Consider the following 115,343-nt stretch of genomic DNA (forward strand, 5'->3'; position numbering starts at 1 on the left):
CAAAGCGAGGGCCGTTCGGATCTCAAAAACCCAGTATCCCGTTCACTCAAAACACCTTAAGTGAACGGTGTTAGCCAATTGGCGGGTTTTTCATTTGAAGATGTTCACGTCATCATCATGCGCGACGCATTGAGCCACACATGATAACCGTCAGAACGTTTCCCAATTCTGATCACTACTGCCGCCCTTACCCGCACCAATAGCCGCAACGGCAGGAATAGCCTGTACGACTGGTCGTGACGGCAACGAAGCGCGAACCGATTCATTTTCGCGGCGATGACGCAGTTTGAATACGGCGACCGCCTGAGTCAGGCGTTCCGCCTGCGATTCCAGTGAAGCCGCCGCTGCCGAAGCCTCTTGTACCAACGCCGCATTCTGCTGGGTCGTCCCTTCCATTTCCAGCACGGCTTGATTCACCTGACCAATACCCCGGCTTTGTTCATCAGATGCGGAGGCAATTTCCCCCATGATATCCGTCACACTGACGACGGCTTTCACAATCTCATCCATCGTATCACCGGCTTTGGCTACCAAGACCGACCCGTTTTCCACCAGTTTGCCGGACTCGCCAATCAGTGACTCGATTTCCTTCGCCGCCTGCGCACTGCGTTGCGCCAGGTTGCGCACTTCGCCGGCAACCACCGCAAAGCCACGCCCTTGCTCGCCGGCACGGGCCGCTTCCACCGCGGCATTGAGCGCCAGAATATTGGTCTGGAAGGCTATGCTATTGATAACACTTGTTATCTCCGAAATCTTCTTCGAACTGGAAGAGATATCCCCCATGGTTTTCACCACGTCCTGAACGATAGATCCACCCTGTTCCGCTTTGCTGGAAGCATTACGCGCCAGTTGGCTGGCATGGTTGGCGTTATCCGAGTTCTGCTTCACGGTGGAGGTCAGCTCTTCCATGCTGGCTGCCGTCTGCTCCAACGCCGCTGCCTGCTGCTCGGTACGAGAAGACAGATCGACGTTACCCGCACTAATTTCAGACGCCCCCTGGTAAATCGAGTCGGCGCCCTCACGAACAACCGTCACCGTATTTGTCAGGGACGCCTGCATATGGTGTAGATTTTGCCCCAGAATACCAATTTCGTTACGTCCCAGATCCTCTGCCGGCTGAGTCAAATCGCCCTGCGCAATCCGTTGAATGCGAGCAATCAGGACATGGATCGGCACCAGAATCGCCCGGCGAATGATCAGATAGGTCAGTGCAGCCAGTATGATCGCCAAAATGAACGATACCCCCATCAGGATATTCCCCAGACGTGCATTCCCGGCAGCTTGCGCATTGATGTTGTTTGCATGATCCGTCAGGTATTTCACTTCCTTACGCACCTGAACGGCGTAATTGGTATCTAACTGACGCGCCAGCGTCGTCTCCAGCTCAATGGTGTTTTCGAATTCGCCATTACGCACAAAATCCACCATCGGCACCATCACTTTGTCCCGATAAGCGATATAGTGCGTGGTCAAATCAGCATCGAGCGACTTCTCTTCGCTCGATTTATCGGTACGCGCCATATAGTCGTCAAAACGCTTCTGCGAGCTTTTGATACGCTCAGCGCCTTCAGCAAAGGCCTGCTTAAAGGAATCAGTATCACCAATACGCGACGACGCTACCGCCTGGATGAGTAACTGACGGGAAACACGAAAGTTATCCATGCTGCTGCTGATCCCGGCCCGGATCTCAGACACCAGATTAGCCCGCTCCAGAGAAGCATTACTCTGTTTGAGAAAATAGCTGGCAGTACCAATTGAGAGGGCAAACAGCGCCAGAATAATGGTTAACAGGGTGATAAACAGCGTCACAAGACGAATATTATTTATGGAGGAAATATTTCCTTTTTGTTCTGCCATTCCGATTTCTCACTTTCACTACAAGATGCCGATCACTTCCACGATATAAACCGCAGAAGCACGTATAGCTTTGCGCCATTCACGATTCCCTGACAAACCACCGGCCACCATCACATCAATGCCCGGTAAAGCAGCGAACGTCACACAGGACCAGTAAAAACAAAACAACATTTTATTTTAATTGTATTGTTGTTTCTTTAAAAAAGAAAAACCGTGACGACTGTAACATGCTCTACGGATAAGTGGTCAACAGAAACGATCAAGTTCCTTTTTATGGTGGGTTCGTCGATGCATTTAGCAGGGATATAAGCCGAAAAGATACGTTTATGCTCAAAACGCAGATCATGATAATTGATGAAAGAGTTATTGTTCTCAGCTAAAGAATCAGCATTGGAAACCACTGCATCCAACACTATAGGAAACGGTGTAGCGCCTAATGTGATGAATAATCGCACAGTGCATCAAACCCCACGGCAAAATCAATAAAGCAATTGAGAGCGGGTGAGTTCAATTTTCGACCTGGGTAAATCAAATAGAGATCATTGGTATCCGCCTGCCATTCGGGCAACAGGCAAACTAATTCGCCCCGGTCCAGCGGCTCGCGGCACAAAAATGTCGGCAACAGCGTAATACCGCCGTCAGCCAGCGCACAGGCCCGTGCATACAACAGATTGTCGGTAATGTGTGATTGCGGCAACCGCCAGAGAAAATACTCTGTTTCACGATGAAATCCCCATTCCGGCCAGGCCCGGTGTGTAATACACCGATGCGACTGCAGGTCTCGCGGGTGCATAATCGGCGCGAACCCGGCCAGATACGCTGCCGAAGCAACCAGATAATGCGGCACTTGTCCCAGAGATCGACCAATAAGGGAAGAATCTTGCGGCTTACCGGTACGCAGCGCAACGTCAAACCCCTCTTCCACCAAATCAATCACCCGATCGGCAACAACGATATCCAGCGAGACGGCCGGGAAACGTAGCTGAAACTCCGCAGTTAACCGGGCCAACAGTGTGGCGCCCAGGCCGGCGGGAGCGGTGATCCGCAAGCGCCCGCTAGGGTTATTGCGCAAGTGCAGCATCGCCATCTCAGCGCGCTCACTGGCTTGCCGCATTTCTCGACAATGCACCAGATAACGTTCGCCGGCAAAAGTCAGGTTGAGTTTGCGGGTTGTACGATTGAATAGCCTCAAGCCCAGAGCCTGCTCCAGTTGACTGATCCGCAGGCTAAGGCTCGACTTGGCCATGCCGGCCTGTCTGGCCGCTTCGGTAAAACTGCCGCATTCCGCCACCAGAGCGAATAGCGCCATATCCTGTAATTGTTTGAACATAATTGTTCTTCTCAATCGAACACATCGTTAGTTATTGTCCATCTTATCAGCACTATCGACAGGTTCTACACTGTCACCCAAGCCAACCCGTAACGATGGAACAATAAATCATGACAGTAAGAGCCATTGCCGTTGACCCCAGAAAACCCGAGAACTTCGTAGAAATCACAGCTGAATTACCGCAACCCGGTGAACATGACCTGCTGGTAGCCGTAAAAGCCGTGTCGGTTAACCCGGTCGATACCAAAGTACATGCGCGTTTATGCAGAGACGGTCTGGAACATCCACGCATTCTCGGCTGGGATGCCAGTGGGATAGTGGTAAAAACCGGCTCAGCCGTACAAGGTTTCAAAGCAGGAGACGAAGTTTGGTACGCCGGCGATATCACCCGTGCCGGCAGCAACAGCACGCATCAATTGATTGATGCTCGCCTCGCGGCGCACAAACCGGCGTCGCTGGACTGGGCTGAAGCCGCCGCCCTGCCGTTAACCGCGCTGACGGCCTGGGAAGGGCTATTCGAGCATCTGAATATTCAGAACGCGGCAAAAGGCAAAACGCTGCTGATTATCGGCGGAGCCGGCGGCGTCGGCTCACTGGCCATTTCGCTGGCGGCTCAACGCAGTGAAGTGACGGTTATCGCAACGGCTTCTCGTCCTGATTCCGCACAATGGTGCCGTGAACGGGGCGCGCATCGGGTCGTGGATTATCGCCATCTGGTCGATGAGTTGAAGAAACAGAACATTGAGCAGGTCGATTACATATTCTGCCTGAATGACACCGACGGCCACTGGGACGCCATCAGCCGGTTAATCGCCCCGATGGGACATATCTGTACCATCGTCGAAAATACACAACCGCTGGACCAGAATCTGCTGAAGCTGAAAAGCGCTGCGCTTCATTGGGAGTTCATGTTTACCCGTAGTATGTTTTCTACGCCGGATATGGCACGTCAGGGAGAGATTCTGCATGAGGTGGCGCACTTGGTAGATAGCGGCACATTGCAGGGCACCCTCAGCCAGACTTTTAGCGGATTAACGACCGAGACGCTGAAGCAGGCGCACGAGGCGGTACTGGACGGCCATATGCGCGGTAAGGTGGTCATCACGCTGTAAATGAGAAAGACAGACGTAAAAAAGCCAGCCTGTCCGGGCTGGCTTCCTCATTAGACCGACTTGTCGGTTACACCCGGCAAGTCACCCGCGACTCAGAACAGCAGGCGGGCACGAATAGTGCCGGGGATGGCTTTCATCAGTTGCAACGCGGTATCAGCGCCGTCAGTTTCCACGTCGATAACCACATAACCGATGGTCGGGCTGGTCTGCAGATATTGCGCCGCAATGTTGATGCCCTGCTCGGCAAAGATGTTGTTAATCTGCGTCATGATGCCGGGACGGTTCTCATGAATGTGCAGCAGACGGCTGGCGCGATCACTGTGCGTCGGCAGCGATACTTCCGGGAAATTAACGGCAGACAAGGTAGAACCGTTATCCGAGTATTTCACCAGTTTCCCGGCAACCTCTTCGCCAATATTCTCCTGCGCTTCTTCGGTAGAGCCACCGATATGCGGCGTCAGAATCACGTTATCGAACTCACACAGCGGTGATAGGAACGGGTCGCTATTGGTCGCCGGCTCCTGCGGGAACACGTCGATAGCCGCACCGGAAAGATGCTTGCTGGCCAGCGCGTTGCTCAGCGCCGGAATATCGACCACCGTACCACGTGATGCGTTGATCAAAATCGAACCCGGTTTCATCAGCGCCAGCTCGTCGGCGCCGATCATATTCTGGGTGCTATCGGTTTCCGGCACATGCAGACTGACCACATCGCTCATGTTCAGCAGATCGGACAAATGACGCACCTGTTGGGCGTTACCCAACGGCAATTTGCTTTCGATATCGTAGAAATAGACGTGCATCCCCAGGCTTTCGGCCAAAATCCCCAGTTGGGTGCCGATGTGGCCATAGCCAATGATACCCAGCTTTTTGCCGCGGGCTTCAAAACAACCGACCGCCTGCTTGTGCCAGATGCCGCGGTGAGCTTTGGCGTTAGCCATCGGAATGCCGCGCATCAGCAGCAGCAATTCACCGATCACCATTTCAGCCACGGAACGGGTATTGGAAAAAGGTGCGTTGAAGACCGGAATACCACGCTTGGTCGCCGCCGACAGCTCAACCTGATTAGTTCCGATGCAAAAACAACCTACCGCTACCAGTTTCTCAGCGGCGGCGAAAATCTCTTCCGTTAGGTGCGTGCGCGATCGAATCCCCACAAAGTGCGCATCGCGAATCGATGCTTTCAACGCTTCCGGGTCAAGCGCCCCCTTATGGTATTCAATATTGGTGTAACCTGCAGCGCGCAGATTTTCCAGCGCGTTCGGGTGCACCCCTTCCAGCAGCAGAAACTTAATCTTGTCTTTTTCCAGTGATACCTTTGCCATTTCCCGACCTTATTTTCAGACTTCAGATATGACGGTTTGCAAACCGGTCTGTGCAAACATAACAAAAAATACGCAAGCGGCAATACAAACGATTGCCTGCCCCGTTTTTTATCATCCCCCTTCCCGGGCTGTTTCATGGCAAAAAATACTGCCAACCAGCAACTGAGCCACACAGGCATGATACGAAATAAGAAAAACTGATATTAAGTACCAAAAATGAGCCGTTAGAGGAAGCCGGATTTTTTAGATAAAAAAATCCGGCCCACCAACGTGACCGGATCCTTGAAAAAATAACGAACCGCTGTTTCAGGAACAGGTGATTCAAGTCATCTTATTTCAGACGGACTGTTTTTTATTTTAGACGGACTGTTTTCACTCCATCGGCGGTTCCCACCAGCGCGACATCCGCCCCGCGGTTAGCGAACAACCCCACGGTTACCACGCCAGCCAGACCATTGATACGGTTCTCCATCGCCACGGCATCGGACAGATCCATGTTGTGTACATCCAAAATAATGTTGCCGTTATCGGTGACGACACCGTCGCGATACACCGGTTGCCCACCCAGTTTGACCAGTTCCCGGGCAACATACGCCCGCGCCATCGGGATCACTTCAACGGGCAACGGGAAACGCCCCAGCACATCCACCTGTTTGGATGCATCAACGATACACACAAACTGACGAGCGATCGCCGCGATGATTTTCTCCCGCGTCAGCGCCGCACCGCCGCCTTTGATCATCTGCATGTGTGGGTTGATTTCATCCGCGCCATCGACATAAACGTCAAGCGCATCTACGTCATTACAATCAAAAACCGGGATCCCCAGACTTTTGAGTTTGGCGGTCGAGGCGTCCGAGCTCGAGACGGCGCCTTCAATCTGATGTTTGATCGACCCCAATGCGTCGATAAAATGCGCGGCGGTAGAACCCGTCCCCACGCCAACAATAGTACCGGGGCGAACATAATCGAGTGCAGCCCAGCCAACGGCTTTTTTCAGTTCATCCTGTGTCATGATGTGCTTGTGCCTATAGCGACGAAAACGTGTGCGTATTATAGGGCATGGCATGTTCAAAAGGAGAGCTTTGCCCGCCCGGCACGGTAATATTTCAGCCTCACCGCGGCAGGTCGGACGATTTTTTTCGGCGATACCTCACAAAAATGTGGCATATTGCCAAACATCGTTTTTACGCAAAGGAATCATCACCTTCATGAAACGCCCGGACTATCGCACGCTTCAGGCGCTGGACGCCGTGATCCGTGAACGTGGCTTTGAACGCGCCGCACAAAAACTCTGTATTACGCAGTCCGCCGTCTCGCAGCGTATTAAACAGTTGGAGAACCTGTTTGGCCAGCCGCTGCTGGTGAGAACGATTCCGCCGCGTCCGACCGAGCAAGGGCAGAAGTTGCTGGCGTTATTGCATCAGGTGGAGTTGCTGGAAGAAGAGTGGCTGGGCAACGAAAACAGCAATGAAACGCCGTTGTTGCTGTCTCTGGCGGTCAACGCCGACAGTCTGGCGACCTGGCTATTGCCTGCCCTTCAACCGGTACTGGTGGATTCGCCGATCAGGTTGAACTTGCAGGTCGAAGACGAAACCCGTACCCAGGAGCGCTTACGACGGGGGGAAGTGGTGGGTGCCGTCAGTATTCAGCCACAGCCGTTGCCGAGCTGTCTGGTGGATAAACTGGGGGCGCTGGATTATCTGTTCGTCGCTTCGCCGGGATTCGCCGACCGCTACTTTCCTAACGGTGTAACGCGCTCCGCACTGCTGCGCGCGCCGGTCGTGGCTTTCGACCACCTGGACGACATGCATCAGGCATTTTTGCAGCAAAATTTCGACTTGCCGCCGGGTAGCGTGCCCTGCCACATTGTTAACTCATCCGAAGCCTTCGTACAGCTCGCCCGTCAGGGGACCACCTGCTGTATGATCCCTCACTTACAGATCGAACGTGAGCTGGCGAATGGCGAGCTGATCGATCTGACGCCGGGGCTGTTCCAGCGCCGTATGCTTTATTGGCATCGCTTCGCGCCGGAAAGCCGGATGATGCGGCAAGTCACCGACGCTCTGCTTACACACGGACGTCAGGTACTGCGTCAGTCCTGATGCAGAACAGCGCTGCGCCCGAATCAGGGCGCTCGCTGCAGTTCAAAGACCACATCCACCTGGTCGTCAAAGTGAATCGTCCGCTGTTCATAGGTTTGCGAGACCTCACTTTGCGCTACCATGTCAGCCGTTTTGAACATACGGGCAACCGGCACCGGTTGGTAATTAGCCACATGATAACGGATGCTGTAGACCGGCCCCAGCGAGGCATTAAACCCAGCAGCCAGCGACTGCGCCTGTAACGTCGCCTGCTCTATCGCCTTTTTACGTGCCTGCTCACGATAAACATCCGGATTAGCAACCCCCAGCTCCACCGACCGAATCTCATTGAGACCGGATTTGAGCGCACCATCCAGCAATTCATTGAGCTTGTCCAACTGACGCAACGTCACCTCAACCTGACGCACAGCCCGATAGCCTTTCAGCACCGAACCGCCATTTTTCAGGTAGTCGTACTCCGGTTGTGTGCGCAGGTTGGCGGCATTGATATCTTTCTTATCGATGCCGCTTTTATCCAGAAACGCGAAATATTGCGCGACCCGCTCATCCACCTGTTTTTTGGCATCGGACACCTCCTTGGATGATACGTTGACTTCTATCGCCAGCCGGGCAATATCCGGCGTCGCATCAACGCTGGCGGTACCGGACGTCACAATGTGCGGGCCGCCGGGTAATTCATTACCGGCCTGAACCGCCATCGACGACAGACCGAGCAGCGCAGACAATGCCAAAACTTTCAGCTTCACGGTATCCCCTTTCTCTTTGTGAGTGAATGACAAAGCCTACTCTGAGCAGGCTGCATTCAATATAGGCGAATATCCGAATACCGGGTTAAGCAGCGTATGGCCGGCTGAAAAATGGCGTCTATGTCGGCGGCGTAAACCCCAACTCGAGGGAGATGTTTCGGGCCGTTTCCCGTAATGGCGCAACCAACGTCTCAATCCCAATCTGCTGCAATCGCGCCATCGACAAGGAAATGGAAACGGCATAAGGCACACGATGCTGAATATCAAACACCGGCGCGGAAATGCAGGAAACGCCCAGTTCATTCTCTTCCCTGTCCATCGCCAGCCCCTGACGCCGGATCTCCGCCAGTTCCTGTCGCATGGCCGACAACTCAACAATGGTATTGTCAGTCAGGGGACAAATACTGTTCTGATGGGTACGCCAGTATTCAGCCGGATAATCATCCGTACCATAAGCCATGAAAATTTTGCCCATCGCCGAAGTGTGCAAAGGCATGTGTTGGCCGATATAGGCGCGGGTGCGCATCATGCCGGTGGTCGGCTCCAGCTTATAAATCAAAATGGCGTGATCGTCTTCACGCGTTGAGAAATTGACGGTTTCTCCTACCGTCAGGTTCAGCGCCTCAAGGTGCGGCACCGCTACATGCAACACATTTAACGACGAAAGCGCCTTCTGGCCGATAGCGATAAACTTGGTGGTCAGGCGATAGCTGCCGGGCTGGCGGGCGGGCACGACGTAACCGCATCCGGCAAGCCCCTGCAACAACCGGTGGACGGTACTTTTATTCATCCCGGACAACTCGGCAATACGCGCCAGCGGGCACCCGTTAGGATAGTCGCTGAGTATTTCGATCAACTGTAAACCGCGAAACAGGCTTTGACTTCCCAACGGTTTTTCCGCTTTCACCTCGTCATCAATGCTATGTTCATTTATCACGTCTGAGCTTCCTCTCATTACGCCCGTCAGGACATCAACCTCTGCCGGGACGAAGACCATCATGAAACAGCATGTTATGCGATGCAATAGAGGAAACGGCCTACGTCCTGTTGCCGATACCGGCTGGAACGTTACAGCGTCGGCGTTTCTTGTGACCCCGTCCGGTTACAAGCATGGTGCAGATGCACATCCATCTGCGGGTAAGGAATACCGATACGGTGCTCATCCAGCGCCCGTTTGAAATTTTCCAGCAAATCCCAGTACACCACGGCGGCGTCACCGTTGGTCGTCCATACGCGAACCACGAAATTGAGTGAGGACGGCCCCATCTCATTGAGCCGAATGGTGACGTCTTTATCACGCAGAATGCGGTTATCCGCCGCGACGATATCGCCCAGCACGTTTTTTACCACGTCGATATCAGCGTCATACGCCACACCGACAATTATTTCAGTACGGCGATTCGGTTCACGGGAACTGTTGATAATATTACCGACGATGATCTTGCCATTCGGCACCACGATGACCTTGCCGTCGGCGGTCAGTAGTGTAGTGGAAAAAATCTGCACCTGCGTCACGGTGCCGGCGATCCCGCCCAGATCGACCGACTCGCCGGTACGGAACGGTCTAAACATGACCAGCAGCACGCCGGCGGCAAAGTTCGACAGTGAACCCTGCAACGCCAGGCCAACCGCCAAGCCAGCGGCGCCCAATACGGCGATAACCGATGCCGTCTGCACGCCGACCCGGCTTAACGCCGCGATCAGCGTAAAAGCAATGATCCCGTAACGTACTAACGCCGATAGAAAATCCGCTACCGTGACGTCAATACCACGAGCAACCATCAGCCGATTCATCGTATTCGACATCATACGGGCGATAAGCATCCCGGCACACAGAATCACCAGCGATGCGACAACATTCACGCCATACTGCAACAAGATATGTTGATTATCCACCAGCCAGCTCTGCAGGCGACCTACGCTTTCGGCTACGTTGAGTTCTTCCATCTGCTCGCTCCTGTCAGCATGATTCGCGTTATCTGTGCGCAGATAAAATTAAGGCTCCCGCAGGAGCCTTAGTCAAATTATCGATTAATCAAATTATCGATTAAACAATCACAACCGGTTCGATAATTACAGTACGTCGACCGCGTTCAGTTCTTTAAACGCTTGTTCCAGACGCGCCACCATGCTCACCTGGCCGGCACGCAACCAGACACGCGGGTCATAGTATTTCTTGTTCGGCTTGTCGTCGCCTTCCGGGTTACCCAACTGGCCCTGCAGATAAGCTTCGTTTTTCTTGTAGTAGTTCAGGATGCCTTCCCAGGTGGCCCACTGGGTGTCGGTGTCGATATTCATCTTCACCACACCATAGCTGACCGCCTCGGCGATTTCTTCTGCAGAAGAGCCGGAACCGCCGTGGAATACGAAGTCCAGGCTGTTGTGCGGCAGGTTGAATTTCTTGGAGACATACTCCTGAGAGTTATGCAGGATTTTCGGCGTCAGTTGCACGTTACCCGGCTTGTAAACACCGTGTACGTTACCGAAGGATGCCGCGATGGTGAAACGCGGGCTGATGGCGTTCAGTTTTTCGTAGGCATAAGCCACGTCTTCCGGCTGAGTATACAGCGCAGAGTTGTCCAGGTGGCTGTTGTCCACGCCGTCTTCTTCACCGCCGGTGCAACCCAGTTCGATTTCAAGCGTCATGTCCAGTTTGGCCATGCGAGCCAGATATTTGCTGCAAATCTCGATGTTTTCTTCCAGAGACTCTTCAGACAGGTCGATCATGTGAGAAGAGAACAGCGGTTTACCGGTAGCGGCATAATGCTTCTCGCCGGCATCCAGCAAGCCGTCCAGCCACGGCAGCAGTTTTTTCGCGCAATGGTCGGTGTGCAAAATCACCGGAATGCCATAGTGCTCAGCCATCTGGTGTACATGATGAGCGCCAGAAATCGCACCCAAAATTGCCGCCTGCTGACCTTCAGCTTTCAGGCCCTTACCGGCAGTAAATACAGCACCGCCGTTGGAGAACTGAACGATTACCGGCGCGCGCACTTTGGCTGCGGCTTCAAGAACGGCGTTAATAGAGTCGGTACCGACACAGTTAACGGCTGGCAGTGCAAAGTTATTTTCTTTGGCAATTGCGAATACTTTCTGAACGTCATCACCGGTGATGACACCAGGTTTTACGAAATCAAAGATTTTAGACATGTCACGTGTCCTGTTTCGTTGGCCGTGGAGGGTTAGAGATTTGTCTGTTACTACATTACCGACATAACCGAGATTGTGCCGGCATCATTCCGATTTACTGCACGATTTACCTGCTGGTTGCCCGGCCGGCGGCCGGGCAACCGGAAGCGGGAAATATGCCCGCTTCGGATAACTGATTAAAACCGCTTACTGACGAGCACGCTCTTCCAGCATGACCACCGCCGGCAGTTTTTTGCCTTCCACAAACTCCAGGAAAGCGCCGCCACCGGTAGAAATATAGGAGATCTTGTCGGCAATGCCGAACAGATCGATCGCCGCCAGCGTATCGCCGCCGCCTGCGATGGAGAATGCATCGCTGTTGGCGATGGCATTAGCGATGATCTCCGTACCTTTACGGAAGTTCGGGAATTCGAATACGCCGACCGGGCCGTTCCACAAAATGGTTTTGGCGTTTTTCAGAATATCAGCCAGACGCTCTGCGGACACATCGCCCAGGTCCAGAATCTGTTCATCATCTTTAATCGCGGCAACAGATTTCAATGTCGCGGCAGCAGTTTCGGAGAATTCCGTCGCCACGCGCACATCGCTCGGTACTGGAATATCGCAAGTTTCCAGCAGTTTTTTCGCTTCTGGAATCAGTTCCGCTTCGTACAGCGATTTACCGACGTTATGGCCCTGAGCCGCTACGAAGGTATTGGCGATGCCGCCGCCGACGATCAACTGGTCGGCGATTTTGGACAGCGAGTCCAGCACGGTCAGTTTAGTTGAGACTTTAGAACCGCCGACGATAGCCACCATCGGACGAGCCGGATTACCCAATGCTTTACCCAGCGCTTCCAGTTCGTCGGACAACAGCGGGCCGGCACAGGCGATCGGCGCGAACTTGCCCACACCATGAGTTGAGGCCTGCGCACGGTGTGCAGTACCGAACGCATCCATCACGAATACGTCGCACAGCGCCGCGTATTTTTTGGACAGCACTTCGTCGTCTTTCTTCTCGCCTTTGTTGAAGCGGACGTTTTCCAGCACGACCAGCTCGCCTTCAGCCACGTCAACGCCGTCCAGGTAATCTTTCGCCAGACGCACCGGTGAAGACAGGCGATCTTTCAGGTAGTTCACTACCGGCAGCAGGGAGAATTCTTCGTTGTACTCGCCTTCGGTCGGGCGGCCCAGATGGGATGTCACCATCACGCGGGCACCCTGCTTCAGGGCGATTTCAATGGTCGGCAGGGAAGCGCGGATGCGGGCGTCAGACGTCACTTTGCCATCTTTAACCGGCACGTTCAGATCCGCACGGATCAGCACGCGTTTGCCAGCCAGATCCAGATCGGTCATCTTAATTACAGCCATGGTGAATCCTCTCGTTGATTCTCTTTAAAGTTGCTTGAGTGAGGTGCCGTTTACCGGCACCGCCTATCAGAAACCGCAGGCTGCCATCGCCCGTGTTGTGTCCAACATCCGGTTGGCAAAGCCCCATTCGTTATCGCACCAGACCAGCGTCTTGATCAGATGCCCTCCGCTGACCCGGGTTTGCGTCCCATCCACTATCGCACTATGCGGATCGTGGTTGAAATCCACTGAGACCAACGGCAAATCGGTATAGTCAACTATACCACGAAATGTATTCTGCGCTGATTGACGAAACAGCGTATTGATTTCACTTACGTTTACCGAATTTTTCACGCTGACGCTAAGATCGATGGCCGTCACATTGATGGTTGGCACCCGCACCGAAATCGCCTCGAAACGGTCTTCGAATTTCGGAAAGAAACGGGTAATGCCTACCGCCAGCTTCGTATCCACCGGGATGATCGACTGACTGGCGGCACGGGTGCGCCGCAGATCATGGTGATAAGCGTCGATCACCGGCTGGTCGTTCATCGACGCGTGGATCGTGGTCACGGTACCGCTCTCGATGCCATACGCATCATCCAGCAGCTTGATAATCGGAATAATACAGTTGGTGGTGCAGGAGGCGTTGGATACCACACGATGCGTTGGCCGCAAATCCTGATGATTAACGCCGTACACAATGGTGGCGTCAAGATCCGGCGCACCGGGGTGAGAAAACAGCACTTTCTTCGCGCCCGCCGCCAGATGGGCTTCACCATCGGCGCGGCTGCCGTACGCACCGCTGCAATCCAGCACGATATCGACACCGAGTTCTCCCCACGGCAGGGAACGGAGATCCGACTCATGCAGCAGACGGATAGTATCATCCCCTACCGATAAGCGATCGCACTCCTGACGGATATCCCACGAAAAACGGCCGTGGCTGCTGTCGTACTTGAGCAAGTGGGCAATCCCTTCGGCGTTGGCCAGCTCATTAATCGCCACCACCGTAATTTCGGCTCGCCTGCCGGACTCATACAACGCGCGCAGAACGCTGCGACCTATGCGCCCAAAGCCATTTATCGCAATACGGATTGTCATGAAATTCCCTGTGTAGTGATAAAAGCATTGCGCATCATAGAATAATCAGTACGTCGTCAGGAATAAACCGCTTGTTGCACAAGGTACGTCGCTACTCGGAACCACGGTGTAAGTATGCTGCCAAACACCGTCACACCAACAACTGAAACGCTTCAGCTAGCATAAACGAATTGCCTGGCAAAAGAAATATGGCGGCGGGGAGGATGCCGGAAGGGTGATCTGCGTCAAAAAATTATCGCACAGTTTGTTCAGCTAATGCAGGCAGGATCAAAAAAGGCCGGGAAACGATCCCGACCTTACAAGAACGGTTAACGACGCGATGTGCTTATTTCAGCAGCGCTTTCGCCTTCGCCACCACGTTGTCGGTGGTGAAGCCAAATACGTCGAACAGTTTTTCCGCCGGTGCGGATTCGCCAAAGCTTTCCATACCCACAATCGCGCCATTCAGGCCGACGTACTTGTACCAATAATCAGCAATACCGGCTTCGATCGCCACACGGGCGGCCACCGCAGACGGCAGCACCGCTTCACGGTAGGCCGCATCCTGTTTGTCGAACGCATCGGTAGACGGCATAGATACCACGCGCGCCTTGACGCCTTCGTCAGTCAGCTTCTGCCAGGCCGCAACCGCCAGTTCCACTTCAGAACCGGTCGCGATAAGAACCAGCTGCGGCTGGCCGCCGCCGTCTTTCAGCACATAAGCGCCTTTAGCGACATCGGCCAACTGTTGTGCAGTACGCTCCTGCTGCGCCAGGTTCTGGCGAGACAGAATCAGCGCGGTCGGGCCGTCTTTACGCTCGATAGCGTATTTCCAGGCTACCGCAGTTTCAACCTGATCGGCCGGGCGCCAGGTGCTCATGTTCGGCGTCACACGCAGGCTGGCCAGTTGCTCCACCGGCTGGTGGGTCGGGCCATCTTCGCCCAGACCAATGGAGTCATGGGTGTAGACATAAATGCTGCGCACTTTCATCAACGCCGCCATACGCACCGCATTACGGGCATATTCGACGAACATCAGGAAGGTAGCGGTGTACGGCAAGAAGCCGCCGTGCAGCGTGATACCGTTGGCGATGGCGGTCATGCCGAATTCGCGCACCCCGTAGTGGATGTAGTTGCCTGCCGGGTCTTCGTTCAGTGCCTTGGAACCGGACCAAATCGTCAGGTTACTCGGCGCCAGGTCGGCGGAGCCGCCCAGGAATTCCGGCAGCAGCTTGCCATAAGCTTCCAGCGCATTCTGCGAAGCTTTACGGCTGGCGATCTTGGCCGGGTTAGCCTGCAGTTGTTCGATAACCTTCGTCGACTCTGCCTGCCAGTTAGCCGGCAGTTCACCGTTCACGCGACGGGTGAATTCAGCAGCCAGTTCCGGATAAGCGCTGGCGTAAGCATTGAACGCCTGTTGCCAGGCCGCTTCTTTGCTCTCACCGGCTTTGCGGGCATCCCAGGCGGCGTAGATATCGGCCGGGATTTCAAACGGACCGTATTTCCAGCCCAGTTGTTCGCGGGTAGCGGCCACTTCGGCATCGCCCAGCGGTGCGCCGTGGGAATCATGAGTACCGGCTTTGTTCGGCGAACCGAAACCAATCACGGTTTTGCACAGCAGCAGCGACGGTTTGTCAGTCACGCCCTGTGCTTCGTTGATCGCGCGCTGAATAGCGTCGGCGTCATGGCCGTCGATACCACGCACCACATGCCAGCCGTAGGATTCAAAACGCACGGCGGTGTCATCGGTAAACCAGCCGTCGATGTGGCCGTCGATGGAAATGCCGTTATCGTCGTAGAACGCGATCAGTTTACCCAGCTTCAGAGTCCCGGCCAGCGAACAGGCTTCATGGGAAATCCCTTCCATCATGCAACCATCACCCAGGAAGACATAGGTGTGATGATCAACGATGTCATGGCCCGGACGGTTGAACTGCGCCGCCAGCGTGCGTTCGGCAATCGCCATACCCACCGCGTTGGCGATCCCCTGCCCCAGCGGACCGGTGGTGGTTTCCACGCCCGGTGTATAGCCCACTTCCGGGTGGCCCGGCGTTCTGGAATGCAACTGGCGGAAGTTTTTCAGTTCTTCAATCGGCAGAGAGTAACCCGTCAGGTGCAGCAGGCTGTAGATCAACATGGAGGCATGACCGTTGGACAGCACGAAGCGATCGCGGTTAGCCCAGTGCGGGTTGGCCGGGTTGTGGTTCAGGTGGTCGCGCCACAATACTTCAGCGATATCCGCCATACCCATGGGTGCGCCCGGATGACCAGATTTGGCCTTCTGCACGCCATCCATACTCAACGCACGGATAGCATTGGCAAGTTCTTTACGAGAGGACATGCTTTACTCCAGATCGGATTGAACAGTTGCCCGTTGAACATAAAACATATTAATCAATGCGTTAGCTCAAAAAGGCAAAGAAAAGATATTCACAAATGTACATGAAAACCCGGCCGATTGCACATGGAACAGCAAGCGAAAAAAACGCACGAATCTGCTGACATACAGGCCGGATAACAGGCATTCCCTTTCATCAGGGCGGTTTTATCCGCCTCAACTCACACGATGCAGCAGCTTTACCTGTTTACACTCCCCCTTTTCCTATCACGATAAAGCGACGGGAGTCATGCCGGCGTCGTCGTCTTCGGATAATTAAAGACGTAAAAAAGGGCGCCCCACAGGGCACCCCTTCGAGATGATTGATGAATCGGTCTTGGATTAGTGTGCAGCCGCTTCATGCCCATGCAGGCGATGACGGGTAACGAACCCCAGCAATAAGCACATGACGAATACCACAAAGTACAAGCCGTTCGCCGTCACCAGCGCCGCATGTACGCCGAAATGTTCGACGATCGGCCCGGTAACGATAAAGGTCAACATGGTCCCCACCGTCCCGCACGTCAGAATGAAGTTCACCAGTTTTGGCGACGGCACTTTGGTTTGCTGAGACCCCAGGGTAATCAGTGTGGTGTAGATAGCGCTGGAAATAAAACCCAGACCGAAGATGAAGTATTTCAGTAATTGCGGTTGATCGCTGCTCACAAACAGGTACATCGCCCCGGTGGCCAGAATAGCCAGTACCGTCACGACACGCTGCAAATCGAAAAACTTGAGCACAAAGCTGAACACCCACATACCAATCATATATGACGTCCAGAAGCTGCTGACCAGTTCGCCGGCATCGCCGATGCTCAAACCGAAGGATTTGGTCACGTATTCCGGCACCCACTGAATAAACGCCAGTTGCCCCAGGATGTAGCACAGCGCGGCGATAGACAGAAATACCACGCCAAAGCCCCATTTTTCTGTCTCTGCCGCGACATTCCGGGCACTGGCTTTATCCGCACCAATGGCGGGAAAATCAGACAACAGCGTCAGTACCAGAATCGCCACATACAACAGCCCGATACAGGCGTAAATCCAGTACCAGCCGAAATGACGAGACAATAACGCCGCCGCCACAATCGGGAAAATCATACCGGCCATACTGAAAAAGGAATCGGTAAACAACAGCCGGGCGCCGCGCTGACGGCCGGAATAAAGTTGTGTAATCAGGAAAGTACCGATCGACATGGTAATACCGCTGACTACGCCCAGCGTAAACATACAAGCGGAAAACACCGCCAGCGATTTACCCACAAACAGCCCGATAATCGACAGGACGATCAGAATGAAACCGAAAACCAGCTGCTTTTTCAGCGGGAAGATATCCATCAACCACACATTCAAAAAGATCGACAGCAAAATACCGGCATTCAGAAACGTAAAGGTATTGCTCATATTGGCTATCGGGACATTGAAATACTGGGCGATATCGCCCATGACCATGCCGGTCACGATAACCAGCGCACCGGTCAACGCATAGGAAAAGCAGCTGGTGAAAAATAGCCGCTGACGATTGAGATCAGACATATACCCTTTCCTGTCATAAATAATGAAAAACGCAACCCCATACCGGACTCAGTATCGACACTGCGCTGCAACGTTATAATCAATGTGTTTATGGGTCGCTCATATGCAACGGCCTACTAACCGGATACCCAAATTCCGCAGAACGATTCAGGCCGGCTATTCCGCCACTGCTGGAAAAGAAAAAGGTTGAGCGCTTCATCAGCCCTCAACCTTTCCGTACGAAATATTATTCGTCTTCCAGATAAGTATAACCGTATAAGCCGGTTTCAAATTCTTCAAGGAATTGCGCTTGCAGTTCAGGCGCGAGGTCGGTTTCTTTTACTTGATCGCGGAAACGGGACATCAGCACATTCGGGTCAAGTTGCACATATTCGAGCATATCGGCCACCGTGTTGCCTTCATCCGACTCTTCCAGCTCAACCGTCCCATCCTGGAATACAAACACATCTACAGTGGACGTGTCGCCGAACAGGTTGTGCATATTGCCGAGAATTTCCTGATACGCACCCACCATGAAGAACCCGAGCAACGGCGGGTTTTCCGGGTCGTACGGCGGCATCGGCATCGTCGTGGCCACACCATCGCCATCCACATAGTGATCGATGGTGCCGTCGGAATCACAGGTGATATCCAGCAGTACCGCACGGCGCTGCGGCGGCTTATCCAACCCTTCCAGCGGCAACACCGGGAACAACTGATCGATCCCCCAGGCATCCGGCATCGACTGGAACAGCGAGAAGTTGACGTACAACTTATCCGCCATGCGTTCCTGCAATTCATCAATAATCGGCCGATGGGCGCGGTTACTCGGGTCAAGCTGCTGCTGAAGACGCTGGCAGATATTCAGGTAGAGTTGTTCCGCCTGCGCGCGCTGGGTCAAATCCAACATGCCGTGGGTATATTGCGTGTGGATGTCGTTCAGGTCCATCTGGCTGTCGTGCAGCCATTCACGCAGCGAACGACGGTTGCCCGGCTCCTGGATTTCCTGCCAGGTGCTCCATAAGCTTTCCAGCGCACGCGGCGCGTCTTCATCCGGCGCCACCGGCTCGCTGAACTCGTTGCGCTCCACCCCGATAATATTGGACACCAGTACGGTGTGATGCGCCGTCACCGCACGCCCGGATTCGGTGATCACCATCGGATGCGGCAAACCATATTCATTACAGGCGTCGCCGATACCCCAGATAACGTTGTTGGCGTATTCGTTCAGGCCATAGTTGACCGAACAGTCGGACTGGGAACGCGTTCCCTCATAATCCACGCCGAGCCCACCACCTACGTCAAAACACTGGATATTCACGCCCAGTTTGTGCAGTTCGACGTAAAAACGTGCCGATTCACGTACGCCGGTCGCGATATCGCGGATATTCGCCAACTGCGATCCCAGATGGAAATGCAGCAGTTGCAGGCTGTCGAGACGGTTGGCATTGCGTAGCAGTTCCACCAGTTGCAGTACCTGCGTCGCCGCCAGGCCAAACTTGGATTTCTCGCCGCCGCTGGACTGCCATTTGCCGGAACCCTGCGACGCCAGACGCGCACGTACGCCCAAGCGCGGCACCACGTTCAGGCGTTCGGCTTCTTCCAACACCAGCTTGATTTCCGACATCTTTTCGATGACCAGATACACCTTGTGACCCAGTTTTTCACCGATCAGCGCCAGGCGAATATACTCGCGGTCTTTATAGCCGTTACAGACGATCACGGTGCGGGTCATGCCCGCATGGCCGAGTACCGCCATCAGCTCGGCTTTGGAACCGGCTTCCAACCCCAGCGGTTCGCCGGAATTGATCAACGACTCAATGACACGGCGATGTTGGTTAACTTTGATGGGATAAACCAGGAAATAACCGCCTTCATAGCCGAAGGACTCGCGCGCGCGTTTGAACGCCGCATTGATGGAGCGCAAACGGTGCTGCAAAATCTGTGGGAAGCAAAACAGCGCAGGCAGGCGCTGATTGTCCTGCTGACGGGTTTTCACCAGCTTGGCCAGGTCGACGCGGGCTTCCGGCACGTCAGGGTCCGGACACACGCTGATATGCCCTAACTCATTGACGTCGTAATAATTATTACCCCACCAGGCAATGTTATAGGTTCTCAGCATCTCGCTGGCGTCGCGGTCATTCATGGCTACCTCCTGCATGGAGCGCAGATGATCGTGTTTACCCGCCGCTGACGAGTACGGTTGAATCATATCGTCAGACATGGCGATCCCCTTCTTCCACTTCTAGATGAATAATCACATTTTTTCCCGCAACAAATACCGGCGGCACGGCAAAAGCGTGCGACGCTGGCAGTGAAAAACCCGACGGGCAGTAGTATGCCGCCGTTTTATGACTTTTATTAGTGTAAAACACGATGTCAGACTCCGAGGTTCGGGTCGGTAAAAACCAGGGAAAACATCGCCAGGAAGAACGCAAACGCATTCACTGGCGCGGAGAAAAAAGCAGGTTAGCCAGCTCGGGAGTCCTGCGTTGCGCTGCGGGACAGGCAACTTCGGGCAAATGGCAGAAAGGATTGAGTCAGTGACGCAATGGCGTCAGAAGAAAAGCGCAGCGGGCGCAACTCACTCAATAAACAACGGATCATTAATCCTATCACCTCCACGCTCGCCGCATGATGTGCGGTCAGGCTATCACGAAAAACCATCAGAAAAACGGTCGGATAATCTCGGTCAGCCCCCGCTGTAGCCGGTACTCGCCTATGATTAACAATACGCTGATTAACAATACGCGATGATTAACGATACGCGAGGCGCCGACTGTTGGAACCGCCCGAATGACGGGCAACAAAACCGCCCGCCGTTTATACCTATCCATACCCGGAAAAGCAAAATGAAAATAGTAAAAAACCCTATCATGTCGGTAAAAACTGCCGATGAACACGTTTGACCACTTTACGCGGCATAAAAACTGCTGGTATGGGGTTACGCTGTGACCTAGAATAGACGTCCAGATGTTAATCCATCTATACCCGTCATACTTCAAGTTGCAGGTGCGTTGGCTTTCCTCGCTCACCCCGGTCACTTACTTGTGTAAGCTCCCAGGGATTCGCTGCGTCGCCGCCTTCCTGCAACTCGAATTATTTAGGCTAGATACTGATTAACTGAATTATTGATTAACGGCTTTAGCTTATAAGGTAAAGAAACTCATGGCTAAACACCTTTTTACGTCCGAGTCGGTCTCCGAAGGACATCCTGATAAAATCGCTGACCAGATTTCCGACGCCGTCCTTGACGCGATTCTGGAGCAGGACCCCAAAGCGCGAGTCGCCTGCGAAACTTACGTAAAAACCGGTATGGTGTTAGTGGGTGGCGAAATTACCACCAGCGCCTGGGTGGATATCGAAGAGATCACTCGCCGTACCGTTCGCGACATTGGCTACGTCAACTCCGAGATGGGCTTTGACGCCAACTCTTGTGCGGTGCTGAGCGCCATCGGCAAACAGTCTCCAGACATTAATCAGGGCGTTGATCGTAAAGATCCGCTGGAGCAAGGTGCGGGCGATCAGGGCCTGATGTTCGGCTACGCCACCAACGAAACCGACGTGCTGATGCCGGCACCGATCACCTACGCACACCGTCTGGTGCAGCGCCAGTCCGAAGTCCGCAAAAACGGCACCCTGCCGTGGCTGCGCCCGGATGCCAAGAGCCAGGTTACCTTCGCCTACGACAACGGCAAAATCGTCGGCATCGATGCCGTTGTGCTGTCTACCCAGCATTCAGAATCCATCGCTCAGAAAGACCTGCAGGAAGCGGTGATGGAAGAGATCATCAAGCCGGTTCTGCCGTCTGAATGGCTCTCTGCCAATACCAAATACTTCATCAACCCGACCGGTCGTTTTGTTATCGGCGGCCCGATGGGCGACTGCGGCCTGACCGGTCGTAAAATCATTGTTGATACCTACGGCGGCGCGGCGCGTCACGGCGGTGGCGCCTTCTCCGGCAAGGACCCATCCAAAGTGGACCGTTCCGCTGCCTACGCCGCACGTTATGTGGCGAAAAACATTGTGGCCGCCGGTCTGGCGGATCGCTGTGAAATTCAGGTGTCCTACGCTATCGGCGTGGCAGAACCGACCTCCATCATGGTGGAAACCTTCGGTACTGAGAAAATCGCCAGCGACCGTCTGGTCGAACTGGTGCGCCAGTTCTTCGATCTGCGCCCGTACGGCTTGATCCAGATGTTGGATCTGCTGCACCCGATTTACCAGCAGACCGCGGCTTACGGTCACTTTGGTCGTGCCGAATTCCCGTGGGAAAAAACCGACGTGGCAGAAAAACTGCGTGATGCCGCCGGCCTGAAATAATCGGCTCGTGGTATGACTGGCTCAACGGCGAAGCTTTGGCTTCGCCGTTTTTTATTGTTGAGCGATGGTAGGCAGGATTGCATCCGGCTCGCCCAGTCCGTAAGCTGCCAGCATGAACACACCACGACTCCCTATCGCCCTGCAACAGGCAGTGATGCGTTGCCTGCGGGAAAAACTTCAGCAGGCCAATACCGCATTAGGTAGCGATTATCCTGAGCCGGTCATCAACTACCAGCAACGCGGTTCCACGGCGGGCAGCGCCTGGCTCAAAGAGTGGGAAATCCGCCTTAATCCGGTATTGCTGCAGGAAAACCAACAGCCGTTCATCGATGAAGTCGTGCCGCATGAACTGGCGCATTTGTTGGTCTATGCCCGTTTTGGTAAAACCGCGCCGCATGGCCGCGAATGGCGCTGGATGATGGAAAGCGTGTTGAACGTACCGGCCCGCCGGACTCACCAGTACGCGCTGTCGTCAGTGCAAGGCAAAACCTTCCCTTACCAGTGTGCCTGCCGCCGGCACGAACTCACCTTGCGTCGCCACAACCGGGTGGTTCGCGGCGAATCGGAATACCGCTGCCGCGCTTGTGGTGAACGGTTACGCCCTCTCGTAACTCACTCTGTTTAAACCATAATTTTAGCGTTTCATGCTATTTTTTTTGCGTTTGCCTGCATGGTATTCTTCAGGTACGCTGCCCACTTTTAACCCTGCTGGTGATTCTGGAATATGCTTCGCAATTTTGTCGTTTTCGCTGTGTTGGGCGCGGGCCTGACGACGCTGGCCGCCGCCGCTCAGGACATCAATAACTTTACACAGGCTAAAGCCGCTGCGGTGAAAATCCATCAGGATGCGCCCGGCTCCTTTTATTGTGGCTGCAAGATCAACTGGCAGGGCAAAAAAGGGACGCCGGACCTGGCCTCCTGCGGCTATCAGGTGCGCAAAGACGCCAACCGCGCCAGCCGCATTGAATGGGAACATGTAGTACCGGCATGGCAATTCGGCCACCAACGGCAGTGCTGGCAGGATGGCGGTCGCAAAAATTGCACCAAAGACGATGTCTACCGTCAGATGGAAACCGACCTGCACAATCTGCAACCTTCGATTGGCGAAGTGAACGGCGATCGCGGCAACTTTATGTACAGCCAGTGGAATGGCGGCGAGCGTCAGTACGGCCAGTGCGAGATGAAGATTGATTTTAAAAATCAACTGGCAGAGCCGCCCGAGCGTGCCCGCGGCGCTATCGCCCGCACCTACTTCTACATGCGCGATCGTTACAGCCTGAACCTGTCTCGCCAGCAAACCCAATTGTTCGATGCCTGGAATAAACAGTACCCGGCCACCGCCTGGGAATGCACCCGAGAAAAACGTATCGCCGCCGTACAGGGCAACCGCAACCCGTATGTGCAACAGGCTTGCCAGCCCTGATGCCGCTCCCTACTATAACGGCTTGTCTCTTAATCACCACCGTCGCCGGCGGTGGCTGACGCCTGCCGGGCTTTCGCCCCTTCGATTAACACCACCTAACTAAGGCCAGATTATTCATGCGAATACCGCGCATTTTTCATCCCGATACGCTTGCCCTGCTGGGGGGAGAGATGGATCTAAGCGAAGACGCCGCCAACCATGTTGGCCGGGTGCTTCGAATGAGCGCCGGGCAGGCATTGCAACTGTTCGACGGCAGCAACCAGGTATTTGACGCCGAGATTATCCAGGCCGGGAAAAAAAGCGTGCGGGTCCGTTACGCTGCCGGGCAAACCGAAAATCGGGAGTCACCGTTACACCTGCACCTGGGCCAGGTGATGTCTCGTGGTGAAAAGATGGAATTCACCATCCAAAAATCCATCGAACTGGGGGTGAATATTATTACCCCGCTGCTATCCGAACGCTGCGGCATCAAACTGGACGGCGAACGACTGGAAAAGAAAATTTCACAATGGCAGAAAATCGCCATCGCCGCCTGTGAACAATGCGGCAGAAATCGCGTGCCGGAAATTCGTCCCGTACAAACGCTGGAAAGCTGGTGCGCGGAATCGGACAATGGGTTAAAACTGAACCTGCATCCACGAGCAACGCAAAGTATCAACACGCTGCCGTTGCCGGTATCACGCATCCGGTTGTTGATTGGCCCGGAAGGCGGGCTGTCGGCAGATGAAATCGCCATGACCGCAACCCAGGGGTTTACTGATATCCTGCTGGGGCCTCGCGTTCTGCGCACAGAAACCACCGCGCTCACCGCCATCACCGCGTTACAGGTACGGTTCGGCGATTTGGGGTAAAGGAGATAACAATGATTAAACTCGGTATCGTGATGGACCCGATTTCGTCCATCAATATCAAGAAAGACACCAGCTTTGCGATGTTGCAGGAAGCCCAACGTCGTGGCTGGGAAGTGCATTACATGGAAATGGGCGATCTCTACCTACATGCAGGCGAAGCACGGGCTACCACCCGTACGCTGAGCGTCCAATACGACTACGACCATTGGTACGACTTCGGCGCGACTCAGGACATCGCCCTGCATGAGCTGGATGTGGTGCTGATGCGCAAAGACCCGCCGTTCGACACCGAATTCATCTACGCCACCTATATTCTGGAGCGGGCGGAAGAGAAAGGGATGCTCATCGTCAACAAACCGCAAAGCCTGCGTGACTGCAACGAAAAACTGTTCACCGCCTGGTTCCCGCAGTTAACGCCGGATACGCTGGTCACCCGCAATGCCGATCGGCTGCGCGCGTTCCATCAGCGGCATAGCGACGTGATCCTCAAGCCGCTCGACGGCATGGGCGGCGCGTCGATTTTCCGTCTGAAACCGGAAGACGCCAATGTGTCGGTGATCATCGAAACACTCACTGAGCACGGCAACCGCTACTGCATGGCGCAAAACTATCTGCCCGCCATCAAAGACGGCGATAAGCGCGTGCTGGTAGTGGATGGCGAACCGGTGCCCTATTGTCTGGCGCGTATCCCGAAAAGCGGTGAAACCCGCGGAAATCTGGCGGCCGGCGGCCGTGGCGAAGCCCGTCCGCTCAGTGAAAGCGACTGGCAGATTGCCCGCACCGTCGCACCGGTGCTAAAACAGAAAGGCCTGATCTTCGTCGGTCTGGACATCATTGGCGACCGTCTGACCGAAATCAACGTCACCAGCCCGACCTGCGTGCGTGAAATTGAAGCCGCTTATCCGGACGTTTCCATTACCGGCATGTTGATGGATGCCATTGAGCGCAGGCTGGCTCAGCGTTAACGATACACGGACCGTATCCCGGTCGGTGATGTAGCTCTACCCGGCTCGCCGTCTGACGGCGAGCCGGAAACATTTACTCCGACAGACCGGAAACATTCACTCCGACAGAGAAGCGATAATAAAGACGATGAATTTACAGCACCATTTTCTGATTGCGATGCCCTCTCTGCAGGACTCCGTGTTCAGGCGGACGGTAATTTACCTCTGCGAACACAATGAAGACGGCGCGATGGGACTTATCATCAACAAACCGATGGAACAGTTCACCGTCGAAAATATCCTCAAAAAACTTAAAATTACGCCCACTCCACGGGATATGGCGATTCGCCTCGATAAGCCGGTTTTTTCCGGTGGCCCGTTAGCGGACGATCGCGGCTTTATCCTGCACTCGCCGTGCCCGGGTTTTGCCTCCAGCATAAGCATCTCCGACGAAACCATGATAACGACGTCGAAAGATGTGCTGGAAACGCTGGGTACGCCGGAACAGCCGCGTAATACCCTGGTTGCCTTGGGTTATTCCGCCTGGGAAAGCGGCCAGTTGGAAAATGAACTGCTGGAAAACGCCTGGCTGACCGTACCGGCCGACCATCATCTGCTGTTCAATACACCGATTGCCGACCGCTGGCGCGCTGCGGCCAGAAAATTGGGCGTAGACATCCATAATATCGCCGCCGAAGCGGGACATGCCTGATGGGAAATCGTACGTTGCTGGCCTTTGACTTCGGCACCCGTAGTATCGGCGTCGCCATCGGACAAGAGATTACCGGCACCGCCCGCCCGCTGACGTCACTAAAAGCGCAGGACGGCATACCCGACTGGCAGAAAGTAGATAAACTGCTCAACGAGTGGCAGCCGGCGCTGGTGATTGTCGGTCTGCCGCTGAACATGGACGGCACGGAGCAACCGCTGACCGCCCGGGCGCGCAAATTTTCCCAGCGTTTGCATGGCCGCTTCGGCGTCAATGTTGAGCTGCACGACGAACGCCTCAGCACGGTGGAAGCCCGAGCAGACCTGTTTGAACGCGGCGGATTCAGAGCGCTGGACAAAGGCAGCGTCGATGCTGCTTCAGCCGTGATCATCCTGGAAAGCTGGTTCGAACAACAACTCGCCCGACCGCAGTAAATCCAACGTATTGATTATCAACGCCACAAAGAACTCAGGCCCGCATAAGCGGGCCTGAGTATGGCTTGCCGGCATCAATTTACGCGTCTGGATAGTCGCGCAGGAACCCTTCCAGATCTTCCACCATTGATGTGTTGCCGACGAAGAACGGCGCACGCTGGTGCAGTTTCTGCGGGGTAATGTCCAGAATACGGTTTTTGCCGTCGCTGGCTTTGCCGCCCGCTTGTTCAGCCAGAAACGCCATCGGGTTACATTCGTACAGCAAACGCAGTTTCCCTTCCGGGTAGCTGGCGGTGCTCGGATAGAGGTAAATCCCACCTTTCAACAGGTTACGGTGAAAATCCGCCACCAGAGAGCCGATATAGCGGGTGGTGTACGGACGCTGCGTCGCTTCGTCCTGCTCCTGACAATATTTGATGTACTTCTTCACGCCCTGCGGGAATTTAATGTAATTCCCTTCGTTGATGGAGTACATATTGCCTTTTTCCGGGAAGCGCACACGCTCGTGGGACAGGCAGAACACCCCCAGCGACGGATCATACGTGAAGGCATGAACGCCATGGCCGGTGGTATATACCAGCATGGTGGACGATCCATACACAATGTAACCCGCAGCCACCTGCTTGTGGCCAGGCTGGAGGAAATCCTCTTCGCGTACCGGCATCCCCAGCGGGGTAATACGGCGGTAAATGGAGAAAATGGTTCCTACGGAGACGTTAACGTCGATATTGGAAGAACCGTCCAGCGGGTCCATCAATACCACGTATTTAGCATTTTCGGCGCGCTCACCATCGAAGATAACGATCTCGTCTTCTTCTTCGGAAGCAATCCCTGCTACCTCGCCTCGTGCTTTCAGCGCCGCTTTCAGCTTTTCATTGGCATACAGATCGAGTTTCATCTGCACTTCGCCCTGAACGTTGGAAACGCCGCTGGTGCCCAGAATATCCACCAGACCAGCCTTGTTGATGTCACGGTGGATAATCTTCGCGCCCAGCTTGATGGCCGACAGCAGTGCGGTCAGTTCACCAGTGGCGTGAGAGAAATCGTGCTGTTTTTCGACGATAAATTCGCCTAACGTTTTCATAACACTATTCCAGAATCTACGAATGAAAAGCGGTTTCATTTTTGTACCGCCAGCGTTTGCGTCTGCAGTGTAGCCCAAAGAGAAAGTGAGTACCTAGCAAATCCATTTCTTATGACGTATTCCAAGCGTTAGAATGGACGGCAGACTCTCTGAATATAGATGGAAAACGTATGCGTATTCATATTTTAGGAATCTGTGGCACCTTCATGGGAGGACTGGCGTTGCTGGCCCGATCGCAAGGACATCAGGTAACCGGTTCGGATGCTAACGTCTATCCGCCAATGAGTACCTTACTGGAAGAACAAGGAATTACCCTGATCCAGGGGTACGACCCCGCACAGTTGAATCCCGCTCCGGATCTGGTCATCATTGGCAATGCCATGACCCGCGGCAACCCCTGCGTTGAGGCGGTGCTGGAACAAAATATCCCGTATATGTCCGGCCCGCAATGGCTCCATGATCATGTGCTGCGCGAGCGCTGGGTCATCGCCGTCGCCGGCACCCACGGCAAAACGACGACGGCGGGCATGGTCACCTGGATTCTGGAAGATTGCGGCTACCAGCCGGGATTCGTCATTGGCGGCGTACCGGGCAACTTCACGGTTTCCGCACGTCTGGGCGACAGCCCGTTCTTCGTGGTGGAAGCCGACGAGTACGACTGCGCCTTCTTCGACAAGCGCTCCAAGTTCGTGCACTACAGCCCGCGCACGCTCATTCTGAATAATCTGGAATTTGACCACGCCGATATCTTTGACGATCTCAAAGCTATCCAGAAACAGTTCCATCATCTGGTGCGCCTGGTGCCGGGCAAAGGCCGCATTATCGTCCCGACTCACGACCTGCATTTGAAACAGGTGATGGGCATGGGATGCTGGAGCGAGCAGGAACTGGTGGGTGAAGAAGGCATCTGGAAAGCGAAAAAAGTCACCACCGACGCCAGTGTGTTTCAGGTGTACCTCAACGACCAGATAGTGGGGGAAGTCGACTGGAATCTGGTGGGCGAACACAACATGCACAACGGCCTGATGGCAATCGCTGCGGCACGTCATGTCGGCGTCACACCGGCAGAAGCCTGTCGTGCACTCGGCGGTTTCATTAACGCCCGTCGTCGGCTGGAACTACGCGGCACCGCACATGGTGTCTCTGTGTACGATGATTTTGCCCATCACCCAACCGCGATTCTCGCCACGCTGGCTGCCCTGCGCAGCAAAGTAGGAGGCACCGCACGGATTCTCGCGGTACTGGAGCCTCGTTCCAACACCATGAAAATGGGTCATTGCAAAAACGAGTTAGCACCGGCGCTGGGACGCGCTGACGGGGTGTTTCTGTTCCAGCCGCAACACATTCCCTGGCAGGTCGCTGAAGTGGCCGACGCGTGTGTTCAACCCGCCTGGTGGAGCGCAGATATCGATACACTGGTGGAGATGATCAACAAAACCGCGCAACCGGGCGATCATATTCTGGTCATGAGCAACGGCGGCTTCGGCAATATCCACAACAAACTGCTGGATGCGCTGAACGCCAAAGCACAGGCTGCCAGCAACGAAGACTGACGGGGTTATGGTTATGTGCGTCGCCGGCAACCGGCTGCCGGCGAACAGATAGCAAAACGGACGGGCAAGCCCGTCCGTTTTTCATACAGCAACCGTGGTGATTAGGCGTCGAAAGGATCACGCAGAATCATGGTTTCTTCACGATCAGGGCCTGTGGAAATGATATCCACCGGCACACCGGTCACTTCTTCGATGCGTTTAATGTAGTTCAGCGCAGCCTGCGGCAACTTGCTGTACTCTTTCACGCCAAAGGTGCTTTCAGACCAGCCCGGCAGCGTTTCATAAATCGGCTCGATACCTTCCCAGCCATCAGCCGCCAGTGGGGTCACATCCACATTGCTGCCATCCGGCATACGGTAACCAATGCAGATTTTCACTTCGGTCAGCCCATCCAGCACGTCGAGTTTGGTCAGGCAAAAACCGGACAGAGAGTTAATCTGCACCGCACGGCGCACGGCAACCGCATCCAGCCAGCCAGTACGGCGACGGCGGCCCGTGGTCGCGCCAAACTCGTTACCTTTCTGCGACAGATGTTCGCCAACTTCATCAAACAGCTCGGTCGGGAACGGACCGGCACCAACACGCGTGGAGTAAGCTTTGACGATACCCAATACGTAATCGACGTAACGCGGGCCCAGACCGGAACCGGTCGCCACACCACCTGCGGTGGTATTGGAAGACGTCACGTACGGATAAGTACCGTGATCGATATCCAGCAGCGTACCCTGCGCCCCTTCAAACATGACGTAATCGCCACGTTGATGTGCTTTGTACAGCAAGTCGGAGACGTCCACGACCATGCCGGTCAGGATATCCGCAACAGCCAGCACGTCGTTCAATGTTTTCTGGTAATCCACCGCATCGGCTTTGTAGTAATGCACCAGCTGGAAATTATGGTATTCCATGATTTCTTTCAGCTTAATGGCAAAGCTTTCACGGTCGAACAGATCGCCGACACGCAGGCCACGACGCGCCACTTTATCTTCATACGCCGGCCCGATACCACGGCCCGTCGTCCCGATCGCCTTCGCGCCGCGCGCTTTTTCGCGGGCATTATCCAGCGCCACATGGTACGGCAGAATCAGCGGGCAGGCTTCGGAAAGCAACATACGCTCACGCACCGGCACGCCACGCGCTTCAAGTGCGGTCATTTCTTTCAGAAGCGCATCCGGCGCCAGCACAACACCGTTACCGATGATGCTGATGACATTCTCGCGCAGAATACCGGAGGGAATTAAATGGAGAACGGTTTTTTCACCGTTGATAACCAGCGTGTGACCAGCATTGTGACCGCCCTGGTAGCGCACAACATATTTGGCCCGTTCAGTCAGCAGGTCTACGACCTTGCCTTTACCTTCGTCACCCCATTGGGTGCCCAGTACGACAACGTTCTTACCCATCTCAAGAATCACCAGATTGGTTAAAAATGGATTCTAGCATCTCATCTTGCGGCTTTCAGTAGTTTTAGCACACGTTTGCGCACATTTTTAGCGGAAATTTCAACCGCCCGTTCGACTACGCAACATGTAGTAGATCACGCATCCTGCAACCACAATACCACCGCCAAACCGGCGTAAAATATTGTCGGGTAACTTCGCCATAGTCAGGATCATCCGCCGCCAGATTCGTGGAAACAGCAACGGCCCCAAACCTTCCATGATCAACACCAACCCCAACGCCAGCCAGATGCTCACATTCATAAAAAAACTCCAGACAGAAAAAAGCCCGTAAACACGGGCTTGATAGAGTAGCGATAAACCGCCTTAACGTGTAGAGAGGCTCTTTTCAGGCGATTTCATATAGCGGAAGAAATCACTGTCGGGGCTCAGCACCAGCACATCCTGATTGGTGCTGTTAAAGCTATTCTCATAAGCTCGCAAGCTACGAATAAAGCCATAGAAAGCCGGGTCCTGACTGAATGCGGCCGCAAACAGTTTGGCGGCTTCGCCATCGCCTTCGCCACGCATGATACGCCCCTGCCGCTCGGCTTCCGCCAACGTACGGGTCACTTCATAGTCGGCCGCAGCCTTGATTTTCTCTGCCTGCTCCTGCCCCTGAGAACGATGACGACGCGCAACCGCTTCACGTTCGGCACGCATACGCTGGAAAATCGCATCCGATACTTCCGTCGGCAGGTTGATCTGTTTGATACGTACATCGATCACTTCGATCCCGAGCGCCGCCATGCTGTTCGGGTTAACCCGCGGCATATCGCCACTGGTTTCACGCTCTACCCGCGCTGCCGCAGAAGCGATGGCGTTATCCGCTTCGGTGGTTTCACCGGTACCGGCATTCAGTGCTTCACGTACATCGGACATCAACTGACCACGGGAGTCGGTCACGATACCCTTCACATCCAGACGGCCGATCTCGGAACGCAAGCGGTCGCTGAACTTGCGTTTTAGCAACACTTCCGCCTGAGAGACATCGCCACCGCCGGTAGCCAGATAGTAACGGCTGAAATCGCTGATACGCCATTTGATATAGGAATCGACGATCAGGTCTTTCTGCTCTTTGGTAATAAAGCGGTCAGCCTGGTTTTCCATCGTCTGGATGCGGGCATCCAGCATTTTTACCGACTCCAGAAAAGGGATCTTCACATGCAAACCGGGCAGATACACCAGCGGTTTGTTTTCGTTATCACGCAAGACCTTACCAAAGCGCATGACGATGCCGCGCTGACCTTCCTGTACCACAAACAGCGAGGCATAGACCACCAGCAGTAACAGGGCAAGAATAAAGAGGACTGACTTACGCATTGATTATTCTCTCCCTACGCGAATGATCTCGTCACGCTGCGCGTTGGCACGGCGCTGATCCATAATATTACCGTTGTTAACGGAAGAACGCGGCGCGTAGCCGACACCACTATTGCCTGATGAAGTTGACGGCAAACGTAACGGCGCAGGATTCATCGCATTACCGCCTGTCGGCGCGTTAGTTGATACGCCGCCCTGACCACGCATCAGTTGATCAAGCGGCAGCACCATCAGGTTGTTGCTCTTGTCGCTTACCAGCACCTTGTTGGTGTGACTCAGTACGCGCTCCATCGTCTCGATATAGAGACGCTCGCGGGTAATTTCCGGCGCGGCCTTATATTCCGGCAACAGACGCGAGAAACGTGACACTTCACCCTGCGCTTCCAGCACGGTACGATCTTTATAAGCGCGAGACTCTTCCAGAATTCGCTGCGCCTGACCATTAGCGCGCGGTTGAACTTCGTTCGCGTAAGCTTCCGCCTCACGGATATATTGCTGTTCGTTTTCACGCGCGGCAATGGCATCATCGAACGCCGCTTTGACTTCCTCCGGCGGACGCGCGGTCTGGAAGTTTACGTCCAGCAGGGTAATCCCCATATCATACGGACGCACGGTTTCTTCCAACACGCGTTGGGTATCGGTACGCACGATGGTACGTCCTTCGGTCAGGATTTTATCCATGGTGTACTTACCGATCACCCCGCGCAGCGCGCTATCGGTGGCCTGACGCAGGCTGTCGTCGGCATTCGTAACGCTAAACAGGTATTTATCCGGCTGAGTCACACGGTACTGGACGTTCATTTCCACGCGCACCACATTTTCGTCGGATGTCAGCATCACGCCAGATGTCGCCAGCTCACGGACGGACTCAACGTTGACGGCGCGCACCGAATCGACAAAGGTCGGTTTCCAGTTCAGACCAGGCCCCACCAAGTGGCTGAATTTACCAAAACGGGTAACGACGCCACGCTCGGCTTCTTTGATGGTATAGAAGCCGCTGACGCCCCACACCACCAGAGCGGCAGCCACGACCAACCCCAGAATACGGCTACCGTTGCCGTTACCCTGCGAGCCCGTACCGGCGCCAGACGGTTTGCCACCCAGTTCGCCGAGTTTCTTACTCAGCTTACGGAATATATCGTCGAGGTCAGGCGGCCCCTGATCACGACCACCTTTATTATTTCCGCCAGAGTTGCCGCTATTGTTATTGCTGCTCCCCCACGGGTCGCGGTCCTGTCCGTTGTTACCGGGCTGATTCCACGCCATGTTTAGCTCCATTCATTATGATAGGTATTTTTCGGGGTCAATGTCCCAGAGTTATGAGACTGTCTGTGTTGATGAGACAATATAATCCTGCAATTTTTGCTCCTGTTTGCACAGGCGCCGCCAGTCGATAATGGGCATTCTGACCACCAACCCTACGCTGCCGTCTTCTTCAATCCACTCTTTTTCTATTGCCTGAAGCTGATAAAAACGACTTCTCAGACGCCCGGCATGAGGAGGAAGATGCAGAGAATAATGCGCAATCTCTCCGGACAATCGTTCGGTCAACGCCTGAAGTAATAATGGGATTCCTTCCCCGGTTTGAGCAGAAAGCCAGACCCTGACAGGGCGGTTTTCTTCATCACGGTCGATACGCGGCGTAATATTCTCCAGTTGGTCAATCTTATTCATGACCAACAAAAATGGAATGTCGTCCGCTTCAATTTCAGTCAACACCTCGTTCACGGCATCGATATTTTCATCGACGCGCGTATCGGAGGCATCGACAACATGCAGTAATAACGTGGCTTCGCGGGTTTCCTGTAGCGTCGCCTTGAACGCCGCCACCAGGTCATGCGGCAAGTCGCGGATAAATCCAACCGTATCGGCCAGTACAGTATCGCCGACATCATCAACATCAATGCGGCGTAACGTCGGATCCAGCGTGGCAAAAAGCTGGTCTGCGGCATAGACATCCGCGGATGTCATACGATTGAACAACGTCGATTTACCGGCGTTGGTGTACCCTACCAGCGAAACAGTAGGAACTTCGGCGCGCGTGCGGGCGCGACGGCCTTGTTCACGTTGTTTTTCCACCCGCTCAAGGCGCGACAAAATCTGACTAATACGGTTGCGCAGCAAACGCCGGTCGGTTTCCAACTGGGTTTCGCCCGGCCCACGCAGACCGATACCGCCTTTTTGGCGCTCAAGGTGCGTCCAGCCGCGCACCAGACGCGTCGCCAGATGACGCAATTGCGCCAGCTCAACCTGTAATTTCCCTTCATGGGTACGGGCGCGCTGGGCAAAGATATCCAGAATCAACCCGGTGCGGTCGATAACCCGGCATTCACACAACCGCTCAAGATTACGCTCTTGCGCCGGCGTCAACGCATGATTGAACAATACGACAAAGGCACCGGTCTCTTTCACCGCCTTGGCTATCTCTTCCGCCTTGCCCTCGCCGACAAAATATTTGGAGTGCGGCGCTTTACGGCTGCCGGTAACTACCTGCAACGCGTCTATTCCGGCTGAAGACACCAGCGACTCGAACTCCAGCAGGTCTTCAGTATCTTTCTCTTGCGAAAAATAAATATGAACTAGTATGGCCTGTTCACCGGCTTCATAACGGTCAAACAACCGGGCACCCTCTCAGAAAAAAGCGACCACGGCAGTGAAAGCGGCTGAAATCAGCACTTTTCCTGCCGTGGTAAACGGGTAAGGACGCGTTATTCAGCGTCATCACTTTCCTGCTGCGGCTGCTGCTGCGCCGCCTGATTGTTGGCATGGTAGTTATTTGGGCCAGGATTATTACTATGATGCGACACCGGGCGAGAAGGAACTACCGTTGAAATGGCGTGTTTGTACACCATCTGACTAACCGTGTTTTTCAGCAGAATCACAAACTGATCGAAAGACTCAATCTGGCCTTGCAGTTTGATGCCGTTAACCAAATAAATCGAAACCGGAACACGTTCACGACGCAAAGCGTTCAAGAACGGATCTTGCAAAGATTGCCCCTTAGCCATTCTATATTTTCCTTATTTGCTTGTTGTTTGTAACAAAGAACCCTGCGGCCCTAAAATAACGTTATAAAAATTTGTGCCGAGAATCAGTCAATTGTAGACACAGGCAATTGTACACAATCGTCTAATGTACACAATCGCCTAACCTATGCACTAACAACCTGAATCACCGTGCGTAACGCTTCTACAGGCTGGTCGCTGTCAAGCCAGCGAACCGCTTCCCAACCGCGCAACCAGGTCATCTGGCGCTTTGCCAGTTGCCGGGTGGCGCAGATGCCACGATACACCATCTCATCGTAATCGATCTCGCCTGATAAATATGACCACATCTGGCGATATCCAACACAACGAATCGACGGCAACGCAGGATTCAGATCCGGTCGGGCAAACAGCGCCCGGGCCTCTGCTTCAAAACCTGATTCCAACATCTGCCTGAAACGCAACGCTATCCGCTCATGCAACAATTCACGCGTTGCCGGAGCAATCGCAAACTGATGAACACGGTAGGGCAACGCTTCCCCGGATGTCTTTGTCAACTCAGTTAAAGTGTTACCTGAAACGAAAAAAACTTCCAGTGCCCGAGACAGTCTCTGCGGATCATTTGGATGAATCCGAGCCGCCGCCACCGGATCGATGACACTTAACTGGCGATGTAACGCTTCCCATCCTTCGTTACGCGCACGCTGTTCGATTTCCTGCCGTACCTGCGCATCCGCCGACGGCAGTGGCGACAATCCTTCCAGCAGCGCTTTGAAATACAACATCGTCCCGCCTACCAGCAACGGAATGCGCCCGGCTGCGGTGACCTCCGCCATCGCCTGCAACGCATCACGTCGAAAATCGGCTGCAGAATAGGCTTCTGCCGGGTCAAGGATATCAAGCAGGCGATGCGGGGCTCGCGCCAGCTCTTCCTGACTGGGTTTCGCCGTACCGATATCCATACCACGATAAATCAGCGCCGAATCTACGCTAATCAACTCAACGGGAAGATGCTCGCGCAACGCCATCGCCAGCGCGGTTTTCCCGGACGCCGTCGGCCCCATGATAAAAATGGCCGGCGGATGTTGCGCCGTTTCAAACTCATTCATGCTTTAACGCCCTGACGGCAGATTCAATATCCATCACATATAACAATTCTGACGGCGGCGTTTTCACCAACAACGGACATAAACGTTCCACATCGGATAGCAACTGCACCGCCTGAGCCAGCGTCCAGTTTTCACGTTCGCTACCGAGTTGCCCGGCTATCCACGCCGCCACTGCATCAGGCTTCACGTCATGGGAATCAGCGAGATAGCCTAGCAGGTCAGAAATCAAGTTTTGTAAATTTTGTTGTCTCAATGGTAAAGGTACCGCCCGCAACGTAGCGCGCGGCGGCGATAGCTCCACCTCGATGCCCATAAGCGTCAACAACGGCAATTGTTGCTGCATAACCGCCATTTCGGATGCGTCAAGCATCAGCCGTTGCGGGATCAACAGCGGTTGAGGCCGCAATCCTTCACCACTCGCCGATGGCGTCAATTGCGCCTGACGAAGGTAACGCTCCGCCACGGTCAACGACAATAACGCCAGCCCCTGACGATACTCCACCAACGCATAAGCCGGCGGATACACCGCCAGCACCCGCCCCAGTCCCAATGCATGGCTCTCCAGCGGGAGAGATTCGGCGGCGACCGCCGTTTTTTCGGGCGTTTCGCGCCGTACCGCCGGCGAATCTTTTTCAGGCGAAGTATCGCGGGCGACGCTGTGTGGTCGTGAAGATTCAGTATGCAGCAACTGCTGGTACAGTTCGCCCTGTTTCTTTTGGTAGCCGGTCGTTTGCGTTCTCGGCGGCTGCGGCTCACGCGCCTGTCGCCCGGCCGCCCCCGCCGTCTTCGCTGGGGGCACCGCTTCGGGCATGTCCTGTTTCTGGACAGCCGGTCGGGCAAAATGGTTTTCACCTGCGGCGATGCGGTTTTCCGGCTGCCATGTCGTCGCCGCCGCTTGAGCATCGCCGACGCCACTCAGGCGCGGCGACGCCGCCTGTTGCAGCACCGTCATTACCGCCTGATAGATAAAATCATGCACCAGCCGGGCTTGATGGAAGCGCACCTCATGCTTGGCAGGATGCACGTTGACATCCACCTGGTGAGGGTCGACCTCCAGATACAACACATAAGCCGGCTGTTGCTCATCCCGTAACTGATCCTGATACGCCTGACGAATCGCATGATTAATCAAACGATCACGCATCATGCGTTGGTTGACATAACAGTATTGCATTTCAGGTAACTGGCGCGATCCGACCGGGTCGGCCACCCAGCCATGAATATTCAGATCGCCATGCTGCCAGGAAACCGCCAGCGCATGTTGCAAAAACGCCGCGCCGCAGATGCTGCCGAGCCGCCGCTCACGCTGAGCAGGTTCCGACACCGCGCGATATTGCCGAATCAGCTTACCGTTGTGATGCAAGGTGATCGCCACATCGAAGCGGGCCAGCGCAATACGCCGCACGACCTCATCGATATGCATGAACTCTGTTTTTTCAGTGCGCAGAAATTTGCGTCTGGCCGGCGTGTTGTAAAACAGATCGAGCACTTCCAGCGTCGTCCCAACCGGATGTGCCGCCGGTTTAACGGTCACCGCCATCTCGCGCCCTTCCGCATAGGCCTGCCACGCTTCTGCTTGCGCTTCCGTACGGGAAGTGAGCGTCAGACGCGAGACCGAACTGATACTGGCCAAGGCTTCTCCGCGAAACCCCAGACTGACAATCGCTTCCAGATCATCAAGCGTCGCGATCTTACTGGTGGCATGTCGTGCCAACGCCAACGCCAGATCGGCCTTCCCAATACCACAACCGTTGTCCCGAATACGAATCAGCTTCGCGCCGCCACGTTCGATATCGATATCGATTCGCGTCGCACCGGCATCCAGACTGTTTTCCACCAGCTCTTTGACGACGGAAGCGGGCCGCTCCACCACCTCGCCGGCAGCGATCTGGTTCGCCAACTGGGGTGGCAACACCTGAATCGGCATGGATTCTCCTCGTTTCCTCAGGCTCAGGCCGAAGGGATAATCAACGTTTGCCCCAACTGCACCGTCCCGGAAGACAGGTTGTTCGCCTGTTGGATCGCTTTCATGCTTACGCCGTATCGGGCGGCAATATCACTCAGCGTATCGCCCCGTACGACTTTGTGTTTTATCACAGTTGCGCTTTTCTTCGCCTGTGGCGCCGGCGCGGTTGCAGCGTTTTTCCCCTTCGACGCCGCCTTCGCCGTGGCCACCGATGACGCGCCGGCAGGAATCTTCAGCCGCTGCCCCACCCAGACCACGTCTTTTTTCAGGCGGTTAATTTCACGGATGGCATCCATACTGACGCCATAACGCGTAGCGATTCCCGACAGAGTTTCTCCGGTCGCCACGGTATGGCGCAGCGTGGTCCCCGTTGCGATTTGCGCCGGCTCAGCGGTTGTTGTCTGTTTCACCGTCTGCGGGGCGAGCGGACGGTTTTCCTGCTTTGGGACGTTTTGTAACGGATGAGTCTGGAAATAGCTACGCAACCCTTGATAGACGGCGTTGGCGATTTTTTCCTGATACTCGTTGCTGCCCAGCAGCCGTTCCTCGCTCGGATTAGAAATAAACCCGGTTTCCACCAGTAACGACGGAATATCCGGTGAACGCAACACCCCCAGGCTGGCGTGCTCCGGTCGGCGCTTATGCAGACTGCCGACCCGTTGCAACTCACGCAGCACTTTTACCGCCACATCGTAGCCTACCCGCTGAGAATGCCCGAATTGCAGATCCAGCACCGCCTGGCTCAGGTAGGGATCGGCAGCGCTGTTGGCCAGCAAATCACCCGCCCCACCCAACAGCTCGGATTGTTTTTCGTGTTGTTCCAGCCAGTTTGCCATTTCACTGTTGGCACGCCGATTGGATAGTACCCATACGGAGGCGCCGGTCGCACCGCGATTGGGCGCGGCATCGGCATGAATAGAGACCAACAGATTCGCGCCTTGTTTACGCGCCACGTCGGAGCGCCCCATCACCGAAATAAAGTAGTCGCCATCGCGGGTCAACACCGGTTTGAACGCCGGATCGGCGCTCATAATGGCCCGCAGCTTACGCGCTATCGAGATAGTGACGTTTTTTTCATGCAGCCCTCCGGGGCCGGAAGCCCCCGGGTCCTGACCACCGTGACCGGCATCAATCGCCACAATGATTTTCTCGCCGTTGCCTGCCCGCCCCGAAACACGGGTCGGTGCGGCGGCAACCGCGGCCGAGGATGACTGAGGAACCAAAGGATTACGCCCGGCCTGTGCCGAGGGTTGCGCAGATTGCACGACTGGCTTGCGAGCCGAGGGTTTGCGTTCACCCGTCAGCGTGAAAACAGCGCCATTGCCTTCTTTCGCCGATTTAACCTGCACCTTCTGCGTCAGGTCCAATACCAGACGCAGGCTTTTCGGATCCTTAGCATTACTGGAACGGATGCGGGAAATCAGGTTTTGGCCGTTAAACGCCAGCGGCAGCCCTTTTATCACACCAGACTGGCTGATATCGATAACGATCCGGCTGGGGTTATCCAACGAAAAATATTCATATACCGGCTGACCGCTGAAACTCAGCGTCACAACCGCTTCGCCGGCGGCGTTATTCACCCGGATATCAGTCAAACTGCTCGCCCACAACGGCCAGGACAACACCAGCAAAAGCCCGGACAGAGCGTTGATTAACCGCACAGTCATGACGCGTCTTGCTCCGATTGCGCAATCAGCGTCGCCACCATGCGCTCGCCCTGCGGTGTACGCGCCGTGATCTCCGCCTGCCGGCCCGCCCCCTGATAACTGAGCAGCAACTCGACATCCGCATCCGGCAGGATACCCGCGCCTTGCTGCGGCCACTCAATCAGGCAGAGCGCATCCTGCGACAAATAATCGCGAATCCCCATGAACTCGAGTTCTTCCGGGTCAGCCAGCCGATAAAGATCGAAGTGATATACCGGACGCGGCAGCAGCGCATAAGGCTCCACCAGTGTATACGTCGGGCTTTTCACATTGCCCTGATGACCCAATGCCTGCAGGAACCCACGGCTCAGCGTCGTTTTTCCTGCCCCCAGATCACCCAGTAGATAAATAATGGTAGCGCGCTCGCAGGCTTTGGCTAACGCCGCCCCCAGCGCAATCGTGGCTGCCTCATCCGGCAAAGGTAACAAAAGCGTTTTCATTCTGTATTTTCTAAGGATATCCGCTCAGGATTTACATACTGCGGCAATACCGCCATCAAATCGGTTGCCAACATCCCGCGTGTGCCCTGCCGCTGCGCCAGCCAATCGGCCGCCGCACCGTGGGCCACACAACCGGCGCAGGCCGCATCGTACAACGACAACCCTTGCGCCAGCATCGCCCCAATCATCCCCGCCAGCACGTCGCCCATGCCGCCGGTCGCCATACCGGGATTCCCCACATCGGCGATGGATAAAGCCCCTTGCTCGCTCGCCAGCACCGTCCCGGCGCCTTTTAGCACCACCACGCCGCCATAGCGTTTAACCAGACGTTGTGCGGCAAGTAAGCGGTCACTTTCGATATCGGCAATCCGGCAGTTCAACAGACGGGCCGCTTCGCCGGGATGTGGCGTCAAAACGCGATTCTGACGTTTATACGGGCTGATTGCCAGCAGGTTGAGCGCATCAGCATCCCATAACATGGATTTGTTACAATTTTCCACGATTCGCAGTGCGTTTTTGCCCCACTCACGCTGGCCTAAACCGGGACCGATAACCACCACATCCGCCCAGGCTATTCCTGCTTTTACCGTATCAGTGGTCAGCTCCTGCGCCATCAATTCCGGGCGAGACACCAGTAACGCGGCCAGATAATTTTTGTGAGTAAGCACTCGCACCAGACCGGCGCCACTACGTAGTGCCGCCTCACCCGCCATAAAAACCGCGCCACCGGTGCCGTCGTCGCCGCCGATAATCAATAATCGACCGTGCTCGCCTTTGTGCGCGCCCGGACGTCGCGGCTTCAGCCATTGCGTCAGCGAGGCTGCGCTTAAACGGGTAATCGGCGCCGTTTGTTGCGCCAGCCAATCGCTCAGCCCTAAATCATGGAAATGGAGCCGGCCGACAACATCCCGCGCCTGGCCGGTTAATAAACCGGGTTTCAGCGCGATAAAGGTCACCGTATGTGCGGCATGAATCACGGCACCGGCATAAACGCCGGTTTGTGCATTCAATCCAGAGGGGATATCCAGCGCGACGATCGGCGCCGGATGGCGATTAGCCTGAACGATCAGTGCGTCATAGGGTGCCCGCGGGGCGGATGTCAGCCCGGTTCCCAGCAGACCGTCGATGATCAAATCGACGCCATCCGGCCACGGCGCATCGCCAGGCTGCTCGCTACCGTTGGTATCGCGCCATGCCTGGCGCGCCAGATGCGCTTGCGGCGGCAGAGGCCGCTCGCTGCTCGCCGCAATCACCGTTACCGTTATACCGGCGGCACGCGCCAGCGCGGCGACCACATACCCATCACCGCCATTGTTGCCATGCCCGCACAGAATCAGCCAATGCCGGGCCGCAGGATACTGCCGCCGGGCGATGCGAAAGGCCGCGTCTCCCGCGCGTTGCATTAACCTATGCAGTGAAACACCGACGGACTCCGCCGCCTGCGGCTCCTCGCGGCGCAACCAGTCAGGCAAAAAGACAATATGAGGCAGGTCGGGTGATGATCCGCCGGGCTGATACACGCGTTGATCCTGATGCATGTCATCCCTCCGTCGGTAGTAGAATTGTGCGCCTCAACTTAGCAAGGTCTGCCGGGAAGCGCCATATGCAGGGATAAGGAAAGATATATCCCCAAGAATTCGAGTTGCAGTATGACAAGTATAACGATTCGCCGAATACGATTCAGCACGAACCCTATTCGGGCAACCAATGGTAAAATCAGCCCTCGGTCTTTTCCCTAATGGTTACGCATGGCATACCCCTACGATCTCAACGAACTCGCACTACTCATCAAACAATGGGGGCTGGAATTGGGTTTCCAGCATGTAGGGATTTGCGACACCGATTTGTCTCATGAAGAACCTCGGCTACAGGCGTGGCTTGATAAACAATACCACGGTGAAATGGAATGGATGGCGCGCCACGGCATGATGCGGGCGCGGGCGCATGAACTGTTGCCCGGCACGTTACGCGTCATCAGCGTGCGCATGAACTATTTGCCGGCCAAAGCGGCGTTTGCCAGTACGCTGAAAAATCCGCACCTCGGTTATGTCAGCCGTTATGCATTGGGGCGCGACTATCATAAGTTACTGCGCCAGCGGCTGAAAAAACTGGGCGACCGGATTCAGGCGCACTGCGGCGAATTGCAATTTCGCCCCTTCGTCGACTCAGCGCCGATCATGGAACGGCCGCTAGCCGCCAAGGCCGGGCTTGGCTGGGTTGGCAAGCACTCACTGGTGCTAAACCGGGAAGCCGGCTCCTGGTTCTTTCTGGGAGAACTGCTGATTGACTTACCGTTACCGGTAGACCAGCCGGTTGAAGAACAGTGCGGTAAATGCGTCGCCTGCATGACGACGTGCCCTACCGGCGCGATTGTCGAGCCTTATACCATTGACGCCAGACGTTGTATTTCCTACCTGACGATTGAACTGGAAGGCGCGATTCCTGAGGGACTGCGTCCTTTAATGGGAAACCGCATTTACGGCTGCGACGATTGCCAGTTGATTTGCCCCTGGAACCGCTTTTCACAACTCACCGACGAACCCGATTTCAGCCCGCGAGCCGCGTTGCACGCACCGGAGTTACTGGAACTGTTTAGCTGGGATGAAGCCCGTTTCCTGCGGGTCACGGAAGGTTCCGCTATTCGACGCATCGGCCACGAACGCTGGCTGCGAAACATTGCCGTCGCACTGGGCAACGCACCTTATGAAGACAAGATTGTACTGGCGCTGCAGAACCGACTGGGAGAAAGCGTATTGCTGGACGAGCATATTCAATGGGCCATCCGTCAACAACGGGCCCGGCGCGAACAACATACCGTTGATGTCCAGTTGCCGCAGAAGAAGCGACTTATCCGCGCAGTCGAAAAAGGTTTGCCGCGAGATGCCTGATATTTCCCGCCGTAATGCTTTGACGATACTGAACCATTTTCCTGTGGATAATTTTAAAAAAGCGTTGTCAATCAATCATCACAAAAAGTACAAGTGATCTATACAGTGTTTTTTATTATAAATTTTTCTTTTTATTTCAATTAGTTGAATTAATGCGCTTTTTATGATGTGCCTGTGCCGACGCACAAGACCTATTTTCAGCCTGTGGATAAGTCTGTTCAGAAAAGTATGAATATATGCAGAAAAACGATATGACGATAATCAAAAAAAGAAGGGATAAAATTTGGAGCGGGAAACGAGACTCGAACTCGCGACCCCGACCTTGGCAAGGTCGTGCTCTACCAACTGAGCTATTCCCGCACACGCGACGCTTAAGTATTGACGCTTTTTCGACAAACGCAAACCGGCGTAGACATATTTTGCATCGCTTTTATGACGTTACAATTAACTTATTGATTTAATTGTATTTTAAAAGCTGAATCGCAAAGAGGGCAGCATTATGAACCAATCCATTCATTCTGACAAGAGGGAAAATACAATTTTATCCCTCCCCCGGTAATCGGCGCCCAGCCATCAGTAAGAACGTGAAAAATCCACTTCCCCCGCCAGCGCCAGCCCTTGCTGAAAACGCGGCAGATTATCCAGAAATAATGCTCCCAGTCTGGCCGGCACCAGCGGACCGGCAACATGTGGGGTGATGGTGAGATTCGGCGTGCGCCAGAACGGATGTGCAGCCGGCAGAGGTTCTTGCCGAAACACATCCAGCACCGCGCCCGCTATCTGCCCCTCATGCAAGGCCGTGCACAAATCGGCATCCACCACCGCCGTACCACGGCCAACATTGATAAAGAGTGCCGAGGGTTTCATCGCAGCGAATATTCCGGCATGGTAGATGTCCTTCGTCGCCGACGTATCCGGTAAAATGTTGACGACATAATCCGCAGACGCCACCGCCTGCTCAAGCGCCGGCAATCCTTCCATGCGTTCAAACATCGGCAACGCACGCGGTGAATGAGCTATCCCCTGCAGTACAACGCCAAAGGGCTGCAAAAAAGTCGCGACTTCCCGGCCGATATCGCCTGCACCGACAATCAGTACCCGGCGGCCGAACAGCGAACCCGGCAAGAGCTTTTTCCACTCTCCGCGCTGCTGGCTTCGTTCACGTTGCGACAAATGCAACTCATGCTGCAACAAATAAGCAATGACATATTCGGCAATAGGTTGACCAAACACACCGACGGCCCGGCTTAACCGATAATCACGCGGTAGCTCGGTTGCCAGCAACGGCCGATACCCGGCCCAGGTGGATTGCAGCCAGCGCGGTTTCACGCCCTGAGCCAGTAACCGTGCGGCTTTATCCGGCTCACCGACCCAAATGTCGCACGCAGCAGCCTGCTCAGGTTCGCCTGAACCTATGAAAAGCGTCAGGTCCGGGGCGGCGTCATGCAGCACATCCCGCAGTTCATCCGCACGGGAATCCAGCAGCAAAATGGGTGTCATCATGGTGTCGTTATCAGTAGAAAAACGTGTCGCCGATGATATATCAAATCACAGTAACGCCAAATAACAGTCGCTTATGGCTTATACAGGATGGATAAAAGAGAAGATATCGATAAGAATTTGGAGCGGGAAACGAGACTCGAACTCGCGACCCCGACCTTGGCAAGGTCGTGCTCTACCAACTGAGCTATTCCCGCTTAGGATGGTCATTCAAACAGCCTCAATGTACCTAATTCTTTGTAATCTACTGATTATAAAGGCTTTAACACGTTAAGGCGTTTGGAATGGCGCTGATTATGGACCGGTTATCACCCGCTGGCAAGCCCTTTTTCACCCCTCGGCTTTGTTTGCTTATAATATCACCAGCCAGACCGTACTTCACAGACAATGCTTCATCTCGTTGCCGGCCCCAGCAATGATGAGAGAGGCAAAGATTACCCCGCCATGATTTGGCATATATTTCGTTAATGAAATAAATAAGAGGTTTTAGACCCAAAATAATTCGAGTTGCAGGAAGGCGGCAAGAGAGTGAATCCCGATGAGCTTACTCAGGTAAGTGATTCGGGTGAACGAACGCAGCCAACGCACCTGCAACTTGAAGTATGACGGGTGTAGACATAAAATCTGATTGAGCGCGCCCCTTCATTCTGGCAAATTAAGCCGACATTGAATAAAACATCAATGGCTGACACCCGATACTAAAAATAATACAGTCAGTTTCAAATAGCGTTATACCCGAAATAATTCGAGTTGCAGGATAAACAGTGTTGTGTTTTGAACAACGCTATGGATTGGCGCTGTGGGGCTAATCATCGGTAACCTGAAAAATGAAAGGTATATTACTCGACAACACCACAACCACCCTTTCATTTTTACTCAGGCTTTTGAGAAGCAGGTTGCTGGTTCATTTCTGGAGAGTACGCTGATGCCAGATAGTAATATATTCTTATCTTCCCTACTCGAGCGGCAATTACATGCCGCCGCCGGACGCGCCTGCGCCCGAGAGGCGGCAATGAGCCGACAGGAATTGTACCAAAAAGCCCGTGCGTTGCTCGATCAACTCACCGGCATAGAAGATGATGATAGTTATCAGCATGATCATACGGAATTGCCCGCAGATGATGTCCGCGAGCGTTTGGCTCGTACCCGTCAGGCTGCCGCCTTTGTCAACGGTGCGGGCACCAACCCGTTCAGTGGGCTGACTTATCACCAATTATCGCTGATTGTCTACGATGACAGCGGCGAATTTACCCTGAATGAACGTCGGGCCGCATGGAGCGAAGCCTATACTCAGGACCAAGCCTGGCGCCGGCATATTGTCACGCAGGCTCGGCTCAATTATGGCCATCCGCACTGGCAAATTCACTTTTTCACCGCCGTACTGAAAAATTACCGCTCGCTGCCCGCCATTGAAAAAGCCCAATACCCGCGTCACTACGAGCGGGAATTGCAATGCCATATTTTGCCCAGCGGCGACAGAGCGCATCCGCTCGATTTTTCCGGCTTGTTTAATTACCCCAGCCTGCTGGAAATGCTGCTGGCTATCAGGCAGGACGGCGCCAGACAGGAAACCTTCTCACCCGAAGTGAACCCTATCCCCTAAGCCCGGCCGCCAGACCACGGATCGAGGTCAGGCGTGCGGTCGGGTCGTCGATAGGGGTATGGATGATGAACTCGTCGATGCCGAAACGTTGATGGTAATACTGCAACTGGTGATGGACCTCCTGCGTGGTGCCGTACAGAATATTTTGCGCCTGCTTTTCAATACGGAACAGCGCACTGCCGGATTGTTGCACCAGTCTGTCCGCCTGTTCCTGCGTCAGCACATTGAGTGGCGCACGATCACCGATGTACACCTTGTAGTTATAACGCTCACCCGCCAATGCTTTGGCTTCATCGTGACTGCCTGACACGACAACCGACAGCGACAACAGCGCCTGCGCGTGTTCAGGCCGATAGTCGCGCCAGGCAAGTAACGTTTCGGTCAGCACACGCTCGCTGGGCTGGATAAACCCGGCGAACACAAAATGCCATCCCAACGATGCCGCCAGACGCGCACTGTCTGCACTGGCTCCCAGCAAAAAGCGCGTCGGCGGTGCCGGCGGTAATGGCGTAGCAGACAAGCCGTCATGATCTGAAAGCACCGGCTCCAGTAGCGCGTTCAGTTGTCGCAGTTTATCGTCAAACGCTACCTGACGCGTCGGGTCGGTTTCTTGTTGCAGCGCTCGAGTCGACAGCGGAAAACCGCCGGGGGCTTTACCCACGCCAAGATCGACGCGTTCCGGCGCCAGCGACGACAGTACATGAAAATTCTCCGCCACTTTATAAGGGCTGTAGTGTTGCAGCATCACCCCGCCGGACCCAATGCGGATGTGCCGGGTATGGGCCAGCAGCCAGGCTATCAACACTTCCGGCGACGCCCCCGCCAGAACATCGGAATTGTGATGCTCAGAGACCCAGAAACGGGAGTATCCCAACGTTTCGGCGACACCGGCCAAGGCCGTAGTCTGCGCCAGCGCGTCGGCAGCCGTCATCCCCTGCGCAATCGGGCTTTGATCTAATAAGCCAAGACGATAATCCATATATTTCCCTTTTTTGATCCGGGCCTGAATTTTTTGCATATTTTCATACGCGATAAAAATCCATAAATAACAAAATCGTGTTTATTTAGTACAAACTTCACTACCCAACAGTGAGATAAAAAATAATCAAAAAAGTAAATCACCTATTTTTCACGGTATGAAACTATTCAACAGGCATTCCTATTTCTTTTCCTTATCGCTTTAGCGTCAATTTCTGAATAAACAAATCACAAAACCCTCTGAGATATTTTTTGCTTTGGCATATTCAGATTTGTTGTTTTACATCCCGGATCCGCTCATCAATAGTACTTTTCAGTTTTCTTAACTCGCCATTAACCAACTGAATATAGGGTTTCTCCCGCGCGTTACCCGTGCCGGAGACGGATTCTCTTTCGCCAAATTTCGCTGTAGGGAGCAACACTGATGAGTGAAAAAACCATTCCCGGAAACAACACGAACCCTGGCCGGCGTCAGTTGAGGCTGGGGGTCATCTTGCAGGGCGCGGCCGGAAATATGTCGGCATGGCGGCACAGCAGCGTAGTGCCGGACGCCAGCATCAATTTCGGCTTCGTACTGGATACGGTGAAAAAAGCCGAGCAGGGCAAATTCGACTTCGCCTTTGTGGCTGACGGTTTGTATATCAACGAAAAATCCATCCCCCATTTTTTGAACCGCTTTGAGCCGCTGACGTTGCTGTCGGCGCTGGCGGCATCAACCCATCACATCGGGTTGGTCGGCACGCTGTCCACTTCCTACAGCGAGCCGTTCACCACGGCGCGCCAATTCGCCAGCCTCGACCACCTGAGCCAAGGCCGCGCCGGCTGGAATGTGGTGACCTCGCCGCTGGAAGGGTCGGCCAAAAACTTTTCCCGTGCCCGGCACCCGGAACACGCCCTGCGCTACCGCATCGCCGATGAGTTTCTACAGGTGGTCAAAGGATTGTGGGATTCCTGGGAAGACGATGCGTTTATCCGTGACAAGGCCAGCGGCCGCTTCTTCGATCCGCAAAAGCTGCATCCGCTGAATCATCAGGGTGAATTCTTCTCCGTCGCCGGGCCGCTCAATATCGGGCGTACACCGCAGGGCCGCCCGATTATCTTTCAGGCCGGGGCGTCGGATGACGGCAAGAAACTGGCCGCCAGCCACGCCGATGCCATCTTCACCCACCAACACACGCTGACGGAAGCGCAGGCGTTTTACCGCGACGTCAAGCAACAGCTTGCAGAACACGGGCGGCGCGAAGACCAGTTGCATATCTTTCAGGGCGTCAGCGTGCTGGTGGGCGACGACGCAGAAGACGTGGAGCGCCAATATCAGAACACCGCCGCACTGGTCACTATTGAAGATGCACTGAATTACCTCGGCCGCTACTTCGAACACTACGACTTCTCGCAGCACCCGCTGGATGAGCCGTTTCCGGATATCGGCGCACTGGGTCAGAACAGCTTTCGCAGCACCACCGATGAAATCAAACGCAACGCCCGCGAACGCGGATTAACCCTGCGTCAGGTGGCGTTGGAAGCCACTACGCCACGCCCGCTGTTCGGCGGGACGCCGCAACAGGTGGCGGACGGGCTGCAACTGTGGTTCGAACAGCGCGCCGCCGACGGCTTCATCATCCAGAGCGCCACGCCGGACAACTTCACCCGGTTTGTCGATCAGGTGGTGCCGTTGCTGCAACAGCGCGGTGTATTCCGCCGTGACTATCCCGGTTACACGTTGCGGGAAAGCCTGGCGCTGGAGTATCCGGTTAACCGTTACGCCGCTGCCCGCCAGCCAACAGAGGAAACGGCACCGTGAACGCGCGCCACACCACGCTACTGGACGAGTAACGCGGTTCGTCCTTCCGCTGAGGTTTTTATTGTTAAGGAAATACGCTATGCAGACTCTCGCTGTTCATTCGTTTTACCGCCTGGTCGCCACGCTGTTTGGCGGCTGGCTATTGCTCGGCAGCGCACAGGCCGCCGGCATTGATCTCAACGCTAACCGACAACCGATCCATGCGCCCAAAAACCCGCAGGCCATCGCGCAGATCCCGCCGGGGTTCAGGTTTGTCGCACCGGGTAAACTCACCGTCGCCGTGGCGGCATTAGGCTCCTCGCCGCCGCTGGCTTTTCTGGCCGACGACAACAAAAGCCTCATCGGCAGCGAACCGGATATCGCCCGGCTGGTGGCCGACAGCCTCGGGCTGGAATTGAATCTGGTGGCGACCTCATGGGAAGACTGGCCGCTAGGCGTCGCCTCCGGCAAGTACGATGTCGCCATCACCAACGTGACCGTCACCAAAGCGCGTAAAGAACGTTTTGACTTTGCCACCTACCGCGCCGACACATTGGGCTTCTACGTGAAGTCCAGCAGTAAGATCCAGACAATCCAGAGCGCCAAAGATATCGCCGGGCTGAAGATTATCGTCGGTTCCGGCACCAATCAGGAAGCCATCCTGCTCGACTGGGACAAGCAAAACCAGGCGGCCGGCTTACCGCCGTTCCAGCCGGTCTACGTCACCGATGCCGCCGCCGCCAACCTGAGTATTCAGTCCGGCCGCGCCGACGCCACGTTCGGCCCGAACGTCACCGGCGCCTATGCGGCAGCGCTGCACGGGCAAACCCGACTGGTGGGCACCGTCAACGGCGGCTGGCCGCAGGTGGCGCACATCGCGGTGACCACCCGCAAAGGCAACGGTCTGGTGACCGCGCTCAATAGCGCGCTCAACGGTGTGATTCAGGGCGGCGAATACGACCGGGTGCTGAACCGCTGGGGGGAAAGCGTGGAGCGCATCAGCCGCTCGGCAATCAACCCACCGGGTCTGGGCGACACGCCGCTGTAATCCGCATCCGGCCGTACAGGGAGAACACCATGTCTGACGAACGTTTCATCATTACCGACCCGGAAGACCCGCGCATTACCCCGGTTCTGGACGGGTTATTTGCCGAATACCGCCAACGCTATGGCGACTATTTCGCCCATCAGGATTCGGAAGATCACGGGCTGTATTTACCGCCCGACGGTATTTTTATCGTATTGCTGCGCGACGAACGCCCCATCGCCACCGGCGCGTTCAAACGCTACGACGTCGCCACTGCCGAGCTCAAAAGGATCTGGACCGACAAAACCCTGCGCCGTCAGGGGCTGGCCAGGCGGGTACTGCGTGAACTGGAACACCATGCCCGCCGGTTGGGCTATCAGGAGCTGTTCCTGACCACCGGTTTCCGTCAGCCGGAAGCGGTTGGGTTGTACCTGAACGAAGGCTATCTGCCGCAGTTCGATACTCAACTCGACCCGGAATATTACAGCCTGCCGCCGCACGATGGCCGGTTGCCGTTTCGTAAACCGCTGTATGAGCCGTCGGCTAGCCGGGCGGCGCAACATGAACAGGCCGTCGGGTAATAAGGATACGCTTATGACGTCATCAATCCCCTTTGTACGGCATCCGGCGGATGCCCCTTCGCCAGCGTTACGCGTGGTACCGGCCCGCTATCCGTTGCGTATCGCCGGCACCTTGTTTTCGCTGTTTATTTTCGCCGGCGTTGCCGAGTCGGTGGCGCTCAACGGCCGCTGGGAATGGCCGGTGTTCGCCAGCTATTTCTTTAACCCGGTGATTGTGGAAGGGCTGGGGCGCACCCTGCTGCTGACGCTGCTGGGCACCCTGTTCAGTATTATCGCCGGCACCGGGCTGGCGCTGGCGCGGTTGTCGTCGTCCGCCTTACTCAGCACGCTGGCCTGGTTGTATATCTGGCTGTTTCGATCGCTGCCGCTGATTCTGGTGCTGATTATCCTCTACAACTTTTCGTACCTGTACGACGCGCTGGCACTGGGTATCCCCTTCACTTCCATTGAGTTTTTCCGCTATCCGACCATTGACGCGCTCGGCCCGTTCGCCGTGGCGGTGCTGGGGCTGACGCTGGTGCAATCGGCCTACACCGCCGAAATCATCCGCGGCGGCATTCTCGGCGTCGACGCCGGGCAGTTCGAAGCCGCCGCCGCACTCGGCTTGCCGGGTTATCGCCGCACCTGGCGAATTATTCTGCCGCAAGCGTTGCGCTCGATTTTGCCGACCGGTTTCAACGAAATCATCAGCCTGGCCAAGGGCACCTCGGTGGTGTACGTGCTGGCGCTACCGGAGCTGTTTTACACCGTGCAGGTGATTTACAACCGCACTCAGCAGGTGATTCCGCTGCTGATGGTCGCCACCGTTTGGTATCTGGTGATCACCAGCGTGCTGTCGGTGTTGCAGTATTTTGTCGAACGCTATGTCGCCCGCGGCGCGGTGCGGGAAACGCCGACACATCCGCTGCGGCGGCTATTTCAGCGCCTGACCGCACATCGTCGTCGCTGATTTTCAGGGAGAAGCAACATGTCTGAAGCTATTGATCTCTATTCGATTGCGCGTACCGCACCCCGCGCCGTCACCCACCAAGGCCGGATCGACATTCAGGGGGTCGGTAAGTGGTTCGGCACACACCGGGCGCTGGATAACATCAACCTGACACTGCCGCCCGGCTCGGTCACGGTGATTATCGGGCCGTCGGGGTCCGGCAAATCCACCTTGCTGCGCACCATCAATCATCTGGAGCGGGTGGACGAAGGCACCATCCGTATCGACGGTGACTACATCGGTTATCGCCGCGCAGGTGATACGTTGTATGAGCTGAAAGAGCGGGAGATTCTGCGCCAGCGCCTCGGCGTCGGCTACGTCTTCCAGAACTTTAACCTGTTCCCGCACCTGACGGTGTTGGAAAACATTATTGAAGCGCCGCGGGTGCACCGGCTGTACCGTCGCGCGCAGGCACAGAGTGTGGCGCTGGCATTGCTGGACCGGGTCGGATTACGCCACAAGGCGAATGCGTATCCGCGCCATCTGTCCGGCGGGCAGCAACAGCGTATCGCCATCGCCCGCGCGCTGGCGCTCAACCCTAAAGTGATGCTGTTTGACGAGCCCACCTCGGCGCTGGACCCGGAACTGGTGGGCGAGGTACTGGACGTAATCAAGGATCTGGCGCGATCGGGCGTCACGATGGTGATCGTCACCCATGAGATCGGTTTCGCGCGTGAAGTGGCGGATCAGGTGGTGTTTATGGTGGACGGCAAAATCGTGGAACACGGTGACACGCATCAGGTGCTGAACCATCCGGCCCATCCGCGCACCGTCCGCTTTCTCAACAAAGTACTGTAGTTTACCGGCGCCAGTTTACCGGATTCCTGATTCCCCGGCCGACGCCGGGGAGAGGAGAGATTATTTCAGTCGTTCGCGCAGTTCGGTGGACGCCTGCAACAGCGCGGCACGGGTGGCCGGCACATCACTCAGCGCATTCAACAGACCGAAGTCATGGATCATGCCGTTATAACGCGTAACGGTGACATCGACCCCGGCGGCATCCAGCTTACGGCCGTAGGCTTCGCCCTCGTCGCGCAGCACGTCCAGTTCCGCGGTTTGAATCAGTGCCGGCGGCAAGCCTTTCAGCTGCTCGCGGGTGCCCTGCAACGGTGAGGCCAGCACATCGCGGCGCTGCTTGCCGTCGGTGGTGTAGGCATCCCAGAACCATTCCATCATGCTGCGGCTCAGGAAATACCCTTTTTGGAACTGCTGGTAAGACGCGGTGTCAAAGTTGGCGTCGGTCACCGGCCAGAACATCACCTGATAGCGAATACGCGGTGCGCCGGCCTGTTTGGCCTGCTGCGCCACCGCCGCCACCATGTTGCCGCCTACGCTGTTACCTGCCAGCGCCAGCCGTGAGCCGTCAACGCCGATCTCTTTACCGTTCTCCGCTACCCAGCGGGTTGCGGCATACGCCTGACGAATCGCCACCGGATAATGCACCTCCGGCGACCGCGAGTAATCGACGAACACCGCCGCTGCGCCGGACTGTACCACCAGATCTCGCACAAAGCGTTCATGCGTCGGGTAGTCACCCAGGATCCAACCGCCGCCGTGGAAGAACATGAATACCGGCAGCACACCGGTGCTGCCCGCCGGTTTGACGATAATCAGCGGGATCTTCTGGCCGTCGACGGTAATGGTCTTCTGGGTGACGTCGGCCGCCGGCAGGTTCGCGCCCGCCTGCGCCGCGACCAGCACTTCACGCGCTTCGGCCGGCGACAACTGTTCAATCGGTTTACCGCCGCCCGCGTTCAGTTTGCCCAGAAACGTCTGCACGTGACGTTCGGCGTACGGCGCGTTGTTATCCGCTGCGGCGGCATTTCCGGTTACGGCGGCCAGCAAGGCCGCGACAAGGCATTTTTTCATGATGAATGACCCTGGTGTTAAGTGAAAAAAGTATATTTTTTAATTAGTTATGTTTACTTCTTGTCTGACTCAGATAACAGTCAGTGTTATGTCGATGTTGCCGCGTGTCGCGTTGGAGTACGGGCAGACGATATGCGCTTTCTGTACCAGATCTTCCGCTACCGCACGGTCCAGACCCGGTAGCGTAATTTTCAGTTCAACTTCAATGCCGAAGCCGTTCGGAATCGCGCCGATCCCCACGCTGCCATTGATGGTGGTGCCCGCCGGAATCGACACCTTGTCGCGTGCGCCGACGAACTTCAGCGCCCCCAGGAAACAGGCAGAGTAGCCGGCAGCGAACAGTTGCTCCGGGTTGGTGCCTTCACCGCCGGCACCGCCCAGCTCGCGCGGGGTGGTCAATTTGACATCCAATTGCTGATCGGAAGAGACCGCACGTCCGTCACGACCGCCGGTCGCCTGGGCATGAGCAACGTAGAGAACTTTTTCAATAGACATCATGTGACTCCTTTGAGTGGATTACGTGGTGATTTAAATCGTTAAAAATTAAATAGCACACTACTTAATTGATTATAAAAAAACGCGGCCGGCAAGCACGCGTTACATCATACCGACTCATCAAATATGTCTGATGAGGCTGGCGCGCAGCGTTTCCAGATCGTGCTTGATGGCACGTAACTGCTCAATATTACATTCCGATGCACAGAACACGCCTTCCGGCACCGCTTTCGCTTTATCCTGCAAACCACGCCCGTCATCGGTCAGCTCAATCAGTACCTGACGTTCATCTTCCGTACCGCGACGACGCGTCACCAGCCCTGCGGTTTGCAGGCGCTTGAGCAGCGGCGTCAGGGTGGCGGAATCCAGAAACAGGCGCTCGCCCAGCTCAGATACCGTTATCCCATCGCGTTCCCACAACACCAGCATCACCAGATACTGGGGATAAGTGAGGTTCAGCTCAGTCAACAAACGGCGATACAGTTTGTTCATCGCCAGATTCGCCGAGTAGAGTGCGAAACAGAGTTGACCATCCAGTTGGAAAGCGTCATCACTCAGTGTCGGTTGGGTGTTGGTATCTTTTCTGTTCATGGTCGCCACTCTACATCGTTCAAAATTAAATAGCAAACGATTTAGATTAAAAAATAACAAAAAAAGAGCAGAAAAAACTAATGCATTGATAATAAATAAAAACCGGCGAGTAACATCGCCGGCTTTCAATCAACGCCACGCCGTATGACGACTATAAATGCGGATAAACCCCCGGCCCGATTGGCAGCCCCAGCAGATACCACGCCAGCAGCAATACCAGCCAGACGGTAAAAAACACCAGCGGATACGGCAGTACCAGCGAGTAATACGTGCCCAGTTGCGCCTCTTTGTGATAACGCTGCAAAAAGCCAAGAAAGAGTGGAACGAACGGCGATACCGGCGCCAGCGGGATCACCGAGGAATCCGCCACCCGAAACACAATCTGAGCAAACGCCGGATGAAAGCCCAGCAACATAAACATCGGCACGAAGATCGGCGCCAAAATCGACCAGATAGCCGAACCGCTGGCAATGAACATACACAGAAACGCCGACAGGAAGATCAGCCCGACAAACGCCGGAATGCCGGTCATCCCCAGCGACTCCAGCAAGTCGGTCAGCCCGATGGCGATAAACTTGCCCATGTTGCTCCAGTTGAAGAACGCCACGAACTGCGACAGCGGAAATACCATGACGATAAAACCGGCCATGCCTTTCATCGGATCCACCATCAGCTGCGGCAGGTCATTCTGGGACTTAATCTGACCGGTAACCACACCGTAAGGAATCGACACCACAAAGAAAAACGCAATGATCAGCGGTACGATGCCCTGAATGAACGGCGACGGCATAACGGTATGCTTGACCGGATCGCGCAGCGGCCCCCACTCCGGCACCACCAGCAGCGCCACGATAGCAATGAACACCAGCGCGGCGATGCCGCTGGCGCGCAGGCCGCGGTTCTGTTCCGGCGTCAACCGGGACAGGTTTTCGTTACGCTCGCCCTGATACGGCGGCAGACGCGGCTCGATGAATTTGTCCGTCAGCAACGCGCCGGCGATGGTCAGCACAAATACCGAGGCCGCCATAAAAAACCAGTTATCAATGACGCTGACATGTACCGCCGGGTTAATCACCTTGGCCGATTCGGTACTCAACCCCGACAACAGCACATCGGTAGTCACAATCAACAGATTAGCGGTAAAACCGGAGCCGACGCCGGCAATCGCCGCCAGCAGACCAGCCACCGGATGACGGCCGACCGCCAGAAAAATCAGCGCGCCCAGCGGCGGCATCACCACCAGCGCGGCATCCGACGAAATGTGGCTGAAAAAGGCGATAAACAGCACCATGTAGCTGGCATAACGGGCGCTGACCCGCGAGGCCATTTTGTACATCAGCGTTTGCAACAGGCCGACGCGCTCCGCCAGCCCGGCACCCAGCACCAGCGCCAGAATGGCGCCCAGCGGAGTAAAGGCACTGAAGTTCTTGATGACGTTGGGCAATATCCATTGCAACCCTTCCACGCTGAGCAGGTTTTTTACCCGCACCACTTCACCGTTGGCCGGGTTGGTGGCGGTAATGCCAAACCAGGAAAACAGCGCGCTGGCCGCCATCAGCACGGCAATCAGATAGACAAACAACAGAAATGGATTGGGAATTTTGTTCCCCACCCGCTCTACCCACTGAAATAGTCCGCCCGGCTGACGGCTTTCCGCTGTCACACTCATGTTTTTCCCCTCTGTACTGAATTTTTATCTGGTTGTGTTGTTGTGATTCGTGTTATCGCCTTTCGGGCGACGGCGCGATGGCTTCTCTCACTGGCGAACTCATGTCAGAACAGTGGAAAATTTCGTGCGTGATAGCGTCGGTTGCCCCTTTGCAACCTTATCGCACGCCCGACAAGGAGAGGCTCAAACGCCGCCTCTCCTTGACCACTGGCTGGGGGCTAAACTGTGCCGCTTCGCGGTGCCTTCTGCGTTCGCCTTCGCTGTTCGGGTCGCTCGTGACGCGTTCCCGACGCGACACGAGCTTTCGCAGCCTCCATGCTGCTCACCCGGCGAAGTCGCTCGCCTCAGCACAGTTTTTGACGCCGAAAAAAACCGCCACCTCGCAATTAAGGGAGTTGTCAGCAATATCGCCCTTTCTCCCATCCGTTTTTTGGCGCATCCGGCCCGGCTCGGTGTTGCGGGAACGACGCAACGAAGAGCCAGCCATTGCCGGATCGGAAAGCAACAAAAACCGGTTAGATCAATGCGCTAAGGGTGATGGCCGGATACCGGCCGGGATCGGGCAGCGGTAAGGCGTTTCCTGACGTTGCTGTTGCCATTCCTGCCGGCTGGCCTGCAATAGTGCGCTATCGGTAAACAGCGCCAGCGCGGTGGCCGACATCACTTTCGCCGCCAGCAGCATCCCCTTATGCGCTAGCGAGGTACGCCCCTGCGACACCGCTTGCCAGGTATGCAGCGGCGTACCCAGTGCATAGCAGGGACTGAAACACTGGGCGGTCGGCACCAGCCAGCTCACATCCCCGACGTCGGTGGAGCCGGAAAGCACGGCCTCGGTCGGTGCATAGGGCGCAACCTGAGTCGTCAGCGCATGGCCTTTCAGCGAGCGGCTGAACGCCTGACCGGCCGCACCGCCGGTACGGGCGAGGGTCGCCAGATTGCTGGCGATGTCTTCGGCGCTCAGCGTCCGCACGATGTCGGCGGCGTAATCCTGCTCCTGCGCGCTGTACGCCGGCACGCCGAACGCCTGCACGAAGCCGTACATCGCCTGTTCCAGCGTCCGGTTGGGGACATAGTTGGAACAAGCCTTGTCGAAACGCACCGTCAGGGTGGTGTCGGTCATCAGCGCCGCGCCGCGGGCGATATTCACTACCCGCTCATAGATGGCCTGCGCCTGGTCGATCTGCGGCGCACGCACCAGATACAGCACTTCGGCGTCTGCCTGCACCACGTTGGGCGAATGACCGCCGGTGTCGGTCACGGCGTAATGCAGTCGGGCTTCAGGAATGATGTGTTCACGCAGGAAATTGGCGCCGGTGTTCATCAGCGTTACCGCATCCAGCGCGCTGCGCCCCAGATGCGGTGCCGCCGCCGCGTGCGCCGCCACCCCTTTGAAACGGAATGCGGCCTGAATATTGGCCAGCGTCGGCGTGCAGAACATGCCGCTGAAGGTTTCCGGATGCCAGGTCAGCGCAGCGTCCACGTCGTCAAACACGCCTTCACGCGCCATAAAGGTTTTGCCGGAACCGCCCTCTTCCCCCGGACAGCCATAAAAGCGAAGAGTCCCGACCTGCGGATGTTGTTCCAGCCAGGCTTTCACTGCCAATACACCGCCAAAGCCAGCGGTGCCGAGCAAATTATGACCACAACCGTGACCGTTGCCGCCTGCCGCCAGCGGCGTCGGTACTGCGCAACCGGCCTGCTGGCTCAACCCGGCCAGCGCGTCAAACTCGCCCAACAGCGCCACCACCGGCCGGCCGCCGCCGAAGCTGGCGACAAACGCGGTGTCGATGCCGGCAACGCCGCGCTGCACGCTGAAGCCTTCCGCTTCCAGCGCGCCGGCCAGCCGTTCGGCCGAGTAGTGCTCGGTAAACCGGGTTTCCGGGTGGTCCCAGATATCATCGGCGATGGCGACCAACTGTTGCTCGCGGGCGGCCAGTATGTCGTTAACAAATTCGACGATCGTCTGGGTCATGACGCCGCCCCAAACGTGCGGATATTGAGCGCCAGCAGCGCCAGCGTTTTCACCGCCACCGCCATCACGCTTTCGTCAAAATCGAATTTCTCGTTGTGATGACCGGCGCTGAGTTCGGTGCCGAACACCGCGTAAGAAGCCAGGCCGCCGTGCGCTTTTACCCGCTCCATCAGGTAGGTGGCGTCTTCCGAGCCCGCCGCGCCGTCTTTACGGTCGATAATGTGGGTTAGCTCGCCGACCAACCCGGCCTGACGGTGAATAAACGCCACCCATTCCGGGCTGGGCTGGCTGCACTGGGCGGCCCCCATCAGCGCCACATCCACCTCGACGCCGTGCATCAGCGCAGCCCCTTCGATCACCTTCAACGCCTGTTGATAGATAAATTCGTTAACCTCGTTGGTGGCGCCGCGGGTTTCTACTTTCATGGTGGCGTGCGACGGCACCACATTGCGCCCGGTGCCGGCCTGCAGCACACCCACGTTGATGCGTGAACTACCGCCGCTGTGGCGTGGAATGGCGTGCAGCCCCAGCGTAGCCTGCGCCGCCGCCAGCAGGGCGTTGCGCCCCTCTTCCGGTCGGCCGCCGGCGTGAGACGCCACGCCGCGGTAGCTGACGTCCAGCTTAGTGGTCGCCATAAACGTGTCGTTGCCGCACACCAGATGGCCGTTCGGAATGCCGGTGCCGATGTGAATGGCGGTGAAATAATCCACGTCATCCACCACGCCGGCTTCCGCCATCGACTTACCGCCGCGGGTGCCCTCTTCCGCTGGTTGGAACAAAATCTTGATGGTGCCGCACAGTTGATCGCGCATCGCCATCAACACCTGCGCCAGCCCCAGGCCGATAGTGGTATGGCCGTCATGGCCGCAGGCGTGCATCATGCCGTTATTGCAAGACGCAAACCCATCGCGGAAGGGGCGGTGATCGTCCGCCAGTTGTTCGTTCAGATCGAGCGCGTCCATATCAACGCGATAGCCGATAACCGGGCCGGGACGCCCGGTGTCCAGCGTCGCCACGATGCCGGTAAAACCGCCGGAGAAATAGGGCAACCACTGCGGCAGCGCGCCCTGCGCCAGCGCTCGCTGTTCCTGCGCCTGCAATACCTCGTCCGGCGGCAACCCCATGCGGGCGTCGGCGTTGATCACCTCTCGCCCGAGCTGCAACCGATACCCCATCTGATGCAGCGCCTCGGCAACCCGTGTCGCCGTGCGGAATTCCAGCCAACCGGATTCCGCATATTTATGCAAATCGCGGCGGGTTTCCCGCAACCACGGAATAAGTTGTGCTACGCGTTGTGATAAATCGGAATAAAGAGCATCTGAGTGCATAAGCCTGTTTTCTCTGGTGGTGTCCTGAACGATGACGTTCGCATCACGCGCCGTCATGCAACTGAAAAAAATGTACACAAACCCACCAGAGTGAATAAGATGTCAGGATCTTTGGCGTGATAAATCGTAGTTATCACCCAAACAGAGCCAGGAGAACGCGATGAGCCAGAACGTGAAGCTGCATCAGTTGCAATCATTCGTCGAAGTGGCGCGCCACGGCAGCATCCGGGCTGCGTCACGCCAGCTCAACCTGTCGCAGCCGGCGCTGACCAAATCCATTCAGGAACTGGAAGCCTGTCTGGGCGCACGCCTGTTTCTGCGCCACCGTCAGGGCATGGTGTTGACCGACTGCGGCGAAGCCTATTTCCGCCACGCCAGTCTGATCATGGAAGAGTTGCGCGTCGCCCGCGAAGATATTCAGCAACGGCTCGGACAAGCCAGCGGGCGGGTTAATATCGGTGTCGGCGCCAGCGTCGCCCACACGGTAATGCCGGAGGTAGTCAGCCGATTTCATCGGCTGTACCCGCAAGTCAAACTGCGGATCACCGAAGGACAACTGGTGGCGATGATCCACGAGTTGCGGCAAGGAGAGCTGGATTTTACCGTTAATACCTATTCCGGTTCAGCCTATGATAACGAACTGTTATATGAAAAACTGATGGAAAAGGAGTACTGCGTGGTGGTGCGGCGCGATCACCCGATTCAGCAAGCGCGTTCGCTGGAGGATTTACTGGACTACGAGTGGACCATGCCCACGCCACGTGGCAGTTACTATAAGCAACTGTTTGATCTCTTTGCCACGTTACCGACGACACCGCGTATCAGCGTCACCTGCGAAACGCTGATGTCGAGCGTCAGTCTGGTCGCCAAAACCGACTTCATCAGTATTCTGTCACGGGATGTCATCCGCGACCCGATTCTCGGTGAACGTCTGCGGGTACTGGAACTGGAGCAACCGCTGCCCAAAGCCACCTTCTATCTGATTCAGCGCAAAGACACCATGCTGTCGCCGATGGGTACTCAACTCGCCAAGCTGTTTCGCCTGTATTGCCAGTAGTACGGCTGTATCGTCAGTAGCACGGCGACGTGTGATGACCATCATCGCCGCTCATACGCGATACGTTCGGTTTCGGTTGCACGGCCTATTAATTGCGATAAAAAACATGCCGATAAAAAACGGGCGCGGCCACCCATTCGTCGCCGCGCCCGTCAGGTCGATCTCGATTCGCCTCGCGTCCGACGCGGCAAGGATCAGAACGATGTCCAGTCGTCGCCGGATTTCTGCGGTGCTGATGCCGTGTTCAGATTCGTCAGCGCCGCCACCTTGCCGGCCGGTTTGTGCACCCGACGCGCCGCCGATGCATCGGCTACGCCGGGCAGTCTGAACACCGCGACAATCTCGTTCAGGTGGTGAGCCTGCTCTTCCAACGAGGCGGACGTCGCCGAAGACTGTTCAACCAACGCCGCGTTCTGCTGCGTTACGCTGTCCATTTGCGTGATGGCCGTTCCCACCTGAGAAATCCCTTTGCTTTGCTCGCTGGATGCCGACGCGATTTCCCCCATGATATCCGTCACATTGGTGACCGACTTCAGGATATCTTCCATCGACTTGCTGGCCAGCGACACCTGCTCGTAACCATTTTTGACATTGTCTACCGACTCGTCGATCAGGGTTTTGATTTCTTTCGCCGCCTGCGCGCTACGCTGCGCCAGACTTCTGACCTCGCTCGCCACCACCGCAAACCCTCGCCCGGCTTCGCCGGCACGCGCCGCTTCGACCGCCGCATTCAATGCCAGGATATTGGTCTGGAAGGCAATACCGTCAATCACGTTGATGATGTCGGCGATTTTCTGCGAGCTTTGGGTAATATTTTGCATACTGTGACTGACCGCCTGCACCACGCCGCCGCCGTTATTGGCGGCGGTGGAGGCATCCTTAGCCAACACGCTGGCCTGTTGAGCGTTATCGGCGTTTTGTTTCACCACCGCGCTCAATTGTTCCATGCTGGCGGCGGTTTCACTCAACGCGGCGGCCTGCTCTTCGGTGCGTGAGGATAAGTCGCTATTTCCCGCAGCGATTTCGCTGCTGCCATGATAAATCTCACTGGCGCTTCGGCGAATCTCGGCGACTGTTTTTATCCAGTTATTCTGCATGGTGTGAACGAATGGAATGAGTTGCCCCACTTCATTGCGCCCCATATCATCGACAGAGGTATCCAATTGCCCATTCGACAGAATTTGCAAATGCGCTTTCACTTGCTCCAGCGGACGCCCCATATGAATAGCCAGATAACGGTCGGTTAATAACACCACACCTAAACCGATAATCATGGCGACGATCAGCGTCACCTTACACCAGTACACCCAGGCTGAAATACGCCCCTGCGCTTCCGTTTTCAGATTTTTAATAATCTGATTGTATTCATTGATGGCGGTAGTGAATTTTACCCGTAACGGGTTATATTTCTCCGACATGAGTTTTGCATAGGCATCGTGATTATTCTGCCTGGCCGCGTCCAGCATCGGCACAATGGCTTCGCTGAAGAGCTGGTAAGAGCTGTTATAAATATCATCAATGGATTTCGTGCTGATATTGGCATGGTCAGTCACTTTAAATTGCGCCAACCCACCCTTCAAAAACTCTACATCGCCTGCGGCCTCGTTAAGCAATGCGTGCTCGCGGCTGCTGTTATCTTCGGCAGCCAGCGCTTCATCCATCGTCAATTTAACTTTGTAGTAACGATCACTGGCGCCATTGATAATATCGCCGTTAATTTGCTGCACATTCGTCAGGCCGATTTCGTCCGTCAGGCTGTTGAGCGAATACAAAGAGAAGAAAGAGACGCCGCCCCATAACAAAGTAAATATAATCAGGATAGCTAGCATCATAATCTTAATCCTGATGTTACGAATAATACTCATTTGACACCTCTAAAATGAAAAAATACATCGCTTGTTTTTATAGATTTGTATTGAATAACCATTTTATTTAACACTCCTTGTTTCGAATAGATATTATTCCTCAAATAATTCGAACTACCGAATAACACGTTTCTAACACATACGTGTTACCTCTTCAGGATGAAATCAATGAAATAAGCCGGAAAGGCAGCTAACTCACCGTCAGCATGAAGTGTATCAGGCATACTACACGAGTTATTTAAGATACCGGTTTTTATATCGGCTGTACTTTTCTTTTATTTAATTAATGACCTTAAAATAGCCAAAAGATATATTCATAATAAAACCGGTAAGTAAAGTAATAAGAAATATAACCTAAATACTTCACGTTGCAGGAGATAGATTTTCGCCTCGCTCAGCCGACACAAAGCGACATATCGTTTATCACCGCTTCCCCCTGAGCGGAAAGCATCGGTGTATGCCACTCTAATCATCAACCCCGGCCATTGATTCCACTCGCGCAGTACTGCCTCGAGATATGTTTGAATTCACAGTCTGAACACTGCGCGATAGTCGCCGCCGTAGCCCCCTTCAGAAAGGCCAGCCCCCAGAAACACGGATGATAGCGAAACACTGTCTGACCTACATCAACAACCCTTTGTTATAAAAGCATTAGTCTGTTCACCCTATCGGGCAGGTACGCCGCGTCTGATGAAAACACAGTCACTGCCTTACCGATATTGGTTTCCTATCTGCAAGACAGCAGGCACGATAACGGCGGGCAGGGAAAATCGGAAGTTCAAAGGAGATAGGGGATGTTAGAAAAAATCAAAATAAAAAATGGGCTTTACTGTGTTATCGCTGTATTTGTGCTGCTATTGCTGGCTGTGTGTACGTTCAGTCTGTATTCCTCGATACAAAGCAATCAATCTATTCGCAAAGTGAATGGCATTGAGGGCGAGCAGCTCGTCCCCCTTTATTCCGCTTACTCGGAAATGCTGAACGCCAGGCTGGCCGGCATCAACGTGGCGCTGGCCATTGAAGATAAAAAAGACGACGCCACGATTCAGGCGGGCCTGGAACGACTCGGCGGTTATATCGCTGCGGCCAACAACACGATGGCGGAGCTGCGTCGCGTTCAGGCGCAGACGGCGGAAGGGCAGGCGCTGCGAAACGACATCGATGCCGTATTTAACGATTATATGAACAATGCCGTCGCGCCGATGCAGGCTTCACTGCGCGACCGAAACATTGACCGCTTCTATACGACGCTGGTGCCGATTGCACTGGAAAAAGGCGCGGTTTTCCGCGAGAAGCTGGCGCGGTTCGTGACCTTAGCCAAAGGTATCGGGAATGAAGAGATCGCCAAGGCGGATAACTTCTATCAACATACCCTCACAATCCTGATCGCTACGCTTATCGTGGTGATTCTGCTCAGCCTGTTCACCCTGAAGTTCGTCCGCACCGTGGTACTGAGCCCGATGCAAAAAGTCAGAACCTATTTCGGCATGATGGAGCAAGGCGTCCTGACGCTGGATATTCCTCCTCAGCACAATACCGAGATGGGAGCGCTGATGCTTTCGCTCAAAGATATGCAGCAGGCATTTCGCAAAATCGTACTGGATGTGCGAGAGTCGGCCAGCTCCGTCGCCGCGGGTGCCGAGCAGATTTCCGCCGCCAACCGGGATTTCGCCGCCCGTACCGAAGCGCAAGCCTCCTCCGTCGAGCAAACGGCCGCCAGCATGGAGCAAATCACCGCTTCCGTGCAGGAAAACACCGCCAACACCAGTAAAGCCATGACGCTGACCAGCTCGGTGGCGACGCTGGCGGAAAAAAATTCCAGCAACTTTAGCCAGATGATCGAGCGTATTCAGCATATCGCCGACAGTTCCAACAAGATCAACGATATTATCAGCATCATGGATGGCATCGCCTTCCAGACCAACATTCTGGCGCTGAATGCCGCAGTAGAAGCCGCTCGTGCCGGTGAAGCCGGTAAAGGCTTTGCCGTTGTCGCCTCGGAAGTGCGCAGCCTGGCGCAGCGCAGCGCCGGCTCGGCAAGAGAAATCAAAGAGTTGATCGAAAAAACCGCCGATGAAATCGCTCATGGCGAAAAAGTGGCGTCGCTCTCCACGCAGGATATGGCACAACTGATGGATGAGATTAAACGCGTGAATGAATTTATGGCGGATATCTCGATGGCGTCATCAGAACAAGCTAAAGGCATCGAGCAGGTTAATACGGCGATCACGCTGCTGGAACAATCGTCTCAGCAAAATGCGGCGTTGGTCGAAGAATCCGCCTCCGCCAGCGCCTCATTGCATGAACAGGCAAGAAATCTGGACGACACCATGACCTTTTTCAACCTGAACGACAATCCCCCGGTGACCATAGCCGCGCTGCGTTGAGGTTTTCAGGCTGGAATCCACCCCGTTACGCCGTTCATCCTGCCATTACCCGCAGGCAGGATGAACACTCGCGGTTTCTCCGGTGCCTGCGCCACAGACACCGGAAATAGCCTCAGAGCATCAGAATGATTGCAATGCGCCTATCTTACCTTGTTGCCAGTTCGCTTCCGACTGACGTAACGCCTGACTGATATCCGCCAGACGGTCGGACGGCAGCGTTTTCGGCAATAAATCCAGCCCGACGGTCGAGAGGATTTGGCCGTAGCTATTACGCAGTTCCGCGTAAGCCAGATCCTGACGCAGATTGGCGTTCAGGGCATTCAGTTCCCCCTGAATCAGTTGCAATTCACCAATGCTGTTCGCCTGATAACGGTTTCTCAGTTGCTCGGCAATCTGGCCGTCAAGGGAGCGCAGCTCGGCACTGGTTTTATACTGACGCACCGCTTCATTGAAGTTGGCCCGGGCGATGTACAGTTGCGCCATGATCGCCAGCGACATCGCCTGACGCTGCACTTCCGATACGCTTTCATTCACTTGCGCGGTTTTATACGCCGTCGGCCCTGACAACAGGTTGAACAGGTTCCAGGTCACTTTGACGCCGACATCCGCCCAACTTTGATTCGCCATGAAGGAGTTGCTGTCGTAATGGCCGCCTGCGCTCACCTCCAGCCCCGGCAACATACGCAGCAATGACTTGCGGGTTTCAGCGGCATGAATACGCACCTGATAATCCTGCTCCTTCAGTTCCGGACGGCTGAGCAGCGCCGTCTGTTCCAGCGTACCGAAATCGACGTTTAACTGCGGCACCGCCATCTCGCGGCTGTCCGGCTGGGCCAGCGTATAGGGGGTATCCAACGGCAGGTTCATCAAGGTCGCCAGTTCGGTCTTCGCCAGCGATAGCGCCCGGCGCTGCTCTTCCAACTGGCGCACCGCATCAATCAACGCGCGGCGATAACTCAGCGCTTCGATCGGATCGCCTACCTGCTGCTTACTCATGTGTTCGCTGGCTTCACGCGCCTGATTCACCCGGTCAATCAGGCTATCAATCCGCCCCAGCAGGCGCTCCGCCGCCACCGCCCGCCAGTACGCCGAGCGCACATCCTGAATGATGGTGTGGACGACCTTGCGTTTGCGTTCATCGGCTATCCAGCGCTGGTCGGCTTTTTGCTTAGCGTTGACATAGCTGACGCCGAAATCCAGCACGTTCCAGACCATCGTCAGGTCGGCAACGTCACGGTTTTGATCCAGCGAGGTAGAGGGCTCCAGTGATTGTCTGCCGGTTTGAATACTGCGGCTGCTGGACGCGCTGGTGTTGCTGCGCCCGACATAGCCTGCCGACATCGCCATCTGGGGCAGCATGTCATAGCGCGCCAGCTCCAGTTGCTGTTGCGACAACGCCTGCTCCATCACTTTCAGCCGGGCTTCCAGGTTGTATTTGAGTGCTCGCGCCATCGCATCGTACAGCGTAATCGGCGCCGTCACCGGCTCCTGCTGGCTGAACATGGCGACTTTATCTTGCTGAATACGCTGCTCGCTTTGCTGTTTCGATATTGGCTGGCTGGTAACGGCACAACCACTCATTGCCACCACAATCAGGCTGAGACTGAACAGTTTCCGACCCTTTAACACGATTCCACTCCTGACCCTTGTTGTTATTGTCATAAACACCGTTCCCCGAGGCTCTGTTTACCCTTGTTGTCTATCGCGGGTGATCCGGCCGATATCATTCAACGCCTGCTCCATCGCCGCCAGCCGCTGCTGTGTATCATCCCCAATATGTTGTAGCTGCTGTTCCAGATCCGGTGCGAATTGCATCGCGCCCAGGCCGGTAGTTAACTGGCTGATAGTTAACCGGCTGGTATTGGCATTCGCACCGTTTGTGTTGATGTCGCGCCAACTGCCGCCGGAGAACACCGCCATCGGCGACAAAGAAGGCAGAGTGATGCCCGAAAACAGCCCCGCCAGTGAAGAACTGCCGCCCAACGCGCCACCGGTGTTAAAGCTTGGGAATGACCCCAGCGAACTGTCAAACAGACTGGCGCCGCCGGAAACGACACCCTGCACAAAAGCGCCGGCTATCTGGCTGACCGGTGCGCCATTATTGACTTGTGGCGCACGTTGGGCAGCCTGAAAGATGGTTGACGCCGCCGTTGCGTTATCTGCGGTGGCGCCGGTATTCATCGCGCCGAGCGATGTAGATGAGAACAACGCCCCTAAGGTCACCGGCGCCGCCGGCGCCACCGTCACCACCGGCACGGGCGTAGCCGTCGGCTGCACGCTCGTGCCGCCATTGATCCTGAATTCCGGATCGCCGCCGTCCACTGTACCGGCGGCCACGACCAACCCGAAGGTGGTGCTGACCGATACGTTGCCGCCATCGGTCGCCGTCACCCGGATGGTCAGGTTACCCACATCGCCGTTGCCCGGCGTGCCCGAGAAGGTGCGGGTTGACGGGTTAAAACTTAGCCAGCCCGGCAGCGCCGAGCCATCCGCCTGGGTGGCGCTCAGCGTCAGCGTGTCGCCGCTATCCGGGTCGGTAAAGGTGCCGGCCGGTACGGTAAAGCTGAAACCGCCGTTCTGTGCCACCGTCTGCGCAGCCAGCGAACCGGATACCACCGGCGCATCATTAACGTTGGTGACGTTCAACCCGAAGGTGGTGCTGACCGAGGCGTTACTGCCGTCGGTCGCCGTCACCCGGATGGTCAGGTTACCCACATCGCCGTTGCCCGGCGTGCCCGAGAAGGTGCGGGTTGACGGGTTAAAACTTAGCCAGCCCGGCAGCGCCGAACCATCCGCCTGTGTCGCGCTCAGCGTCAACGTGTCGCCGGTATCCGGGTCGGTAAAGGTGCCGGCCGGCACGGTAAAGCTGAAACCGCCGTTCTGCGCAATAGCCTGATCCGCCACCGGTACGGAAACGACTGGAGGAAGATTACTGTTATTCACCGTCAGCCCAAAGGTGGTGCTGACCGACGCATTACTGCCGTCGGTCGCCGTCACCCGGATGGTCAGGTTGCCCACATCGTTGCTGCCCGGCGTACCCGAGAAGGTGCGGGTTGACGGGTTAAAACTCAGCCAGGTCGGCAGCGGCGAACCATCCGACTGGGTAGCGCTCAGCGTCAACGTGTCGCCACTATCCACATCGACAAAAGTACCGCCAGGTACGGTGAAACTGAACGCCGTGTCTTTGGTGGCGCTTTGGAGACTGACCGGGCTCCCCACGGTCGGGGCGTCATTCACGCTGGTTACCACCAACGATGCCTGTGCATTATTGGTGGAGAACGCACTGCTGCCGCCAGTCGTCGAGGTATCCGCCAGGCCCTTGCTGGCACCCGCAGTGGCAGTACCGCTGGTTTGATCCCAGGCTCTGAAACCCAGCGTTGCGGTTTCGCCATTGGCGCTGTCCGGCACATAGCGAACCTGTGCCGTCGAGCTCAACAACAGTGCCGATGAGCCGGATACCGTTCCGATAGAAAACCAGTTGGCCCCGCTGTCGGTGGAGTATTGCCAGCCGCCGTTCCCTGCCGTCGCCGTAATCGCAATGCCGCTGGATGCTCCGCTGTCCACATCGCCATAGCCCGCGTTGCTGAGCAACGACGATACCGTAGTAGCGGACGACGTCACGTCTTCCGTCGTTGATGTCAGGGTGACCGTCACGCCGTTGGATAACGTTGGCGCATCGTTAACCGGCGTTACATTGAGGGTCATCGTCCCGGTATTGCCGGACAACGCCGTACCATCGCTGACTTTCCAGGTAAAGGCGGCATAGCCCGCGCCGTTGGCATTCGCGGTCGGGCGGAAGGTCAGCTTGCCGATATCGGCCGCGCTGACCACCGCCCCGTTGCCCAGTAAGGTATCGCCGCCGCCACGCACTCCGTCGCTGTTGGCGTCAATAAACAATTCACCGGCGCTCGGCCCGGTGACGATGGTGATGGATTGCAGCGTATTGCCGCTGTCCACATCGCTGAAACCAAAATCGGCGGCGCTGAAAGTCTGCGCGCTATCCTCATTGAAGGTTTTACTGACCGACGTGTTGCTGATGACCGGCGCGTCGTTGACCGCCGTCACGTTGAGGGTCATCGTCCCCATATTTGCGGACGACGCCGTGCCGTCGCTGACCGTCCAGTTGAAGGTGGCATAACCCGCGCCGTTGGCATTCGCCGCCGGGCGGAAGGTCAATTTGCCGATGTTGGCCGCACTGACCACCGCCCCGTCGCCAAGCAATGTATCGCCGACGCCGCGCACACCGTCGCTGTTGGCGTCAATAAACAGCTCGCCCGCCGTCGGCGCGGTGACGATGGTGATGGATTGCAGCGTGTCGCCGCTATCCACATCGCTGAAACCGAAATCCGAGGCGCTGAAGGTCTGCGCGCTATCCTCATTGAAGGTTTTGCTGACCGACGTGTTGCTGATGACCGGCGCATCGTTGACCGGCGTGATGCTCAGTACCGCCTGATTGCTGCCGCTACTGTTGAGCGAGCCGTCGTTAAAGGTCCAGTTCAGGGTGACGCTGGCCGGTGGATCGTCAGAACTGTTGGCATAGGTCAGGGATTGCAGCACGGTATCTACCATCGCCGAGGTGGCATTGCTATTAAACGTCAGCGTCAGCGTACCGCCCGAATTGGTCGTGACGCTGCCCACGGTCGTACCGTTGTACGTGAAGTTTTGCCCTTGCGTCAGCGCCCCCAGCAGTCCGCTATTGCCGAAGGTATCGACACTGTTCGCCCCACCGTTGCGGGCGATGGTGATCGATGCGCCGTTATAGTTGCCCTGTCCGCTGTTAAGCGCGTCGAGTTCGGTATCGGCGACGGTGACATTATTATCCATCACCACCGCGCTGCCATTTTCGGTATAGGTGGCTCCGCCATTCAGGTTGCTGAATACGGGGGCGGCGTTGGTGGTTGAGGTTATCGACGAACTGTTGATCGCCGTCAGGCCACCTGATGTGGCGCGCAGCGCCAGCGTATTGGCGCTGCCGCTGTTGGTGTACTGGATAATCAGGCCGGTGTAGGTGGCGATACCGCCAGACGGCGTTAATGTCACCGTTGTGCCGCTGGCATCCTGATCGCCGGAAGTAACCGTCAGGCTATTGATCGTACCATCGACGACACTGTCGTTAGGGTCAGTCACCGAGAGCACGATATTAGTGGTGTAATCCTGATCCACTATGCCATTCGCATCAACCGCCTGAACGACCGGTACGGTAGTAAAGTTGGTGCTTTGTCCGTTCTGAATCGTCGTGGGGACGGGCTGGGTGGAAAAAACCAGTCGCGTCGCCACCACATCCGGATTGATCGACGCAGATGTGGCGCTGACTAGGCTACCGGACGCCGCCGTCAGCACGAAGTTAGCATCGGCGTCGCTGGCCGAGGTGTACTTCACACCGCTAAAGGTAGCAATACCGTTTGAGGCGGTCACCTGAGTGGTGCCGGTCAGCGAGCCGCTGCCATTTTCGCTCAGGGTTACCGAGCTATTGAAATCGGTGTCGATATTGCCGCGAGCGTCAACGGCGTACACCACCGGCTGGGTGGTAAAGTTAATGCCGCTGACCACGGAAGTGGACGGCGGCTGGTTATAAACCAGTTGGGTCGCCGCCACATCAATACTGGCGCCGCTACCGCTCGTCACGTTGGCCTGACTGCCGGCAAAAGTGGAACTTCCCGACCCGGTGGTCACGTTGCTGGCATTGATGGACAGTACCACCGTGTGGTGGTCAGTGATGTCGCTACTGCTGATGCTGTCGTTGTAATAGGCTTTGATGGTGTAGGTTTCGCTGCCGCCGTCGGCAATCGACACATTAAGCCCGGAAAACGTGACTCTGCCAGTGCCGCTATTGTACGTACCCACCACGTTAGTGGCATCGGGGCCGCTGAGCAGGAAGGTCATCTGGCTCAATTCTGATGATGTCGCGCTTCCACTGACGTTGGCGTATAACGCGCTGACGGTCGTGGCGGCCCCGTCGGACGTCCCTGGGTCGGCTATCGTAAAATCCAGCAGCGAGGTGGCGCTGCCCGCCGAGGTCGCCGTGGTAGAAAACGTGGTCGCCTCGCTGGCTGCGCCGGCGGTCAGCGTGGAGGTCGAGTCTTGTGACGTGATGGCTCTGACATCATTGATCACCAGATCCTGCATACCGAAGGAAGGGATCGATGAGCCATTACTGGCTTTAATCGTCACCGAGATAACGTCGTTAATCGTCGTTTGGCCATTATTGAATGAGAAGTTTGAAACGATTTGCTCGCTATCTTGTGTAGCAAGAAATGATGCCGTAGCCGTTGAATTATTCGCATATGTCACAATGATCGTGACGGTAGGCGCGACTTCACTGCTCGACTGGGACTCCGCATAGTATTTGAACGAATTAATATCAAAAGTATAACCTGTAACTGAAAGCGTCACCTCCGTCTGATTATTGGGGCTATCAGAATTATAAAGGTAGTCCCTGCCGGAATAGGTCGCATTACCAAAGGCATCGACAGAAGTAAAGGTGAACGTCGCGCTATTCACTACACGAGTGAATGTGGACGATCCGTAGCTAAATTCATTTTCATGGCCGGTATCACCAAAGGTCAGCGTATCTAGCAGGTAACTATAATGGCTGAACAACAAACCATGGCTATCAATGATGCCATCCTTGTTAACAGCCTCTAACGTCCAGTCACCACCAAGCGTTGATGCCCCAGTGGCATCAGTCGACGCGGCCACATCAGCGCCTGTTAAGTCGGCCACTTTAGTAAGAAACTCAGCCCCTGTATTGCTTGCTACATCACACCCGTACAGCAACAGATCCCCATCATTCGTCAAGGCTGAACCCAGCGTCGCCAAATCAGCGGAGCGTGACGCTGCCGTCGTCGTATTTAACGTCAACGTTCCCAGTGAAACCTGCCCTTCACTACCATGACTGATGATATGAATCGCGTCATAGCCGCTGTGGGTTTGCGCCCATGCCGCCATTTGGGTCAGGCCATCTTTGCTGCTGTCCAGCAATACCACATCTGTTCCGGCAGGCACCTGATTGACCAACGTCTGGTAATCCGCCACCGAGGTATCGATGAAAACGACCTCTTTGTGCGTCTGTACAGTCTCGCCCGCGACGGCCACCCTCTCGCCATCGGTAGAGGTGTCTTTAGTAGCAGTGTCTTTGGTGCCGCTGTCCCGGCTGGATGAATCAGTCTGACCGGCGCTGTTCTGTGCGTGGCTGTCGTCGGCGTGCACTGCCGTATCCGTGGTGGCGGTCGTGGTGTTTTGGGCGGAGTTGGTCTGATCCACAGTGGCGGCAATAGCCCCATCAAACAACATGCGAGCTTCCAGCGCATACCCCAACGGCATATCGGCAGTTAGCTCAACAGAACGGGCCGGGTTACTGCGTTTGTTACTGAATAAGTAACGGTTACCGAACAGATGACGCCATCGCATAGAGAACCCCCCGAGATACTGTTCATGTTTCGACAATCACTCCAGAAACCCAAGAAAATCCTTTTTAAACAAAAAGATAACAGCAATCAGGTTACAGGCATTCCTTTCAATTTCATCCTTGCCAATGACGGGCGGCAACAACACGCTGCCGCCCTACGCAAAAACCAAATCAGCCGGGATTGACCGGATAAAGACCTGTCACCGCGATACAGGCCGTCAGTGGCAATGAAGGGTCACGCACCGGCACCGATATCGACACAGGTATCACCACAGGATTGGGTGTCGTGACATTGGCTCCAACATTCACCGTACCCGTTAACGGCAGGGTGACCGTGCCGGCCGCCGACCCTGATAACTGACCGCCGCTGGCTGTTCCGGCGACTGAACCGCTGGCGGTGCCTGTTACGCTGCCATCCGGCCCCAGTTGCCTGTCGTTGGCCGCACCCGCTGGCGCGTAGAGCAACGCAGCAGGCCCGCTGACAGAGGTTAGTAAGGCTTTATCGGTCAGATTGACGCTTCTGCTGACCGTGGTTGATGAGCCGATTTTGGCAATCCCGATGACACCAAGGCTGGCAACGGCATTAAAAGGCAGATTGGTGATGCTGCCGGAAAGCGGAAGGGAAACCGTACTGCTGGTTCCACTCAGCGACAGTGTCGCCGGGTGGGTGTGCGGAGGTACTTGCGAGGCGTTGAGAACGACCGATCCGCTGCCGTTTCCTATTGCAGTTTCCTGACCAATGGCTTTACCGAGCGTGTAAGTGACATTACCTGATTGAGTGGCTACCGTACCTGTACCGATCGCGGTTTTGCCGCGCAGATCGGGTAGACTAAAGGTCGTCGGGGCTGTACCGCCGTAGATATTGCCAATCAGTGAATAGAGCGCCTGATAACCATTGACGTTCAACGTTCGGCCATCGGCGGGCAAGTACCCCTCAGGGCAATACCTGATAGCCATATAGCAAACGCTGCCAATAAACTCATCACCCGCCCCATTACAGGCGAGCGCCGCTTGCGGTAGAAACATACCGACACTCAGTGCCGCAGCAATGGCTGATTGGGTAAAAAAACGTTGGGCACGCTTCATACACATCTCTCCTTAGGCAGATGGCGGCCTCACCGAATAGTGAAGCGCATCTGATAATTGTAATCATGCTGTTGTACCCCCAGAGGGCAGGGCAATCAGGATGTCATGCAATAGAACGATGTCGTGATCAGGAAGCTAACTACAATAAGAACATAGTCTACGCAGGAGAGATTTTCCGCTGGCGAAAACAAAATTATCCCCGTTACCATCACATAAAAAACAATTTAATAAGATTAACCGTATGACGCCTTAAAAGGCCCCGTTTCCACACTATCAGAAACCACTTTCCCGAATTCCCAGCGCGGCAATTCGACGCCACACCGCACCCAAAATGGATTCCTTTTCCCCTTCCAGTATCACGCTGCCTCGTAACGGCTGTTGCGGTGGCGAGAACTGCCCCTCCTGAACCGCGAAACGCACACGGTACTGCGCCTGGACAGGCTGAGGGTTATGATCCCTGTCGCGACGCACAGCGATCGGGCCGTGGCGATCGGACGCCAGCATTTCCTGCTGTAACCAGGCCGTACCGGTGGGCGCGATGTCTTTCAGTTGTACCGCCAGACGGGGATAAGCCGGGTCATCGGCGATAAAAGCGCCCGTCATGCCCGCTTTTGCGCGCGTCAGAGAATCTTCGGGCAAATACCCCTGCACTTTTCCGGCGCCTTGCTCAACAACGCGTAACAAGGGCATGTCGGTGGTCAGCCAGCGACCTTCCGTCATATCCCGCGCCATATCTCTCACCTGCCCGGCTTGCGGCGCGGTGAGAGACAACCGCTGGCGTTGCGCATCCAGCCCCCGATAGCGGGCCAACGATTCCGCCAGTTGACGATCAAGCACCTGGGTTTCACTGGCGGTTTCCTGACGCCCGGCTCCCCGCTGCCGCTGCTGTTGCAAAACGGCAATTTGCCGACGTTCGATATTGATGCGGTAGTCCAAATCGGACGATGTCAGCTCCAGCAGTTTTTCACCGGCTTGCACCTGCTGGCCGTCGGCGACGTATAACGCTTTGACCTGTGCAGGAATCGGCGCATACAGCGCACTGACGTTTTCCGCTTCCAGTACGGCGGGAATACGGATACTGCCGCGCCAGGGAAACAGCAGCGACACCAGTACCGCCGCCACAATCAGCCCTGAACGCAACAGGCTGACGGGATGAGCATTCTTACGCATGGACCACCAGATACGGGCCTCCTTAACGATCGGCAGCGCGATAAACCAGCCAATCTCCACCGACATCAACACAATGCCGACCACCTTAATGAAAAAGTGATACACCATCAGCGCAATACCGAAAAACAGGAAAAAGCGCCATATCCATGAGGCATAACCCCATATCAACAGCTTGCGCCGCATCGGCGGCGACCAGGTCTGCGGTGCCGGATGACCATAACCAAACAACACCTCGCGCAGCCGCCATCGGCACAGGGCATACGCGCGTTCCTGCAGGTTTTCCACCCGCCAGAAATCGCTCAGCAAAAAGTACCCGTCAAAACGCATCAGAGGGTTGAGGTTAACCACCAGCGTGGTTATCCAGGTGGCGCTGGAGAGCATGAAGGCGGCGGTACGTACCGGTCCATCAGGCAACAGCGCCCAGGCCAGTAACGCAACGCAAGCCAGCATCAGTTCCGCCAGAATACCGCCGGCGCTTATCAATAACCGGGCGCGCTGATCCTTCAGTTTCCAGGCATCGCTGACATCGGTATAAAACAACGGGAATAGCACGATAAACGCCACGCCCATGGTCTGCACCCGGCAACCGGCACGCTTAGCCATAAAAGCATGTCCCAACTCGTGGATAAATTTGGCGAAGACCAGCGCGATGCCGAAAGCCGCCATCCCTTGCAGGCTGAACAGGTGAGGAAACGAGTGGGTATAGCGCACCCAGTCACGGCTGACCAGAAAGCCCCCCAGCAGCAGTATTAACGGTAATACCACCCGCAGGAATAGCAGGCCGTAACGTTGCAGCCAGGGCCAGCAACGATTGAGCAATGGGTCCGGTCGCCATAGCGGAATGCGAAAAAACAGATACTGGTGTAGCAGGGTTTTCCACAGGCTGACACGCAATGCCGCCGCCTTGATGGCATACCCTTGTCGTTGCACCGGGTCGCTGGCGGCTATCAGATCGTGATTGCGCAGAAACCGCAATAACTGCTCCAGCTCGCGGCCCTGCAACGGCAGACCCGGTTCACGGTTAGCCGCCTCCAGCACCGATTGCGGATGGCGCAGCGACCAGTGGCGCAACAGGCGAATTGCCGAAGGCGTCAGCGTGAAATAACGCCCGGTAACCGGGTCGGCCAGCAACCATTGCGGCGCACCGTCGAGGCCAGTCGCCGACTCCACCAGTTGCAGATCCGTTCTCAGTGCGGGCAAAAAATGCCCCGTTCCGCCATTGGTCATAATCCAACCGACTGACGTAACACGGCGAGCGGCCGCCGGAACAGATACACCGCCAGCGGCACGTATTCACCCGAGATTTTCGCCGTACCACGTAACCCGATGCGCGGCGGTTCGCCGTTAAAACGGGCATCCAGCCGATAGGCCAGATTGCCCGCCGGGGTTTGTTCCGATTCATACGCAATACGATCCAGCAGCGCGCCATGCGGCGTTATCGGGTCGCTATCAAGAAACAAGGTGATCGGCGCGTTCGGTTCCAGCCGAATCGCATCGCCGACATCCAGCTCGATACGTAGCGACACGGAAGCCGGATCAGCCAAATCCATCAGTCGTTCGCCGGTACGAACCGGTTTTCCGGTCCAGCGTTCGGCATCGGCAAACACCGCAATACCGTCCCGCTCCGCACGAATCTCGGTGCGGCCCAGCAAGGCGTTGGCATAATCGCGCTCGGCACGCTTTTGCGCCACCTGCGCGGCAAGAAAATCCAGCCTGGCCTTGGAATCGGTATCCTGAAAGGCACGTTGCGAACTGGCGCGGTATTCCGCCTCCGCGACGTTCAACGCCCGTTCGGCGACATCCGCCTGCGCTTTCAGCGTGGTATCGTCGAAACGCACCAGCAGATCGCCCTTGCGTACCCCCTGATTCGGCTGAACGGCAAACGCCTGAATCACGCCGTCCAACGGTGCCGCCACTACACGCCCGTTGAGCGGAATCACCTCGGCCGGCGCCAGTACCGATTGGCGCACCGGAATAAACAGGCACCCAACGGCCACCAGCAGCGGGACAGCCAGTTTCCAGCGCCGACGCGTGCGCCGCCAGACCGGTTGCGGCTCCAGCGCCAGCCAGGCATGGCTGAACGTATGCGCCAGTTGTTCAACCAGTAATTGCTCGGCCGGCTGCCAGGGCTGTTCACGGGCATACCAGATGCCGCCGAACAGACGCCCTTGCCTGTCTTTCAGCGGCGTCCACAACACTTCGGGCGCCGATAACGCCAGCCAGTCATTGCGGCTTTGTTGATCCAGCCATGCCGCCTCCACCACCACGCACTGCTCATGCCGTTGAGCTCGCTGCAACTGCACACAGGCCCGTTCGATAAACGCCACAAAAGGCGCATGGGGAGCCGGCTGGGTGACGCCGGTCACCGCCCGTACCGTCCCATTAATCACCAGGGCGGCATGACGGAAACCGAACAGCGTCTGGCTGTCGTTGACGATGCAGTACGCCAGCGCTTCGGCGGCATCTGCCGAACGCGCCTGACGTTCAATGTCTAAAAAACGGGCGAAGATACGCTCGCTGGAAACGGGAGGTGTCGTACTCACGGTTTCTCCGGGAAATGGGCCGTACCGCTCATACCGGCCATCAGCGCGGCGTCTTGGGTTTCGATAACGCCGGTCAGACCGAGGGTCTGGCTGCTTTCGTCGATGCGCGCCCCCAGGCGGGCAACGCGGGCTTGTAACGGCGTGCCGGTTTCATCCGGCGTAAACGTGAAAGCCAGGCCGGACTTGAGTATGGGCAACCAACGAGATGGCACCAGCAGGTTAATTTCAAGATGGCGATTGTTGACGATATCCAGCACCGGTGCCCCTGGCGCTACGCTTTCATACGCCTGCGCGCGCCGCTTGACCACCTGCCCGTCAAACGGCGCCGCAATACGGCAACGGTTAACCTGAATCTGATAGACCTGGCTTTCCGCCTGCGCCTGCGCCAGACGCGCAGCGGACAAAGACACGGCATGTTTACCCACCGATTTCAACTGCGCCAGTTGCTGATTCTGATCCAGTTCCGCCTGTGCCGCCCGCATCGCCGCCTGCGAAGCCGCTAACTGCGCCTGATAGATAGCGCAGTCAAAACGCGCCAACAAATCGCCTTTTTTGAACGATTCTCCTTCCCGGAACGGCATTTCTACGATACGCCCGGCCAGATCACTGGAAATCGTCGCCTGCTCCACCGCCACCACTATCCCACGCGCCTGATTGTCCGACGATACCGCCAACTGACCAGGATGCGCCGGATTAAGCAATAACGGGTCGTCGGCCTGCGCTTGCACATGATAAGCCAGCACGCAAACCGTCAGCAGCCCCAGCGCCCGACGGAAAACGGAGTAATTGAAATTGTTCACACTAACCTGCCTTGATTGTGCGAAGGTGTGTGCAAAATCAGAAGGCATCAAGAACAAGCCCCTGAATTTTCACCGATTAGCCCTAGTAATGTTGGCAAGTATAGTCAATCAGCAAAAATGGAAAGGCGATGAGAGGCAAGAACCCGATTATAAATTTACCGTGAGGATCAACAATGGCGTAATAGCCAGACGGCGGGCCGCAAGCAATATGATTAGCGAGCACTAAACAGCAGGCACAAAAAAACCACCTTTCGGTGGTTTTTGTAGTAGTGCTAAGGTCAATCAGGAAGCGAAGGGATCGGATGGTGTAACGTCACGCCAAAGATCAAAGTCATCCAGTGCGGGCACACTATCAGCATCTAATATTGCAGTGCCCAGCGCACGGTAAAATTCCCACCGTTCCTGATTTATCTTTGGTAATACTGCCTCGAAAATTGCAGTAAAGTCCCAGAGACCTCTTTCAAACCCGGTGCTGAGTACCTTTTTGAGGTAGCCAAGATGCTTGTCCAGCGCTTCAGCGGTCAGTTCCGAATACAAGCAGCCATAAAGCAGGGCTTCGGCCAAAGCCTGAGAGATATTGCTTTGAGAAAGTTGAATCACCCGCTTAATTAAATCAGGCAATTGCTGCAGAGAAACGGTATCACCCTTGATCAATAACCACGAACAATAATTGCTGAAATGGTTTGCATCATTTGGTGCTAGCTCCATCGCCTTCTTATACATCGTCTCGGTTTTATCATAGTCCTTACCTTGAATAGCAAGAAAATTCGCGTAATTTCCGACAATAGTTAAGCTTTTCGAATCTAACTTTAATGCTTTCTGATACATTTCTTCAGCCTGAACATAATCCTTACGTTTATCAGAAAGGAAACTCGCATAATTTCCGATAATAGTTACGTTTTCCGGCTCTAACTTTAACGCTTTCTGATACATTATTTCGGCGCTGTCGTAGTTATTACTCTGAAAAGCAAGAAAAGTCGCATAATCACCAATAACAGTTGCTCGTTTTGGATCTAGTTCTAACGCTTTCTGATACATTTTCTCAGCCTGAGCAGAGTCCTTATACTGGTAGGCAAGAAAAATTGCATAATTTCTGACGGTGGTTACATCATTAGGCTCTAACATTAACGCTTTCTGATACATTTCGTTAGCCTGAACATAGTCCTTACGTTGATCAGCAAGGAAATTGGCATAGGTACCGAGAAGTTCCGGGCTATCCGGTAAAGTCTGTAGGGCGCTACGATAAATAGCGTCCCGTTTATCTGAATCACTCGCGGCTTGTGCGCGCAATGTCCAGCTCCACCACTTATTATCGTCGTGGCTTGCTTCAGAAATCGACTGGCGGGCTTTGTCCGCCGTTGGCGAATGAGATGCAGCATCCGGTTTGGCGATTTGCTCAAGTAACTTATCAGCCTGTTCCTGATAGCGCTTTGCACGTTCTTTGCCAAGTTCTTCAATACCTTGGGCAATACTTTCGAGATTGAATTTCTCGAAAAACTTTTGAGCTATCTGTACCATGAACTCATCAAAACCGGCGACGGCCACCAGAACCCCATTGTGCCGGGCAATGATGTCCAGAATATGCCCTTGTGGCCGATCGCCTTCCCGGTAGCACCAGAACAGGCGTCCAGGGATATGACCAACGGGTAGTCCTTCCAGCAGCCCCATCAGGCTACCATCGTTGCCACCGTAGCCGATGACTAACGGCGTATAGTGCTGAAACAGTCCGCGCAGCGCCTCTTCCCATCCTTTTTCAAGGGTATCCACACCGTTTGGATCATTTTTGGGGTGCAAATGTAAGTCACGATGAATTTTTGCCACTAAAGGCCGGGGAAGTTGGGGGCGAACAAACCCCGCAAGCGATTCGTGACCAACGATTAATGGATGCTGTAACGCGAGGATAGCCAACGCATCGGCAACCAGATTATCGAAATTAGTCGTCACTACCACTTTGTGCCGGGTTTCCGCGAGGATTTTCGCCAATATTGAGTACCCCAGCCCCGGTTCCGCTTTTTCCATTGCCGCCTCCAGCGCGGCATAGCCGGATTTAGGGTCTCCGGTAAAGCGGAGTTCGAATATTTTTGAATAGTGTGTAGCTGCATCAGAGAGTTGAAAGTTAGGGATACCGAGCGCCCCGGCAGCCCACACTTCCAAAGACTTGCTTTTTTGATCCAAACACTGGCGAAGATATATTTCCTGCAGCCATGTATTTGCCAAATCGCCGCCCGCCGGTATGCCGGAGGTAACCGACGCGCCAGCCCCCAAGATAAACGCCAGAGAGCGATCTTTCATATCAGCATTCAGTTTCTGAATTTCGTCAAGCACCCCTTCGGCCGACCATTCTTGTACTTTGCTGCGTTCAGAAGTCATATTTATCTTATTTATGGATGAGTTTAAAAATCGGCCAGGTACGCCATATAGTAAAAAACAACCTCAAAACACCCAAGATAATAAATTTTAATTATTTTTATCTCTGAATGATAAAAAAATCACATTCAAAGATCATTGGGGAATAGCCAACATTTTACTGATAAACATCAAATATTGTTACGTTTTTGCAAGGAAGAAAGTGATAGCGGGTGTAGCGTGATACTTTTTGAACTTATAGATGTGCCTCATGACAATCTTCCGTACCAACCGGAATCGCCAAAAACTAAGGGGTAAATCGGGGAAAACGGATAGGCGTAAAACAAAAAAACCACCTTTCGGTGGTTTTCTGCATCCTGTAGACAGCCATCTACACGATGAAATTTGGAGCGGGAAACGAGACTCGAACTCGCGACCCCGACCTTGGCAAGGTCGTGCTCTACCAACTGAGCTATTCCCGCAGAGGTGTGGCGTAACGTTGCATAAATTTGCTGTCGTTACGGGGAGCGAATTATACGAGAAACTTTCTCTCCCGCAACCCCTCTGACAAAAAATAGTGTTCAAGCGCAGATAAAAACAACAATTCGTCGAAAATAACGGCAAAGCCGGGTGGTATAGCAACAAAGCCGGTTGATGGATCACGCTTTCCATTCGGTAACCGCCCCGGCCATACCATGCCGTCACATCGCCTGCCGCCATGACGACCGAAATCCGTTACAACTGAATAAAGTGTTCGCGGTAGTACGCCAGTTCCGCCACCGATTCACGGATATCATCCAGCGCCTGGTGGGTGTTGCGCTTTTTAAACCCGGCCAGCATTTCCGGTTTCCAGCGGCGCGCTAGTTCCTTGAGCGTACTGACGTCCAGATAACGGTAGTGGAAGTAAGCCTCCAGTTCCGGCATGTAGCGAAACAGGAAACGGCGATCCTGCCCGATGCTGTTACCGCAAATCGGCGACTTACCTGCCGGCACCCACTGTTGCAGAAAACGCAAGGTTTCCAGCTCGGCGGCACGGTCGTCATAAGCGCTGGCTTTCACCCGCTCGACCAACCCGCTGGCGGTATGAGTACGGACATTCCATTCATCCATCAGCGCCAGTTGGCTATCTGACTGATGTACCGCCAACGTCGGGCCTTCCGCAAGAATGTTCAGGTTGGCATCGGTCACCAGCGTTGCGATCTCGATGATCCGATCCCGTTCAGGATCCAGCCCCGTCATTTCCAAATCGATCCAGATCAGGTTGTTTTCATTTACCATCGTCGCTATTCCCGTATCGCCATTGCGATTGAAAGTTTCTCCACCGCCAGGCTGACAGGCCCGGCGGCGGTTAATTAAAATAAAATAGCGTGTATTATAGTCGCTTCCATCGCCACCGGCGATAAGCGTCGAACCAAGAGAGACTGCGTGAGTAAAAAGAAACTGTCAAAAGGTCAGCAACGGCGAGTCAGCGCCAACCATCAGCGCCGCCTGAAGCATGTCGACAGCAAGGTCGAGTGGGATGACAACCAGTTAGGCGAACCGCAGGAAGGCATCATCATCAGCCGTTTCGGTATGCATGCCGATGTGGAAGCGCCGGATGGCAAGTTACATCGCTGCAACATTCGCCGCACCATTCACTCGCTGGTCACCGGCGACCGGGTGGTCTGGCGCGCCGGCGACGAAACGCTGGCCGGCATCAGCGGCATCGTCGAAGCGGTGCATCCGCGCCAGTCGGTGCTGACCCGCCCGGATTATTATGACGGTCTTAAACCGATTGCCGCCAACATCGATCAGATCGTGATCGTTTCCGCTATTTTGCCGGAGCTATCGCTCAATATTATCGACCGCTATCTGGTGGCTTGCGAAACGCTGGAAGTCGAGCCGCTGATCGTGCTCAACAAAATAGATCTGCTGGATGACGAAGGCCGGGCGTTTGTGGAAGAGGTGATGGATATTTATCGCGCCCTGCACTACCGGGTGCTGATGGTATCCAGCCACGCTCAGCAGGGCGTCGCCGAGCTGGAAGCCGCACTTACCGGCCGCGTCAGTATCTTTGCCGGGCAGTCCGGCGTCGGCAAGTCGAGTTTGCTCAACACGTTGCTCTATCCTGACGACGCCAAAATTTTGGTCAACGACGTGTCCGATGCGTCCGGACTCGGCCAACACACCACCACCGCTGCACGTTTGTATCACTTCCCTCACGGCGGCGATGTCATCGATTCGCCGGGCGTGCGGGAATTCGGCCTGTGGCATCTGGAGCCGGAGCAGGTCACTCGTGGTTTTGTCGAGTTCCGCGACTACCTGGGCAGTTGTAAATTCCGCGACTGTAAGCACGATACCGATCCCGGCTGCGCTATCCGCGCCGCACTGGAACGCGGGGAAATAGCGGCAGAGCGTTTCGACAATTACCATCGCATCCTTGAGAGCATGGCGCAGGTAAAAACGCGTAAATCCTTTTCTGCTTCGGATAACTGACATTTATCGTATCCACCGCTACAATGCGCCCCTTTTTACGGCGTACCCTTAGAAAACGACGAGGCTCACTGTGCTGGACAGAATCAAGATTGCTCTACAACATCTGCTCCCGAAGGTCTGGCTGACGCAACTGGCCGGCTGGGGAGCTGACCGCCAGGCCGGTATGATCACCAAACTGGTGATTGACCTGTTTGCCCGCATCTATAAGGTCAACATGCAGGAAGCGCAGCAACCGGATACGGCGTCCTACCGTACTTTCAACGATTTCTTCGTGCGCCCGCTGAAACCGGGTATCCGCCCGGCTGATCCGCTGCCGAACCGGCTGGTTTTCCCCGCCGACGGCGCCATTTCCCAGTTAGGCACCATCGACGACGACCGGATTTTGCAGGCCAAACAGCATGACTACTCGCTGGAAGCGCTGCTGGCCGGCAACTACATTATCGCCGATCTGTTCCGCGACGGCTTGTTCGTCACGACTTATCTCTCCCCGCGTGATTACCACCGCGTGCACATGCCGTGCGACGGTATTTTGCGCGATATGATCTATGTACCGGGCGACCTGTTTTCCGTTAACCCGCTGACCGCCGCCAACGTGCCGAACCTGTTCGCCCGCAACGAACGTGTAATTTGCCTGTTCGATACGCCATTCGGCCCGATGGTGCAGATTCTGGTCGGCGCGACCATCGTCGGCAGCATCGAAACCGTCTGGGCGGGAGTGGTTACGCCGCCGCGTGAAGGCATCATCAAACGCTGGGCCTACCCAATGGAAGGCGAAGGCGCCGTCATTCTGGAAAAAGGCGATGAAATGGGCCGTTTCAAACTCGGCTCTACGGTGATTAACCTGTTCGTGAAAGACCGTATACAGTTCATGCCCGGTTTGGCTAGCCAGAGCGTGACCCGCATGGGTGAAGCGATGGCCGAAGCGCTGGATGAAGAGATCCAGACACGCATGAGCGCTAACGACGATACCGACACCACCCCCTGACCCCATCGCCACACCTGAGGAGGCCAGCCGTGCGTCTGATTCTGATTTTCCTGATGGGATGCCTGTTATCAACCACGTCGCCGGCCGCCCAGTTGCCTGACGAAACGCAACTGAAACAGGATCTCCAGCAAGCCGAAACCAACAAGAGCGCCCCGGCGCAAGCCGACATCGTCAAAGAGCTGCAATCGGCGTTGCGGTTGCTGGATGAACGCCGGGAGACTCGCCAGCGGGCCGACCAGTATCAGCGGGCGATCGATGATTTCCCCAAACTGACCCGCGACCTGCGCCAGCAGTTGGAGGCGGAAGACGCGAAACCCGCCGCGCCGCCTAAAACCACCTCGGTTAACGACCTGGAGCAGCAGATTGTCCAGCTTGGCAGCCAACTGCTGGAGCAGAGTCGCCAGTTACAACAGGAGCAGGATCATCAACGGGAAATCAGCGACTCGCTGGCCCAATTGCCGCAGCAGCAAACCGAAGCCAACCGCGCGCTGAGCGATGTCGAACGGCGCGTGCAGGCGCTGGGTAATCCCGCCACCCCATTAGGCCAGGCGCAGTTGGCCGCCTTGCAGGCCGAAGCCGCGTTGCGCAAAAGCCGGCTGGAAGAGCTGGAACTGGCGCAGCTTTCCGCCAGCAACCGTCAGGAACTGTCGCGCCTACAGGCGGATGTCTACAAAAAACGACGTGACCGGCTGGATAATCAACTCCAGTTGCTGCGCAGCACGCTGAACACCTTGCGTCAGCGCGAGGCGGAACAAGCCCTGGAACGAACCGAGCAACTGGCGGAGCAGGAAGGTCAGCTACCTGCGGCGGTCGCCGGCTTGCTGCAAACCAACCGCGATCTTTCCATGGCGCTGAACCAGCAGGCGCAGCGCATGGATCAAATAGCCGCCCGCCAGCGCCAGACCGCCGCCCAAACGCTACAGGTACGCCAGGCGTTGAGCACGCTGCGTGAACAAGCGCAGTGGCTCGGCTCCTCGCCGGCGCTGGGCGAAACCCTGCGCGCGCAGGTAGCGCGACTGCCGGAAATGCCCAAGCCACAGCAGTTAGACGGCGACATGGCGCAGTTGCGCGCCCAGCGCCTGCATTACGAAGACCAACTCAACAAACTGCCGGCAAACAGCGAGCCCGCCCGACAAGACAACGGCGCGCCATTGACCAGCGCTCAGCAAAAGATCGTCAACGATCAACTGCGAACCCAGCGCGATCTGCTCACGTCATTGATCTCCGGCTGTGATACCCAGATTCTGGAGCTGACCAAACTCAAGGTCGCCAGCAGCCAGCTCGAAGACGCGTTGATAGAGATCCGCGACGCGGCGCACCGCTATCTCTTCTGGGTGGCGGATGTCGATCCGATCGGTTTTGCCTACCCGCTTAACCTGCTGCGCGATCTGTCGCGCCTGCTCTCGCTGGATACCCTCACCCAGCTCAGCGGCGCGATGCTGATGATGGCCACCAGCCAAAGTACGCTATTGCCGCTGTTGGCCGCGTTGCTGCTGGTTGGGTTGAGTATCAGCTCGCGCCGCCATTACCACGCCTTTCTTGAGCGTGCCAGCAGCCGGGTCGGCAAGGTCACGCTCGATTACTTCATGCTCACGCTGCGTACGGTATTCTGGTCGGTGATGGTGGCCATGCCGTTGCCGGTGCTGTGGGCCGCCCTCGGCTACGGCCTGCAAAGTGCCTGGCCTTACCCGGTCGCCGTCGCGATCGGCGACAGCGTCACCGCCACGGTGCCGTTGATGTGGGTGGTGATGGTCTGCGCCGCCTTTTCGCATCGTCAGGGGTTGTTCATCGTACATTTTGGCTGGTCGCCGAAGCAGGTGGCGCGTGCTATGCGCTACTACCGTCTCTCCATCGGCTTTATCGTGCCGCTGGTGATGGCGTTGATCACTTTCGATAACCTCAACGATCGGGAATTTTCCAGTACGCTCGGGCGGCTGTGTTTTATCTTGCTGTGTATGGCGCTCAGTCTGGTGACTACCAGCCTGAAACGTGCGGGTATTCCGCTGTATCTGGATAAAGAGGGATCCGGCGAAAACCCGGTGAACCGCGCGATGTGGAATCTGATGATCTGCATTCCGCTGATCGCCGCGCTGGCGTCTTGTCTGGGCTACCTCACTACCTCGCAGGCGTTGCTGGCGCGGCTGGAAACCTCGGTCGCCATCTGGTTCTTCCTGCTGGTGATTTACCACATCATCCGCCGCTGGATGTGGATTCAGCGCCGCCGCATCGCTTTTGACCGCGCCAGACAGCGCCGGGCGGACATGCTGGCGCAACGCGCCCGCGGCGAGGAAGAAGCCAACCCGTCGTCACACGAAGCCAACGGCGACGTGGTGGAAGAACCGGTGGTGGATCTGGACGCCATCAGCGCCCGCTCGCTGAAACTGGTGCGATCGATCCTGACCTTGATCGCGCTGGTGTCGGTGATTGCGCTGTGGTCGGAAATCCATTCTGCGTTTGCGTTTATGGAAAACATCAGCCTGTGGGATGTTACCAGTACGGTGAAAGGCGTGGAGAGCGTGCAGCCGATTACGCTGGGCTCGGTACTGATCGCGCTGCTGGTGTTTGTCATCACCACGCAGTTGGTGCGAAACCTGCCCGCACTACTGGAGCTGGCGGTGTTGCAGCATATCGAACTGTCGCCCGGTACCGGCTACGCCATTACCACCGTCAGCAAGTACCTGATGATGCTGGTGGGTGGGCTGATGGGGTTCTCGTTGATCGGTATCGAATGGTCGAAATTGCAGTGGCTGGTGGCGGCGCTCGGCGTAGGGCTGGGGTTTGGCTTACAGGAGATCTTCGCCAACTTCATCTCCGGCCTGATCATTTTGTTCGAAAAACCGATCCGCATCGGCGATACCGTGACCATTCGCGATCTGACCGGCAGCGTGATGCGCATCAACACTCGCGCCACCACTATCTCCGACTGGGATCGCAAAGAGATCATCGTGCCCAACAAGGCTTTTATCACCGAACAGTTCATCAACTGGTCGCTGTCTGATTCGGTTACTCGCGTGGTTCTGACTATTCCGGCGCCTGCCGACGCCAATTCACAAGAGGTCACCACGCTGTTGCTGGATGCGGTGAAACGCTGCTCGCTGGTATTGGATAACCCGCCGCCGGAAGTGTTTTTGGTGGACCTGCGTCAGGGCATCCAGATTTTCGAACTGCGTATTTTCGCCGCCGAAATGGGCCACCGAATGCCGCTACGCCACGAACTGCACCAACTGATTCTGGAAAGCTACCGCGAGCATAATCTGGTGATGCCGTTCCCGCCGTTCCAGGTGCAGATGGACTCGGTGCAGGTAGCCGGGCGCAACGCCGCGACCGCCACCCGCACTGCTGGTGGGTTGTAATTCAGTTGTCGTCGTTTATTGGCAAAAGTCTGTCAGAGCAGTGGAAGGTTTCGTGCGTGATAGCATCGTTATCCCTTTGCGACGTTATCGCACGCACGACAAGGAGAGGCTCACACGCCGCCTCTCCTTGACCACTGGCTGGAGGCTAAACTATGGCGCTACGCGCTACCTTCGGCGTTTGCCTTCGCTTTTCGGGTCGCCCGTGACGTGCTCCCGGCACGGCACGGGCTTTCGCGGCATCCATGCCGCTCACCCGGCGAAGGTAAGCGCCTCAGCATAGTTTTTAACGCCGAAAACACCTTCGTCTCAAAAGGTTGCCAACAATTTCACGGTAGGCAGTGATTTCCGACAAGACAGAATAATTAAGAAGAGAAAACGGTATCAGGCGCGATCGACCGTAAACGCCATCACCTCGCCGATAGACTCGGCGTTCAGCGCCAGCATCACCAGACGATCCACACCTACCGCCACGCCGGAACACGGCGGGATACCCGCGGCCAACGCCGCCAGCAGGTTTTCGTCAATCGGCTGCACCGGCAGGCCGCGCGCGGCACGCTTGCGATTATCCTGCTCGAAGCGTTGACGCTGCTCTTTGCCGTCGGTCAGTTCGCAAAAACCGTTGGCCAGCTCGACGCCTTTGTAATACACCTCGAATCGCTCCGCCACCCGGTGATCCTCGGTGCTGATTTCCGCCAGCGCCGCCTGCGTAGCCGGGAAATGGTAGACGAACGCCGGTTTATCACGGCCGATTTGCGGCTCCACGCCAAACGCGAACAGCAACTGCAACAGGGTATCGCGATCCTCTTCCCGGTTCGCCACATCACCGACGCCGATTTTTTCCGCCGCTTCGCGTAATTGCGCTTTGTCCGCCGACAACGGATCTACTTCCAGATGACGCTGGAACGCCTGCTGGTAAGACAGCATTTCCGCGCCGTCGCACTCCAACACCTGTTGCAACAGGTCATCCATTTCGTTCATCAGGCGGTACATATCGTAGTGCGGGCGATACCACTCCAGCATGGTGAATTCAGGATTGTGGTAACGGCCGGACTCTTCATTGCGAAAACTGCGGCACAATTGGTAAATCGGCCCGCTACCTGCCGCCAGCAGGCGTTTCATGTGATATTCCGGGCTGGTCATCAGGTACAGCGCCATGCCATCGGCGACGCCGGGGCCGACAAAACGGGTCTGGAATGGAAACAGATGCACGTCCGTTACCGTCGCCTGACTCATGGCCGGCGTTTCCACCTCCAACACGCCGCGATCTGAGAAGAAACGCCGGATTTCTTTCATTATCGACGCTCGTTTCAACAGGTTGGCGACAGGGGCGCTAGGCTGCCAACTGACCGTTTCGCTCATGATTTCCACTCCACACTCAAACTGGAGGAGCAGTCTACCCGCATCCTTCTGGCCAGACAAATTTATCCGGCGGGAGCTTTTCTTCAATTTGATTTGTCGAGATTATTAAAGAAATAAAAGTGTTATTTATGAATAAATCACATTTCCCGTCACGTTTTCCGGAATATGTCCGTGCAGATATTAAAAAACAGCAAAATACTGGATCACATCAAATTTAAGACATCTTCAAATCGCTATAATCATTCCCATACAAAAAAAGAGTGATTGACTCTCTCTTTATAGGTAGTTCAGATATTTTTCACTCGATTTAATGTCCTGGAAATTAAAGCAGAAAATAAGTGACGACGTTGGATTTCATATTATTTTCTTAATTTAATTTATTTAACTTAAGTAATTGGAGGCGTGCAGTGCAAACCTTTAATGCCGATTTAGCCATTATCGGGGCCGGGGGAGCAGGTTTACGAGCCGCGATTGCTGCGGCGCAAGCAAATCCCCAACTCAAGATTGCGCTGATTTCCAAAGTCTACCCGATGCGTAGCCACACCGTGGCCGCAGAAGGGGGATCGGCGGCGGTCACACAGGATCACGATAGCTTCGATTTCCACTTCCACGACACCGTGGCCGGTGGCGACTGGCTTTGTGAACAGGATGTGGTGGACCACTTCGTGCAGAATTGCCCACGCGAAATGACCCAGCTTGAGCAGTGGGGCTGCCCGTGGAGCCGTAAGCCGGATGGCTCGGTCAACGTGCGCCGTTTCGGCGGGATGAAGATCGAACGCACCTGGTTTGCCGCGGATAAGACCGGTTTCCACATGCTGCACACCCTGTTCCAGACTTCTCTGAAATACCCGCAGATTCAGCGTTTCGACGAGCATTTCGTACTGGATATTCTGGTGGATGACGGGCACGCCCGCGGGGTCGTCGCCATCAACATGATGGAAGGGTCGCTGATTCAGATTCGCGCCAACGCCATTGTGATGGCGACCGGCGGTGCCGGTCGCGTCTATCGCTACAACACCAACGGCGGCATCGTTACCGGCGACGGCATGGGCATGGCCTTCCGTCACGGCGTACCGTTGCGCGACATGGAGTTCGTCCAGTACCACCCCACCGGCCTGCCGGGCTCCGGTATCCTGATGACCGAAGGTTGCCGTGGCGAAGGCGGCATCATGGTCAACAAAGACGGCTACCGCTATCTGCAAGACTACGGCCTCGGACCGGAAACGCCGCTGGGCGAACCGAAAAACAAATACATGGAGCTGGGGCCGCGCGATAAAGTGTCGCAAGCTTTCTGGCACGAATGGCGCGCCGGGCGTACCGTATCCACCCCATTGGGCGACGTGGTCTACCTCGACCTGCGTCATCTGGGCGAGAAGAAACTCAAAGAGCGTCTGCCGTTCATTTGCGAACTGGCGAAAGCCTACGTCGGCGTCGACCCGGTCAAAGAGCCGATTCCGATTCGCCCCACCGCGCACTACACCATGGGCGGCATCGAAACCGACCAGCAGTGTGAAACCCGTATTCAGGGCCTGTTCGCCGTCGGCGAATGTTCGTCCGTTGGTCTGCACGGCGCCAACCGTCTCGGCTCCAACTCGCTGGCGGAACTGGTGGTGTTCGGCCGCGTTGCCGGTGAAAAAGCCGTAGAACGTTCGCAATCAGCAGCACCGGCCAATGCCGGCGCGCTGGATGCGCAAGCGAAAGACGTGGAACAACGCCTGCACGCACTGATGAAGCAGGAAGGGACCGAAAGCTGGGCCAAAATCCGCGACGAAATGGGGCTGTCGATGGAAGAAGGCTGTGGTATCTACCGTACCACCGACCTGATGCAGAAAACCGTCGATAAACTGGCGGAGCTGAAAGAACGCTTCAAACGCGTGAAAATCACCGACCGCTCCAGCGTGTTCAACACCGATCTGCTCTATACCATCGAACTGGGTCACAGCCTGGACGTTGCCGAATGTATGGCGCACTCCGCCATCAACCGCAAAGAGTCACGCGGCGCGCACCAGCGTCTGGATGAAGGCTGCACCGAGCGTGATGACGTCAATTTCCTGAAGCACACGCTGGCGTTCTATAACCCGGAAGGCGCACCTCGCCTGGAATACAGCGATGTGAAGATCACCAAGCTGCCGCCGGCGAAACGTGTTTACGGCGCCGAAGCGGAAGCTCAGGAGAAAAACAAGAAGGAGCAAGCGAATGGCTGATATGAAAACCCTGAAAATGGAAGTCATGCGCTATAACCCGGAGCAGGATAACGCCCCGCACTTCGAAACTTACGACGTGCCCTATACCCGTGAAACCTCGCTGCTGGATGCGCTCGGCTACATCAAGGACAACCTGGCGCCGGACCTGTCTTATCGCTGGTCCTGCCGTATGGCGATTTGCGGTTCCTGCGGCATGATGGTCAACAACGTGCCGAAGCTGGCCTGTAAAACCTTCCTGCGCGACTACACCGGCGGTATGAAGATCGAAGCGCTGGGTAACTTCCCGATCGAACGCGATCTGGTGGTGGACATGACCCACTTCATCGAAAGTCTGGAAGCCATCAAGCCGTATATCATCGGCAACAAACGCACACCGGACCAAGGCCCGAACACACAGACCCCGGCTCAGATGGCGAAATACCATCAGTTCTCCGGTTGCATCAACTGTGGGCTGTGCTATGCCGCCTGCCCGCAGTTCGGCCTGAATCCGGAGTTCATCGGTCCCGCCGCGATTACGCTGGCGCACCGTTACAATCTGGACAATCGCGACCACGGCAAGAAAGAGCGTATGCCGCAACTGAACGGCGACAACGGCGTCTGGTCCTGTACCTTCGTCGGTTACTGCTCTGAAGTGTGTCCGAAGCACGTCGATCCGGCGGCCGCTATCCAGCAAAGCAAGGTGGAAAGCGCCAAAGACTTCATGATCGCCATGCTGAGACCACAATAAGGGAGGCAACAAATGATCACCAAACGTAAAGCGTATGTCCGCGGCATGACGCCCACCTGGTGGCAGAAGCTCGGTTTCTACCGTTTCTATATGCTGCGCGAAGGTACTGCGGTGCCTGCGGTCTGGTTCAGCATCGTGCTGCTGCATGGCGTATTTTCGCTTAAAGCCGGCCCGGAAGGCTGGGGCCAGTTTATCGGCTTCCTGCAAAACCCGCTGGTGCTGCTGCTCAATATCATCGCCCTGCTGGCGGCGGTATTGCATACCAAAACCTGGTTCGATCTGGCGCCTAAAGCCACCATCATCATCGTGAAAGAGGAAAAGATGGGGCCTGAGCCGGTCGTTAAAGCGCTGTGGGCGGCCACTGTGGTCATCACGCTGGCGGTGCTGGCCATCGCCTTGCTGTTCTGAACAGGAGGAATCTCGTGAATAATCAACAACCCAAACGCTCCGACGAACCACCGTTCTGGGGCCTGTTCGGCGCAGGCGGTATGTGGAGCGCAATGTTCGCGCCGGTTATCATCCTGCTGATCGGGGTTCTGCTGCCGCTCGGCATGTTTCCGCAAGCGCTGAGCTACGATCGTATCGCCGCGTTCAGCCACAGCCTGATTGGCCGTGCATTCCTGCTGCTGATGATCGTGCTGCCGCTGTGGTGCGGTCTGCACCGTATCCATCACGCCATGCATGACCTGAAAATCCATGTACCGGCCGGGAAATGGGTGTTTTACGGCTTGGCGGCGATCCTGTCGGTCGTCACTATCATTGGTGTAGTCACGCTGTAAAACAACGCTCATTCATGCTCTACGGCCCGCACTGTGCGGGCCTTTTTTATTGCATCTTCACGCTGCGCTTCCTACCTTTAAACCCAAGATAAACCAACACAGGAAGCTGTAAATGAAGCATTGGCGCGTATTGCTGACCTCATTGATGACCTTGTTCACGACGGCTTGCAGTACCACGCCGCCGCAAGGCGTGCAGGTGGTGGATAACTTCGAGCCTTCCCGCTATATGGGCGCCTGGTATGAAATCGCCCGGCTGGACAACCGCTTCGAGAGAGGTCTGGAGCAGGTCACCGCCACCTACAACCCGCGGGAGGATGGCGGCATCACCGTGGTGAACCGGGGTTTCGACCCGGTGAAACGCGTCTGGCGCGAAAGTATCGGCAAAGGCTACTTTACCGGCTCACCGCAACGCGCCGCACTGAAAGTGTCGTTCTTCGGGCCATTTTACGGCGGCTACAACGTAATTGCGCTGGACAGCGACTATCGTTACGCGTTGGTATGCGGGCCAAACCGCGATTATCTCTGGATTCTGTCTCGGACTCCTGAGCTTCCTGCGCTTGTCAGACAGGCGTTATTGGCGGCGGCGCAGCGCAATGGTTTTCAGACCGACAAATTAATCTGGATTAACACCAACGCGGGTGCAGGGAAATAATTCACTGGGATCAACCCACAGAGAAAATAAATAAAACACCGTTTTGATATTCTTATTTCCCGTCATGACAAGTCAGTCGGTCAGCGTATTTTCAGCCGGTTATTCTACCGGCTGTTTTTACGGGAAATCGTTACAGCAGGTCAGCCCATAATTTTATCGCGGAACATAAAGAACACCGCGCCCAGCAGACACAAGCCGGCCCATATATAGTCCGTGCGGAAAGGTTCTTTGAGAATAATCATCGAGAAAGGAATAAACACCGACAGGCTGATCACTTCCTGCAAGATTTTCAGTTGCCCGGCCGATGCTACCTGATAACCAATACGATTAGCCGGCACTTGCAACAGGTATTCAAACAGCGCAATCCCCCAACTGACCAGCGCCGCCACCATCCAGGTACGGCCACTGAAATAACGAAGATGCCCATACCAGGCAAAGGTCATAAATACATTGCTGAGAGTCAGCATGAATACCGTAATGATGAGTGGGGACATCGCTCTCTCCTTAACCAAGACACGGCATTATTACGTCAGGCGGGAGAAAATACCATCAAGCTTCGTTCAGCGTGTGTGAGAGAATTTTTCAGATGGGATGGTAGCCGTACGGCAGCGCGTAAACCGCCCGACGGGCAGTTTACGCGTCGGGAAGATTACTTCACGCGGGAGACGTATTCGCCGGAGCGGGTGTCAACCTTGATCACTTCGCCAATCTGCACGAACAACGGCACTTTCACCACCGCACCGGTAGACAGGGTGGCCGGCTTGCCGCCAGTACCCGCGGTATCGCCTTTCAGGCCCGGATCGGTTTCGGTGATTTCAGCTTCGATAAAGTTCGGCGGCTGAACGGCGATCGGACGACCGTCCCACAGGGTAACGATACATTCGGCGTTATCCTGCAACCACTTGGCGGAATCACCCACCGTCTTCGCTTCAACCTGATGCTGTTCAAAGGTTTCAGGGTGCATGAAATGGAAGAACTCCCCGTCGTTGTACAGGTAGTTCATGTTGGTATCCATTACGTCAGCGCCTTCTGCCGAATCGGTAGACTTGAAGGTTTTCTCAACGCGGGACCCCGTCAACAGACGACGCATTTTGACACGAGCAAAAGCCTGGCCTTTACCCGGCTTAACAAACTCACTGGATTCGATAGCATAAGGCTCGCCTTCGAACATGATTTTAAGACCGGAACGGAAATCGTTGCTAAAATAAGTCGCCATAATGGCCCTCTACATTGATACTGGTACTTAGCCAAAAAAATGGCACACATTGTAACCCTAAATATACCCTCCCGAGAAGATTGGTTGCAGCAACTCGCCGACGTTATTACCGATCCTGATGAATTGCTGAGACTTCTGGCGCTGGATAACCACCCGCAACTGACCGCCGGACGCGAAGCGCGCAGATTGTTTCCATTGCGGGTGCCGCGAGCCTTTGCCGCCCGAATGCGCCCGGGCGATGCGCGGGATCCGTTGTTATTGCAGGTATTGACCGCACAGGACGAGTTCATCGCCACTCCCGGCTTTAGCCATGATCCGCTGGACGAGCAGCACAGCGTCGTACCTGGGTTACTGCATAAATACCACAATCGTGCTCTGTTGCTGGTGAAAGGCGGCTGTGCGGTTAATTGCCGTTACTGCTTCCGCCGCCATTTTCCCTATCAGGATAATCAGGGCAACAAAGCTAACTGGCGTCAGGCGCTGGATTATATCCGTCAGCATCCGCAGTTGGATGAAATCATCTTTTCCGGCGGTGACCCGTTGATGGCCAAAGATCACGAGCTGGATTGGCTACTGACCGAACTGGAACAGATCCCTCACCTGAAGCGGTTGCGCATTCACACCCGCTTGCCGGTGGTGATCCCTGCGCGTATTACCGCTGAACTCTGCCGGCGGCTGGCGCAGTCACCGCTGCGGGTGGTGCTGGTCACCCACATCAATCACGCCAATGAAATCGATACGGAACTCGCCGACGGCATGGCGCGCCTGCGTCAGGCCGGGGTGACGTTACTCAACCAAAGCGTCTTGCTGCGTGGGGTCAACGATAACGCCAATACGCTGGCGGCGCTCAGCAATGCCTTGTTCGACGCCGGCATTCTGCCCTATTACCTGCATGTGCTGGATAAAGTACAAGGCGCCGCACACTTTTTGGTGCCGGATGATGACGCTCGCACATTGGTCAGGGAACTGATGATGCAGGTATCGGGTTATCTGGTGCCAAGTTTGGCGCGGGAAATCGGCGGCGAGGCCAGCAAAACGCTGCTGGATATCGGTATGCGGCAGCAAAGTCAGGGCTAAAATACCATCAGCGTCATCGGCCTTCGCCAATGACGCTGACTTCGTTCGACATCAGAGGCACTTATAAACCTGACCCTGCATTTTGCTGTCTAACGGCGCGAAACTGGACAGGAACGTCTGACTCGGCGTGCTCGCCCCATAAATCACGTTACCGCCCATCGCCGCCGCTTTATTGCGCAGATCGTTGGCGGCACCGCGCATTGAACTGCCTTCGCTGTTGCCGCCGGACAACCAGTTGGATTGCGTACCGGTCACGCTACCCAATAACTGGCATTGTGCCGACGGTTTAGTGTCGGTAAAACGCACTGCCTGACCAGCCGCACTGAGTTCGTTATTGGTGCTGCACCCTGCCAGTAACGTGACGGCAGCCAATCCCATCAGTATACGAGTCCGCATGTTTCTCTCCGTGATGATCAATACACCGGCCGAACCGGGCTAGCCCGACCCGACAACCGAAAACTTATGCTGAAACAATTCCATGTTACCACCATCAGAATGGCAGTCATTGTTCACGGAACAACTATTTCCGTCGTCATGACGGCGATCACGTCCGCCCACAAATCAACAGGCCCCAAAATCGGGGCCTGTCGTTATAACAATGCGATGTAGTTATCACAACGCGATGTAGTTATAACAATGCGATGTAGTTATAACAATGCGATAGCGTTATGACACGGTTGTTATTACGCGCGCCACTGTTTGAAGCGGTTGATAAGCCCATTGGTGGAGCTGTCATGGCTGCTAACCGCGCTGTCATCCTGCAATTCCGGCAGAATACGGTTAGCCAACTGTTTGCCCAACTCCACGCCCCACTGGTCGAAGGTGAAGATGTTCAGAATGGCGCCCTGAGTAAAGATCTTATGCTCGTAAAGCGCGATCAACGCACCCAGGCTGTACGGCGTGATTTCCCGCAGCAGGATGGAGTTGGTCGGGCGATTGCCTTCGAATACTTTGAACGGCGCCACGTGCTCGACATCTTTGGCTGATTTACCGGCCGCCGCGAACTCGGCTTCCACCACCTCGCGGGATTTACCGAACGCCAGCGCCTCAGTCTGCGCGAAAAAGTTCGACAGCAACTTGCTGTGGTGGTCGCTCAGCGGGTTGTGGGTCATCGCCGGTGCAATGAAGTCGCACGGCACCAGTTTGGTCCCCTGATGGATCAACTGATAGAACGCATGTTGGCCGTTGGTGCCCGGTTCGCCCCAGATGATCGGGCCGGTCTGGTAATCCACCGGATTGCCGTTACGGTCAACGTACTTACCGTTAGATTCCATGTTGCCTTGCTGGAAGTAAGCCGCAAAGCGGTGCATGTACTGGTCGTACGGCAGAATCGCTTCAGTTTCCGCACCAAAAAAGTTGTTGTACCAAATGCCGATCAGCGCCAGCAGCACCGGCAGGTTTTTCTCAGCCGGGGTGGTGGCGAAATGCTGGTCCATGGCGTGCGCGCCGCTCAGCAACTGCTCGAAATTATCGAAACCGACCGACAACACAATCGACAAGCCGATAGCCGACCACAGCGAGTAACGGCCGCCGACCCAGTCCCAGAATTCAAACATGTTGTCGGTGTCGATACCGAATTCGCCAACGGCCTTGGCATTGGTAGACAGCGCCGCAAAGTGTTTGGCGACGTGTTTTTCATCACCGGCCGCCTTCAGGAACCAGTCACGCGCGCTGTGGGCGTTGGTCATGGTTTCCTGGGTGGTAAACGTCTTGGAAGCGACCAGGAACAGCGTGGTCTCCGGGTTGACGCGCTTTAATATTTCAGCGATGTGGGTGCCGTCAACGTTGGATACGAAGTGCATAGTCAGATGGTTTTTATACGGACGCAGCGCTTCCGTCACCATGTACGGCCCCAGATCGGACCCGCCGATACCGATGTTCACCACGTCGGTAATCGCCTTGCCGGTATAGCCTTTCCACTCGCCGCCAATCACGCGTTCGCTGAACTGCTTCATCTTTTGCAGCACCGCGTTCACGTCCGGCATCACATCGTTGCCGTCAACCACAATCGGCGTATTGCTGCGGTTGCGCAACGCGACATGCAACACGGCGCGATCTTCTGTGCGGTTAATCTTCTCGCCGGAAAACATCGACTGGATGGCAGCGGACAGATCGGTTTCACGCGCCAGCGCCTGCAGTTTTTCCAACGTCTCGGCGGTGATGCGGTTTTTGGAGTAATCCACCAGCATCAGATCGCCGAACGTGGCGGAAAAATGCGAGAAACGCTCGGGGTCCTGCGCGAACAGGTCGCTGATCTGCACCTCTTTCATCGCAGCGAAATGCTGCTGCAATGCCTGCCAGGCGGCGGTCTGCGTCGGGTTGATATTTTTCATTACACTACTCTTTGGTTTGAGAACAAGTCGGTCGCCGGGCAGCAAATCCCGCCCGTTTTTTCCCGATTGTATCCCTTAACGCCGTGCTGGGAAGCCCTTTTCTTGCGAAATGCCGCGTGCCGGTCCAATGTTGATTGACAGCCGCCGCGTTACCCGCTATTTGTAAAAGCCTACTTGCGCACGCGTTGCGCAAGCCAGAAGAGGAGCGCCGCCCAGGCAAGGTATCGGAGGAACCGTATCCGATGACGATACCGGAGGGGGAGCGGCGCCGAGGCAGACGTAACCTACGGTATTTACGCTGTCGACTGCAGGGGCTGAATCCCCTGGGTTGTCACCCGCATCGCTCCGCAAGGCGGAACGATCAGCAAGGTGGAGCGCTTCTGGGTGTGCCGTAGCCAGTTCCTACGCCTGCCCCCTGTTTACCGCTCTTCCCTTGTGCCAAGGCTTAACGATGGAATGCTGTTATCGATAACGACGATGACGCCCCTGACACGAGGTTTTTTTGAATGTCTGCTAACACGAATAACTCACTGATTATCGCCAAATTCGGCGGCACCAGCGTCGCGGATTTCGACGCCATGAACCGTAGCGCCGACATCGTACTGTCGGATTCTCAGGTACGGGTGGTGGTGTTGTCCGCCTCCGCCGGCGTCACCAACCTGCTGGTCGCGCTGGCTGAAGGTTTGCCGCCGGACGAGCGCGCGGCGCAACTGGAAAAACTGCGTCAGATTCAATACGCCATCATCAATCGCCTCAACCAGCCTGCCGTTATCCGCGAGGAAATTGAACGTATGCTGGAAAACGTAGCCCGCCTGTCGGAAGCGGCGGCGCTGGCGACGTCCAACGCGCTGACCGACGAGCTGGTCAGCCACGGCGAACTGATGTCCACCCTGCTGTTTGTGGAAATCCTGCGCGAGCGCAACGTCGCCGCGGAATGGTTCGATGTACGTAAAATCATGCGTACCAACGATCGTTTCGGCCGGGCCGAACCGGATTGCGACATGCTGGGCGAACTGACCCGCAGCCAACTGGCGCCGCGTCTGGCGCAGGGTCTGGTCATTACCCAGGGCTTTATCGGCAGCGAAGCCAAAGGCCGCACCACCACGCTGGGCCGCGGCGGCAGCGACTACACCGCCGCGCTGCTGGGCGAAGCGCTGAACGTCGGCCGCATCGACATCTGGACTGACGTACCCGGTATCTACACCACCGACCCGCGCGTGGTGCCGTCTGCCCACCGTATCGACCAGATTACCTTCGAAGAAGCCGCCGAAATGGCGACCTTCGGCGCCAAAGTGCTGCACCCGGCGACCTTGCTGCCGGCCGTACGCAGCGATATCCCGGTATTTGTCGGCTCCAGCAAAGACCCGGCGGCGGGCGGTACGCTGGTGTGCAACAACACCGAGAACCCGCCGCTGTTCCGCGCGCTGGCGCTGCGTCGCAAACAGACGCTGCTGACCCTGCACAGCCTCAACATGCTGCACGCGCGCGGTTTCCTGGCGGAAGTGTTCAGTATTCTGGCCCGCCACAACATCTCGGTGGATTTGATCACCACTTCCGAGGTTAACGTAGCGCTGACGCTGGATACCACCGGCTCCACCTCGACCGGCGACAGCCTGCTGTCCAGCGCGCTGCTGACCGAACTGTCTTCGCTATGCCGGGTGGAAGTGGAAGAGAATATGTCGCTGGTGGCGCTGATCGGCAACAAGCTGTCGCAAGCCTGCGGCGTCGGCAAAGAGGTGTTCGGCGTGCTGGAGCCCTTTAACATTCGTCTTATCTGTTATGGCGCCAGCAGTCATAACCTGTGCTTCCTGGTGCCGTCCAGCGATGCGGAACAGGTAGTACAGACGCTGCACCACAACCTGTTTGAATAAGCCTTAGGTTGCCGTAGCGACAAAAAAACCGAAATCCGTGCAGGGTTTCGGTTTTTTTTAGCTTTGCCGTTATCAGGCGCTACGCCGACGCAGAGGACTCTTCCCGCCCTTCGTCCTCGTCTTCCGTCATCATCAGCACGTTGTAAGCCACCGCGCAGAACAACGAATTCAGCCGGTTCATATCCCCCAACAAACCAAGGTGCAGCGAGCTGGTTTCCAGGCTCTGGATGTTCTGCTGGTGCAATCGGTCAACATGCGCATGGGAATAACGACGGTTCAGAATACGGAAACGGTGTTTAGCGCGACGCAGGCGTCTGGCGCTGGTGATATCCGCCGAGAGGAACACCGACATCCCCAATCGCAGGTTGTTCATCAGTTGTTCGTACAAGGTATTGAGTTCGTCCCGTCCGGCGGTCGAAAAACCGCGCAACCCATCCGGCGCATGGGCATCCAGATCGCAGACCACCCGCTCAATAATATCACCGGCCTGTTCCAGATTGAGCGCCATTTCAATCACTTCCGCCCAACGCCGTGAATCCCGCTCATGCAATCCGGCCTTTTCTATCTGCGCCAGATAGAGCTTGATGGCGTTGTAGAGCACATCCACGTCGTCATCCAGTTTGCGGATTTCACGCGCCTGCTGGTTGTTGCCCTGCAGCGTATCCTGAAACATTTTCAGCATCTGTTCGATCACATCGCCAATGCGCAGCGTTTCCCGCGCCGCGTTAGCCAGCGCCAGCGTCGGCGTATCCAACGCGCTGATATCCAGATGACGAGGACGCAACCGAGGGTCGAGATCCGGTTCAACCCGCACCAGATTGCTGCACAACTCCGCCATCCGCTCGGCAAAGGGCAACAACAGCAGACAACGCGCCAGGTTGTAAAACAGGTGGAAATAAATCACACGTTCCGCATCCGGCAAGGGCACCGTTTCTATCAAATCGGCCAGATAACCGATGGCCGGCAACACCGGCAGGCTGCCGATCAGTTTGAAGAACATGCTTCCCAGCGCTACCTGTCGCGCCGCCGGCCCCTGCGCACTGGCATTCGCCAGCGCCAGAATGCCGCTGCCCAAATTCGCGCCGATCACCAGACACAGCGCCGCATCCAGCGAAATCACATGACTGGCCGTCAGCGTGGCGGTTAATAGCACCGCAGCCAGGCTGGAGTAACTCACAATGGCGAATATCGCGCCAACCAACGCATCCAGCATCACATCGCCGGTCAGCGAGGAAAACACCACCTTCACCCCGGCGGTCTGGGTGATCGGCGTTGCCGCCTGCACAATCAACTCCAGCGCCAGCAGAATCAATCCCAACCCGATGGCAACACGCCCTAACTGGCCGGCGCGCGTCTGCTTACGGCTGAGGAAAAACACCACGCCAAGGAAAATCAGCAATGGCGACAGCCAACTGAGATCAAACGTCAGCACCCGCACCATCAACGCGGTGCCGACATCCGCTCCCAGAATAATCACCAACGCCGGCGCCAGCGCAATCAACCCTTGCGAGACAAAAGAGATAGCGAGCAGCGCGGTGGCGTTGCTGCTCTGCACCAGCGCAGTCACACCGATGCCGGCGAGAAAAGCCAGCGGCTTACGGCTTACGCTATCGCTGATGGTACGGCGCAAACGGGCGCCGTATACCCGCATAATCCCGGTACGAACAATATGCGTCCCCCAGACCAGCAGCGCGATGGCAGACAGCAAGTTCAACAGCGTCAACACAGAACCGGGCCTCCTTCAGTTAAAACCATTACGATAAAAAATGGGCTTCCTGCCCCACAACCAAGTGAACGCCCTAACTTGCGTCCGGCCTTGAGTCTGACATCTTACCGATATCTTATCTGTTCTTATGTGGATTGACGGGCGTAAATAAGCGTAAATTTTTTAAAATCACGGCCTAAATCAAGAACAGAGCGTATTTCCCGCACGCCGTGAATTTCTGGCGTTATGCTTCGTCCATCAGCCGCTTCGCCCGACACCGGCGACGGCATCCGCTTCAGACCTGAGCCAAGGAAATACGGATGAAGACTAAAACCGCATATGGCCTGAACTGGCTGGCACTGATCGTCATTGTGATTGTGGCTGCCTTCTTCTGGCAACTGACGCCCCCCAGCGGGCTGAAACCCGCCGCCTGGCATTCTGCCGTACTGTTTGTCGCCACGATTGTCAGCATTGTGGCGAATGTATTGCCGATCGGCGCCATCGGCATCATCAGTATTACCTTGTTCGCGCTGACTTACGCAGCCGGCGATACCAGCGCCAGCGCTTCCATTCAAACCGCATTGAGCGACTTAAACAGTTCGCTGATTTGGTTGATTGTGGTGGCGTTCATGATTGCCCGTGGTTTTATCAAAACCGGTCTGGGCCGTCGTATCGCTTTGCAGATGATCCGCCTGTTAGGCAAACGCACGCTTGGGCTGGCTTACGGCCTGGCGTTCGCCGACCTTGTGCTGTCGCCCGCCATGCCCAGCAACACCGCCCGTTGCGGCGGGGTAATTTATCCGATTGCCGACTCGCTGGCCCGCAGCTTCGATTCCAGACCGGATGACGCCTCCCGCAGCAAGATCGGTACTTTTCTGGTGACCTGTATCGGCAACGTTAACGATGTCACCGCCGCGCTGTTCATGACCGGTTATACCGGTAACTTGCTGGCGGTGAAACTGGCGGCCAACGCCGGCGTCACCATTACCTGGGGGAGTTGGTTTGTCGCGGCTATCGTTCCCTGCGTGATTTCTCTGTTGCTGGTGCCGCTGTGCGTCTATGTGCTGGCGAAACCGGAAATCCGCCATACGCCGGACGCGCCGAAACTGGCGGTCAGCGAACTGGAAAAAATGGGAAGCATGTCGCGCGGCGAGTGGCTGATGGCCGCCACCGTGGTGATTCTGCTGGTGCTGTGGATTTTCGGCGATCTGCTGGGCGTCGACGCGACTACCGCCTCGTTTGTCGGCCTCTCCTTCCTGCTGCTGACCGGCGTATTAAGCTGGGAAGATATCAAGAGCGAGAAAGGTGCGTGGGATACGCTAATCTGGTTCGCCGCGCTGCTGATGATGGCCAACCAGTTGAAAAAACTGGGCTTCACCACCTGGTTTGGCGACCTGATCGGCAACAGTATCGGTCACCTGATGCAAGACACCAGTTGGGTGCTGGTGCTGCTGTTGCTCAACGCCGCCTACTTCTATACCCACTATTTCTTCGCCAGCGGCAACGCCCAGATCGCGGCGCTGTACGCGGTGTTCCTCGGCGTAGGCATTAACCTGCACATCCCGGCGGCGCCGATGGCGCTGATGCTGGCGTTCACCAGTAGTCTGTACTGCTCGCTGACGCAGTACACCCACGCCCGCGGCCCGATTCTGTTCGGTGCCGGTTACGTGCCTACCGCCGTCTGGTGGCGCACCGGCTTTGTCATCAGCTTGATCAATCAGGCGATCTTCATGTCCGTTGGCTTGCTGTGGTGGAAAACCATCGGCCTTTATTGAGCCGATTGAGCATCAGAAAAACCAAACAGAACAGGCCGGGCAATCCGGCCTGTTCTGTTTTAGCTTCTAATGAATCGAAACGTATATGACAGGCTGTCTATGATTAACGAGTCAGCCCCTGCCGTACAATTTCTGCGTATACAAAAGGAGAATGTTTTTCCAGATGACGAAGCGAGCAATCTTCTAAGCAATAATCGGTAAAATGGCGTATTCGCATTCTACGATGCTCTGGGCTATCCAGTTGTAACCGGGATATTGTTGACTCTGCCTGCGTGGCATACAGCGAACCCTGGGGGTACTTCGCATAGTTGGGGATAATCTCACCTGATACGAAATTAATCACAAAGGTATCCGGCTGCAAACTGATCGGATCCAAAACGTCGTCAAAGTCATTCTTGTTGCGATTGGGACCCAATGAACTTAGGCGATAATTGTTCCATTCATAGGCGTCACCCGCATTATGGGATTTAGCGACAAAATGGTCGGTAGACGATGCGCCTGTCACCCACTCAAAATAAATCGCCAGATAGGCGCAGACACCACCATAAGATTCCCAAAGCGAATAATTGCTGTGCGCCCAATAGTTCGGTAATTTCGACGCATTCGGCGGTGGCGCGCTAAGAGCAATACCCTTTTTACTCAACCAGTTATGTCCTTTCTGACGCACCTCGGCATCGAAATCATCAGGCTCCGCCTGTAACACCACCGGAATCATCTTTGCGTCCTTTTTTTATCTTCTTATTATTTGGTTCCAGGTTTGCTTTTTTTCCACGGATAAACCGCCAGCGAAACAGGAACTCATCTTTCACATCGAGAGCCGCCAGCAACTGCTGATACATCGCGTCCAGCTCCTTTTCCGATGCATCCGGCTTATTCAGCAGCTTTGCCGCGTCCTCAACCAGTCGCTCATACTCCAGCGGTCTGCCGCTTTTTAAATCGAACGCCTCGCTGGTCAGCCAGTTGGTCACGTCACCGTGTTTCTCGAATTCACGCCGTTCCAGCACCACCGCACCATTTAGAAAATTCAGATCAAACCAGGCATCTTGTGTACCATCAAATAATGGCTCTACCGAGGTCATCACCAGTGGGGAATGCGTGGTCGTGATCAACTGCACCTGTGCTTTGGCGTTCAGTTTCCCCATCACCTTCAGCAAAGCGGGAACAATACTGCGCTGCCAACTGGGATGAAGATGAGACTCAACCTCATCAATCAGAAACGTAATCTGAGGCGTCACCGCTTCACCCAGATGTTTAGCCGCTTGCTGATGCTCCTCCCAGGCCCATACCAGAAAGTAGGCCAACGCCAGAATACGCCGCATTCCCGAAGAAGCATGGAGCACAGGCACATCTTTTTGGTAAGGCATACGGAGAGTCGGAATTTCACGCACATCATCCAGACTGATGCGGGTCAGTTCCCCCAGCGAGAACACTTCGGTTGCCGACGGGGAAAGCACTTTCAGCACGGCATTAAGATGTTTGAACGCCGCCCCCTTCCCTTGTTGCCAACTGGCAATATCACGGATCAACCCGTTGCAGAGCCAGGAACGTTCGTCACCCGGCAAACCATCCCACACCTCAGTCGGGTTTAACACATAGGCAGGAACACGCTCCTGCACATCAATGCCATCCTGCGTGCGCCAGTAGTTACGGTGCGGGTCCCACACGGCAAAGCTGCCATCCGCCATCGCATACAGCACCAGTCCAGGGTTGCTCGGCCGACCGGCACGGCCAGTCCAGCTTTGATCACGCCGCGCATAGGTACTCTCGTAATGACTTTCATAGCGTTCAGTCTTGACCTTACCGGCAAATGAAAAAGCAATGCTTGCCTCTTCACCTGCCAAGCCGAACGCAGGGAGCGCTTTTCTGCCTGCGGCCAGTTTAGGATTCACCTCTGCGGGCCATCGGCGAGTCAACGCCCACCAAATAATATCCAGTAAAAAACTCTTTCCCAGACCATTATCGCCAGTTAACAGGTTGAGCCGATTACCAAATGTGAGATGCATGGTACTGGCGGGGCCAACATTGGCAAGGCTAAGTTCATGGATCATCTCACCACCTTATTCCGTTTCATGAATAACGTTTATATCAGTCTGCATCATATCCCAGATTCGGCGCCAGCCAGCGCTCTATCTCCTCTACCGGCATCTGCTTGCGAACCGCGTAGTCTTCCACCTGGTCGCGCTGGATTTGCGCCACGGCGAAATACTTGCTGTCCGGATGACTGAAGTACCAGCCGGACACCGACGCACCCGGCCACATCGCGTAAGACTCGGTGAGTTTCATGCCGACGGTGTTGTCCACATCCAGCAGTTGCCAGATGGCCGCTTTCTCGGTGTGGTCCGGACAAGCCGGGTAACCCGGCGCCGGGCGAATACCCTGATAATTTTCGCGGATCAGCTCGTCGTTGCCGAGGTTCTCGTTCGGCGCATACCCCCAGTAGACCTTGCGCACCCGCTCGTGCAGGTACTCGGCGAACGCTTCCGCCAGCCGGTCCGCCAGCGCTTTGAGCATGATCTTGTTGTAGTCGTCGTGCTGCGCTTCCCATTGCGCCGCCAGCGCATCTTCTTCCAGGCCGCCGGTTACCGCGAACGCACCGAGGTAATCCGGCTTGCCGCTGGCTTTCGGCGCCACCACATCCGCCAGACAGTAGTTGGGAAAATCGGTCTTTTCGGTTTGCTGGCGCAGATGATGGCTGACGGTCAGCACCTCGGTGCGGCGCTCGTCGGTATAGATTTCGACGTCATCCCCCACCCGGTTGGCCGGGAACAGCCCCACCACCCCGCGCGGATTCAGCGTACCGCTGGCCGACAGGGTATCCAGCATGGCGTTAGCATCGGCAAACAGCCGTTTGGCCTCTTCGCCCACCACCTCGTCTTCCAGAATGTTGGGGTATTTGCCCGCCAGCGACCAGGTCATAAAGAACGGCGTCCAGTCGATATAATTGCGCAGCGTCTCAATACTGGCGGTAACCGGCTGAACGCCGAGACGATGCGCCACCGGCGGCGTATAGCTTTCCCAGTCGATCGGCATCGCGTTATCGCGCGCCACGCCCAACGACACCGGCGGCGTGCGCGGTTTTTTACGGCCGTGCTGGATGCGCACCGTTTCATACTCTTTGCGGATACGCGCCACAAAGTCGTCGCGTTGCGTATCCGAGAGCAGCGCCGACACCACGCCCACCGAGCGCGATGCATTCTGCACGTATACCGTCGGGCCGCTGTAATTCTGCTCGATCTTCACCGCAGTGTGCGCTTTCGAGGTGGTGGCCCCGCCAATCAGCAGCGGCAACGTAAAGCCCTGGCGCTCCATCTCTTTGGCAACGTTGACCATTTCATCCAGCGACGGGGTAATCAACCCCGACAGGCCGATGATATCGACCTTCTCTTCGCGGGCAGTCTTGAGGATCTTGTCGGTCGGCACCATCACGCCCAAATCAATAATTTCGTAGTTGTTGCACTGCAACACCACGCCGACGATGTTTTTACCGATGTCGTGTACGTCGCCCTTCACCGTCGCCAGCAGAATCTTGCCGGCGCTGGAGCCCTGGTCTTTGCTGGCCTGAATGAACGGTTCCAGATACGCCACCGCCTGCTTCATCACCCGCGCCGACTTCACCACCTGCGGCAGGAACATCTTACCGGCGCCGAACAGGTCGCCGACCACGTTCATGCCGTCCATCAACGGCCCTTCGATCACCTCAATCGGGCGCGCCGATGCCGCTCGCGCCTCTTCGGTATCCTGCTCGATAAATTCGGTAATGCCTTTAACCAGCGCGTATTCCAGCCGTTTTCTCACTGGCCAGCCGCGCCATTCCGCCGCACCTTTGTTGCTGTCGTCGTCGGATTTACTGCCCCGGTATTTCTCGGCAATCTCCAGCATCCGTTCGGTGCCGTCGTCACGCCGGTTGAGAATCACGTCTTCCACCGCGTCACGCAGTTCGGCGGGCAAATCGTCGTAGATTGCCAACTGGCCGGCGTTGACGATGCCCATGTCCATGCCGTTGCGAATAGCGTAATACAGGAATACGGCATGAATCGCTTCGCGCACCGGCTCGTTGCCGCGAAACGAGAACGACACGTTAGACACGCCGCCGGAAATCAGCGCGTGCGGCAGTTGGGCTTTGATGTCGGCGCAGGCCTCGATAAAGTCCACCGCATAGTTGTTGTGTTCATCAATGCCGGTAGCGACGGCAAAAATGTTCGGGTCGAAAATGATGTCTTCCGGCGGAAAACCGACCTCTTCGGTCAGTATGTGGTAGGCGCGGCGGCAAATCTCAATCTTGCGCGCGCGGGTATCCGCCTGCCCCACTTCGTCAAACGCCATCACCACCACCGCGGCGCCGTAGCGCCGCACCAGCCGGGCATGATGCACAAAGGCGTCTACGCCTTCTTTCATCGAAATCGAGTTGACGATGCCTTTGCCCTGAATGCATTTCAGCCCGGCTTCCACCACGTCCCACTTGGAGGAGTCGATCATGATCGGCACACGGGCGATATCCGGCTCGCCGGCGATCAAATTAAGGAAACGCACCATCGCCGCTTCCGCGTTGAGCATACCCTCGTCCATGTTGATGTCGATGATTTGTGCGCCGCTTTCCACCTGCTGGCGCGCCACGTCCAGCGCTTCGTTGTACTTTTCTTCTTTGATCAGGCGTTTGAATTTAGCGGAACCGGTGACGTTGGTGCGTTCGCCGACGTTAACGAATAGCGTGTCGTCACCGATGTTCAGCGGCTCCAGCCCAGACAAGCGGCAGGCTACCGGCAACGTCGGCAGGGCACGCGGCGCGACACCCTCAACGGCGTTGACCATCGCGGCGATGTGTTCAGGCGTGGTGCCGCAACACCCGCCGATAATATTCAGGAAACCGGATTGCGCCCATTCGCCGATCTGACGCGCCATTTCGTCCGCATCCAGATCGTATTCGCCGAAAGCATTCGGCAAGCCGGCGTTGGGGTGAGCGGTGACATAGCATTCGGCAATGCGCGACAGCTCCGCCACATACTGGCGCAACTCATCCGGCCCCAGTGCACAGTTCAGGCCGAACGACAGCGGCCGGGCATGGCGCAGCGAATTGTAAAACGCTTCGGTGGTCTGCCCGGACAGGGTGCGGCCGGAGGCGTCGGTAATAGTACCGGAGAGCATCACCGGCAGCGTGACGCCCAGCGCCTCGAATTCGGTTTCTACCGCAAAAATGGCGGCTTTAGCGTTCAGGGTGTCAAAGATGGTTTCGATCAGGATGATGTCAACGCCGCCTTCAACCAGCGCACGGGTCGATTCACGGTAGGCATCCACCAGTTGGTCGAAACTGACATTACGGTAGGCCGGGTCATTCACGTCCGGTGAGATAGACGCGGTGCGGTTAGTCGGCCCCAGCACCCCGGCGACATAGCGCGGGCGATCCGGCGTACGTGCCGTCCACTCATCGGCGCAGGCACGCGCCAGCCGGGCGGCGACGGTATTGATTTCCGCCGACAGCGCTTCCATCTCGTAGTCGGCCATCGCGATGCGGGTGGCGTTGAAGGTGTTGGTTTCCAGAATATCCGCGCCCGCCGCCAGATAATCGTGATGAATGGCGGTGATGACTTCCGGCTTACTCAGCACCAGCAGGTCGTTATTGCCTTTCAGGTCGCAGTGCCAGTCGGCAAAGCGCTCGCCGCGGTAATCCTCTTCCTGCAAACGGTAACTCTGGATCATGGTGCCCATGCCGCCGTCCAGGACCATAATGCGCTGCGCCAGTTGCTGTTGTAATGCCTGTAGCCGATTTGCCATCATCTTATTCTCGTTATCACCCTCGTCTGTGCGAATCCTTATCCTAGCACAAGAGTGCGTTGCGCCAGCGCAGCTCGCGGTTGATAAAACAGCCTGATAAGACGGTTGCATTCTGCGCTAAAAAAACGAAAATCGATTCCATGATATGAAAAAGGAAACCGATGATGACGCCTCCCGAACCCGCTAAACGCGGCAAAAAACCTCGCGCTGCCGCCGCCAGCCCTACGCAACCGCCCGGACAGGTGCAGTCGCTGACCCGCGGGCTGACCTTGCTGGAATACATCGCTAAGGCCAACGGCAGCATCGCGCTGACCGACCTGGCCCAGCAGGCGGGTTTGCCCAACTCCACCACCCACCGGCTGTTGACCACCATGCAGCAGCAAGGCTTTGTACGTCAGGTCGGTGATTTGGGATTATGGACCATCGGCACCCATGCGTTTATTGTCGGCAGCAGCTTTCTGCAAAGCCGCAATCTGCTCAGCCTGGTACACCCGATGCTGCGCCAGTTGATGGAGAGTTCCGGTGAGACGGTGAATCTGGCGGTGCTGGACCAAACCGACTATCAGGCCATCATTATCGATCAGGTGCAGTGTACGGCGCTGATGCGGATGTCGGCGCCGATCGGCGGCAAACTGCCGATGCACGCATCCGGCGCTGGCAAAGCGTTCCTCGCCATGCTGCCGGACGAGAAAGTCACCCAGTTGCTGCACCGCAAAGGGCTGCATAGCTACACCCCACAGACCCTGAGCGCCCAGACGCTGAAAGAAAATCTGACGGCCATTCGCCGTCAGGGTTACGCGCTGGACGATGAGGAGCACGCGCTAGGCTTGCGTTGTGTCGCCGCCTGCATTCTGGACGAGCACCACGAAGCGTTTGCCGCCATCTCCATCTCCGGGCCGATATCCCGCATCACCGATAATCGCATCACCGAACTGGGGGCGCTGGTGATTAAGGCGGCGAAAGAGATCACCTACCAGTACGGCGGCGCGCGCTAAGCGGTGTCATGACGTCAGCGCATCGGCTGGCGTCACCGGGTCGGCATAACGGAAACTGAAGCGTTTTCTGCGCCGATAAGCGTAGACATCCTCGATATGACCGCTGCGGATCCGTTGCTGTAACGCCCGCCAATATTCAGCCCGAAACAGGTCGGCGTGCAGTTCTTCAAACAACGGCAGCAAACGGCGATCGCTACACAGAAACCGGCGGAACTCCTCGGGAAAGACATCATTCGGCCCGACGCTGTACCAGGGTTCCGCCGCCAGTTCATCCGCCGGATCGCGCGGCGGCGGAATATCGCGGAAATTCACCTCGGTCATGTAGCAGATTTCGTCGTAGTCATAAAACACCACCCGGCCGTGGCGGGTCACACCGAAGTTCTTGAACAGCATATCGCCGGGAAAGATATTGGCCGCCGCCAGTTGCCGGATGGCGTTACCGTACTCCTCAATGACGTCGCGCAGCGCCTGCCCGCTGGCCTGCTCCAGATAGAGATTCAGCGGTGTCATGCGCCGTTCCATGTACAGATGGCGAATCACCAGCCGGTCGCCCAGATCTTCCAGTTTGTCCGGCACTTCCCGCCACAGCTCCGCCAGCAGTTCCGGACTGAGGCGTGCTTTCTCCAACACGAAATTTTCATACTCCTGGGTATCCGCCATGCGTCCGACACGGTCATGCTCTTTCACCAGTTGGTAGCACTCCCGCACCCGCGCCTCGCTGACCTCTTTTTGCGGCGCAAACCGATCCTTGATCACTTTGAATACCCGATCGAAGGTCGGTAGCGTGAACACCAGCATCACCATCCCTTTCACGCCCGGTGCGATAATAAACGGCTCCTGCGCACTGGCGATGAAATCGAGGTACTCCCGGTAGTACTCGGTCTTGCTATGCTTCTGACAACCGATCGCCAGATACAGCTCGGCGGTGGTTTTACCCGGCAAAATCTCACGCAGCCAGGCCACCAACGCCGACGGCAGCGGGGCGTAAACCATAAAGTAGGAACGGGCGAAACCAAATACGATGCTGGCATCCGCGTGGCGCGTCAGGCAGGTATCGATAAACAACGCGCCGCGCTCGTTGTGGTGAATCGGCAGCAAAAACGGGAACACGCCGCCCGGTAAACGCAGCTTGCCCACCAGCCAGGCCGCTTTGTTGCGGTAAAACAGCTCGTTGGCGACCTGCAGCGAGGCGTTGGCTAACGATGCCGTCGGGAAGGTTTCCCGCAAAGACCTCACGATATAATCGATGTCCCGCGCCAAATCTTCCCATGGCAACCGCAGCGGCAAGGCGGTCAGCACCGCTTCCAACATCGCTGTCCAGCCGCCGTCGGGCTGGTAGGTGCGCGCCAGTGGGCGCGGAATCTCCTGAAAGCGCTGCGCCGGTTGCGAACTGAACACGAACAGTTTGTCCGGCGTCAGTTCCCGGTGATGAAACAGCCGGCAATACACGGAATTAAAAAAGCTTTCCGCGATTTCGAAGCGCGGATAATCCGGCAACAGCGCGGTATAAATCTGTTTGACCCGTGCGACAAACGCCGCATCGTAACACTGCCGGTCGGTGATACAGCCCAGTTGTTCCACCACCAGCCCGACATGATGGTCGTAAAGCTGGATACGCTGCTTCATCGCCTGCTGCACCGCGTGCCAATCCGCCTGTTCGAAACGCTGCTGCGCGCCGGCCGTCACCTCCAGAAACCGGCCATACTGCGCATCGAACCCTTGCAGAATGGTCTGTGCCACCAGTTTTTCCCGTCCCCGACTCATCCAACGCTCCTCTTTGGCCATCGACATAACGACACGCGGCCAGCATCAGGCTGGCCGCGATAGTGCGGATAACCCGCGTCAGAATTGTTGTTCTTCGGTCGATCCGGTCAACGCGGTCACAGACGACGCGCCGCCCTGAATCAGGGTGGTTACCTTGTCGAAATAGCCGGTGCCCACTTCCTGCTGATGAGAGGAGAAGGTGTAACCTTGCTCAATAGCCGCAAACTCCGGCTGTTGCACTTTCTCCACATAGTGCTTCATGCCTTCGCCCTGCGCATAGGCATGTGCCAGGTCGAACATGTTAAACCACATGCTGTGGATACCCGCCAACGTGATGAACTGGTATTTGTAGCCCATTGCCGACAGTTCATCCTGAAAACGAGCGATGGTGTGATCATCCAGATTCTTCTTCCAGTTGAACGACGGCGAACAGTTATAGGCCAGCAATTTACCGGGGAAACGAGCGTGAATCGCCTCGGCGAAACGTCGTGCCAGCGCCAGATCCGGCGTTGAGGTTTCACACCACACCAGGTCGGCGTAAGGGGCGTAGGCCAGCCCGCGACTGATCGCTTGCTCCACCCCGGCGCGAGTGCGATAAAACCCCTCCACCGTACGTTCACCGGTAACAAAGTCCCGATCGTAATCATCACAATCCGAGGTCAGTAAATCGGCGGCGTCGGCGTCGGTACGCGCCACCAACAACGTCGGCACGCCCAGCACGTCCGCCGCCAGCCGGGCCGCCACCAGTTTCTGCACCGCTTCCTGCGTCGGCACCAGCACTTTGCCGCCCATGTGCCCGCACTTCTTCACCGACGCCAGTTGATCTTCAAAATGGACGGCGGCGGCACCTGCCTCAATCATCGATTTCATCAACTCGAACGCATTCAACACCCCGCCAAAACCGGCTTCGGCATCCGCCACAATCGGCAAAAAGTAGTCGGTATAACGCGGGTCATCCTGCCCGATGCCGTTAGCCCACTGGATTTGATCCGCTCGTCGGAAAGTATTGTTGATACGCTGCACCACCGCCGGCACCGAGTTAGACGGATAGAGCGACTGGTCTGGGTACATGCTGGCGGCCAGGTTGGCGTCCGCCGCCACCTGCCAGCCGGACAAATACACCGCCTCCAGCCCGGCTTTCGCCTGCTGCAACGCCTGCCCGCCGGTGAGTGCGCCAAGGCAGTTGACGTAACCTTTGCGCGACTTACCATTCAACAGCTTCCACAGCTTTTCCGCCCCCAGTTGTGCCAGTGTGCAGGCAGGGTTCACCGACCCGCGCAGATTGACTACGTCCTCAGCGTGATACGGGCGGGTGATGCCTTCCCAGCGCGGGGTTGTCCACTCTTGTTCCAGTTGCTCGATTTGTTGGGTACGAGAGGTGCTCATAGCGATTCCTTTTTTAAACAGGATTAATCAAGTAAGTCGTAACCGGGTAAGGTGAGAAAATCGATTAACGCGTCCTGCGTGGTGATGCGCTCCATCAATCGGGCTGCCTCCTCAAAACGGCCGCCATCGAAGCGGGTATCGCCCAGTTCACCGCGGATAACCTGCATCTCTTCGGTCAGCATTTGGCGGAACAGCGCTTTGGTCACCACGCGGCCATCGCTGAGGGTTTTGCCATGATGCATCCACTGCCAGATGGAGGTGCGGGAGATTTCGGCGGTGGCGGCGTCTTCCATCAACCCGTAAATCGGTACGCAGCCATTGCCGGAAATCCAGGCTTCGATGTATTGCACCGCCACGCGGATATTGGCGCGCATACCGGCTTCGGTACGTTCTCCCGGACAAGGTGCCAGCAGTTCGTCGGCGGTCACCGGCGCATCGTCTTCGCGCAACACATCCAGTTGGTTGGAACGCTCGCCCAGCAGGCGATCGAACACCGGCATCACCGTATCAGCCAGGCCGGGATGGGCGATCCAAGTGCCGTCATGACCATTGCGGGCCTCCAGTTCCTTGTCCTGTCTGACTTTCTCCTGCACCCAGGCGTTGCGTTCCACCTCTTTGCTGGGAATGAAGGCGGCCATTCCGCCCATCGCAAACGCGCCGCGTCGGTGACAGGTTTTGATCAGCAAACGCGAATAAGCGCTCAGGAACGGCTTGTCCATGGTTACCGACTGCCGGTCTGGCAATACCCGATCCGGATGATTTTTCAATGTCTTGATATAACTGAAGATGTAATCCCAGCGCCCACAATTCAGCCCGACGATGTGATCGCGCAGGTGATAGAGAATTTCGTCCATCTGGAACACGGCCGGCAGGGTTTCAATCAGCACGGTGGCTTTGATGGTGCCGCGCGTCAGGCCAAAATGGTCTTCGGTATAACTGAACACGTCACCCCACCAGGCGGCCTCCTGCCAGGATTGGGTTTTCGGCAAATAGAAATACGGGCCGCTGCCTTTTGCCAGCAATTGGCGGTAGTTGTGAAAAAAATAGAGTGCGAAATCAAACAGGCTGCCGGAGATAGGCTCATCATTCCACAGCACGTGTTTTTCCGGCAGGTGCAAGCCGCGCACCCGGCAAATCAACACCGCCGGGTTGGGTTTGAGCTGATAAATCTTTCCCGCCTCACTGGTATAGGTAATGGTGCCGCGCACGGCATCCCGCAAGTTGATTTGCCCATCAATCACCTTTGACCAACTGGGCGCCAGCGAGTCTTCAAAGTCCGCCATAAAGACTTTGACATTGGCATTCAAGGCATTAATCACCATTTTGCGTTCCACCGGGCCGGTAATCTCTACCCGGCGATCCAGCAAGTCAGATGGAATACCTCGAATTTTCCAGTCAGAATTTTTTATGGAATTCATTTCCGAAATAAAACCCGGTAACTCACCGCTATCGATCCGGCCTTGAACCTCCCGGCGCTCCGCCAGCAAGTGATTGCGTTGCGATGTAAAGCGGCTAACCAGCACCGTAAGAAAATTCACCGCATCCGCCGTCAGAATCTGCTGTTCTGCATCACCCAATGCATGGGTGAATACCAGTTCCCTGCTTATCGTCTGTTGTGTCATGTCGTCGTTCCTTTTTTGCCCCGCTACCTTCGTCTCATCAGCTGCTCAATCTGCGAACTTAATCCGAACATTTTTCAGCCAACAGCACTAAGCCTAATCCAACAAAATTAAAAATCAAAAACAATTTCCATTTTTAATTTAAATTAAAAACAACTATATGATTAGTTTTAAGTTAAAGTTATTAGAAATAGAGAAATGCATTCCATGCATTAGAAAAGGGCAGAATGGGAGATATCGCCGCAATAGCAACAGGGAAAAGAAAAGGCGCCGTGAGGCGCCTTGGCGAGGGAGAATGGAGCGGAAATCAATCCAACGTCGGATTCATATGACGCAAATCGAATGGCGTGATCTGGTAAACGTAATAATTCAGCCAGTTGGCAAACAGCAAATGCCCGTGACTACGCCAGGTCGCTCTCGGCGTTTTCTGGGGGTCATCATCCGGGAAGTAATTTACCGGGATCACCGGATTAAGGCCGGCATCGCAATCACGAAGGTACTCGCCAGACAACGTCAGCACATCATACTCGGGGTGCCCGGTCACGAATGCCAGGCGCTTATCCTTGCTGGCAAACAAATAAGCACCCGCCGCCTCAGATTCCACCAGAATATCCAGATCGGTGTATTGCCGGATGACATCGGAAGGGAAATCCGCATAGCGCGAATGTGGAGCCAGAAACGTTTCATCAAAACCACGCGTAAGCAAAGCATGGAGTTGCAGCGTATGGTGTGAATACACACCGGACAACTTCACGTCACGAGTCAGCTTGGGAATACCGTACAACACATTTAACGCTGCCTGGACCGCCCAACACACAAACAGAGTGGAAGTGACGTGCTCTTTAGCCCAGTTGACGACTCGTTCAATCTGCGGCCAGTACACCACATCGCAAAAATCGACCAATCCCAATGGAGCACCAGTGACGATCAGCCCGTCAAAATTCTCATGCTCGATATCTTCAAAGTCACAATAGAAGTTGTTGAGATGCTCAGTCGGCGTGTTTTTCGACTCTCTGCTATCAATCCGCAATAGTTGAATATCTATCTGTAGGGGGGAATTCGACAGCAACCGCAAGAACTGGTTTTCCGTTTCGATTTTCTTTGGCATCAGGTTAAGCACCAGCACCTTCAACGGACGAATTTCCTGTGTTTTC

The 115,343-nt window shown here is 55.8% G+C and carries 86 protein-coding genes, 3 tRNA genes and 1 riboswitch (1 of these 90 running past the window's edge); of the genes, 31 read left to right on the top strand and 58 right to left on the bottom strand.

Features of this window, described 5'->3' with window-relative positions:
* Positions 1-150 precede the first annotated feature (150 nt).
* Complete coding sequence (locus FDP13_RS15405; RefSeq protein WP_143839843.1) at positions 151-1,857, bottom strand: methyl-accepting chemotaxis protein; 1,707 nt, start codon at positions 1,855-1,857, stop codon at positions 151-153.
* A gap of 433 nt (positions 1,858-2,290) precedes the next feature.
* Positions 2,291-3,187 (bottom strand): LysR family transcriptional regulator, encoded by an 897-nt coding sequence (locus FDP13_RS15410; RefSeq protein ID WP_033575394.1) that lies wholly within the window; start codon positions 3,185-3,187, stop codon positions 2,291-2,293.
* A gap of 110 nt (positions 3,188-3,297) precedes the next feature.
* Here FDP13_RS15410 and FDP13_RS15415 point away from each other — a divergent pair, with 110 nt between their 5' ends.
* Positions 3,298-4,299, top strand: coding sequence for a zinc-binding alcohol dehydrogenase family protein (locus FDP13_RS15415; protein WP_033575393.1), 1,002 nt, complete (start codon positions 3,298-3,300; stop codon positions 4,297-4,299).
* Positions 4,300-4,391: 92 nt separating this feature from the next.
* Here the strand turns inward: FDP13_RS15415 and serA are convergent, their stop codons facing one another.
* Both serA and rpiA read right to left on the bottom strand, forming a co-directional pair.
* On the bottom strand, positions 4,392-5,624 hold the full coding sequence (gene serA / locus FDP13_RS15420; protein WP_012768284.1) for a phosphoglycerate dehydrogenase: 1,233 nt from the start codon (positions 5,622-5,624) through the stop codon (positions 4,392-4,394).
* A 352-nt stretch (positions 5,625-5,976) separates the two neighbouring features.
* Complete coding sequence (gene rpiA, locus FDP13_RS15425; RefSeq protein WP_027710828.1) at positions 5,977-6,639, bottom strand: ribose-5-phosphate isomerase RpiA; 663 nt, start codon at positions 6,637-6,639, stop codon at positions 5,977-5,979.
* 196 nt (positions 6,640-6,835) lie between these two features.
* On the opposite strand from rpiA, the gene FDP13_RS15430 reads away from it, so the two are divergent.
* A complete protein-coding gene (locus FDP13_RS15430; RefSeq protein ID WP_012768282.1) occupies positions 6,836-7,729 on the top strand; it encodes a LysR family transcriptional regulator ArgP in 894 nt (297 codons plus the stop codon).
* Between the two features lie 23 nt (positions 7,730-7,752).
* On the opposite strand, the gene FDP13_RS15435 is transcribed toward FDP13_RS15430, so the two are convergent.
* The 9 genes from FDP13_RS15435 to speA form a co-directional block, all read right to left on the bottom strand.
* Positions 7,753-8,475 (bottom strand): oxidative stress defense protein, encoded by a 723-nt coding sequence (locus FDP13_RS15435; protein ID WP_033575392.1) that lies wholly within the window; start codon positions 8,473-8,475, stop codon positions 7,753-7,755.
* 118 nt (positions 8,476-8,593) lie between these two features.
* A complete protein-coding gene (locus FDP13_RS15440; RefSeq protein WP_234424421.1) occupies positions 8,594-9,394 on the bottom strand; it encodes an IclR family transcriptional regulator in 801 nt (266 codons plus the stop codon).
* 149 nt (positions 9,395-9,543) lie between these two features.
* Entirely contained in the window at positions 9,544-10,422 is an 879-nt protein-coding gene (gene mscS / locus FDP13_RS15445; protein WP_012768279.1) for a small-conductance mechanosensitive channel MscS, read from the bottom strand.
* 126 nt (positions 10,423-10,548) lie between these two features.
* The gene (fbaA, locus tag FDP13_RS15450) at positions 10,549-11,625 is read right to left on the bottom strand and encodes a class II fructose-bisphosphate aldolase (RefSeq protein ID WP_012768278.1); all 1,077 of its coding nucleotides are present in this window, start codon (positions 11,623-11,625) and stop codon (positions 10,549-10,551) included.
* A gap of 186 nt (positions 11,626-11,811) precedes the next feature.
* Positions 11,812-12,975, bottom strand: a complete 1,164-nt coding sequence (gene pgk, locus FDP13_RS15455; protein WP_143839844.1) for a phosphoglycerate kinase — start codon at positions 12,973-12,975, stop codon at positions 11,812-11,814.
* Between the two features lie 66 nt (positions 12,976-13,041).
* The gene (epd, locus tag FDP13_RS15460) at positions 13,042-14,058 is read right to left on the bottom strand and encodes an erythrose-4-phosphate dehydrogenase (protein WP_033575390.1); all 1,017 of its coding nucleotides are present in this window, start codon (positions 14,056-14,058) and stop codon (positions 13,042-13,044) included.
* A 325-nt stretch (positions 14,059-14,383) separates the two neighbouring features.
* Positions 14,384-16,378: a transketolase gene (gene tkt, locus FDP13_RS15465; RefSeq protein ID WP_143839845.1), complete on the bottom strand. Its 1,995-nt coding sequence runs from the start codon at positions 16,376-16,378 to the stop codon at positions 14,384-14,386.
* 378 nt (positions 16,379-16,756) lie between these two features.
* Positions 16,757-17,950 carry an MFS transporter TsgA gene (tsgA, locus tag FDP13_RS15470; RefSeq protein WP_012768274.1) on the bottom strand — a complete coding sequence of 398 codons (1,194 nt, stop codon included), beginning with the start codon at positions 17,948-17,950 and terminating at the stop codon, positions 16,757-16,759.
* A 226-nt stretch (positions 17,951-18,176) separates the two neighbouring features.
* Positions 18,177-20,153: a biosynthetic arginine decarboxylase gene (gene speA, locus FDP13_RS15475; RefSeq protein WP_143839846.1), complete on the bottom strand. Its 1,977-nt coding sequence runs from the start codon at positions 20,151-20,153 to the stop codon at positions 18,177-18,179.
* Positions 20,154-21,097: 944 nt separating this feature from the next.
* Between speA and metK the strand changes: the two genes are divergently transcribed.
* From metK to ruvX, 7 genes are all read left to right on the top strand, one after another.
* The gene (metK, locus tag FDP13_RS15485; protein WP_012768271.1) at positions 21,098-22,252 is read left to right on the top strand and encodes a methionine adenosyltransferase; all 1,155 of its coding nucleotides are present in this window, start codon (positions 21,098-21,100) and stop codon (positions 22,250-22,252) included.
* A 112-nt stretch (positions 22,253-22,364) separates the two neighbouring features.
* On the top strand, positions 22,365-22,877 hold the full coding sequence (locus FDP13_RS15490) for a SprT family zinc-dependent metalloprotease (protein WP_033576802.1): 513 nt from the start codon (positions 22,365-22,367) through the stop codon (positions 22,875-22,877).
* A 99-nt stretch (positions 22,878-22,976) separates the two neighbouring features.
* Positions 22,977-23,675, top strand: coding sequence for a deoxyribonuclease I (gene endA / locus FDP13_RS15495; protein ID WP_143839847.1), 699 nt, complete (start codon positions 22,977-22,979; stop codon positions 23,673-23,675).
* Positions 23,676-23,791: 116 nt separating this feature from the next.
* Positions 23,792-24,526, top strand: coding sequence for a 16S rRNA (uracil(1498)-N(3))-methyltransferase (gene rsmE, locus FDP13_RS15500; protein ID WP_012768268.1), 735 nt, complete (start codon positions 23,792-23,794; stop codon positions 24,524-24,526).
* Positions 24,527-24,537: 11 nt separating this feature from the next.
* The gene (gshB, locus tag FDP13_RS15505) at positions 24,538-25,491 is read left to right on the top strand and encodes a glutathione synthase (RefSeq protein ID WP_143839848.1); all 954 of its coding nucleotides are present in this window, start codon (positions 24,538-24,540) and stop codon (positions 25,489-25,491) included.
* Between the two features lie 127 nt (positions 25,492-25,618).
* A complete protein-coding gene (locus tag FDP13_RS15510; protein ID WP_012768266.1) occupies positions 25,619-26,182 on the top strand; it encodes a YqgE/AlgH family protein in 564 nt (187 codons plus the stop codon).
* On the top strand, positions 26,182-26,613 hold the full coding sequence (gene ruvX / locus FDP13_RS15515) for a Holliday junction resolvase RuvX (RefSeq protein WP_143839849.1): 432 nt from the start codon (positions 26,182-26,184) through the stop codon (positions 26,611-26,613). Before FDP13_RS15510 ends, ruvX begins: the two co-directional genes overlap by 1 nt.
* 79 nt (positions 26,614-26,692) lie before the next feature.
* Here the strand turns inward: ruvX and fbp are convergent, their stop codons facing one another.
* Complete coding sequence (fbp, locus tag FDP13_RS15520; RefSeq protein WP_012768264.1) at positions 26,693-27,697, bottom strand: class 1 fructose-bisphosphatase; 1,005 nt, start codon at positions 27,695-27,697, stop codon at positions 26,693-26,695.
* A 170-nt stretch (positions 27,698-27,867) separates the two neighbouring features.
* Here fbp and mpl point away from each other — a divergent pair, with 170 nt between their 5' ends.
* Entirely contained in the window at positions 27,868-29,250 is a 1,383-nt protein-coding gene (gene mpl / locus FDP13_RS15525; RefSeq protein WP_143839850.1) for a UDP-N-acetylmuramate:L-alanyl-gamma-D-glutamyl-meso-diaminopimelate ligase, read from the top strand.
* A 101-nt stretch (positions 29,251-29,351) separates the two neighbouring features.
* On the opposite strand, the gene FDP13_RS15530 is transcribed toward mpl, so the two are convergent.
* The 11 genes from FDP13_RS15530 to nnr all read right to left on the bottom strand — a co-directional run bounded on the left by FDP13_RS15530 (position 29,352) and on the right by nnr (position 41,752).
* Positions 29,352-30,650: an adenylosuccinate synthase gene (locus tag FDP13_RS15530; protein ID WP_033576800.1), complete on the bottom strand. Its 1,299-nt coding sequence runs from the start codon at positions 30,648-30,650 to the stop codon at positions 29,352-29,354.
* A 99-nt stretch (positions 30,651-30,749) separates the two neighbouring features.
* Positions 30,750-30,950: a DUF2065 domain-containing protein gene (locus FDP13_RS15535; RefSeq protein ID WP_012768261.1), complete on the bottom strand. Its 201-nt coding sequence runs from the start codon at positions 30,948-30,950 to the stop codon at positions 30,750-30,752.
* A 63-nt stretch (positions 30,951-31,013) separates the two neighbouring features.
* The gene (hflC, locus tag FDP13_RS15540) at positions 31,014-32,009 is read right to left on the bottom strand and encodes a protease modulator HflC (protein ID WP_012768260.1); all 996 of its coding nucleotides are present in this window, start codon (positions 32,007-32,009) and stop codon (positions 31,014-31,016) included.
* Between the two features lie 3 nt (positions 32,010-32,012).
* A complete protein-coding gene (gene hflK / locus FDP13_RS15545; RefSeq protein ID WP_039999472.1) occupies positions 32,013-33,275 on the bottom strand; it encodes an FtsH protease activity modulator HflK in 1,263 nt (420 codons plus the stop codon).
* A gap of 51 nt (positions 33,276-33,326) precedes the next feature.
* Positions 33,327-34,628: a ribosome rescue GTPase HflX gene (gene hflX, locus FDP13_RS15550; protein WP_027710812.1), complete on the bottom strand. Its 1,302-nt coding sequence runs from the start codon at positions 34,626-34,628 to the stop codon at positions 33,327-33,329.
* Positions 34,629-34,717: 89 nt separating this feature from the next.
* Positions 34,718-35,017 carry an RNA chaperone Hfq gene (gene hfq / locus FDP13_RS15555; protein ID WP_012768257.1) on the bottom strand — a complete coding sequence of 100 codons (300 nt, stop codon included), beginning with the start codon at positions 35,015-35,017 and terminating at the stop codon, positions 34,718-34,720.
* A 143-nt stretch (positions 35,018-35,160) separates the two neighbouring features.
* Positions 35,161-36,102, bottom strand: a complete 942-nt coding sequence (gene miaA, locus FDP13_RS15560) for a tRNA (adenosine(37)-N6)-dimethylallyltransferase MiaA (RefSeq protein WP_143839851.1) — start codon at positions 36,100-36,102, stop codon at positions 35,161-35,163.
* The gene (gene mutL / locus FDP13_RS15565; RefSeq protein WP_143839852.1) at positions 36,095-38,029 is read right to left on the bottom strand and encodes a DNA mismatch repair endonuclease MutL; all 1,935 of its coding nucleotides are present in this window, start codon (positions 38,027-38,029) and stop codon (positions 36,095-36,097) included. Before mutL ends, miaA begins: the two co-directional genes overlap by 8 nt.
* Before the next feature lie 23 nt (positions 38,030-38,052).
* The gene (amiB, locus tag FDP13_RS15570) at positions 38,053-39,735 is read right to left on the bottom strand and encodes an N-acetylmuramoyl-L-alanine amidase AmiB (protein WP_012768254.1); all 1,683 of its coding nucleotides are present in this window, start codon (positions 39,733-39,735) and stop codon (positions 38,053-38,055) included.
* A complete protein-coding gene (gene tsaE / locus FDP13_RS15575) occupies positions 39,732-40,214 on the bottom strand; it encodes a tRNA (adenosine(37)-N6)-threonylcarbamoyltransferase complex ATPase subunit type 1 TsaE (RefSeq protein ID WP_027710809.1) in 483 nt (160 codons plus the stop codon). The genes amiB and tsaE overlap by 4 nt, the downstream gene beginning before the upstream one ends.
* Entirely contained in the window at positions 40,211-41,752 is a 1,542-nt protein-coding gene (gene nnr / locus FDP13_RS15580) for a bifunctional ADP-dependent NAD(P)H-hydrate dehydratase/NAD(P)H-hydrate epimerase (protein ID WP_143839853.1), read from the bottom strand. Before nnr ends, tsaE begins: the two co-directional genes overlap by 4 nt.
* Before the next feature lie 210 nt (positions 41,753-41,962).
* Between nnr and queG the strand changes: the two genes are divergently transcribed.
* Complete coding sequence (queG, locus tag FDP13_RS15585) at positions 41,963-43,102, top strand: tRNA epoxyqueuosine(34) reductase QueG (protein ID WP_012768251.1); 1,140 nt, start codon at positions 41,963-41,965, stop codon at positions 43,100-43,102.
* A gap of 284 nt (positions 43,103-43,386) precedes the next feature.
* On the opposite strand, the gene FDP13_RS15590 is transcribed toward queG, so the two are convergent.
* The 3 genes from FDP13_RS15590 to FDP13_RS15600 form a co-directional block, all read right to left on the bottom strand.
* Positions 43,387-43,462: transfer RNA gene (locus FDP13_RS15590), tRNA-Gly, on the bottom strand.
* Positions 43,463-43,675: 213 nt separating this feature from the next.
* Entirely contained in the window at positions 43,676-44,602 is a 927-nt protein-coding gene (locus FDP13_RS15595; RefSeq protein ID WP_143839877.1) for a D-2-hydroxyacid dehydrogenase, read from the bottom strand.
* Between the two features lie 121 nt (positions 44,603-44,723).
* A tRNA-Gly gene (locus FDP13_RS15600) sits at positions 44,724-44,799 on the bottom strand.
* 728 nt (positions 44,800-45,527) lie between these two features.
* Here FDP13_RS15600 and FDP13_RS15605 point away from each other — a divergent pair.
* Positions 45,528-46,205 (top strand): hypothetical protein, encoded by a 678-nt coding sequence (locus tag FDP13_RS15605; RefSeq protein ID WP_033576806.1) that lies wholly within the window; start codon positions 45,528-45,530, stop codon positions 46,203-46,205.
* Here FDP13_RS15605 and FDP13_RS15610 read toward each other — a convergent pair.
* Positions 46,195-47,184, bottom strand: coding sequence for an MsnO8 family LLM class oxidoreductase (locus FDP13_RS15610; protein ID WP_143839854.1), 990 nt, complete (start codon positions 47,182-47,184; stop codon positions 46,195-46,197). The two genes, FDP13_RS15605 and FDP13_RS15610, sit on opposite strands and share 11 nt — an antisense overlap.
* Before the next feature lie 423 nt (positions 47,185-47,607).
* Between FDP13_RS15610 and FDP13_RS15615 the strand changes: the two genes are divergently transcribed.
* The 5 genes from FDP13_RS15615 to FDP13_RS15635 all read left to right on the top strand — a co-directional run bounded on the left by FDP13_RS15615 (position 47,608) and on the right by FDP13_RS15635 (position 52,357).
* Positions 47,608-48,984: an LLM class flavin-dependent oxidoreductase gene (locus tag FDP13_RS15615; RefSeq protein ID WP_027710803.1), complete on the top strand. Its 1,377-nt coding sequence runs from the start codon at positions 47,608-47,610 to the stop codon at positions 48,982-48,984.
* Positions 48,985-49,063: 79 nt separating this feature from the next.
* Positions 49,064-50,011: an ABC transporter substrate-binding protein gene (locus tag FDP13_RS15620; RefSeq protein ID WP_033576795.1), complete on the top strand. Its 948-nt coding sequence runs from the start codon at positions 49,064-49,066 to the stop codon at positions 50,009-50,011.
* Between the two features lie 29 nt (positions 50,012-50,040).
* On the top strand, positions 50,041-50,571 hold the full coding sequence (locus FDP13_RS15625) for a GNAT family N-acetyltransferase (protein ID WP_033576794.1): 531 nt from the start codon (positions 50,041-50,043) through the stop codon (positions 50,569-50,571).
* 13 nt (positions 50,572-50,584) lie between these two features.
* Positions 50,585-51,520 (top strand): amino acid ABC transporter permease, encoded by a 936-nt coding sequence (locus tag FDP13_RS15630; protein ID WP_033576793.1) that lies wholly within the window; start codon positions 50,585-50,587, stop codon positions 51,518-51,520.
* Between the two features lie 18 nt (positions 51,521-51,538).
* Positions 51,539-52,357: an amino acid ABC transporter ATP-binding protein gene (locus FDP13_RS15635; protein WP_012768177.1), complete on the top strand. Its 819-nt coding sequence runs from the start codon at positions 51,539-51,541 to the stop codon at positions 52,355-52,357.
* A 60-nt stretch (positions 52,358-52,417) separates the two neighbouring features.
* On the opposite strand, the gene FDP13_RS15640 is transcribed toward FDP13_RS15635, so the two are convergent.
* From FDP13_RS15640 to FDP13_RS15670, 6 genes are all read right to left on the bottom strand, one after another.
* Positions 52,418-53,428 (bottom strand): alpha/beta hydrolase, encoded by a 1,011-nt coding sequence (locus tag FDP13_RS15640; protein WP_143839855.1) that lies wholly within the window; start codon positions 53,426-53,428, stop codon positions 52,418-52,420.
* A 69-nt stretch (positions 53,429-53,497) separates the two neighbouring features.
* The gene (locus FDP13_RS15645) at positions 53,498-53,923 is read right to left on the bottom strand and encodes an organic hydroperoxide resistance protein (protein WP_143839878.1); all 426 of its coding nucleotides are present in this window, start codon (positions 53,921-53,923) and stop codon (positions 53,498-53,500) included.
* Positions 53,924-54,043: 120 nt separating this feature from the next.
* Positions 54,044-54,514, bottom strand: a complete 471-nt coding sequence (locus FDP13_RS15650; protein ID WP_012768174.1) for a MarR family winged helix-turn-helix transcriptional regulator — start codon at positions 54,512-54,514, stop codon at positions 54,044-54,046.
* A gap of 151 nt (positions 54,515-54,665) precedes the next feature.
* Positions 54,666-56,183, bottom strand: a complete 1,518-nt coding sequence (gene abgT / locus FDP13_RS15655) for a p-aminobenzoyl-glutamate transporter (RefSeq protein WP_143839856.1) — start codon at positions 56,181-56,183, stop codon at positions 54,666-54,668.
* 520 nt (positions 56,184-56,703) lie between these two features.
* Positions 56,704-58,155 (bottom strand): M20 family metallopeptidase, encoded by a 1,452-nt coding sequence (locus FDP13_RS15665; RefSeq protein WP_143839857.1) that lies wholly within the window; start codon positions 58,153-58,155, stop codon positions 56,704-56,706.
* Positions 58,152-59,483 carry a M20 family metallo-hydrolase gene (locus FDP13_RS15670; protein ID WP_143839858.1) on the bottom strand — a complete coding sequence of 444 codons (1,332 nt, stop codon included), beginning with the start codon at positions 59,481-59,483 and terminating at the stop codon, positions 58,152-58,154. Before FDP13_RS15670 ends, FDP13_RS15665 begins: the two co-directional genes overlap by 4 nt.
* 160 nt (positions 59,484-59,643) lie before the next feature.
* Here FDP13_RS15670 and FDP13_RS15675 point away from each other — a divergent pair, with 160 nt between their 5' ends.
* The gene (locus tag FDP13_RS15675; protein ID WP_012768169.1) at positions 59,644-60,540 is read left to right on the top strand and encodes a LysR family transcriptional regulator; all 897 of its coding nucleotides are present in this window, start codon (positions 59,644-59,646) and stop codon (positions 60,538-60,540) included.
* Positions 60,541-60,734: 194 nt separating this feature from the next.
* Here FDP13_RS15675 and FDP13_RS15680 read toward each other — a convergent pair whose 3' ends face one another.
* Complete coding sequence (locus FDP13_RS15680) at positions 60,735-62,405, bottom strand: methyl-accepting chemotaxis protein (RefSeq protein WP_143839859.1); 1,671 nt, start codon at positions 62,403-62,405, stop codon at positions 60,735-60,737.
* Between the two features lie 794 nt (positions 62,406-63,199).
* On the opposite strand from FDP13_RS15680, the gene FDP13_RS15685 reads away from it, so the two are divergent.
* Positions 63,200-64,792, top strand: a complete 1,593-nt coding sequence (locus tag FDP13_RS15685) for a methyl-accepting chemotaxis protein (RefSeq protein ID WP_143839860.1) — start codon at positions 63,200-63,202, stop codon at positions 64,790-64,792.
* Between the two features lie 120 nt (positions 64,793-64,912).
* On the opposite strand, the gene FDP13_RS15690 is transcribed toward FDP13_RS15685, so the two are convergent.
* The 9 genes from FDP13_RS15690 to orn form a co-directional block, all read right to left on the bottom strand.
* Positions 64,913-66,421 (bottom strand): TolC family protein, encoded by a 1,509-nt coding sequence (locus tag FDP13_RS15690; RefSeq protein WP_033576786.1) that lies wholly within the window; start codon positions 66,419-66,421, stop codon positions 64,913-64,915.
* A gap of 57 nt (positions 66,422-66,478) precedes the next feature.
* A complete protein-coding gene (locus FDP13_RS15695; RefSeq protein WP_143839861.1) occupies positions 66,479-72,202 on the bottom strand; it encodes a putative Ig domain-containing protein in 5,724 nt (1,907 codons plus the stop codon).
* Positions 72,203-72,371: 169 nt separating this feature from the next.
* Positions 72,372-73,286, bottom strand: coding sequence for a phage tail protein (locus FDP13_RS15700; RefSeq protein ID WP_033576784.1), 915 nt, complete (start codon positions 73,284-73,286; stop codon positions 72,372-72,374).
* Between the two features lie 273 nt (positions 73,287-73,559).
* Positions 73,560-75,683 (bottom strand): HlyD family efflux transporter periplasmic adaptor subunit, encoded by a 2,124-nt coding sequence (locus tag FDP13_RS15705; protein ID WP_143839862.1) that lies wholly within the window; start codon positions 75,681-75,683, stop codon positions 73,560-73,562.
* Entirely contained in the window at positions 75,680-76,999 is a 1,320-nt protein-coding gene (locus tag FDP13_RS15710) for an efflux RND transporter periplasmic adaptor subunit (protein WP_143839863.1), read from the bottom strand. Before FDP13_RS15710 ends, FDP13_RS15705 begins: the two co-directional genes overlap by 4 nt.
* Positions 76,996-77,799, bottom strand: a complete 804-nt coding sequence (locus FDP13_RS15715; protein ID WP_143839864.1) for an efflux RND transporter periplasmic adaptor subunit — start codon at positions 77,797-77,799, stop codon at positions 76,996-76,998. The genes FDP13_RS15710 and FDP13_RS15715 overlap by 4 nt, the downstream gene beginning before the upstream one ends.
* Positions 77,800-78,081: 282 nt before the next feature.
* Positions 78,082-80,169 carry a hypothetical protein gene (locus FDP13_RS15720; protein WP_143839865.1) on the bottom strand — a complete coding sequence of 696 codons (2,088 nt, stop codon included), beginning with the start codon at positions 80,167-80,169 and terminating at the stop codon, positions 78,082-78,084.
* Positions 80,170-80,551: 382 nt separating this feature from the next.
* Positions 80,552-80,627, bottom strand: a tRNA-Gly gene (locus tag FDP13_RS15725).
* Between the two features lie 253 nt (positions 80,628-80,880).
* Entirely contained in the window at positions 80,881-81,423 is a 543-nt protein-coding gene (gene orn / locus FDP13_RS15730) for an oligoribonuclease (RefSeq protein WP_012768160.1), read from the bottom strand.
* A 147-nt stretch (positions 81,424-81,570) separates the two neighbouring features.
* Here orn and rsgA point away from each other — a divergent pair, with 147 nt between their 5' ends.
* From rsgA to mscM, 3 genes are all read left to right on the top strand, one after another.
* Positions 81,571-82,620, top strand: a complete 1,050-nt coding sequence (gene rsgA / locus FDP13_RS15735) for a small ribosomal subunit biogenesis GTPase RsgA (protein ID WP_012768159.1) — start codon at positions 81,571-81,573, stop codon at positions 82,618-82,620.
* 70 nt (positions 82,621-82,690) lie between these two features.
* Positions 82,691-83,605 (top strand): archaetidylserine decarboxylase, encoded by a 915-nt coding sequence (gene asd / locus FDP13_RS15740; RefSeq protein ID WP_143839866.1) that lies wholly within the window; start codon positions 82,691-82,693, stop codon positions 83,603-83,605.
* A 29-nt stretch (positions 83,606-83,634) separates the two neighbouring features.
* On the top strand, positions 83,635-86,958 hold the full coding sequence (mscM, locus tag FDP13_RS15745; protein ID WP_143839867.1) for a miniconductance mechanosensitive channel MscM: 3,324 nt from the start codon (positions 83,635-83,637) through the stop codon (positions 86,956-86,958).
* Positions 86,959-87,339: 381 nt separating this feature from the next.
* Here mscM and epmA read toward each other — a convergent pair whose 3' ends face one another.
* Positions 87,340-88,317 (bottom strand): elongation factor P--(R)-beta-lysine ligase, encoded by a 978-nt coding sequence (gene epmA / locus FDP13_RS15755; RefSeq protein ID WP_012768156.1) that lies wholly within the window; start codon positions 88,315-88,317, stop codon positions 87,340-87,342.
* Positions 88,318-88,724: 407 nt separating this feature from the next.
* On the opposite strand from epmA, the gene frdA reads away from it, so the two are divergent.
* The 5 genes from frdA (at position 88,725) to blc (ending at position 92,679) form a co-directional block, all read left to right on the top strand.
* Complete coding sequence (frdA, locus tag FDP13_RS15760) at positions 88,725-90,521, top strand: fumarate reductase (quinol) flavoprotein subunit (RefSeq protein ID WP_143839868.1); 1,797 nt, start codon at positions 88,725-88,727, stop codon at positions 90,519-90,521.
* Positions 90,514-91,248 (top strand): succinate dehydrogenase/fumarate reductase iron-sulfur subunit, encoded by a 735-nt coding sequence (locus tag FDP13_RS15765; protein WP_012768154.1) that lies wholly within the window; start codon positions 90,514-90,516, stop codon positions 91,246-91,248. Before frdA ends, FDP13_RS15765 begins: the two co-directional genes overlap by 8 nt.
* A gap of 12 nt (positions 91,249-91,260) precedes the next feature.
* On the top strand, positions 91,261-91,656 hold the full coding sequence (gene frdC / locus FDP13_RS15770; protein ID WP_143839869.1) for a fumarate reductase subunit FrdC: 396 nt from the start codon (positions 91,261-91,263) through the stop codon (positions 91,654-91,656).
* A 14-nt stretch (positions 91,657-91,670) separates the two neighbouring features.
* Positions 91,671-92,027 carry a fumarate reductase subunit FrdD gene (gene frdD / locus FDP13_RS15775; protein WP_012768152.1) on the top strand — a complete coding sequence of 119 codons (357 nt, stop codon included), beginning with the start codon at positions 91,671-91,673 and terminating at the stop codon, positions 92,025-92,027.
* Positions 92,028-92,139: 112 nt separating this feature from the next.
* Entirely contained in the window at positions 92,140-92,679 is a 540-nt protein-coding gene (gene blc, locus FDP13_RS15780; protein WP_143839870.1) for an outer membrane lipoprotein Blc, read from the top strand.
* Between the two features lie 140 nt (positions 92,680-92,819).
* On the opposite strand, the gene FDP13_RS15785 is transcribed toward blc, so the two are convergent.
* Positions 92,820-93,173 (bottom strand): DMT family protein, encoded by a 354-nt coding sequence (locus FDP13_RS15785; RefSeq protein WP_012768150.1) that lies wholly within the window; start codon positions 93,171-93,173, stop codon positions 92,820-92,822.
* Positions 93,174-93,328: 155 nt separating this feature from the next.
* Positions 93,329-93,895 carry an elongation factor P gene (efp, locus tag FDP13_RS15790; RefSeq protein WP_012768149.1) on the bottom strand — a complete coding sequence of 189 codons (567 nt, stop codon included), beginning with the start codon at positions 93,893-93,895 and terminating at the stop codon, positions 93,329-93,331.
* Positions 93,896-93,934: 39 nt separating this feature from the next.
* Between efp and epmB the strand changes: the two genes are divergently transcribed.
* Positions 93,935-94,972, top strand: coding sequence for an EF-P beta-lysylation protein EpmB (epmB, locus tag FDP13_RS15795; RefSeq protein ID WP_012768148.1), 1,038 nt, complete (start codon positions 93,935-93,937; stop codon positions 94,970-94,972).
* Positions 94,973-95,023: 51 nt separating this feature from the next.
* Here epmB and FDP13_RS15800 read toward each other — a convergent pair whose 3' ends face one another.
* Entirely contained in the window at positions 95,024-95,368 is a 345-nt protein-coding gene (locus tag FDP13_RS15800; protein ID WP_012768147.1) for a DUF4156 domain-containing protein, read from the bottom strand.
* Positions 95,369-95,655: 287 nt separating this feature from the next.
* Positions 95,656-97,305 (bottom strand): glucose-6-phosphate isomerase, encoded by a 1,650-nt coding sequence (gene pgi / locus FDP13_RS15805; RefSeq protein WP_033576773.1) that lies wholly within the window; start codon positions 97,303-97,305, stop codon positions 95,656-95,658.
* Between the two features lie 190 nt (positions 97,306-97,495).
* Positions 97,496-97,693: riboswitch (Lysine riboswitch) on the top strand.
* Between the two features lie 118 nt (positions 97,694-97,811).
* On the opposite strand from pgi, the gene lysC reads away from it, so the two are divergent.
* The gene (lysC, locus tag FDP13_RS15810; protein WP_027710775.1) at positions 97,812-99,176 is read left to right on the top strand and encodes a lysine-sensitive aspartokinase 3; all 1,365 of its coding nucleotides are present in this window, start codon (positions 97,812-97,814) and stop codon (positions 99,174-99,176) included.
* A 79-nt stretch (positions 99,177-99,255) separates the two neighbouring features.
* On the opposite strand, the gene FDP13_RS15815 is transcribed toward lysC, so the two are convergent.
* Positions 99,256-100,902, bottom strand: coding sequence for a Na/Pi cotransporter family protein (locus FDP13_RS15815; protein ID WP_143839871.1), 1,647 nt, complete (start codon positions 100,900-100,902; stop codon positions 99,256-99,258).
* Positions 100,903-101,201: 299 nt separating this feature from the next.
* On the opposite strand from FDP13_RS15815, the gene FDP13_RS15820 reads away from it, so the two are divergent.
* Positions 101,202-102,656 carry a DASS family sodium-coupled anion symporter gene (locus FDP13_RS15820; RefSeq protein ID WP_012768143.1) on the top strand — a complete coding sequence of 485 codons (1,455 nt, stop codon included), beginning with the start codon at positions 101,202-101,204 and terminating at the stop codon, positions 102,654-102,656.
* 103 nt (positions 102,657-102,759) lie between these two features.
* On the opposite strand, the gene FDP13_RS15825 is transcribed toward FDP13_RS15820, so the two are convergent.
* Genes FDP13_RS15825 through metH form a run of 3 tightly spaced genes read right to left on the bottom strand, consistent with a single transcriptional unit; the run spans position 102,760 to position 108,425 of the window.
* Positions 102,760-103,371, bottom strand: coding sequence for a hypothetical protein (locus FDP13_RS15825; RefSeq protein WP_143839872.1), 612 nt, complete (start codon positions 103,369-103,371; stop codon positions 102,760-102,762).
* Positions 103,340-104,704 carry an AAA family ATPase gene (locus FDP13_RS15830; protein ID WP_143839873.1) on the bottom strand — a complete coding sequence of 455 codons (1,365 nt, stop codon included), beginning with the start codon at positions 104,702-104,704 and terminating at the stop codon, positions 103,340-103,342. The genes FDP13_RS15825 and FDP13_RS15830 overlap by 32 nt, the downstream gene beginning before the upstream one ends.
* Positions 104,705-104,741: 37 nt before the next feature.
* Complete coding sequence (gene metH, locus FDP13_RS15835) at positions 104,742-108,425, bottom strand: methionine synthase (protein ID WP_143839879.1); 3,684 nt, start codon at positions 108,423-108,425, stop codon at positions 104,742-104,744.
* Positions 108,426-108,589: 164 nt separating this feature from the next.
* Between metH and iclR the strand changes: the two genes are divergently transcribed.
* Positions 108,590-109,420 carry a glyoxylate bypass operon transcriptional repressor IclR gene (gene iclR, locus FDP13_RS15840; RefSeq protein WP_143839880.1) on the top strand — a complete coding sequence of 277 codons (831 nt, stop codon included), beginning with the start codon at positions 108,590-108,592 and terminating at the stop codon, positions 109,418-109,420.
* Positions 109,421-109,426: 6 nt separating this feature from the next.
* On the opposite strand, the gene aceK is transcribed toward iclR, so the two are convergent.
* The 4 genes from aceK to metA all read right to left on the bottom strand — a co-directional run.
* Positions 109,427-111,184 carry a bifunctional isocitrate dehydrogenase kinase/phosphatase gene (gene aceK, locus FDP13_RS15845; protein WP_143839874.1) on the bottom strand — a complete coding sequence of 586 codons (1,758 nt, stop codon included), beginning with the start codon at positions 111,182-111,184 and terminating at the stop codon, positions 109,427-109,429.
* Positions 111,185-111,262: 78 nt separating this feature from the next.
* Positions 111,263-112,570 carry an isocitrate lyase gene (aceA, locus tag FDP13_RS15850; RefSeq protein WP_012768139.1) on the bottom strand — a complete coding sequence of 436 codons (1,308 nt, stop codon included), beginning with the start codon at positions 112,568-112,570 and terminating at the stop codon, positions 111,263-111,265.
* 23 nt (positions 112,571-112,593) lie between these two features.
* Entirely contained in the window at positions 112,594-114,192 is a 1,599-nt protein-coding gene (aceB, locus tag FDP13_RS15855) for a malate synthase A (RefSeq protein ID WP_143839875.1), read from the bottom strand.
* Positions 114,193-114,496: 304 nt separating this feature from the next.
* Positions 114,497-115,343: the 3' portion of a homoserine O-succinyltransferase gene (gene metA, locus FDP13_RS15860; protein WP_143839876.1), read on the bottom strand. It continues 83 nt past the right edge of the window; 847 of the gene's 930 nt are visible here — the last part of the coding sequence; its start codon lies beyond the right edge, outside the window; the stop codon is at positions 114,497-114,499.

Source organism: Dickeya sp. ws52 (assembly GCF_007210685.1).
In the GTDB taxonomy this organism is placed as follows: domain Bacteria; phylum Pseudomonadota; class Gammaproteobacteria; order Enterobacterales; family Enterobacteriaceae; genus Dickeya; species Dickeya chrysanthemi.

Coding starts and splice junctions, on each gene's coding strand:
- rsmE (WP_012768268.1), top strand. CDS start 23,792: ATGCGAATACCGCGCATTTTTCATCCCGATACGCTTGCCCTGCTGGGG.
- pgk (WP_143839844.1), bottom strand. CDS start 12,975: ATGGCTGTAATTAAGATGACCGATCTGGATCTGGCTGGCAAACGCGTG.
- FDP13_RS15430 (WP_012768282.1), top strand. CDS start 6,836: ATGAAACGCCCGGACTATCGCACGCTTCAGGCGCTGGACGCCGTGATC.
- FDP13_RS15685 (WP_143839860.1), top strand. CDS start 63,200: ATGTTAGAAAAAATCAAAATAAAAAATGGGCTTTACTGTGTTATCGCT.
- frdC (WP_143839869.1), top strand. CDS start 91,261: ATGATCACCAAACGTAAAGCGTATGTCCGCGGCATGACGCCCACCTGG.
- FDP13_RS15665 (WP_143839857.1), bottom strand. CDS start 58,155: ATGACCCAGACGATCGTCGAATTTGTTAACGACATACTGGCCGCCCGC.
- amiB (WP_012768254.1), bottom strand. CDS start 39,735: ATGACTGTGCGGTTAATCAACGCTCTGTCCGGGCTTTTGCTGGTGTTG.
- FDP13_RS15510 (WP_012768266.1), top strand. CDS start 25,619: ATGAATTTACAGCACCATTTTCTGATTGCGATGCCCTCTCTGCAGGAC.
- pgi (WP_033576773.1), bottom strand. CDS start 97,305: ATGAAAAATATCAACCCGACGCAGACCGCCGCCTGGCAGGCATTGCAG.
- queG (WP_012768251.1), top strand. CDS start 41,963: ATGGCATACCCCTACGATCTCAACGAACTCGCACTACTCATCAAACAA.
- epmA (WP_012768156.1), bottom strand. CDS start 88,317: ATGAGCGAAACGGTCAGTTGGCAGCCTAGCGCCCCTGTCGCCAACCTG.
- mscS (WP_012768279.1), bottom strand. CDS start 10,422: ATGGAAGAACTCAACGTAGCCGAAAGCGTAGGTCGCCTGCAGAGCTGG.
- FDP13_RS15640 (WP_143839855.1), bottom strand. CDS start 53,428: ATGAAAAAATGCCTTGTCGCGGCCTTGCTGGCCGCCGTAACCGGAAAT.
- metH (WP_143839879.1), bottom strand. CDS start 108,425: ATGGCAAATCGGCTACAGGCATTACAACAGCAACTGGCGCAGCGCATT.
- mutL (WP_143839852.1), bottom strand. CDS start 38,029: ATGCCGATTCAGGTGTTGCCACCCCAGTTGGCGAACCAGATCGCTGCC.
- FDP13_RS15625 (WP_033576794.1), top strand. CDS start 50,041: ATGTCTGACGAACGTTTCATCATTACCGACCCGGAAGACCCGCGCATT.
- FDP13_RS15535 (WP_012768261.1), bottom strand. CDS start 30,950: ATGAATGTGAGCATCTGGCTGGCGTTGGGGTTGGTGTTGATCATGGAA.
- mpl (WP_143839850.1), top strand. CDS start 27,868: ATGCGTATTCATATTTTAGGAATCTGTGGCACCTTCATGGGAGGACTG.
- FDP13_RS15650 (WP_012768174.1), bottom strand. CDS start 54,514: ATGAACAGAAAAGATACCAACACCCAACCGACACTGAGTGATGACGCT.
- fbp (WP_012768264.1), bottom strand. CDS start 27,697: ATGAAAACGTTAGGCGAATTTATCGTCGAAAAACAGCACGATTTCTCT.
- FDP13_RS15595 (WP_143839877.1), bottom strand. CDS start 44,602: ATGACACCCATTTTGCTGCTGGATTCCCGTGCGGATGAACTGCGGGAT.
- blc (WP_143839870.1), top strand. CDS start 92,140: ATGAAGCATTGGCGCGTATTGCTGACCTCATTGATGACCTTGTTCACG.
- speA (WP_143839846.1), bottom strand. CDS start 20,153: ATGTCTGACGATATGATTCAACCGTACTCGTCAGCGGCGGGTAAACAC.
- nnr (WP_143839853.1), bottom strand. CDS start 41,752: ATGCATCAGGATCAACGCGTGTATCAGCCCGGCGGATCATCACCCGAC.
- FDP13_RS15765 (WP_012768154.1), top strand. CDS start 90,514: ATGGCTGATATGAAAACCCTGAAAATGGAAGTCATGCGCTATAACCCG.
- aceA (WP_012768139.1), bottom strand. CDS start 112,570: ATGAGCACCTCTCGTACCCAACAAATCGAGCAACTGGAACAAGAGTGG.
- aceK (WP_143839874.1), bottom strand. CDS start 111,184: ATGAGTCGGGGACGGGAAAAACTGGTGGCACAGACCATTCTGCAAGGG.
- FDP13_RS15785 (WP_012768150.1), bottom strand. CDS start 93,173: ATGTCCCCACTCATCATTACGGTATTCATGCTGACTCTCAGCAATGTA.
- ruvX (WP_143839849.1), top strand. CDS start 26,182: ATGGGAAATCGTACGTTGCTGGCCTTTGACTTCGGCACCCGTAGTATC.
- FDP13_RS15830 (WP_143839873.1), bottom strand. CDS start 104,704: ATGATCCATGAACTTAGCCTTGCCAATGTTGGCCCCGCCAGTACCATG.
- aceB (WP_143839875.1), bottom strand. CDS start 114,192: ATGACACAACAGACGATAAGCAGGGAACTGGTATTCACCCATGCATTG.
- hfq (WP_012768257.1), bottom strand. CDS start 35,017: ATGGCTAAGGGGCAATCTTTGCAAGATCCGTTCTTGAACGCTTTGCGT.
- FDP13_RS15490 (WP_033576802.1), top strand. CDS start 22,365: ATGAACACACCACGACTCCCTATCGCCCTGCAACAGGCAGTGATGCGT.
- FDP13_RS15610 (WP_143839854.1), bottom strand. CDS start 47,184: ATGGATTATCGTCTTGGCTTATTAGATCAAAGCCCGATTGCGCAGGGG.
- epmB (WP_012768148.1), top strand. CDS start 93,935: ATGGCACACATTGTAACCCTAAATATACCCTCCCGAGAAGATTGGTTG.
- hflK (WP_039999472.1), bottom strand. CDS start 33,275: ATGGCGTGGAATCAGCCCGGTAACAACGGACAGGACCGCGACCCGTGG.
- tsgA (WP_012768274.1), bottom strand. CDS start 17,950: ATGTCTGATCTCAATCGTCAGCGGCTATTTTTCACCAGCTGCTTTTCC.
- gshB (WP_143839848.1), top strand. CDS start 24,538: ATGATTAAACTCGGTATCGTGATGGACCCGATTTCGTCCATCAATATC.
- FDP13_RS15620 (WP_033576795.1), top strand. CDS start 49,064: ATGCAGACTCTCGCTGTTCATTCGTTTTACCGCCTGGTCGCCACGCTG.
- FDP13_RS15410 (WP_033575394.1), bottom strand. CDS start 3,187: ATGTTCAAACAATTACAGGATATGGCGCTATTCGCTCTGGTGGCGGAA.
- FDP13_RS15700 (WP_033576784.1), bottom strand. CDS start 73,286: ATGAAGCGTGCCCAACGTTTTTTTACCCAATCAGCCATTGCTGCGGCA.
- FDP13_RS15635 (WP_012768177.1), top strand. CDS start 51,539: ATGTCTGAAGCTATTGATCTCTATTCGATTGCGCGTACCGCACCCCGC.
- fbaA (WP_012768278.1), bottom strand. CDS start 11,625: ATGTCTAAAATCTTTGATTTCGTAAAACCTGGTGTCATCACCGGTGAT.
- FDP13_RS15675 (WP_012768169.1), top strand. CDS start 59,644: ATGAGCCAGAACGTGAAGCTGCATCAGTTGCAATCATTCGTCGAAGTG.
- miaA (WP_143839851.1), bottom strand. CDS start 36,102: ATGAATGAGTTTGAAACGGCGCAACATCCGCCGGCCATTTTTATCATG.
- iclR (WP_143839880.1), top strand. CDS start 108,590: ATGACGCCTCCCGAACCCGCTAAACGCGGCAAAAAACCTCGCGCTGCC.
- FDP13_RS15530 (WP_033576800.1), bottom strand. CDS start 30,650: ATGGGTAAGAACGTTGTCGTACTGGGCACCCAATGGGGTGACGAAGGT.
- tsaE (WP_027710809.1), bottom strand. CDS start 40,214: ATGAAAACGCTTTTGTTACCTTTGCCGGATGAGGCAGCCACGATTGCG.
- orn (WP_012768160.1), bottom strand. CDS start 81,423: ATGGTAAATGAAAACAACCTGATCTGGATCGATTTGGAAATGACGGGG.
- rpiA (WP_027710828.1), bottom strand. CDS start 6,639: ATGACACAGGATGAACTGAAAAAAGCCGTTGGCTGGGCTGCACTCGAT.
- abgT (WP_143839856.1), bottom strand. CDS start 56,183: ATGAGTGTGACAGCGGAAAGCCGTCAGCCGGGCGGACTATTTCAGTGG.
- FDP13_RS15605 (WP_033576806.1), top strand. CDS start 45,528: ATGCCAGATAGTAATATATTCTTATCTTCCCTACTCGAGCGGCAATTA.
- FDP13_RS15820 (WP_012768143.1), top strand. CDS start 101,202: ATGAAGACTAAAACCGCATATGGCCTGAACTGGCTGGCACTGATCGTC.
- lysC (WP_027710775.1), top strand. CDS start 97,812: ATGTCTGCTAACACGAATAACTCACTGATTATCGCCAAATTCGGCGGC.
- FDP13_RS15415 (WP_033575393.1), top strand. CDS start 3,298: ATGACAGTAAGAGCCATTGCCGTTGACCCCAGAAAACCCGAGAACTTC.
- endA (WP_143839847.1), top strand. CDS start 22,977: ATGCTTCGCAATTTTGTCGTTTTCGCTGTGTTGGGCGCGGGCCTGACG.
- FDP13_RS15670 (WP_143839858.1), bottom strand. CDS start 59,483: ATGCACTCAGATGCTCTTTATTCCGATTTATCACAACGCGTAGCACAA.
- FDP13_RS15405 (WP_143839843.1), bottom strand. CDS start 1,857: ATGGCAGAACAAAAAGGAAATATTTCCTCCATAAATAATATTCGTCTT.
- FDP13_RS15695 (WP_143839861.1), bottom strand. CDS start 72,202: ATGCGATGGCGTCATCTGTTCGGTAACCGTTACTTATTCAGTAACAAA.
- FDP13_RS15720 (WP_143839865.1), bottom strand. CDS start 80,169: ATGACTTCTGAACGCAGCAAAGTACAAGAATGGTCGGCCGAAGGGGTG.
- FDP13_RS15705 (WP_143839862.1), bottom strand. CDS start 75,683: ATGACCAATGGCGGAACGGGGCATTTTTTGCCCGCACTGAGAACGGAT.
- FDP13_RS15645 (WP_143839878.1), bottom strand. CDS start 53,923: ATGTCTATTGAAAAAGTTCTCTACGTTGCTCATGCCCAGGCGACCGGC.
- FDP13_RS15800 (WP_012768147.1), bottom strand. CDS start 95,368: ATGCGGACTCGTATACTGATGGGATTGGCTGCCGTCACGTTACTGGCA.
- hflC (WP_012768260.1), bottom strand. CDS start 32,009: ATGCGTAAGTCAGTCCTCTTTATTCTTGCCCTGTTACTGCTGGTGGTC.
- tkt (WP_143839845.1), bottom strand. CDS start 16,378: ATGTCCTCTCGTAAAGAACTTGCCAATGCTATCCGTGCGTTGAGTATG.
- metK (WP_012768271.1), top strand. CDS start 21,098: ATGGCTAAACACCTTTTTACGTCCGAGTCGGTCTCCGAAGGACATCCT.
- FDP13_RS15630 (WP_033576793.1), top strand. CDS start 50,585: ATGACGTCATCAATCCCCTTTGTACGGCATCCGGCGGATGCCCCTTCG.
- FDP13_RS15615 (WP_027710803.1), top strand. CDS start 47,608: ATGAGTGAAAAAACCATTCCCGGAAACAACACGAACCCTGGCCGGCGT.
- FDP13_RS15825 (WP_143839872.1), bottom strand. CDS start 103,371: ATGATTCCGGTGGTGTTACAGGCGGAGCCTGATGATTTCGATGCCGAG.
- efp (WP_012768149.1), bottom strand. CDS start 93,895: ATGGCGACTTATTTTAGCAACGATTTCCGTTCCGGTCTTAAAATCATG.
- serA (WP_012768284.1), bottom strand. CDS start 5,624: ATGGCAAAGGTATCACTGGAAAAAGACAAGATTAAGTTTCTGCTGCTG.
- epd (WP_033575390.1), bottom strand. CDS start 14,058: ATGACAATCCGTATTGCGATAAATGGCTTTGGGCGCATAGGTCGCAGC.
- FDP13_RS15680 (WP_143839859.1), bottom strand. CDS start 62,405: ATGAGTATTATTCGTAACATCAGGATTAAGATTATGATGCTAGCTATC.